The organism is Streptomyces sp. NPDC040589 (assembly GCF_055594445.1).
In genome coordinates this window covers 475,124-586,730 of sequence record NZ_JBVIWP010000004.1, presented here as the reverse complement: position 1 = coordinate 586,730, position 111,607 = coordinate 475,124, and the positions used below count along the sequence as shown (strand labels likewise).

108 protein-coding genes and 2 pseudogenes (1 of these 110 only partly in view) are annotated in these 111,607 nt (G+C 71.4%); 46 read left to right on the top strand and 64 right to left on the bottom strand.

The annotated features are described in order from the left end of the window. The 3 genes from ACZ58V_RS20555 to ACZ58V_RS20545 all read left to right on the top strand — a co-directional run. On the top strand, positions 1-580 hold the 3' portion of the coding sequence (locus ACZ58V_RS20555) for a carbohydrate ABC transporter permease (RefSeq protein WP_471291257.1). 341 nt of this gene lie to the left of the window's left edge; only the last 580 of its 921 coding nucleotides appear in the window; the start codon falls outside the window, past its left edge; it ends in the stop codon at positions 578-580. After that, complete coding sequence (locus tag ACZ58V_RS20550; RefSeq protein ID WP_189730489.1) at positions 577-1,401, top strand: carbohydrate ABC transporter permease; 825 nt, start codon at positions 577-579, stop codon at positions 1,399-1,401. Before ACZ58V_RS20555 ends, ACZ58V_RS20550 begins: the two co-directional genes overlap by 4 nt. Positions 1,402-1,489: 88 nt before the next feature. Then, complete coding sequence (locus ACZ58V_RS20545) at positions 1,490-3,955, top strand: carbohydrate-binding protein (protein WP_471291255.1); 2,466 nt, start codon at positions 1,490-1,492, stop codon at positions 3,953-3,955. 80 nt (positions 3,956-4,035) lie between these two features. Here the strand turns inward: ACZ58V_RS20545 and ACZ58V_RS20540 are convergent, their stop codons facing one another. Then, positions 4,036-4,332, bottom strand: coding sequence for a hypothetical protein (locus tag ACZ58V_RS20540; protein WP_471291254.1), 297 nt, complete (start codon positions 4,330-4,332; stop codon positions 4,036-4,038). A gap of 220 nt (positions 4,333-4,552) precedes the next feature. Between ACZ58V_RS20540 and ACZ58V_RS20535 the strand changes: the two genes are divergently transcribed. Further along, complete coding sequence (locus tag ACZ58V_RS20535) at positions 4,553-5,554, top strand: sporulation protein (protein ID WP_471291743.1); 1,002 nt, start codon at positions 4,553-4,555, stop codon at positions 5,552-5,554. A 732-nt stretch (positions 5,555-6,286) separates the two neighbouring features. Here the strand turns inward: ACZ58V_RS20535 and ACZ58V_RS20530 are convergent. Next, positions 6,287-7,471 carry a M56 family metallopeptidase gene (locus tag ACZ58V_RS20530; RefSeq protein ID WP_468189307.1) on the bottom strand — a complete coding sequence of 395 codons (1,185 nt, stop codon included), beginning with the start codon at positions 7,469-7,471 and terminating at the stop codon, positions 6,287-6,289. A 6-nt stretch (positions 7,472-7,477) separates the two neighbouring features. After that, positions 7,478-7,864 carry a BlaI/MecI/CopY family transcriptional regulator gene (locus ACZ58V_RS20525; RefSeq protein WP_468189305.1) on the bottom strand — a complete coding sequence of 129 codons (387 nt, stop codon included), beginning with the start codon at positions 7,862-7,864 and terminating at the stop codon, positions 7,478-7,480. Positions 7,865-8,032: 168 nt separating this feature from the next. Here ACZ58V_RS20525 and ACZ58V_RS20520 point away from each other — a divergent pair, with 168 nt between their 5' ends. From ACZ58V_RS20520 to ACZ58V_RS20510, 3 genes are all read left to right on the top strand, one after another. Further along, the gene (locus ACZ58V_RS20520) at positions 8,033-8,608 is read left to right on the top strand and encodes a TerD family protein (RefSeq protein ID WP_215123300.1); all 576 of its coding nucleotides are present in this window, start codon (positions 8,033-8,035) and stop codon (positions 8,606-8,608) included. Positions 8,609-8,689: 81 nt separating this feature from the next. Continuing rightward, positions 8,690-9,352, top strand: coding sequence for a hypothetical protein (locus ACZ58V_RS20515; RefSeq protein ID WP_471291251.1), 663 nt, complete (start codon positions 8,690-8,692; stop codon positions 9,350-9,352). After that, the gene (locus tag ACZ58V_RS20510; RefSeq protein ID WP_468189300.1) at positions 9,340-9,594 is read left to right on the top strand and encodes a twin-arginine translocase TatA/TatE family subunit; all 255 of its coding nucleotides are present in this window, start codon (positions 9,340-9,342) and stop codon (positions 9,592-9,594) included. The genes ACZ58V_RS20515 and ACZ58V_RS20510 overlap by 13 nt, the downstream gene beginning before the upstream one ends. Positions 9,595-9,606: 12 nt before the next feature. On the opposite strand, the gene htpG is transcribed toward ACZ58V_RS20510, so the two are convergent. From htpG to ACZ58V_RS20495, 3 genes are all read right to left on the bottom strand, one after another. Beyond that, positions 9,607-11,505, bottom strand: a complete 1,899-nt coding sequence (gene htpG / locus ACZ58V_RS20505) for a molecular chaperone HtpG (protein WP_471291249.1) — start codon at positions 11,503-11,505, stop codon at positions 9,607-9,609. Between the two features lie 84 nt (positions 11,506-11,589). Then, complete coding sequence (locus ACZ58V_RS20500; RefSeq protein ID WP_468189296.1) at positions 11,590-12,285, bottom strand: class F sortase; 696 nt, start codon at positions 12,283-12,285, stop codon at positions 11,590-11,592. 134 nt (positions 12,286-12,419) lie between these two features. Further along, a complete protein-coding gene (locus tag ACZ58V_RS20495) occupies positions 12,420-12,947 on the bottom strand; it encodes a hypothetical protein (protein WP_471291247.1) in 528 nt (175 codons plus the stop codon). A 251-nt stretch (positions 12,948-13,198) separates the two neighbouring features. Between ACZ58V_RS20495 and ACZ58V_RS20490 the strand changes: the two genes are divergently transcribed. Next, the gene (locus tag ACZ58V_RS20490) at positions 13,199-13,699 is read left to right on the top strand and encodes a hypothetical protein (protein ID WP_468189292.1); all 501 of its coding nucleotides are present in this window, start codon (positions 13,199-13,201) and stop codon (positions 13,697-13,699) included. Between the two features lie 54 nt (positions 13,700-13,753). Here the strand turns inward: ACZ58V_RS20490 and ACZ58V_RS20485 are convergent, their stop codons facing one another. Then, positions 13,754-14,041 (bottom strand): DUF3040 domain-containing protein, encoded by a 288-nt coding sequence (locus tag ACZ58V_RS20485; protein ID WP_468189288.1) that lies wholly within the window; start codon positions 14,039-14,041, stop codon positions 13,754-13,756. A 337-nt stretch (positions 14,042-14,378) separates the two neighbouring features. On the opposite strand from ACZ58V_RS20485, the gene ACZ58V_RS20480 reads away from it, so the two are divergent. Both ACZ58V_RS20480 and ACZ58V_RS20475 read left to right on the top strand, forming a co-directional pair. After that, positions 14,379-15,344, top strand: coding sequence for a HAMP domain-containing sensor histidine kinase (locus ACZ58V_RS20480; protein WP_468189285.1), 966 nt, complete (start codon positions 14,379-14,381; stop codon positions 15,342-15,344). After that, positions 15,341-16,000: a response regulator gene (locus tag ACZ58V_RS20475; RefSeq protein WP_471291245.1), complete on the top strand. Its 660-nt coding sequence runs from the start codon at positions 15,341-15,343 to the stop codon at positions 15,998-16,000. The genes ACZ58V_RS20480 and ACZ58V_RS20475 overlap by 4 nt, the downstream gene beginning before the upstream one ends. Positions 16,001-16,025: 25 nt before the next feature. Here the strand turns inward: ACZ58V_RS20475 and ACZ58V_RS20470 are convergent, their stop codons facing one another. The 3 genes from ACZ58V_RS20470 to ACZ58V_RS20460 all read right to left on the bottom strand — a co-directional run bounded on the left by ACZ58V_RS20470 (position 16,026) and on the right by ACZ58V_RS20460 (position 20,279). Further along, positions 16,026-17,285 (bottom strand): cation:proton antiporter, encoded by a 1,260-nt coding sequence (locus ACZ58V_RS20470; RefSeq protein WP_468189280.1) that lies wholly within the window; start codon positions 17,283-17,285, stop codon positions 16,026-16,028. 243 nt (positions 17,286-17,528) lie between these two features. Further along, the gene (locus ACZ58V_RS20465; RefSeq protein WP_468189278.1) at positions 17,529-18,992 is read right to left on the bottom strand and encodes an arabinose isomerase; all 1,464 of its coding nucleotides are present in this window, start codon (positions 18,990-18,992) and stop codon (positions 17,529-17,531) included. Positions 18,993-19,007: 15 nt separating this feature from the next. Further along, positions 19,008-20,279: an MFS transporter gene (locus ACZ58V_RS20460; RefSeq protein ID WP_471291242.1), complete on the bottom strand. Its 1,272-nt coding sequence runs from the start codon at positions 20,277-20,279 to the stop codon at positions 19,008-19,010. Positions 20,280-20,487: 208 nt separating this feature from the next. Between ACZ58V_RS20460 and ACZ58V_RS20455 the strand changes: the two genes are divergently transcribed. Further along, positions 20,488-24,456, top strand: coding sequence for a glycosyl hydrolase (locus ACZ58V_RS20455; protein WP_471291741.1), 3,969 nt, complete (start codon positions 20,488-20,490; stop codon positions 24,454-24,456). Here the strand turns inward: ACZ58V_RS20455 and ACZ58V_RS20450 are convergent. The 10 genes from ACZ58V_RS20450 to ACZ58V_RS20405 all read right to left on the bottom strand — a co-directional run bounded on the left by ACZ58V_RS20450 (position 24,453) and on the right by ACZ58V_RS20405 (position 34,592). Then, complete coding sequence (locus ACZ58V_RS20450) at positions 24,453-25,472, bottom strand: LacI family DNA-binding transcriptional regulator (RefSeq protein ID WP_468189274.1); 1,020 nt, start codon at positions 25,470-25,472, stop codon at positions 24,453-24,455. The two genes, ACZ58V_RS20455 and ACZ58V_RS20450, sit on opposite strands and share 4 nt — an antisense overlap. A gap of 114 nt (positions 25,473-25,586) precedes the next feature. Next, entirely contained in the window at positions 25,587-26,360 is a 774-nt protein-coding gene (locus ACZ58V_RS20445) for a carbonic anhydrase (RefSeq protein ID WP_471291240.1), read from the bottom strand. A 150-nt stretch (positions 26,361-26,510) separates the two neighbouring features. Beyond that, complete coding sequence (locus tag ACZ58V_RS20440; protein WP_471291238.1) at positions 26,511-27,689, bottom strand: sialidase family protein; 1,179 nt, start codon at positions 27,687-27,689, stop codon at positions 26,511-26,513. After that, positions 27,686-28,477 carry an HpcH/HpaI aldolase family protein gene (locus ACZ58V_RS20435; protein WP_468189267.1) on the bottom strand — a complete coding sequence of 264 codons (792 nt, stop codon included), beginning with the start codon at positions 28,475-28,477 and terminating at the stop codon, positions 27,686-27,688. Before ACZ58V_RS20435 ends, ACZ58V_RS20440 begins: the two co-directional genes overlap by 4 nt. Positions 28,478-28,506: 29 nt before the next feature. After that, the gene (locus ACZ58V_RS20430) at positions 28,507-29,487 is read right to left on the bottom strand and encodes an aldo/keto reductase (RefSeq protein ID WP_471291236.1); all 981 of its coding nucleotides are present in this window, start codon (positions 29,485-29,487) and stop codon (positions 28,507-28,509) included. Beyond that, positions 29,484-30,296, bottom strand: a complete 813-nt coding sequence (locus tag ACZ58V_RS20425) for an ATP-binding cassette domain-containing protein (RefSeq protein ID WP_471291234.1) — start codon at positions 30,294-30,296, stop codon at positions 29,484-29,486. The genes ACZ58V_RS20430 and ACZ58V_RS20425 overlap by 4 nt, the downstream gene beginning before the upstream one ends. After that, positions 30,293-31,132: an ABC transporter ATP-binding protein gene (locus ACZ58V_RS20420; RefSeq protein WP_471291232.1), complete on the bottom strand. Its 840-nt coding sequence runs from the start codon at positions 31,130-31,132 to the stop codon at positions 30,293-30,295. The genes ACZ58V_RS20425 and ACZ58V_RS20420 overlap by 4 nt, the downstream gene beginning before the upstream one ends. Next, positions 31,129-32,043, bottom strand: coding sequence for an ABC transporter permease (locus tag ACZ58V_RS20415; protein WP_468189258.1), 915 nt, complete (start codon positions 32,041-32,043; stop codon positions 31,129-31,131). Before ACZ58V_RS20415 ends, ACZ58V_RS20420 begins: the two co-directional genes overlap by 4 nt. Positions 32,044-32,045: 2 nt before the next feature. Further along, positions 32,046-32,975, bottom strand: coding sequence for an ABC transporter permease (locus ACZ58V_RS20410; protein WP_189724073.1), 930 nt, complete (start codon positions 32,973-32,975; stop codon positions 32,046-32,048). A gap of 3 nt (positions 32,976-32,978) precedes the next feature. After that, on the bottom strand, positions 32,979-34,592 hold the full coding sequence (locus tag ACZ58V_RS20405) for an ABC transporter substrate-binding protein (RefSeq protein WP_471291229.1): 1,614 nt from the start codon (positions 34,590-34,592) through the stop codon (positions 32,979-32,981). Between the two features lie 220 nt (positions 34,593-34,812). Between ACZ58V_RS20405 and ACZ58V_RS20400 the strand changes: the two genes are divergently transcribed. From ACZ58V_RS20400 to ACZ58V_RS20390, 3 genes are all read left to right on the top strand, one after another. Next, the gene (locus ACZ58V_RS20400; RefSeq protein ID WP_471291228.1) at positions 34,813-36,051 is read left to right on the top strand and encodes a four-carbon acid sugar kinase family protein; all 1,239 of its coding nucleotides are present in this window, start codon (positions 34,813-34,815) and stop codon (positions 36,049-36,051) included. Beyond that, complete coding sequence (gene pdxA, locus ACZ58V_RS20395) at positions 36,048-37,103, top strand: 4-hydroxythreonine-4-phosphate dehydrogenase PdxA (protein WP_471291226.1); 1,056 nt, start codon at positions 36,048-36,050, stop codon at positions 37,101-37,103. The genes ACZ58V_RS20400 and pdxA overlap by 4 nt, the downstream gene beginning before the upstream one ends. Before the next feature lie 67 nt (positions 37,104-37,170). Further along, complete coding sequence (locus tag ACZ58V_RS20390) at positions 37,171-37,980, top strand: DeoR/GlpR family DNA-binding transcription regulator (RefSeq protein ID WP_468189246.1); 810 nt, start codon at positions 37,171-37,173, stop codon at positions 37,978-37,980. 84 nt (positions 37,981-38,064) lie between these two features. Here the strand turns inward: ACZ58V_RS20390 and ACZ58V_RS20385 are convergent, their stop codons facing one another. Beyond that, positions 38,065-38,496 carry a helix-turn-helix domain-containing protein gene (locus ACZ58V_RS20385; protein WP_471291225.1) on the bottom strand — a complete coding sequence of 144 codons (432 nt, stop codon included), beginning with the start codon at positions 38,494-38,496 and terminating at the stop codon, positions 38,065-38,067. 103 nt (positions 38,497-38,599) lie between these two features. Here ACZ58V_RS20385 and ACZ58V_RS20380 point away from each other — a divergent pair, with 103 nt between their 5' ends. The 3 genes from ACZ58V_RS20380 to ACZ58V_RS20370 all read left to right on the top strand — a co-directional run bounded on the left by ACZ58V_RS20380 (position 38,600) and on the right by ACZ58V_RS20370 (position 41,313). Beyond that, a complete protein-coding gene (locus ACZ58V_RS20380; protein ID WP_468189241.1) occupies positions 38,600-39,442 on the top strand; it encodes a class I SAM-dependent methyltransferase in 843 nt (280 codons plus the stop codon). A 69-nt stretch (positions 39,443-39,511) separates the two neighbouring features. Then, complete coding sequence (locus ACZ58V_RS20375) at positions 39,512-40,222, top strand: ThuA domain-containing protein (protein WP_468189239.1); 711 nt, start codon at positions 39,512-39,514, stop codon at positions 40,220-40,222. After that, positions 40,192-41,313, top strand: a complete 1,122-nt coding sequence (locus ACZ58V_RS20370; RefSeq protein WP_471291222.1) for a Gfo/Idh/MocA family protein — start codon at positions 40,192-40,194, stop codon at positions 41,311-41,313. Before ACZ58V_RS20375 ends, ACZ58V_RS20370 begins: the two co-directional genes overlap by 31 nt. A 19-nt stretch (positions 41,314-41,332) precedes the next feature. Here the strand turns inward: ACZ58V_RS20370 and ACZ58V_RS20365 are convergent, their stop codons facing one another. Next, positions 41,333-42,811, bottom strand: coding sequence for a glutamate-cysteine ligase family protein (locus tag ACZ58V_RS20365; RefSeq protein ID WP_471291220.1), 1,479 nt, complete (start codon positions 42,809-42,811; stop codon positions 41,333-41,335). A 121-nt stretch (positions 42,812-42,932) separates the two neighbouring features. Between ACZ58V_RS20365 and ACZ58V_RS20360 the strand changes: the two genes are divergently transcribed. Beyond that, complete coding sequence (locus tag ACZ58V_RS20360) at positions 42,933-44,114, top strand: MFS transporter (protein WP_471291218.1); 1,182 nt, start codon at positions 42,933-42,935, stop codon at positions 44,112-44,114. A 75-nt stretch (positions 44,115-44,189) separates the two neighbouring features. Beyond that, positions 44,190-44,918: a maleylpyruvate isomerase family mycothiol-dependent enzyme gene (locus ACZ58V_RS20355; protein ID WP_471291216.1), complete on the top strand. Its 729-nt coding sequence runs from the start codon at positions 44,190-44,192 to the stop codon at positions 44,916-44,918. 21 nt (positions 44,919-44,939) lie between these two features. On the opposite strand, the gene ACZ58V_RS20350 is transcribed toward ACZ58V_RS20355, so the two are convergent. Further along, on the bottom strand, positions 44,940-45,335 hold the full coding sequence (locus tag ACZ58V_RS20350; protein ID WP_468189228.1) for a MarR family winged helix-turn-helix transcriptional regulator: 396 nt from the start codon (positions 45,333-45,335) through the stop codon (positions 44,940-44,942). 86 nt (positions 45,336-45,421) lie between these two features. On the opposite strand from ACZ58V_RS20350, the gene ACZ58V_RS20345 reads away from it, so the two are divergent. Next, positions 45,422-46,903, top strand: coding sequence for an MFS transporter (locus ACZ58V_RS20345; RefSeq protein ID WP_468189226.1), 1,482 nt, complete (start codon positions 45,422-45,424; stop codon positions 46,901-46,903). A 180-nt stretch (positions 46,904-47,083) separates the two neighbouring features. After that, positions 47,084-48,331: an ABC transporter substrate-binding protein gene (locus tag ACZ58V_RS20340; RefSeq protein ID WP_471291213.1), complete on the top strand. Its 1,248-nt coding sequence runs from the start codon at positions 47,084-47,086 to the stop codon at positions 48,329-48,331. A 22-nt stretch (positions 48,332-48,353) separates the two neighbouring features. Here ACZ58V_RS20340 and ACZ58V_RS20335 read toward each other — a convergent pair whose 3' ends face one another. From ACZ58V_RS20335 to ACZ58V_RS20320, 4 genes are read right to left on the bottom strand one after another with little or no spacing between them, the layout of a single operon-like run. Then, complete coding sequence (locus ACZ58V_RS20335; protein ID WP_189724086.1) at positions 48,354-49,094, bottom strand: ABC transporter ATP-binding protein; 741 nt, start codon at positions 49,092-49,094, stop codon at positions 48,354-48,356. Beyond that, complete coding sequence (locus ACZ58V_RS20330) at positions 49,094-49,999, bottom strand: ABC transporter ATP-binding protein (RefSeq protein ID WP_468189220.1); 906 nt, start codon at positions 49,997-49,999, stop codon at positions 49,094-49,096. The genes ACZ58V_RS20335 and ACZ58V_RS20330 overlap by 1 nt, the downstream gene beginning before the upstream one ends. Continuing rightward, positions 49,989-50,981: a branched-chain amino acid ABC transporter permease gene (locus ACZ58V_RS20325; RefSeq protein ID WP_382579806.1), complete on the bottom strand. Its 993-nt coding sequence runs from the start codon at positions 50,979-50,981 to the stop codon at positions 49,989-49,991. The genes ACZ58V_RS20330 and ACZ58V_RS20325 overlap by 11 nt, the downstream gene beginning before the upstream one ends. A gap of 10 nt (positions 50,982-50,991) precedes the next feature. Further along, a complete protein-coding gene (locus ACZ58V_RS20320) occupies positions 50,992-51,987 on the bottom strand; it encodes a branched-chain amino acid ABC transporter permease (RefSeq protein WP_468189218.1) in 996 nt (331 codons plus the stop codon). Positions 51,988-52,101: 114 nt separating this feature from the next. On the opposite strand from ACZ58V_RS20320, the gene ACZ58V_RS20315 reads away from it, so the two are divergent. Beyond that, entirely contained in the window at positions 52,102-53,019 is a 918-nt protein-coding gene (locus ACZ58V_RS20315; protein ID WP_471291210.1) for an SAM-dependent methyltransferase, read from the top strand. 52 nt (positions 53,020-53,071) lie between these two features. Next, positions 53,072-53,356, top strand: coding sequence for a DUF6332 family protein (locus ACZ58V_RS20310; RefSeq protein ID WP_471291208.1), 285 nt, complete (start codon positions 53,072-53,074; stop codon positions 53,354-53,356). Here the strand turns inward: ACZ58V_RS20310 and ACZ58V_RS20305 are convergent. Beyond that, positions 53,317-53,982, bottom strand: a complete 666-nt coding sequence (locus ACZ58V_RS20305; protein WP_359895571.1) for a response regulator transcription factor — start codon at positions 53,980-53,982, stop codon at positions 53,317-53,319. The two genes, ACZ58V_RS20310 and ACZ58V_RS20305, sit on opposite strands and share 40 nt — an antisense overlap. A gap of 37 nt (positions 53,983-54,019) precedes the next feature. Continuing rightward, entirely contained in the window at positions 54,020-55,243 is a 1,224-nt protein-coding gene (locus tag ACZ58V_RS20300) for a sensor histidine kinase (RefSeq protein WP_471291206.1), read from the bottom strand. A 126-nt stretch (positions 55,244-55,369) separates the two neighbouring features. Between ACZ58V_RS20300 and ACZ58V_RS20295 the strand changes: the two genes are divergently transcribed. Then, positions 55,370-56,095 carry a VOC family protein gene (locus ACZ58V_RS20295; protein ID WP_471291204.1) on the top strand — a complete coding sequence of 242 codons (726 nt, stop codon included), beginning with the start codon at positions 55,370-55,372 and terminating at the stop codon, positions 56,093-56,095. Here the strand turns inward: ACZ58V_RS20295 and ACZ58V_RS20290 are convergent. Further along, positions 56,067-56,780: a TetR/AcrR family transcriptional regulator gene (locus tag ACZ58V_RS20290; protein WP_471291202.1), complete on the bottom strand. Its 714-nt coding sequence runs from the start codon at positions 56,778-56,780 to the stop codon at positions 56,067-56,069. The genes ACZ58V_RS20295 and ACZ58V_RS20290 overlap by 29 nt on opposite strands. Positions 56,781-56,935: 155 nt before the next feature. On the opposite strand from ACZ58V_RS20290, the gene ACZ58V_RS20285 reads away from it, so the two are divergent. Next, on the top strand, positions 56,936-57,385 hold the full coding sequence (locus ACZ58V_RS20285) for a nitroreductase family deazaflavin-dependent oxidoreductase (protein WP_468189205.1): 450 nt from the start codon (positions 56,936-56,938) through the stop codon (positions 57,383-57,385). Here ACZ58V_RS20285 and ACZ58V_RS20280 read toward each other — a convergent pair. Further along, a complete protein-coding gene (locus ACZ58V_RS20280; RefSeq protein WP_468189203.1) occupies positions 57,369-58,610 on the bottom strand; it encodes a geranylgeranyl reductase family protein in 1,242 nt (413 codons plus the stop codon). The genes ACZ58V_RS20285 and ACZ58V_RS20280 overlap by 17 nt on opposite strands. 133 nt (positions 58,611-58,743) lie before the next feature. Between ACZ58V_RS20280 and ACZ58V_RS20275 the strand changes: the two genes are divergently transcribed. Next, complete coding sequence (locus ACZ58V_RS20275; protein WP_468189201.1) at positions 58,744-60,099, top strand: M20/M25/M40 family metallo-hydrolase; 1,356 nt, start codon at positions 58,744-58,746, stop codon at positions 60,097-60,099. Between the two features lie 16 nt (positions 60,100-60,115). On the opposite strand, the gene ACZ58V_RS20270 is transcribed toward ACZ58V_RS20275, so the two are convergent. The 13 genes from ACZ58V_RS20270 to ACZ58V_RS20210 all read right to left on the bottom strand — a co-directional run bounded on the left by ACZ58V_RS20270 (position 60,116) and on the right by ACZ58V_RS20210 (position 73,271). Beyond that, positions 60,116-61,219, bottom strand: coding sequence for an ABC transporter ATP-binding protein (locus tag ACZ58V_RS20270; protein WP_471291199.1), 1,104 nt, complete (start codon positions 61,217-61,219; stop codon positions 60,116-60,118). Continuing rightward, a complete protein-coding gene (locus ACZ58V_RS20265; protein WP_471291197.1) occupies positions 61,216-62,307 on the bottom strand; it encodes an ABC transporter ATP-binding protein in 1,092 nt (363 codons plus the stop codon). Before ACZ58V_RS20265 ends, ACZ58V_RS20270 begins: the two co-directional genes overlap by 4 nt. 26 nt (positions 62,308-62,333) lie before the next feature. Continuing rightward, positions 62,334-63,326: an ABC transporter permease gene (locus tag ACZ58V_RS20260; protein WP_468189195.1), complete on the bottom strand. Its 993-nt coding sequence runs from the start codon at positions 63,324-63,326 to the stop codon at positions 62,334-62,336. A gap of 79 nt (positions 63,327-63,405) precedes the next feature. Further along, complete coding sequence (locus ACZ58V_RS20255) at positions 63,406-65,082, bottom strand: ABC transporter substrate-binding protein (protein WP_468189192.1); 1,677 nt, start codon at positions 65,080-65,082, stop codon at positions 63,406-63,408. Positions 65,083-65,158: 76 nt separating this feature from the next. Beyond that, entirely contained in the window at positions 65,159-66,190 is a 1,032-nt protein-coding gene (locus tag ACZ58V_RS20250; protein WP_471291195.1) for an ABC transporter permease, read from the bottom strand. A 305-nt stretch (positions 66,191-66,495) separates the two neighbouring features. Then, positions 66,496-67,539: an NUDIX hydrolase gene (locus tag ACZ58V_RS20245; protein WP_468189189.1), complete on the bottom strand. Its 1,044-nt coding sequence runs from the start codon at positions 67,537-67,539 to the stop codon at positions 66,496-66,498. Positions 67,540-67,686: 147 nt separating this feature from the next. After that, a complete protein-coding gene (locus ACZ58V_RS20240) occupies positions 67,687-67,926 on the bottom strand; it encodes a hypothetical protein (protein WP_468189186.1) in 240 nt (79 codons plus the stop codon). A gap of 66 nt (positions 67,927-67,992) precedes the next feature. Further along, on the bottom strand, positions 67,993-68,217 hold the full coding sequence (locus ACZ58V_RS20235; RefSeq protein ID WP_468189183.1) for a hypothetical protein: 225 nt from the start codon (positions 68,215-68,217) through the stop codon (positions 67,993-67,995). Between the two features lie 73 nt (positions 68,218-68,290). After that, on the bottom strand, positions 68,291-70,702 hold the full coding sequence (locus ACZ58V_RS20230) for an ATP-binding cassette domain-containing protein (RefSeq protein WP_468189180.1): 2,412 nt from the start codon (positions 70,700-70,702) through the stop codon (positions 68,291-68,293). A 98-nt stretch (positions 70,703-70,800) separates the two neighbouring features. Beyond that, positions 70,801-71,214: a VOC family protein gene (locus ACZ58V_RS20225; RefSeq protein ID WP_215123247.1), complete on the bottom strand. Its 414-nt coding sequence runs from the start codon at positions 71,212-71,214 to the stop codon at positions 70,801-70,803. Between the two features lie 10 nt (positions 71,215-71,224). Continuing rightward, the gene (locus ACZ58V_RS20220; protein ID WP_471291191.1) at positions 71,225-71,698 is read right to left on the bottom strand and encodes a helix-turn-helix transcriptional regulator; all 474 of its coding nucleotides are present in this window, start codon (positions 71,696-71,698) and stop codon (positions 71,225-71,227) included. Positions 71,699-71,744: 46 nt separating this feature from the next. After that, the gene (locus ACZ58V_RS20215) at positions 71,745-72,212 is read right to left on the bottom strand and encodes a hypothetical protein (RefSeq protein WP_468189174.1); all 468 of its coding nucleotides are present in this window, start codon (positions 72,210-72,212) and stop codon (positions 71,745-71,747) included. A gap of 105 nt (positions 72,213-72,317) precedes the next feature. Next, entirely contained in the window at positions 72,318-73,271 is a 954-nt protein-coding gene (locus tag ACZ58V_RS20210) for an ROK family protein (RefSeq protein WP_471291189.1), read from the bottom strand. Positions 73,272-73,442: 171 nt separating this feature from the next. On the opposite strand from ACZ58V_RS20210, the gene ACZ58V_RS20205 reads away from it, so the two are divergent. Together ACZ58V_RS20205 and ACZ58V_RS20200 are read left to right on the top strand one after the other, a co-directional pair. Continuing rightward, the gene (locus ACZ58V_RS20205; RefSeq protein WP_468189168.1) at positions 73,443-74,507 is read left to right on the top strand and encodes a LacI family DNA-binding transcriptional regulator; all 1,065 of its coding nucleotides are present in this window, start codon (positions 73,443-73,445) and stop codon (positions 74,505-74,507) included. Between the two features lie 7 nt (positions 74,508-74,514). Beyond that, complete coding sequence (locus tag ACZ58V_RS20200; RefSeq protein WP_471291187.1) at positions 74,515-75,333, top strand: hypothetical protein; 819 nt, start codon at positions 74,515-74,517, stop codon at positions 75,331-75,333. Here the strand turns inward: ACZ58V_RS20200 and ACZ58V_RS20195 are convergent. Both ACZ58V_RS20195 and ACZ58V_RS20190 read right to left on the bottom strand, forming a co-directional pair. Next, complete coding sequence (locus tag ACZ58V_RS20195) at positions 75,279-76,982, bottom strand: serine/threonine-protein kinase (RefSeq protein ID WP_471291185.1); 1,704 nt, start codon at positions 76,980-76,982, stop codon at positions 75,279-75,281. The genes ACZ58V_RS20200 and ACZ58V_RS20195 overlap by 55 nt on opposite strands. 138 nt (positions 76,983-77,120) lie before the next feature. After that, positions 77,121-78,422: a DUF6986 family protein gene (locus ACZ58V_RS20190; RefSeq protein ID WP_468189161.1), complete on the bottom strand. Its 1,302-nt coding sequence runs from the start codon at positions 78,420-78,422 to the stop codon at positions 77,121-77,123. A gap of 192 nt (positions 78,423-78,614) precedes the next feature. Here ACZ58V_RS20190 and ACZ58V_RS20185 point away from each other — a divergent pair, with 192 nt between their 5' ends. Further along, positions 78,615-79,520 carry an endonuclease/exonuclease/phosphatase family protein gene (locus tag ACZ58V_RS20185; RefSeq protein ID WP_471291183.1) on the top strand — a complete coding sequence of 302 codons (906 nt, stop codon included), beginning with the start codon at positions 78,615-78,617 and terminating at the stop codon, positions 79,518-79,520. Positions 79,521-79,576: 56 nt separating this feature from the next. On the opposite strand, the gene ACZ58V_RS20180 is transcribed toward ACZ58V_RS20185, so the two are convergent. From ACZ58V_RS20180 to ACZ58V_RS20165, 4 genes are all read right to left on the bottom strand, one after another. Beyond that, the gene (locus ACZ58V_RS20180; protein ID WP_189724115.1) at positions 79,577-80,539 is read right to left on the bottom strand and encodes an electron transfer flavoprotein subunit alpha/FixB family protein; all 963 of its coding nucleotides are present in this window, start codon (positions 80,537-80,539) and stop codon (positions 79,577-79,579) included. 55 nt (positions 80,540-80,594) lie between these two features. After that, on the bottom strand, positions 80,595-81,383 hold the full coding sequence (locus tag ACZ58V_RS20175) for an electron transfer flavoprotein subunit beta/FixA family protein (RefSeq protein WP_184595137.1): 789 nt from the start codon (positions 81,381-81,383) through the stop codon (positions 80,595-80,597). Between the two features lie 220 nt (positions 81,384-81,603). Then, positions 81,604-82,095 carry a flavin reductase family protein gene (locus ACZ58V_RS20170; RefSeq protein ID WP_468189156.1) on the bottom strand — a complete coding sequence of 164 codons (492 nt, stop codon included), beginning with the start codon at positions 82,093-82,095 and terminating at the stop codon, positions 81,604-81,606. Between the two features lie 95 nt (positions 82,096-82,190). Then, positions 82,191-82,604, bottom strand: coding sequence for a thioredoxin family protein (locus tag ACZ58V_RS20165; RefSeq protein WP_382839849.1), 414 nt, complete (start codon positions 82,602-82,604; stop codon positions 82,191-82,193). Between the two features lie 77 nt (positions 82,605-82,681). On the opposite strand from ACZ58V_RS20165, the gene ACZ58V_RS20160 reads away from it, so the two are divergent. Both ACZ58V_RS20160 and ACZ58V_RS20155 read left to right on the top strand, forming a co-directional pair. After that, complete coding sequence (locus ACZ58V_RS20160; protein ID WP_471291180.1) at positions 82,682-83,098, top strand: DUF4395 domain-containing protein; 417 nt, start codon at positions 82,682-82,684, stop codon at positions 83,096-83,098. A 187-nt stretch (positions 83,099-83,285) separates the two neighbouring features. Continuing rightward, positions 83,286-84,014, top strand: coding sequence for a lysophospholipid acyltransferase family protein (locus ACZ58V_RS20155; RefSeq protein WP_468189154.1), 729 nt, complete (start codon positions 83,286-83,288; stop codon positions 84,012-84,014). A gap of 7 nt (positions 84,015-84,021) precedes the next feature. Here ACZ58V_RS20155 and ACZ58V_RS20150 read toward each other — a convergent pair whose 3' ends face one another. Beyond that, complete coding sequence (locus ACZ58V_RS20150) at positions 84,022-84,594, bottom strand: transglutaminase domain-containing protein (RefSeq protein ID WP_468189152.1); 573 nt, start codon at positions 84,592-84,594, stop codon at positions 84,022-84,024. 170 nt (positions 84,595-84,764) lie between these two features. Here ACZ58V_RS20150 and ACZ58V_RS20145 point away from each other — a divergent pair, with 170 nt between their 5' ends. Then, positions 84,765-86,138 carry a COG1361 family protein gene (locus ACZ58V_RS20145; protein ID WP_468189150.1) on the top strand — a complete coding sequence of 458 codons (1,374 nt, stop codon included), beginning with the start codon at positions 84,765-84,767 and terminating at the stop codon, positions 86,136-86,138. Between the two features lie 10 nt (positions 86,139-86,148). On the opposite strand, the gene ACZ58V_RS20140 is transcribed toward ACZ58V_RS20145, so the two are convergent. The 3 genes from ACZ58V_RS20140 to ACZ58V_RS20130 are packed head-to-tail and all read right to left on the bottom strand — an operon-like array spanning position 86,149 to position 89,413. Continuing rightward, positions 86,149-87,219 (bottom strand): threonine aldolase family protein, encoded by a 1,071-nt coding sequence (locus ACZ58V_RS20140; RefSeq protein ID WP_471291738.1) that lies wholly within the window; start codon positions 87,217-87,219, stop codon positions 86,149-86,151. Further along, positions 87,216-87,965, bottom strand: coding sequence for an SDR family NAD(P)-dependent oxidoreductase (locus ACZ58V_RS20135; RefSeq protein WP_468189148.1), 750 nt, complete (start codon positions 87,963-87,965; stop codon positions 87,216-87,218). Before ACZ58V_RS20135 ends, ACZ58V_RS20140 begins: the two co-directional genes overlap by 4 nt. Positions 87,966-88,015: 50 nt before the next feature. Further along, complete coding sequence (locus ACZ58V_RS20130; protein ID WP_468189146.1) at positions 88,016-89,413, bottom strand: DUF6421 family protein; 1,398 nt, start codon at positions 89,411-89,413, stop codon at positions 88,016-88,018. 250 nt (positions 89,414-89,663) lie between these two features. On the opposite strand from ACZ58V_RS20130, the gene ACZ58V_RS20125 reads away from it, so the two are divergent. Beyond that, positions 89,664-90,347, top strand: a complete 684-nt coding sequence (locus tag ACZ58V_RS20125) for a glycerophosphodiester phosphodiesterase (RefSeq protein ID WP_468189144.1) — start codon at positions 89,664-89,666, stop codon at positions 90,345-90,347. Positions 90,348-90,350: 3 nt separating this feature from the next. Here ACZ58V_RS20125 and ACZ58V_RS20120 read toward each other — a convergent pair whose 3' ends face one another. Beyond that, on the bottom strand, positions 90,351-90,890 hold the full coding sequence (locus ACZ58V_RS20120) for a GNAT family N-acetyltransferase (RefSeq protein WP_468189141.1): 540 nt from the start codon (positions 90,888-90,890) through the stop codon (positions 90,351-90,353). Between the two features lie 70 nt (positions 90,891-90,960). On the opposite strand from ACZ58V_RS20120, the gene ACZ58V_RS20115 reads away from it, so the two are divergent. Then, a complete protein-coding gene (locus tag ACZ58V_RS20115) occupies positions 90,961-91,353 on the top strand; it encodes a VOC family protein (protein ID WP_468189138.1) in 393 nt (130 codons plus the stop codon). Between the two features lie 5 nt (positions 91,354-91,358). Here the strand turns inward: ACZ58V_RS20115 and ACZ58V_RS20110 are convergent. The 3 genes and pseudogenes from ACZ58V_RS20110 to ACZ58V_RS20100 all read right to left on the bottom strand — a co-directional run. Next, a pseudogene (locus ACZ58V_RS20110) lies at positions 91,359-92,201 on the bottom strand (GNAT family N-acetyltransferase); the annotation flags it as partial. Positions 92,202-92,388: 187 nt separating this feature from the next. Then, complete coding sequence (locus ACZ58V_RS20105) at positions 92,389-93,024, bottom strand: MarR family winged helix-turn-helix transcriptional regulator (protein WP_471291175.1); 636 nt, start codon at positions 93,022-93,024, stop codon at positions 92,389-92,391. A gap of 239 nt (positions 93,025-93,263) precedes the next feature. After that, complete coding sequence (locus ACZ58V_RS20100) at positions 93,264-94,928, bottom strand: FUSC family protein (protein WP_471291173.1); 1,665 nt, start codon at positions 94,926-94,928, stop codon at positions 93,264-93,266. Positions 94,929-95,087: 159 nt separating this feature from the next. On the opposite strand from ACZ58V_RS20100, the gene ACZ58V_RS20095 reads away from it, so the two are divergent. The 5 genes from ACZ58V_RS20095 to ACZ58V_RS20075 all read left to right on the top strand — a co-directional run bounded on the left by ACZ58V_RS20095 (position 95,088) and on the right by ACZ58V_RS20075 (position 98,994). After that, positions 95,088-95,609 carry a DUF5134 domain-containing protein gene (locus ACZ58V_RS20095; RefSeq protein WP_471291172.1) on the top strand — a complete coding sequence of 174 codons (522 nt, stop codon included), beginning with the start codon at positions 95,088-95,090 and terminating at the stop codon, positions 95,607-95,609. 71 nt (positions 95,610-95,680) lie between these two features. After that, positions 95,681-96,616 carry a M56 family metallopeptidase gene (locus ACZ58V_RS20090; RefSeq protein WP_468189128.1) on the top strand — a complete coding sequence of 312 codons (936 nt, stop codon included), beginning with the start codon at positions 95,681-95,683 and terminating at the stop codon, positions 96,614-96,616. A gap of 115 nt (positions 96,617-96,731) precedes the next feature. After that, a complete protein-coding gene (locus tag ACZ58V_RS20085) occupies positions 96,732-97,433 on the top strand; it encodes a phosphatase PAP2 family protein (protein ID WP_468189126.1) in 702 nt (233 codons plus the stop codon). 9 nt (positions 97,434-97,442) lie between these two features. Beyond that, entirely contained in the window at positions 97,443-98,132 is a 690-nt protein-coding gene (locus ACZ58V_RS20080) for an HAD family hydrolase (RefSeq protein WP_468189124.1), read from the top strand. A gap of 175 nt (positions 98,133-98,307) precedes the next feature. After that, on the top strand, positions 98,308-98,994 hold the full coding sequence (locus ACZ58V_RS20075; protein WP_468189122.1) for a TetR/AcrR family transcriptional regulator: 687 nt from the start codon (positions 98,308-98,310) through the stop codon (positions 98,992-98,994). Here ACZ58V_RS20075 and ACZ58V_RS20070 read toward each other — a convergent pair. Continuing rightward, positions 98,982-100,484 (bottom strand): LVIVD repeat-containing protein, encoded by a 1,503-nt coding sequence (locus tag ACZ58V_RS20070; protein ID WP_468189120.1) that lies wholly within the window; start codon positions 100,482-100,484, stop codon positions 98,982-98,984. The two genes, ACZ58V_RS20075 and ACZ58V_RS20070, sit on opposite strands and share 13 nt — an antisense overlap. Before the next feature lie 190 nt (positions 100,485-100,674). Between ACZ58V_RS20070 and ACZ58V_RS20065 the strand changes: the two genes are divergently transcribed. From ACZ58V_RS20065 to ACZ58V_RS20055, 3 genes and pseudogenes are all read left to right on the top strand, one after another. After that, complete coding sequence (locus tag ACZ58V_RS20065; protein ID WP_471291169.1) at positions 100,675-101,328, top strand: DUF305 domain-containing protein; 654 nt, start codon at positions 100,675-100,677, stop codon at positions 101,326-101,328. 134 nt (positions 101,329-101,462) lie between these two features. Beyond that, a pseudogene (locus ACZ58V_RS20060) lies at positions 101,463-102,343 on the top strand (IS5 family transposase). Positions 102,344-102,463: 120 nt separating this feature from the next. After that, positions 102,464-102,970 (top strand): DUF6624 domain-containing protein, encoded by a 507-nt coding sequence (locus ACZ58V_RS20055; protein WP_471291167.1) that lies wholly within the window; start codon positions 102,464-102,466, stop codon positions 102,968-102,970. 77 nt (positions 102,971-103,047) lie between these two features. Here the strand turns inward: ACZ58V_RS20055 and ACZ58V_RS20050 are convergent, their stop codons facing one another. Then, positions 103,048-103,248, bottom strand: a complete 201-nt coding sequence (locus tag ACZ58V_RS20050) for a hypothetical protein (RefSeq protein WP_471291165.1) — start codon at positions 103,246-103,248, stop codon at positions 103,048-103,050. Further along, positions 103,248-103,715 (bottom strand): DUF6214 family protein, encoded by a 468-nt coding sequence (locus tag ACZ58V_RS20045; RefSeq protein ID WP_471291736.1) that lies wholly within the window; start codon positions 103,713-103,715, stop codon positions 103,248-103,250. Before ACZ58V_RS20045 ends, ACZ58V_RS20050 begins: the two co-directional genes overlap by 1 nt. 210 nt (positions 103,716-103,925) lie before the next feature. On the opposite strand from ACZ58V_RS20045, the gene ACZ58V_RS20040 reads away from it, so the two are divergent. Beyond that, positions 103,926-105,269: an FAD-dependent oxidoreductase gene (locus ACZ58V_RS20040; protein WP_471291163.1), complete on the top strand. Its 1,344-nt coding sequence runs from the start codon at positions 103,926-103,928 to the stop codon at positions 105,267-105,269. On the opposite strand, the gene ACZ58V_RS20035 is transcribed toward ACZ58V_RS20040, so the two are convergent. Beyond that, positions 105,266-105,616 (bottom strand): ArsR/SmtB family transcription factor, encoded by a 351-nt coding sequence (locus ACZ58V_RS20035; RefSeq protein WP_471291162.1) that lies wholly within the window; start codon positions 105,614-105,616, stop codon positions 105,266-105,268. The genes ACZ58V_RS20040 and ACZ58V_RS20035 overlap by 4 nt on opposite strands. Positions 105,617-105,734: 118 nt before the next feature. Here ACZ58V_RS20035 and ACZ58V_RS20030 point away from each other — a divergent pair, with 118 nt between their 5' ends. Continuing rightward, the gene (locus tag ACZ58V_RS20030; RefSeq protein ID WP_471291160.1) at positions 105,735-106,814 is read left to right on the top strand and encodes an NADH:flavin oxidoreductase/NADH oxidase; all 1,080 of its coding nucleotides are present in this window, start codon (positions 105,735-105,737) and stop codon (positions 106,812-106,814) included. Positions 106,815-106,845: 31 nt separating this feature from the next. On the opposite strand, the gene ACZ58V_RS20025 is transcribed toward ACZ58V_RS20030, so the two are convergent. Together ACZ58V_RS20025 and ACZ58V_RS20020 are read right to left on the bottom strand one after the other, a co-directional pair. Then, positions 106,846-108,141, bottom strand: a complete 1,296-nt coding sequence (locus tag ACZ58V_RS20025; protein ID WP_471291733.1) for an extracellular catalytic domain type 1 short-chain-length polyhydroxyalkanoate depolymerase — start codon at positions 108,139-108,141, stop codon at positions 106,846-106,848. Positions 108,142-108,237: 96 nt separating this feature from the next. After that, on the bottom strand, positions 108,238-109,320 hold the full coding sequence (locus ACZ58V_RS20020; protein ID WP_471291158.1) for a glycoside hydrolase family 62 protein: 1,083 nt from the start codon (positions 109,318-109,320) through the stop codon (positions 108,238-108,240). Positions 109,321-109,628: 308 nt separating this feature from the next. Between ACZ58V_RS20020 and ACZ58V_RS20015 the strand changes: the two genes are divergently transcribed. Beyond that, positions 109,629-110,606, top strand: a complete 978-nt coding sequence (locus ACZ58V_RS20015) for a pectate lyase family protein (RefSeq protein WP_468189101.1) — start codon at positions 109,629-109,631, stop codon at positions 110,604-110,606. 77 nt (positions 110,607-110,683) lie between these two features. After that, on the top strand, positions 110,684-111,472 hold the full coding sequence (locus ACZ58V_RS20010; RefSeq protein WP_382839847.1) for a pectate lyase: 789 nt from the start codon (positions 110,684-110,686) through the stop codon (positions 111,470-111,472). Positions 111,473-111,607: the final 135 nt, after the last annotated feature.

Genomic DNA, 111,607 nt, shown 5'->3' with positions numbered 1-111,607 from the left:
GGAGGACGACAGCCGCTTCAACCGGTTCTTCCGTGCCGTCTTCTTCCTGCCGGTGCTGATCTCGGCCCTCGCGACCGGTTACGTCTTCCAGGCGCTGCTGGACCAGGACGGGGCCGTCAACTCCCTGCTGGGCACGGACATCCCCTGGCTGGGTTCGACGACCTGGACGCTGGTGGTCGTCACGCTCATCCACGGCTGGAAGTGGATGGGCCTGTCGATGCTGATCTATCTGGCCGGGCTCAAGGGCATCCCCGGCGAGATGCTGGAGGCCGCGAAGTGTGACGGGGCGGGGCCCTGGCGGACGTTCTGGTCGGTGCGCTGGCCGATGCTGGCGCCGGCCGTCACCTTCAACGTCACGACGGCACTGATCGGTTCGATGAACACCTTCGACATCGTGCAGGCCACGACCGGCGGCGGCCCCGCGGCCTCCACGGAGGTCTTCAACATCTACATGTTCCGGATCTTCGGACAGGGCCTGTACGCCCAGGCCTCCGCGATGAGCCTCGTGCTGTTCCTGGTGGTGGTCGCCGTGGCGATCCCGCTGGTCGTCGGGCTCCGGCGAAGGGAGCAGCTACTGTGACCGCGGTGTGGCGGTACGGCCGCCCTTCCCTCGTCGTCCTGCTCGCCGCGCTGGCCGTCGGTGTGCCGCTCTGGCTGGTCGCCGTCACCTCGGCCAAGCCGCAGGCCGAGGCGATCGAGCCGAACCTGGACCTGCCCGGGCACTGGCAGCCCGCGAGCAACTACGCGGACGCCGTCAGCGAGGGCGAGATGCTGCGCGGCTTCCTCAACTCGCTGCTGGTCGTGGTGCCTTCGGTGGTCCTGGTGCTGATCCTGGGTGCGGGCGCCGCCTGGGTGTTCGCCCGCCGCAAGTCGAAGCTGGTCTCGGCGGCGTACGCGCTGTGCATCAGCGGACTGCTGCTGCCGCCCGCCGTCATCACCATCGTGATGGAGCTGCGGCAGATGGGCCTGGCGAACACCCGGCCGGGCATGATCGCCGTCTACACCGGCATGTACCTGTCGACGTCGATCTTCTTCATGACCGGGTTCATCCGCGCCATCCCCACGGAACTGGAGGAGGCGGCCCGGATGGACGGGGCGACGCCGTCACGGATCTTCTGGCGGATCGTGCTTCCGCTGCTCCGGCCGGTGATCGCCACCGCGACGATCATGGTGATGCTCTACGCCTGGAGCGACGTCTTCTACGCGTTCTTCGTCCTCGGCGGCGGAGACAGGGCGACCCTGCCGCTCAACCTCTACCAGGTCGCCAGCGCCCAGCTCTACCTCAACAACTGGCATCTCGTCTTCGCGTACGTCGTGGTGATGAGCCTGCCCATGGTCGCCGTGTTCCTCGTCGGCCAGCGAAAGATCGTGTCCGGAATCACCAGTGGAGCCGTGAAGTGACTGGAGGTCCAGCAGCGTGAGCACCCCCGCCCGCACAAGATCCCGCACCAGAACCGCCCTAGTGACAGCACTACTTGGAGCAGCCGCCATGGCAGGCACCCTCCCCGCGGCCGGTCCCGCCGCCGCAGCCGACCCCCAGCGCCTCAGCGTCGACCTCAAGAGCTCCGAGGGCCCGGTGATGCTGGGTGCCAACGGCTCGCTGTACGGGCTCAGCGACGACGGGGTGCCCAGCGACGCCGCGATGGCACCCCTGAAGATCACCAGTGTCTCGCAGAAGCCGGAGGGCGGCGCCCAGCACCCCAACGGCGACGCGCTCACCGTCTCCAAGTCGTTCTTCCGCAACGGCGGCGGCGAGATCAACGTGATGATGCAGGACATCTACGCCAAGTGGCCGTACGAGGACCTCGGCATCGACGACTACCTCCCCAAGGTCGACAAGATCGTCAAGGAGGTCTCGGCCGACCCGAACAGCGACCGCTTCGTCTACATCCCGTTCAACGAGCCCGACCAGATCTGGTACAAGCTCGACGTCCAGGACCAGGCCCAGTACGAGAAGAACCGTGACCGGTTCTTCAAGGACTGGAAGACGGTGTACCAGCGGATCCGCGCGATCGACCCGGACGCACGGATCGCCGGTCCCAACGAAGCCGCATACCACACACGCCTGTTGAAGGACTTCCTCGCCTTCGCCAAGCGGGAGAACGTACTGCCCCAGGTGATGACCTGGCACGAACTCGGCTCCGGTTCGCTGCGCGACTTCCAGGCGCACTACGACGACTACCGCGCGCTGGAGCGCGAGGCGGGCATCGCCCCGCTGAAGATCAACATCGATGAGTACGCCAACCGCCGCGACCTGTCCGTGCCCGGGCAGCTCGTGCAGTGGGTGTCCCTGTTCGAGCGCAACAAGGTGTACGCCAACATGGCCTACTGGGACGCCGCCGGCAATCTCAGCGGCCATGTGGTGCGTTCGAACATTCCCAACGGCGGCTGGTGGCTGTTCCGCTGGTACGCGGGCATGACCGGGAACACCGTGAAGGTGACGCCGCCGCAGCCCAACAGCATCGACACGCTCCAGGGCCTCGCCTCGCTCGACGCCTCCCGCCGCCAGGCGCAGGTGCTGCTCGGCGGCTCCGCCGGGGACTCGGACGTGGTCGTGCGGAACGTCCCGCGGTCGGTGTTCGGCCGTACGGTCACCGCGACGGTCGCCGAGGCGGCCTGGTCCGGTTACGAGGGGCAGCACGCGGCGCCTCAGGTCCTGGCGCGCACCAAGGTGAAGGTGGCGGACGACGGTTCGGTGACCGTCCCGCTGCGCGGACTGCACAAGATGTCGGCGTACCGGATCGTCCTCACCCCCGGCGGCTCGGGCACCCCGTCCGCCGCGTCCGTCCCGTGGTCGGCGTCGTACGAGGCCGAGGACGCGGCCATCACCGACGGCAAGGTGTACACCCAGGGCACCGTGCAGAACGCCAACGGCTACGCGGCCTCCGGCACCAAGGACGTCGGCTCCCTCAACCAGCCCGGCAGCAAGGTCGCCTTCACGGTGACCGTGCCGAAGGACGGCACGTACGACCTGGCGATCCTGTACGGCAACCAGTCCGGCGGCCCCGCCACGCAGAAGCTGTCGATCGACGGCGGCGACCCGGTGACGGTCGGCTACCCCTCCACCGAGAACTGGACGTACCGCGCCAAGAAGGACGTCAACGTCCAGCTCAAGGCCGGTACACACCAGTTGGTCCTGTCCAAGGGCGACGCCGAGGTCACCCTCGACCGGATCGACCTGACCACGCGGACGGGCGCGGCCTCCGCGTCGTACGAGGCCGGCCTGGCGGACATCAGCGGCAAGCCGTCGTACGACTACTCGTCCTCGGCCGGTGTGGGCACGGGCGCCCTGGTGCTGCGCTCCGGCGACAAGGCGGTGTTCGACGTCTACGCCCCGCGTGACGGTTACTACACGGTGGTGCCGCGGGCCTCGGCGGCGGTGAGGCTCGCGCTGCACGGGGAGACGGTCACGGCCGCGCCCGGCCGGCCGCTGCGGCTCTACCTGGTCGCGGGCAACAACCGGATCGCGATGACGTCGGGCCACGCCGCCGTGCGCTCCCTCGACGTCTCCGGCGACGGTTCGGCCTCCGGCACCCTCTCCTACGAGGGCGCCTCGGCCACGCTCGCGGGCGGCGCCAAGCTCGTCGACTCCCCGCACGCGTCCGCCGGCTCGTACATCGGCTGGCTCGGCAACAGCCCCTCCAGCACGGCCGATTTCACGGTGAACGCGCCGCGGTCCGGCCGCTATGTGCTGGTCGTCCACTACGCGCACAACGACCGCAGGGACAACGGCCACGCCTACAACACGGACATCATGTCCCGTACGGCGGACCTCACGGTCGGAACCGCGGCGCCGGTGAAGGTCACCTTCAAGAACACCTGGAGCTTCGACGACTACTGGACCGTCGGCGTCCCGGTCGATCTGAAGAAGGGTGCCAACAAGGTGACGTTCGGCAACGCGAGTGCCTGGGCGCCGAACATCGACCGGATCGAGCTGGGCCGGGTCGTGGGCTGAAACGTGCGGTGACGGGTGTCGGTTGCGGAGGAGTGAGATGTTCTCCTCCGCAACCGACACCGTCGTGTCCGGGCCGGCTCTCACCCGTACCAGTAGGCGGCCCGGATCCCTTCGTTCGAGCCGGTCCACCAGACCTCCATGCTCCCCGGGACGCGCGACACCGCCGCGAGACCGTCGCCGGAGGCACTGTTGTCCGGGGCGAGCCGGGAGCGCGCCCAGGGATGGCCGTCGTACCAGTAGGCACCCTCGACCGACCCGCTGTCAGCGGCCCACCACACCTCCATGCTGCCCGGGATCCGGGACACCGCCGCGACGCCCGTGTCCGAGTCCGCGTTTCCCCCCGGCGCCACCTCGTACTGCTGCCATGAAGCACACATGTCCGCTCCCTCACCCCACCGTGGATGTGCACGTAACGTAGCTGTGCGAATACGCTGAGACATCGGCGCGAGGTCGGCAGTCAGAGCGCGATGCACCACCTCGGTCACGCGCGGGACTCCGACCCCGCCTCCCTGACACTCCCTCACCCGGCGCCATCCCCTATGCTTCTACATGCTTGTAGAATGTCAGTACACGCATGTGAAGGAGTGGACGCCCACCATGGTGTTCAAACGACTGCTCGGCGCACTCGGCGTGGGCGGACCCACCGTCGACACGGTCCTCGACCCGGCTCCCGTCCGGCCCGGCGGCACGCTCACCGGTCAGGTCCGACTCGTGGGCGGCAAAGCCGACTTCGACATCGAGCACATCACCCTGGAGCTGGTGGCCCGGGTCGAGGCCGAGCACGAGGGCGGTGAGAGCGAGGGCGTCGTCGCCTTCGACCGCTTCACCGTCGGCGGCGGGTTCCGGCTCGCCGAGGGCGAGCAGCGCGGTGTGCCCTTCAGCGTGACCCTCCCGTGGGAGACGCCGGCCACCCAGTTGCACGGGCAGAGCCTGGGCGTCGTCCTCGGCGTGCGCACCGAGTTGTCGGTGGCGGGTGCGAAGGACAAGGGCGATCTGGACCAGCTGATCGTCGCGCCACTGCCGGTGCAGGAGGCCGTGCTGGAAGCCCTGGGCGGGCTCGGGTTCGGTTTCAAGTCGGCCGACCTCGAGTACGGGCGCATCGGCGGCACCGGCCAGCAACTGCCGTTCTACCAGGAGATCGAGCTCGTCCCGTCGCCCCGGTACGCGCAGCAGATCAACGAGATCGAGCTGACGTTCCTGGCGAACCCGGGCGGCATGGAGGTCGTACTGGAGGCGGACAAGCGCGGCGGCTTCCTGTCGTCCGGCCACGACGCACTCACCCGCTTCAACGTCTCCCACGAGGGTGTCGAACACCAGGACTGGCCCGCGATCGTCGACGGCTGGATCCAGCAACTCGTAGAGCACCGGGCATCGTACGGCTCCCCCGTGGGGTTCGGCTCCCCCGCCGCGTTCGGCCCGGGCAGCCACGGGCACGACAGTCAGCACCATGACGGCCGCCGCTCGGGCCCCGGCATGGGCACCGCCGTCGCCGCAGGCGCGGCCGGGCTCGCCGCCGGGGTCGTCGGCGGCATGGTCGCCGGTGAAGTCGTCGACGAGGTCGGGGACTTCTTCGAGGGCGAGGAGGAAGAGGAGGGCTGAGGCAGCGCTGGTCGGGCTGGCCGGCACTCACGCAGGGCGCGATGCCCCGGCCTGCTGACTCCCGGCCGCGGGTCCGGCGGGCAGGCCTCCCGGGCCATCGCCTGCCCCGGCGCGGGTTCAGGCCACTCCCCCGGGATGCCCGGGGTGCACTTGGCGGGCGCCCGGGCAACAGCCCGGCCTGCGGGGCCCCCGACCGAACACCCCGGGCCGTGGACAGCCAAGGCGCAAGTTCCAGAGCGCGAGCCCCCGGCCCGGGTCCAGGCCCCCCGTGCGGGCCCAGTACACGAGCCCCCGGCGCCGGCCAGGGAACACGGCGGGCGCCCCCGGGCACCAACCCGACCCACAGACCCCCGGCCGACCCACCCGGGGCAGTGGACAGCCGAGGCACGGATCCAGGGCATTGGTCCGGGCCGCAAGCCCCCCGGCGCGGATCCAGGGCACAAGCCCCCCCCTTGGCAGGCCCGGGCCACAAGCCCCCGGCGCCGGCCAGGAGGCACAGCGGGCGCCCCCAGGCAGCAGCCCGACCTGCAGGGCGCCAGCCGACCGCCCCGGGCCGGGCAGGCCGAGACGCAACCCCCGGGGCGCTGATCCGGAGCGCGAGCCCCCCGGCGCGGATCAGGGCACGAGCCCTCCGCACCGACCAAGAGGCACGGCAGGCACCCCGGACAGCAGCCCGACCCTCAGGGCCCCGGCCGACCGCCCCGGGCCGTGGACGATCCGCCCCCTCGGGTCTCACAAGGGCGTCGCCGCATGCAGGATGAGCACCATCGTGACGGCCGAGTTCGCGGACGACATCGCCGACACGGCCGTTCCCGCGGCCGCTCCCCACGCCGCGAGGCCGACCGAGGTGAACACCGGGGGCCAGGTGCGGACGGCGGGTGCTGGGCCGAGCAGGGCCGCCACCCGGCGCGGCACCGGCCCCGGGGCGGCGAGTCCCGCGAGCGTGGGCGCCGGGGTGCCCCGGGAGACGAGGGCGGCCGTGCCGATCGCCCGCGCCACCGTGCGGCGGCTGCCGATCGCCCGGGCCGCTTCCTCGTCGGCCCACCGCTCCGCCGTATAGGCCACAGCCGTACGCAGCGGCCGCAGGAACGGATTGGCCCGGGCGGCGAGCTGCACGGCGAGCAGGAAACGGTCGTGCCGGGCGGCGAGATGCGCCCGCTCATGGGCGAACAGGGCCCGGCGCTCGGCCGACCGCAGCTGATCCAGCAGGCCGGTGGTCACCACGACACGCCCCGCGCGCGGGCCACGGACAGGGCGACCGACACCGCCGCGCCGATGACTGACGCCGACACCCAGAGCATCACCACGGAGACGGCGGACCCTGCCACGCGAGGCATCACCATCGCGCCGGCCGTCGCCGCCACGCAGAGCACCACTCACTCGACGGCCCACGCCGGCGCGCAACACACCATCAGCCCAACGGCCGCTCCCGCCGCGCAAGGAACCACCATCACGCCAGTCGTCCCCGGCACGCAGAGCACCACTCCCCCGACGCCCAGGCAGCGCATACGCGTACGGCACGGCGTCCGGCAGTACCGCCACCTCCGTGTCCGGCAGCCCGGCCAGAGCGCGGTGGGCCCGGTGGCGTACCCGGGCGTGCCGCCACAGGGTCCGGCCGCAGGCGACGAGCACCGCGCAGAGCGCGGGAATGGCGGCCTTGCCGACGATCTCGTCGTACGGCACCGCCGCGCGGACCTCGGGGTCCGACCAGCCGTCGGGCAGCGGGTTGCCGGGGAGCTGGGCGGTGCCGACCACCATGACCAGGCCCAGGCACACGGTGCTGCACAGCGCCAGCACCGCGGCCATCGCGGTCAGCAGCCGGGTCGCGGTGCGTGGATGCAGATGCTGTTCGGCCAGGCGGGCGACCGGCCATGCCGTGAGCGGCAGGACCAGTGGCATAAAGACGAAGACCCCCATGAGGCTTCAGTCTTCCCCCTCGCCATGAGCCTGATCCAGCAGGTCACGCAGCAGCCGTTCGTCGTCCGGGCCGAGGCCGGTGAGGAAACTGGCCAGTACGGCCTCGCGGTCGCTCTCGGCGTCCAGCACCTTGCGCATCTTCCGGGCGGCCAGGCCCGCCTGGTCCGAGGCGGGCGTCCAGGCGAAGGACCGGCCGACCCGCTCCCGGGTGACCGCGCCCTTGCCCAGCAACCGGGTCAGGATCGTGATCACCGTCGTGTACGCGAGGTCACCGCCGAGGCGTTCCTGCACCCAGCCGGCCGTCGCCGGACCGCCCGCCTCCCGCAGCGCCTCCAGCACCAGCGCCTCCAGCTCGCCCTGCCCACGCCGGGGTCTCTGCCGGGGATCCGTCACCGCCCTGCCTCCCTTCCACCGCCCTGCGTTGCCCGTGCCGACATCGTATAGATCCGCAGGACCGGCCCCCTCACCTTCTACAGTGCTGTAGATTTTAGTTCCGGGTTCTTCCCGGACCCGGAACGCACCCGTCAAGAACCAGAACGCACACGTCAAGAAGGAGTACCCGTGGGAGTTTCCCTGTCCAAGGGCGGCAACGTCTCGCTCAGCAAGGAGGCGCCGGGCCTCACCGCCGTCCTGGTCGGCCTGGGCTGGGACGTCCGTACGACCACCGGCACGGACTACGACCTGGACGCCTCCGCCCTACTCCTGGAGGCTTCCGGCAAGGTCCCCTCCGACCAGCACTTCGTCTTCTACAACAACCTGAAGAGCCCGGACGGCTCGGTCGAGCACACCGGCGACAACCTCACCGGCGAGGGCGAGGGCGACGACGAGACCGTCAAGGTGAACCTCGCCGCCGTGCCCGCCGAGATCGACAGGATCGTGTTCCCGGTGTCCATCCACGACGCCGAGAACCGCGGCCAGAGCTTCGGACAGGTCCGCAACGCGTTCATCCGGGTCGTCAACCAGGCCGGCGGTCAGGAGATCGCCCGCTACGACCTGTCCGAGGACGCCTCCACCGAGACGGCGATGGTCTTCGGCGAGCTCTACCGGAACGGCGAGGAGTGGAAGTTCCGTGCCGTCGGCCAGGGGTACGCCTCCGGGCTGGCCGGTATCGCCTCCGACTTCGGCGTCAGCGTCTGACAGGGACCGACCCGTACCGCCGGGCCCCGCCGGCACATGGCGGGGCCCGGCGGCCGCATCAGCAACCGACCGGGAGACCACGTGGCCGAACCGTCCCGCCTCCGCCCCGAGGACCGCGCGGATTTCGAAGCCGTACTGCACCTTGCCCTGAGCACCGCGGACATCCGCGGTGCCCTCGGCGCCGACCCGACCGGCCGGGCGGCCGCGCGCCTGCGCGCCCACACGCTGGCCCACGCCGACGACATCGCTGCGGCGGCCGGCGAGCCGTACCGCGCCTATCTCGCCGTACGCGGGGCGGCCCGGCACGAGGCGCGGGGCTCGCGCGACACCGGCAGTCTGCTGCCCGCCCTCGCGGTGCTCACGCCGCTCGTGGCGGCCACCTCCGCCGGGGTGCTGCTCCTGCTCGGCGGCCTGCTCCAGGTGGCCGGCGCCCCTGGGCCGTTGCCCGGATCGCTGCTCGCGGCCGGCTGGACCCTGGCGCTCGTGGCGGCCGTGACCGGCCTCGTCGCCCTGGCCGCGCTGCTGCGCACGGCCCTGGGCCGACGCGGCGCACCCACGGCCGGGCGTGTGGAGCAGGCCCGGATGACCTGGCGGCAGGCGCTGCTCGACCTCGGCCTGCTGCCCCACCTGCGCGGGCAGCTGGCCCCGCGACCCGAGGCGGCGATGACGCCGTGCTCCCCGCCCGATACGCTCGCGCCGTGCCCGGCCCGGGCGGGAAAGGACAGGACACCATGTTCGGACTGAGCGAGCTCGCGATCCTCCTCATCGTCGTCATAGCCGTGATCGGAGCGAAGAAGCTCCCCGAACTCGCCCGCTCCGCCGGCAAGTCGGCGCGCATCCTCAAGGCGGAGGCACGCGCCGCGAAGGACGAGGAGGCCGGATCGGGCACCGCGCCGCGGGTGGTCCAGGGCGAGATCATCCCGCCGGGCGGCACGGGCACGACCCCGCCCGGGGCGCGAGCGGCGGGCACCCCGGACCACCCCTGACCCGTCTCCTGACTACAGCGTGCGCTCCAGGCGGTCCGCCACCAGCTTGACGAAACGGGCCGGGTCCTTGGGCTGGCCGCCCTCGGCGAGCACTGCCAGCGTGTGCAGCAGCTCGGCGGACTCGACGAGGTCCGAGCGGTCCTCGCGCTCCTTGTACGCCTGGTTCAGGCCCTTCACCAGCTGGTGGCCGGGGTTGAGCTCAAGGATCCGCTGGGCGCGCGGCACCTCCTGGCCCATCGCCCGGTACATGTTCTCCAGGGCCGGGGTCAGATCGTGGGCGTCCGAGACGACACAGGCGGGAGAGACCGTGAGCCGCGCCGACAGGCGCACCTCCTTGATGTCCTCGCCCAGCTGCTCCCGCATCCAGCCGAGCAGCCCGGCGTAGTCCTCGGCCTGCTTCTCCCGCTCCTCGTCGGCCTTCTCGTCCCCCTGGGCGTCCAGGTCGATCTCACCCTTGGCGACGGACCGCAGCCGCTTGCCCTCGTACTCGCCCACGGCGTCCACCCACACCTCGTCGACGGCGTCGGTGAGCAGCAGGACCTCGATGCCCTTGTCGCGGAACGCCTCCATGTGCGGGGAGTTCTCGATGCTCTGCCGGGACTCGCCGGTGAGGTAGTAGATGTCGTCCTGGCCGTCCTTCATCCGCTCCACGTACCGCGCCAGGGTGGTCGGCTCGTCGTCGGCGTGCGTGGTCGCGAACGAGCAGACGGCGAGGATGGCGTCGCGGTTCTCGGAGTCGGTGACCAGGCCCTCCTTGAGGACGGTGCCGAACTCGCGCCAGAACGTGGCGTAGCGGTCGGCGTCCTTGGTCATGAAGTCCTTGACCGTGGACAGGACCTTCTTGGTCAGCCGGCGCTGCATCATCCGGATGTGCCGGTCCTGCTGGAGGATCTCGCGGGACACGTTGAGCGAGAGGTCCGCCGCGTCGACGACGCCCTTGACGAAGCGCAGGTACGGCGGCAGCAGCGCCTCGCAGTCGTCCATGATGAAGACGCGCTTCACATAGAGCTGGATGCCGCGCTTGAAGTCCCGCGTGAACAGGTCGTGCGGGGCGTGCTCGGGGACGAAGAGCAGGGCCTGGTACTCGAACGTGCCCTCCGCCTGGAGCCGGATCGTCTCCAGCGGCTCGCGCCAGTCGTGGCTGATGTGCTTGTACAGCTCGTGGTACTCGTCGTCGGACACCTCGTCGCGCGAGCGCGCCCACAGGGCCTTCATGGAGTTCAGCGTCTCGGGCTCGGGCGCGCTGTCGCCGTCGCCCGCCTCCGGGACCATCCGGATCGGCCAGGTGATGAAGTCCGAGTACCGCTTGACGATCTCCTTGATCTGCCACGGCGAGGTGTAGTCGTGAAGCTGGTTCTCGGGGTCGGCGGGCTTGAGGTGGAGCGTGACGGACGTGCCCTGGGGCGCGTCGTCGACCTTCTCCAGCGTGTACGTGGCCTCACCGCGCGACGTCCAGCGGGTCCCCTGGCTCTCCCCGGCCCGCCGGCTCACCAGCGTCACCTCATCCGCCGCCATGAAGCCGGAGTAGAAGCCGACGCCGAACTGGCCGATGAGCCCCTCGGCCCCGGCCGCGTCCTTGGCCTCCTTGAGTTCCTGGAGGAAGGTGGCGGTGCCCGAGTTGGCGATGGTGCCGATGAGCTGCCCGACCTCGTCGTACGACATCCCGATGCCGTTGTCCCGCACCGTGAGGGTGCGGGCCTCCTTGTCGACATCGATCCGGATGTGGAGATCCGACACGTCGGCGTCGAGCGAGTCGTCCCGCAGCTTCTCCAGACGCAGTTTGTCGAGCGCGTCGGAGGCGTTGGAGACGAGTTCCCGCAGGAAGACATCCTTGTTCGAGTAGACCGAGTGGATCATCAGCTGGAGCAGCTGACGTGCCTCTACCTGGAACTCAAACGTTTCGGTCGTCATGGTTCGCGTATACCTCACCGGTCACAGTCGCCTGAAATCGTGGCAGCAACTGTAAAACACCAAGTCAGGCCGCAGACCCGGAAGTCAGACGAGGTGGGCGAACACCACCAGGTTCTCGGTGTAGTCCCGGGCCTTGCGGTCGTAGGTACCCGAGCACGTGATGAGCCGGACCTGGGCATCCCGTGTGTCGCCGTACACGCGCTCGTTGGGGAACTCGTCCTTCTCGAAGGACTCCGCTCCGTCGACCACGAAGGTGGCCCGGCGGCCGTCGGCTCGCGTCACATGGAACCGGTCCCCCTTGCGCAGCTCGCTGAGCCGGGCGAACACGGCCAGGGACGTCGCGGTGTCCACGTGGCCCGCGATGATCGCGGTGCCGGTCTCCCCGGGCGAGTGGCCCTTGGCGTACCAGCCGACGAGGTTGGTCTCGTCGGGCGGCGGGGGTGCGAGCTGACCCGAACGGTCGATGGCGAGGGCGGTGAAGGGCGCGTCGACCGCGATCTTGGGGATGAGGAGGCGGACCGGACGGGACCGGGGCAGACGCGGCCGGGCCTTGGACGATCCGGCCCGCTCCGCGGGCGCGGAAGGCGCGGCCGCCGACACGGCCGGTGGGGCGTGCGGCGGGCCTGAGGTGTCGGACGACTCGTCGCCGCCACCGACCAGGCACAGGGTCAGGACCAGGGCGGCCACCGCCCAGAAGGCCGTCACGGCTGTGCGGAATCGGCGCTTCGACTTCTGCGGATCGGGACCTGGGTCGGCGGGGGCGGGGGAGCTGGCTGCCATCGGGGACCACCTCATTCGGGCACGGCAGCGCATCGGGCGGGGCAGCGGGCACGACACGCGGGGACGACGAGCCGGGCCGCCGCGACGCGAGGGGCACGTGCGGCGGCGACGGCGGCTATGTGGTCAGGCATCGGTCATGCCGTGCCCCGCGAGGCCCTCTGGCGTCGCAGCGCGTACAGGCCGGTGCCGGCCACCGCCAGCACGGCGAGACCACCGGCGGTGACACCCGGAGCGGCCAGTGCGCCGCCACCGGTGTGGACGCCGCCGCGCGGCTTGTCGTGCTTGCCGTTCTCGTCGTGCTTGTCGCCCCAGTCCTTGTCGTGCTCGTCGTGCTTGTCCCAGTCCTTGTCGCGCTTGTCCCCGTAGGGGTCGTCGTGCTTGTCGCCCCAGGGGTCCCCGCCGCGCTCGCCGTCCTTGTAGGTGTCCGGGTCGTGCTTGGGGTTGTCCCAGTCGTCGTCGGCGTTCACCGCGGCCAGCGCTCCGCCACCCGTGTGTACCCCGCCGCGCGGCTCGTGGTGTTTGCCGTCCTTGTGGTGCTCCTTGCTGTAGGAAGTGGTGTCGTGGTCCCGGTCACCCATGGCCTCGGCACTGGCGGTGGGTGCGGCGATCGCGAGGGCCGCCGTGGCGGTTGCCGTCGCGAGCAGAATGCGGGCAGAGCGCATCGGTCGTCCTTCCGTCGCGGGCCGGGCAGCTGACGCCTCGCCAGCTCAGGAGACCCGGCCTCGACGTGAACCACCGTCAGTCATGCCGGGCCGTCCCACCATCCAGGGCGTTCACATGGGTTACGGCCGCACTCTGACGGCGGCATCGGACGGTGACCGGAAAGATCGCAACCTCCACCGCGCCGCACCCGTCTCCTACGGCGAAACGGGGGTGAGGACCGCTCTCCCCCGGACCGTCACGGGAGGCGCTCATGGCCATGGTCGGGCTGTTCTGGATCGGCGAGGACTCGGTGTACGTGGGGGCCGAGCCCGCGGGAGCGGCCTCCGGGGTACGGCTGTCCGAGGACGGCGTCGAGGCGCCCGGGGCCGGCCAGGGAAGGTTCTGGACGTGGGACGAGGTGGTCCGGATCGAGACGCACCACGTGGCCGTACGGTCCGGGGCGCGGAGGCTGGTGTCCATGGCCTTCGACGCCGCGTCCGTCATGGTCACGGGGGACGGCGAGCTGCCGCCCGCCTTCTCCGTGGAGGTGGCGACGGCCGAGGAGAGCGTCCTGGTCGATGTGCTCACGGCCGTCACCGGCGGGATCTACCTGCCCTCCGAGTACGACCTCTCCACCACCCTCCTCCGGCGGCTCGCCGACGGCGGCGCCGAGATCGGCGACCTCCTGGCGTGGGGCCGCGAGCACGCGGCCGAGGGCACTCCGCCGCGCGAGGAGCGGGAGGCGCTGCTGCGGAAGTGGGCCGGGGCGTAGCGCCCGGCCGCGGTCTCACGCCTGGGCGCGGCGGCCACACCGCTCGGCGTGGCGTCACCGCCTCCTCGGGTCCTGACGTCCCAGGCGGCTCGGGTCCGGATCCACCAGCTGGGCCGACATGCCGACCACGACCAGCCCGGCCGCGATGAGCAGCCCCTGGGCCAGGGCGATGCCGGAGCCCAGGACGGCCACGCCCAGTGCCAGTCCCCACCAGGCTCCGGTACGCCGGTACTCCCGGGGCGGGGCCGGGCGGCCGGATCGCAGGGCCCGGGCGAACCTGGGGTCCTCCCGCTCGAGTCGCGCTTCGAGGTCGACGAGACGTTCGTCTCCGGACTGGGGCACGGCTTCTCCTTCCCGGAACCCGACAGCGCTTCGAGGCAGGGCACGGCCGAGGCCATGGCGAATCCTGGGGTGTCGGGCCACGTGACGGTGCGGAGGGAGACGGCCCTCCGACGCACGGCGCGGCCGGTCTCACCAGGGCTTCAGCTTCTCCCCCCTCCAGCGGCCTCCGCCATCAGGCCCCACCCTCATCCTTCCCGGTGGCCGCCCTGTACGAACGCCGAGCCGGGAGGCCGGTGTTCGCCTCGAGGATGGGTGGTGGCACGGATGGCGGCGGGGCCGGGCAGCGCACACGCTGGAGGGATGACGGAGGCTGACAGGTCGGTGGAGGCGGTACGCGGTGCCCTTGTTCTGGCGGATCTTCCTGCTGAACGCCCTCGTGCTGATCGCGGCGACCGCGCTGCTGCTGGGGCCCGTGACCGTCTCCACGCCGGTGCTGCTCACGGAGGCCGCGGTGCTGACGGTGGGGCTGGCCGCGATGCTCGTCGCCAACGCCCTGCTGCTGCGGGTCGGGCTCGCCCCGCTCCAGCGCCTGACGCGGGCCATGACGACGACCGACCTGCTGCGTCCGGGCCGGCGTCCGGCGGTCGGCGGCCAGGCGGAGGTCGCCGAGCTGATCACGACCTTCAACGCCATGCTCGACCGGCTGGAGGACGAGCGGGCCACGAGCAGTGCCCGGGTCCTGTCCGCCCAGGAGGCGGAGCGGCGCCGCATCGCCCAGGAGCTGCACGACGAGGTGGGTCAGACCCTCACGGCCGTTCTGCTCGAACTCAAGCGGGTGGCCGGTCATGCCCCGCCCGATCTGCTGGAGGAGCTGCGCCAGGTGCAGGAGACCACCCGGGCCGGTCTGGACGAGATCCGTCGTATCGCCCGCCGGCTGCGCCCCGGTGTGCTGGACGAACTCGGTCTGGCGAGTGCGCTGAAGTCCCTCGCCACCGACTTCGGCGGTCCCTGCCTGTCCGTACGGCACCGCCTGGACGCGGATCTGCCGACGCTGGGCCCGGAGGCCGAACTCGTCCTCTACCGGGTGGCACAGGAAGGGCTCACCAATGTCGCCCGGCACGCCGGGGCGCGGCACGCCGAGCTCGCTCTGCGGCGGACCGCCACGGGCGTGCGGCTGTGCGTCCGTGACGACGGACGGGGCACCGGCGACGCGCCGGAGGGAGCCGGCATCCGCGGCATGCGTGAACGTGCCCTGCTCGTCGGCGCCGACCTCAGCCTGGGCCCCGGCCCGGACAAGGGCACCGAAGTGCGCCTGACCGTCCCCGTGCCCCTACGCGATCCCGACCGGAACGGCCGACCATGACGGACTCCTCCCCCACCCGCATCCTGCTCGCCGACGATCACGCCCTGGTGCGGCGGGGTGTACGGCTGATCCTGGACGCCGAACCCGATCTCACCGTGATCGCCGAGGCCGACGACGGTGCCGAGGCCGTCGCCCGGGCCCGTGAGCACCGGCCCGATCTGGCCGTCCTCGACATCGCCATGCCCCGGCTGACGGGGCTCCAGGCGGCCCGGGAGCTTTCCCGGACCTGCCCCGGGACACGGATTCTCATCCTGACCATGTACGACAACGAGCAGTTCTTCTTCGAGGCGCTCGGTGCCGGTGCCTCGGGCTATGTGCTCAAGTCCGTCGCGGACCGCGACCTGGTCGAGGCGTGCCGGGCCACCATGCGGGGCGAGCCCTTCCTGTATCCCGGTGCCGTCGACGCGCTCGTCCGCGACTACCTCGACCGCTCCCGGGAGGGCGGCGCACCGCCCTCCCGGGCCATCACGGACCGTGAGGAGGAGATCCTCAAGCTCGTCGCCGAGGGCCACACCTCGCAGCAGATCGCCGAGCTGCTGGTCATCAGCCCCAAGACGGTGGAGCGTCACCGCGCCAACCTGCTCCAGAAGCTCGGCTTGAAGGACCGGCTGGAGCTGACGCGCTACGCCATCCGCGTCGGGCTGATCGAGCCCTGAGAGACAAGCCCTGAGGCCGAGACCGCTAGCGTTCGGCCTCGGCCGGCTGGGGAGCGGGTGGTGCGGGGTCGGCTTGGGGCTCGATGTCGTACGTCGGCGCCGAGCGGCCCGGCAGGAGGTCCTGGGCGGACCGGAGCGCGCGGGCGAGCAGGGAGGAGCGGCCGGCGGCGATGGGGCCGAGGACCGCGAGGACGAGGACGTATCCGGCGATGAACGGGGCGAGGCGGTTGTCGAGTCCGGCGCTGGCGGCCATGGCGGCCAGGATCAGCGCGAACTCCCCGCGGGCCACGAGAGTCGTGGCGATCTCGGCAGCGGGCTCGGCGCCGTAGCCGTACACGCGGGCGACGAGGAGTCCGGCGATGATGTTCATGACGACGGTCAGCGCGGCCGCGGCGGCGACCGGGCCGACGACGGAGAGGATGTCGCCGGGGTCGATGGAGAGTCCGAAGGCGAAGAAGAAGATCGCCGCGAAGGCGTCGCGCAGCGGATGCACCAGTTCCCGGATGCGCGGGCCGGAGGAGGTGCCGGCCAGGATCAGGCCGACCATGAACGCGCCGATGGCGTCGGCGACTCCGAGGACCTCGGCGACCCCCGCCACGAGGACGGCCGCGCCGAGGAAGGTGATGACGAGCAGTTCGCTGTCACGGGTCGCGACCAGGCGCCCGGCCAGTTTGGTGCCGTAGCGGGCCGCGGCGGCCAGGACCAGCAGGAAGCCGAAGGCCTTGCCGCCCTGGAGGACCATGTCCCCGACGCCCTGGGCGCCGCTGATGACCGGCTGGAGCGCGGCGAGGTACAGCGCGAGGAAGATGTCCTCGACCACGATGACGCCCAGGATCAGACGGGTCTCGGGGCGGCCGATGCGGCCCAGGTCGATGAGGATCTTGGTGACGATGGCGGACGAGGAGATGCCGAGGACACCGGCGAGCACCAGCGCCTCCCGGACGCCCCAGCCCAGGGCGAACCCGAAGGCCAGACCCGCGCCGACGTTGAGCAGCAGATAGATCCCGCCCGCGGTCAGCAGGCGCCGGCCGCCGCTCTTGAGGTCGTCGAGGTGGAACTCAAGGCCCAGGTAGAACAGCAGCAGCACCAGTCCGAGCGCGGAGAGCATCTCGAAGTCGTGTGCGTCCTCGACGATGACCAGGCCCGGGGTGTGGGGGCCGAGCAGGATGCCCGCGAGCATGAACAGGGGAATCGTCGGGAGTCCGATCCTGCCGCCGAGGCGGGCGAGGAAGGCGGCGGCCAGGAAGGCACCGCCCATGGCGAGGAGGCTGTCAGCGTGTCCCACGGGTCACCGCCTTCGTGGGAGCGCGGTAGGCGGATCGTTTCACCTTGCGGGGATGGATAGGGGCTCCTCCTTCGAGGGGGCTCTGAACGGGCAGCGTCGTCCGCCTCTCGGCGCAGACCGAGGCCGCGGCCATGACAACCGGCACGAAAGCCTCGGCGACGCTGCCAGCCTCACACGCACACCGATGGCGTCACCATCGGTGCCCGCACCCATCTCCGGGTGGGGACGACACCCATCTCCCCGTCATACGCCCCGGTGTTCGATGCCCAGCAGGCTCGCCGCCGCCCGGAAGTCGGCCGCGTGGTGGCCGACCGCGAGGGACCAGTGGTGGCCGACGCCCGTGGCGCTCCACGCGTCCACCCATTCGCCCGGATCGCGGCCGAAGTCGACGCGGCTGGTGGTGTTGCCGATCTCCAGCAGCGGTCCGGGGACGACGGTGCCCTCGGAGGTGACGAAGGACAGGCTGCCGTCGGCGTCCTGGCCGAGCCCGAGCAGGGTGACGGGCCCGTGCCGGACGTCGAACTCGACGCTCACGCCCCAGCCGCGTTTGCCGTGGTAGACGCCGAGTCCGCGCAGCAGGGGGTCACGGGCGCTGACGGCGAGGTGGGCGGGTCCGTCATGGCCCATCTCCACGACGCCGTCCTCGAAGTCGAGGGCCTGGATCTCGGTGAAGGAGCCGCCGGCGCCGACGCTCTGGGAGGCGAGCTGGGCGACGCTGGTGCGCAGTTCGTACTCGCCGGCCGCGGGCACGCCCCGGGCGGTGAGCAGGGAGGCGCCCAGGATCATGCCGGCGCCGAGCCGCTCGTGCAGTTCGCCGTCGAGGCCGCGGTGGTAGTAGGCGAGGGTGTCGAGCCCGAAGTCCTCGACGAGGCGGTCCAGTGCGACCGACACGGTCGCGCCCCAGGCGAAGTCCTCGTCCACCACGCTGTCGTCGAGGGTGAAGACCTGCCGGGCCAGTGCCATGCGCTCCCGGGTCTCCGCGTCGGTCACCCGCTCCACCCGGTGCCGCAGGTCGTCGAACTCCAGCACCTCCACGTGCGAGCCGAACGTCGTGGCCAGCAGCGTCGGATCGGTCTGCACGTCGAGCATGCCGGGATACACGTGCCCCATGAGGCCGTGCCGGCCGTGCCGGAGCGCGGCGCGGATGTGCGCGGCCCGGATCCACTGCTCGATGCGCCGCCAGGCGGACTCCTGGCGCAGCCATCCCGAGACCGACCGGAAGGGGATGCCGGCCCGCCGGAAGACGTTGCCGACCTCGGGGACGGAGCACTGGGCGCAGTACGCCAGCCAGTCGCCGGTGTCGAAGGTCGCGTGGTCCATCCGCTGGCTCGGCTGGAGGTCGATGACCAGGACGGGTGAGTGCGAGCGCTGTGCGATCGGCAGCACCATCGACGACGTCAGATACGTCGTCAGGAACAGCACGATCAGATCGCAGTCGGCCCGGCGCAGCAGTTCGGCGGCCCGCGCGCCCTCCTGGGCGTCGGAGACGAATCCGGCGTCGGTCACCTCCGCGTCCATCCCCCGGAAGCGCTCGGCGACGTAGGCGGCCGACTCCTGCAGCTGCGGGAGGAGCCCGGGGAACTGCGGCCAGTAGGTGCCGAGTCCGCCGGCGACCAGACCGATCCGGGTGCGGCGGCGGGTGACCGGCGGGAGCAGGTCGTGCAGGGCGGCGGTTCCAACGGCCGTGCGGTTCGCGGTCGTTGTCATGGTCGGTGCTCCTTGTCAGGTCTGCTGCGGATCAGGTGTGGGGACACGCGGGTCGGCTCTGTCACGCACCGCACCGGAGGCCCGCGGCACCAGGACGCGGATGATGAACACGCCCGCGAACGCCGCCACCGTCATACAGGCGGTGATCGTCCAGAGCAGGACGGACGGGCTGTGGTCGGCCAGGGCGGGGGTGAAGAACGCGGCGACCGCGAAGACGCCCCGCGACAGGGCGTAGGTCAGGCCCTGGGTGGTGCCCCGGGTGTCCGCGGGCAGCGTGAGCTGCGACCACACCTTGTAGTTCGCCTCCCCGGCGAAGGGGTTGGAGAGCTGGTAGAGAACGAAGAAGACGAGCATGCCGACGAGCGCGCCCGCGGTCAGCGACGCGATGACGAAGGCGAGGATCTGCACCACCGCGGCCACGTGGAACAGCCGGTCACGCCAGGGGGTGTCCGCAAAGCGCACGAAGGCGAAGGTCAGCAGCACCCCGATCGGGATGGCGGCCAGGTTGATTCCGGTGGCCAGGCTCTGTGAGGCGTCGCTGACGGTGACGAGCAGATAGGTGCCGAACTGGCCGAAGGTGTTGGCCCCGAGGCCCCAGGTGACGTAGAAGACGAATGTCGCGGTCATCGGCAGCAGGGCGGCGCGCGTCCAGACGTTCTTCAGGGAGACGCCCTGCGGGGCCGCGTCCGTTTCGGTCTCTGACGGCTCGTCGGCCAGCTTCAGACGGGAGCGGAAGGCCCAGGTGACGAGCGCGGCGACGGCCAGCTGGCCGGTGATGAGCCGGGCCCCGGTCATGCCCGAGGTGGACAGGATGAAGCCGAGGGCGATGGCGACGGCGATGCCCAGCATCCACATGACCTGGGTGAAGGCGACGAGCCTGCCCCGGGCCCAGGAGGGCGCGGCGTCCGAGACCACGGCCAGGGACGTCGGCAGGTCGGCGCCGGCCGCGAGCCCCGCGACGAGGACGCCGATCAGCAGCGTGATGTCGTCCGGGGCCAGTGTGATGACGATCGCGCCGAGGGCGAAGCAGAAGATGTCCCAGTTGTAGACGCGGCGGCGGCCGAACAGGTCGGCGAGCCGTCCGCCGACCAGGGACCCGACGGCGATGCAGCCGGTGACGATCGCGCTGATCGCACCGGCCATCCACACGCCCATGTCGTAACTGTCGCGGTAGATGGCCAGGTTGACGGAGATGCTGACGATCAGCCCGGCATCGAGATAGGAGGCCATGCCCGACAGGGCGGCGGCCTTCCAGAGCTGTTTCGGGATGGGGCGGGTACCGGCCATGATGCGACTCCGTCGTCTGGTGACATCGCGGTTCCGGGGGCCTGGTCGCAGCGAATATAGGGCGAGAAAAACGTTGCAACAAGATGTCGCGCGCACATGGGTGAGATGACGTCGGCTGTCGCGCCACCGTTCCGGGATATGGCGTGATCGCCCCAGGCCCCCTACGGTGAAGGTGGCCTAAAAACGTTTCAGGGGAAGGACCGTGTCCGTGCTCTCCCCCGCGCTCCGGCGCCTGTTCGACGACCCGCCCCGCGACTTCGGCCCCACTCCCCTGTGGTGGTGGTCGGGTGCGAAGGTCACCCGTGAGCGCCTCGCGTGGCAGTTGCGGGCGTTCGCGCGGGGCGGTGTCCACAACCTCGTCGTGATCAACCTGGCCCCGGCCGGCCCGACGTTCGGCGCCCGGGCCGACGATCCGGCGTGGTTCGGCGAGGAGTGGTGGGCGCGCTTCACCGACGCCTGCGAGATCGCCGCGGAACTGGGCACGCGCCTGTGGTTCTACGACCAGATCGGGTTCTCCGGCGCCAATGTGCAGGGCGGTGTGACACGGCGTCATCCCGAGGCGGCCGGCCGCGCGCTGCGCTGTCACGACCTCACCGTCGCCCGGGGCACGGTCGCCGTCGGTGATGCCGAGACCCCGCTGGCCGCGTACACCCCGCAGGGCCGGCGTCTCGATCTGGCCACGGACGGCCCGAGCGGCACCATCGGTGTCGCCGCCGCCGACGGAACCGAGGTACGGCTCGTCACCACCGTCGCCACGGCGTTCGACTACCTCGACCCGCACGCCGTGGGCCTGTTGATGGACACCGTCCACCACGAGTACGACCGCCGTGTGCCCGACTACCTGGGCACCGTCATCGCGGGCAGCTTCCAGGACGAACTGCCCGGCACGAACGCGTGGAGCCACCGCTTCGCCGACGAGTTCCGCGCCCGGCGCGGCTACGACCTGCTCGACCACCTGCCCGCCCTGTTCGGTACGCACGCCACCGTGCCGGAGGGGAAGATCCGCGCCGACTACTACGCGGTGCGCGCGCAGCTCACCGAGGAGGCCCTGTTCCGGCCGCTCGCCGACTGGCACCGCGAGCGCGGTCTGCTGCTCGGCAGCGACCAGAGCCACCCGGCCCGCGCGGGCTACCCGGCGCAGTCGACGCAGATCTACACCGACTACTTCCGGACGCACCGCTGGTACAGCGCCGCCGGCAGCGACCACCACGGTGACGCCAAGGTGCACTCCTCCCTGGCCCACCTCTACGGTCACGAACGCGTGTGGATCGAGGCGTTCCACTCCTCCGGCTGGGGCGGCACGCTGGAGGACACCTACCACTGGCTGCTGCCGTTCCTGCGCAGCGGCGCCAACCTGTACAACCCGCACGCCAGTTACTTCGGCACGGCGGGCGGCTGGTTCGAGTGGGCGCCGCCGTCCACCGACTGGCGCCAGCCCTACTGGAAGCAGTACCCGGCCTTCTCCCGGGCCGTGGCCCGGATCTGCTCGATCATGTGCTGGGGCGGCTACGCGGCCGACGTGGCGGTTCTGCACCCGACCGCGACCATGCAGGCGCTCATCCCGCTGGACGCGCCGGTCCAGCACTTCGGCGACGGCCGACTGGGCGACGGTCATGCCGACGCCGACGAGACACAGCGCCACTACCTTGACCTGTGCGGCACGAACAACTGGCTCGCCCCGCACGTCGGCACCCTGGACCGGCACGGGATCTCCTTCGACGTCGTCGACGACGACTCGGTCCAGCGCGCCAAGGCCACCGACGGCGCCCTGCGCATCAGGGACCTGGCGTACAGCGCGGTGCTGCTGCCCTCGGCGAGCGTGCTGGCGGAGGAGACGGCGCGACGCCTGGCGGAACTGCTCGACGCGGGAGGGCGGGTCGTGGTCGTGGGGCGGCCGCCCGGGAAGGCCGCGGGCCGGTCCGGTGACGACGCGGTGGTGGCGGCGCTGCTGGCGCATCCACGGCTGGAGCGGGTGCGCGACCCGGAGGCCGGTGCGGCGGCGGTGGGCGACGCGGCCGGGTACGCCACCGGTGAGGTGCCGCTGCTCGTCAGGCGGCAGGGGAACGAGGCGGTGGCGCTGGTCACGGCGGCCTTTCCGGAGATCGGCGCGCATCCGCTGCGGCCCGGCGCCTCCTCGGAGGGCCTCGCCGTCGGCACGTCGTCCGTCACCGTGCGGGCCGAGGTCGCCGAGGCCGAGGTCTGGGACCCGGCGACCGGCTCCCGCCGTCCCGCGCGCGTCACCGTGTCCGACTCCGCCGACGGCGCCGTCTCGACGATCGAGGTGCCGCTGGACGGCGCCCCGGCGGCCCTGGTCGTCTGGCGTGAGGGCCGCCCGTCACCGACGCCGCCGGAACGGGAGTCGCCCGGCCGGGTGCTCGACCTCTCGGCCGGCTGGCACGGCCGGCTGATCCCCACCCTGGACAACACCTGGGGCGATCTGGCACTGCCCCCGGGTACGTCCGTGGACGAGCCGCAGATCTGGACCATGGAGTGGACCGAGGGCACGGTGTGGGAGCGGACCCGGGCCACGTACGGCAACCGGGTCCGTGTTCTGCCCCCGGTGCCCCTCGGCGAGGTGTCCGAGCCGCTGGACGCCGTCAGCGCCGAACGGGTCCTGGCGGGCGAGCTGCCCCTCGTACCGCCGGACGCGGGCTGGGACGTCGCCGTGTACTCGTCGAGCCGGGGCATCCCGGACCCGGGCGGGCTGCTGGGCCTCAAGGGGCTGGTGAACGAGGAGTTCGTCCGCGTGCCCGTGCCGCTCGGCGCGACGGCCGCCCGGGTCCGGACGATCGTGGAGACCGACCACCGAGGGCCCGCCGAGCTGCACGTCGGCGCGGAGGCCCGTAAGCGGGTGTGGTGGAACGGCGAGTCGCTGGACCCGGACGGCGAGGGGTACTTGGTGTCCGCCCGGGTCACGGTGACCCGCGCCCGGAACGTGCTCGAGTACGAACTGTCCGACGCCCAGAGCCGTCCCTCGACGATCTCGGCCGAGGACGGCACCCCGCTGGGCAGCTTCTTCTGTCTGTCCGCGCCGGGCGGGCTCGGGCGGCGTCCGCGGTTCATGCGCCCGCCGGACGGTGTGCGGCCGGACGGCCGGGTGACGTACCGCGCGCGGCTGCGGGTCCCGGGCGAGGATGCGCGGGCGGTGCTCGTGGTGGGTGCCGCCTCGGCGGTCACCGTGCTGCTCGACGGGGACGTCGTGGCGCGGCAGGAGAAGGTCGAGTACTACGCGGCGGACTGGGGCGCCGTGCCGCAGTTCTTCCGCCACGAACCGGCGCTCGGGGCGGGCGAGCACACCCTGGAGGTCGTGTCCGACAGTGCCGACGCCCGGGACGCGGTGTTCGTCGACCTGGTGGTGCGGTCCGGGGACGGGGTGACGGCCCTGGTCAGCGGCGCGGGCTGGGAGGCCGGGACGGCCGGGTGGCGGGGGCGGACCGTCGAGGACGAGCGCAGGCGGGGCGAGCTGCGGCACTGCCACGCCGTGGTACGGCCGCACCCCCTGCCGGACACCGGGTGGCTCACCGGCCGGCCGGTGCTCTCCGGCACCGTATGGCCGTCGCGGTCCACGGACGACGTCCACGCGTCGCCGCAGCGCTTCCGGTTCACGGTGCCGGCGGGCACCGTGTCCCTCGACCTGCCGTTGGCGCTTCCCGCGAGCGTGCGAGTCGGGGACGGACCGGAATCGCCCCTGGAAGGAGACCGGCTGACACTCCGGCACCCCCTTCCGGCGCCCACGCCGGTCGAGGTGGTCACCGAGCCGACGGCGGTGCTGCGGGGCGGCTCCGCCTGGCGCGGGCCGGTGCGGGTGCGGACCGTACCGGCGCCGCTGCCGCTCGGCGACTGGCGTGAGCTGGGGCTGTGCGGTTGGAGCGGGGGCGTGATGTACGCGCGTGCGCTTCAGGTGCCGCCGGGGCCCGATCCCGTGCTGGATCTCGGGCGGGTGCGGGGCAGTGTGGAGGTGTCGGTCGACGGGGAGTTCGCCGGTGAGGCGTTCTGCGCGCCGTACCGTTTCCCGCTGCGCGGTGCCGCCGGGCGTACCGTCCGGGTGGAGGTGACCGTACGGGGCACGCTGGCGCCCTATCTCGCGGAGGCCACGCCCACCGCCTGGGCGTTCGAGTCCCAGCTGTCGTCGGGGCTGCTGGGTCCGGTGACGCTGCGGGTGCCGTCCGACGTCTAGTTGCCGGCGGGCGGCCGGGTGGAGTCGCGCAGGACGAGGCCGGGGGCGAAGACGCGGGTCTCGTGGAGGTGGTCCGCGCGGGCCTCGATCTCGTCGAGCAGCATCTCCACGGCCGCCCGGCCGAGGTCCTCGACCGGCTGCCGGACCGTCGTCAGGGTCGTCGCCCCGAAGCTCGCGACGTCGAGGTCGCCGTAGCCGACCACCTGCACGTCCTCGGGGATGCGCACGCCCCGCTCGGTCAGTCCCCGGCACAGGCCGGCCGCGAGGAAGTCGTTGGTGCAGAAGACCCCGTCGGGCAGGTGCTCGAGCTCGCGCGCGATCTGCGTTCCGTACGCGACGGTCATCCGCTCGGCGACGACCTGGTCCAGCCGTGCCTCGCGCCGGCTGCGGACGGCCTGCCGGGCGCCCTGGTACCGGTCGGCGCACTGGCGTATGCCGCGTTCGCCGTTGACGACGAGGATGTCGCGTGCCCCGCTGTCGAGGAGGTGCTGTACGGCGATGCGGCCGCCCGCGATGTCGTCGACGGAGGCCGAGCAGCCCTCCCGGTCGGGCATCGCACGGTCGGCCAGGACCAGCGGGATGCCCCGCTCGCGCAGCCGGGCCAGCCGCCCCGGGTCGGCGCTGAGCGGCACGACGACCACGCCGACGGCCCGCTGCTCGGCGAGCATGCTGAAGTAGCCCTGCTCCCGTTCCGGGGCGTCGCCGCTGTGACAGAGGACGAGGGAGTAGCCGTGGTCGTAGGCCGCGTCGGCGGCGCCGCGTGCGATGCGCGCGTAGAAGGAGTTGGTCACGTCGGGCAGTACGAGCCCGATGGCGGAGGAGTGGCCCGTGCGCAGGCCCGCCGCTCCCGGGTGGGGGACGTAGTCGAGCGCGGCGACCGCGACGCGGACGCGCTCGGCGGTCCGTTCGGTGACCCGCTCGGGCCGGTTGAGCACGTTCGACACCGTGGACACCGAGACGCCGGCGGCGGCCGCGACGTCCTGGATGCGGGCGGGGCGTGCCGGAACGGCGTCCACCCCCTCGCTGTTGCGGCCGTGCGACCAGGCACGACGGCGGCCTCCATGAGCGCCGCAAGTATAACGTGACCGGGCGTGGAACGTTTTTCTCGCCCGGTCTCCGCCGTTTCCGGATCAGGCGGAGGGCGCGCCCGTGAGGACGTCCACCCGGCCGGTGTCGAGCGAGTAGTAGGCGCTGACGACGGCCAGGTCGCCCTTCTTCACCATCGGGGCGAGGTCCTTGTTGGAACGCAGGCCCGCGGCGGTCTGATTGATGTGGATGCGGGTCATGGCGTCGACCGGGTCGGCGTGCTCGCCCTTGGCCGTCTCCTCGTACGCCGGCTCGAGGGCGTCGGCGATCGACTGCAGGTTGCCGGGCAGTTCCTTGCCGTCGCGCAGCGCCTCGTACGCCGCCTTGACGGCACCGCAGCGCTGGTGGCCGAGGACCACGATGAGCGGGGTGCCGGACGTCATCGGCCCGTACTCCACGGAACCGACGACGACCGGTCCGACGACCTGTCCGCCGGTGCGCATCACGAACAGGTCGCCGAGCCCGGTGTCGAAGAGCAGCTCCGGCGGCACGCGGGAGTCGATGCACGACAGGATCACGCCGTAGGGCTTCTGCTCCTGGGCGACGAACTCGCGGCGCTTCGGGTCGCGGTCGGGGTGCTGGAGGCTGCCGTCCACCCAGCGCTTGTTGCCGTCCATCAGCCGGGAGAACGCCGCCCACGGCGAGTCCGGCCGGGCGGCGGCCGCGGGAGAGGGGGATGTGCTCGCACCCGCGGCCGCCGCCGTCCCCTTGGCCGTGGAGTCCGTCTTCGACGAACAGGCGGTGAGCAGAGCCGCGGTGGTGGCGGCCAGCCCACCGGTGAGTATGGCCCTGCGCTGTGGTGTTCCGGCGGTACCCATGTAGCTGTCCCCTACGGTCGCCGCTCCCCTGGTGGGAGCCGGTGATGCCACTGTCGCGGGCGGCCGGTCAGCGCCCGTACAGCGCTGATGCAGCGCAGGGGAAGGGCTGATCCAAATCGCGGGACGCGGCCAGGGTCCGCCTCTCGGTGATCAGGCCGGGAACTCCCGCTTCAGCCAGTCCCCGTCCAGGCGGATGTGTTTGATGGTGCGCCGGTGGTGGGTGTAGGCGATGTGGAGGGTGCCGTCCGGTGTCTGGGCGAGGGAGGGGTAGGACAGCTCGCGGTTGAGGCCGTCGCGGGAGTTGTTGGTCAGGCAGTGCCCGTCGCCGGTTTCGAGGTCGTGGCGCAGCGGCCAGGTGCGTCCGTCGTCCGGGGAGAGGGCCAGCGAGAGCGGGGCACGGGGGGCGCCCCAGAACGCGTCGCCCGTGGGGGCGGTCTCCGCGGGTGTCCCTGCCACTCCCCCGTCGTCGATCTCGTCGTACAGCGAGACCCTGCGCGCGACGGCGTCGGCCGCGCTGCTGTGGTTGTAGACCAGGGCGAGCCTGCCGTCGGCCAGCACGGTGTACTGGATCGAGGAGTTGTTGTTCGGCAGGTCCAGGGGGCGCGGTTCGCTCCAGGTCTCGCCGCCGTCGTACGACACGCTGCTGTGCACGGCGTCCGCGCGACGGCTGCGGAAGAGGGCCAGGAGTGAACCGTCGGGCAGCGGGCGGATGTTCATGTGGACGAGGCCGGTGCTGCCCGGGACGGGGCGTTCGCGCCAGGTGCGTCCGCCGTCGTCGCTGATCATGACGGAGCTGGTGTCCCGGTCGCCCGACCAGGAGGTTCCGGGGGTGGCGACACAGCGGAAGACGGGGAGCAGCAGCCTTTCGCCGGAGGCCACTTGGACGACCGGCTGGCGTACGAACACGCCACCCTGCTCGGTGGCCGGGAACAGGACGCGGGCCGGGCCCCAGGTGGCGCCCTCGTCGTGGCTGACGCGCAGCCGGACCTCGGCCGTGTCCTGGTGGCCCGCGCGCTGTGCGGTGTGCAGGAGCCAGAGGTCGCCCGAGGGGGCGGGGAACAGGAGCGGGTTCTGCTCGGAGCGGGTGTCGTCGGCGGAGAGACGCACGGGAAGGGACCAGGTGTCGGCGCCCTGGGCGAGGCGGGAGAACCACACCGAGATGTCGGCGACGCCTTCCTGGGTGCCCCCGAACCAGACACAGCCCAGGTCGCCGCTCGGCAGGACGGTGAAGTTGGCGGCGTGGTTCTGCACGGCGGGGGCGGCCAGGTGGGTCTCGGCGCGGCCCGGCTCGGCGGGATGGGGGCGCAGGGTGCCGTCGGGGGTGGTCATCGGGACTCTCCCTCCTGACGCGCGGCGTCGAGGTGGGATGCGGCGATCTGCTGGAGGTGGACGACGTCGGCTGCGATGGAGACGTAGGTCCAGCCTTCGGTGAGGCAGCGGGCGGCGCTCGCACCGTCGGGGTTGTGGATGCCGGCGGCGATGCCTGCCGCCTCGGCCGCCTTCCTGATGCGGGTCAGGGCCTGCTCGAACTCCTGCTGTACGGAGGGGTCGGTGGAGGTGGCTCCGCCGATGGCCAGGCGCAGGTCGGAGGGGCCGACGTAGATGCCGTCGAGGCCGTCGGTGGCGCAGATGGCTTCGACGTTGGCGAGGCCGTCGGCCGTCTCGATCATGGCGAGGACGGCGGTCTGGTGGTGGGTGTCGGCCGGGTGGGGTCCGATGCGGAGCTGGGCGCGCATGGGTCCGTAGGAGCGGCGGCCCAGCGGTGGGTAGCGCACGGCGGCGACGGCGTCGGCGGCGTCCTGCGCGTTGTCGATGAGGGGGACGATGACGGCAGTGGCGCCCGCGTCGAGGGCTTTGCCGATGTAGGTGGGGTCGTTGGCTTCCACGCGCACGATGCCGACGGCGGTGCTGCCTTTGGTGTCGGTGGCCAGGAGGTTGTTGAGCATGCCCTGGTAGCCGAAGAGTCCGTGCTGGGCGTCGAAGGCGAGGTAGTCGTAGCCGAGACGGGCCAGGCGTTCGGCGGCGACGGGCGAGTCGAGCAGGGACCAGTAGCCGATCAGTTGCTCGCGGGCGCGCAGGGCGGTGGTGAACTCGGCTGGGGTGCGGCCGGTTGCCATGAAGATCTCCGTCAGGGTGGGGGTGGGGGTCAGCGGTTGTAGGCGGGCATCGGGCCACGCAGGCGGGCGCCGACCTCGTCGCAGGCCGCGGTGACGTCGGCGGGCAGCGGGCCCTCGGCCGCGGCGGCGATGTTGGCGAGCAGGTGCTCGACCTTCGAGCCGCCCAGGAGCAGCGCGTCGGTCGAGGGGCGGTCCAGCAGCCAGCGCAAGGCGAGGGCGGTCAGCGGCAGGCCGGCCTGCTCGGCCACGGCGGCCAGTTCCGTGACGGCGGTGAAGAGCCGTTCGTCCCAGTACCGCTGCCGGTACATGGCGGCCAGCCGCGAGTCGCCGAAACGGCCGGAGCCGGGCTCTTGGCCGAAGTGGTGCCGGCCGGTCAGCAGGCCACCGCCGAGCGGGTTGTAGACCATCGTGCGCAGACCGCTGACGGCCGCGTACTCGACGTACTCCTCCTCGATGCGCCGCGCGAGCAGGTTGTGCAGCTGCTGGGCGATCACCGGACGCGGAGCCCCCGCCTCCTCCGCCACACGGCTGAGCTCGGCTATCTGCCAGGCCGCGAAGTTGGACACGCCGAGCGCGCCGACCTTGCCCTCGGCGACGAACTCGGCCACGGTCGCCAGGGTTTCGGCCAGCGGCGTCGCACGGTCCGGCTGATGCAGATAGAACAGATCGACATGATCGGTCCCGAGCCGCTTCAGACTGCCGTCCAGAGCGGCACGCAGCCCGGCCGGCGACAGCGGCGCGTGATCACCCTGGTCGGGATGCGGGATACCCGCCTTGGTGGCCAGCACGATCCGCTCCCGGCGGCCCGGAAGCAGCTCCCCCAGCAGCCGCTCGCTCTCACCACCCGCGTAACCGTTCGCGGTGTCCACGCCCGTGACGCCCGCGTCCAGCGCAGCGTCCAGCATCGACGCGGCCGACGAGCGGTCGACGGTGTCGCCGAAGGTCATGGTGCCGAGCACCAGCCGCGAGAGCGGGACGGTGGTGTTCGGCAGGGTGAGGCCGGTGGTCACGAGGAGCTTCCTTCCAGTACGCGGCGGGGTTTCACGCCGTGGATGGCGGTCGGGTCGAGGGCCGCGCGGCGCAGGGCGCGGGTGTAGGGGTCGGCCGGGGCGGCGAGGACGGTCTCGGTCCGCCCGGCTTCGACCACGCGGCCGGCCCGCATCACCACGACGTCCGTGCTCATCTCGCGCACCACGCCCAGGTTGTGCGCGATGACGAGGTAGGCGATGCCGGTCTCCTCCTGCAACTCCCTGAGCAGCGCGAGCACCTGGGCCTGCACGGAGACGTCGAGAGCTGAGGTCGCCTCGTCGCAGACCAGCAGGTCGGGCCGGGATGCGAGGGCGCGGGCGATGCCGATGCGCTGCCGCTGGCCGCCGGAGAAGTCGGCCGGGCGGCGTTCCAGGGCGGACGGGGGCAGGCCGACCTGGTCGAGCAGTTCGGCGGCACGGCGGGACCGTTCGCCGCGGTCGGACACTCCGCCGAGGCGCAGCGGCTCGGCCACGATCTGCTGGGCGGTCAGATGGGGGTCGAGGGATCCGTAGGGGTCCTGGAAGACCATCTGGACGCGGCGCCGCAGCGGTCGCAGTCTCCGCTCCGGGAGGGTGGCGATGTCCATGCCGTCGAGGACGATACGGCCGGACCGCGGGGTGAGCAGCCGGACCAGGGCGCGGGCGAGGGTCGACTTGCCGCAGCCGGACTCGCCGACGACCGCGAGCGAGCCGCCCTTGTCGAGCTGGAAGCCGACCTGGTCGACGGCACGGAAGGGGCCGCTCGGAGTCGGGTATTCGACGACCAGGTCCTCTACGCAGAGCAGGGTCATGGGGTGGCTCCTCGCACGGAGGTCTCGTCCTCGTCCCAGGCGCCGAGGCGGGGCACGGCGGCGAGGAGGGCTCGGGTGTAGGGCTCGGCGGGTTTGTCGACGATGCGTTCGGCCGGGCCGGACTCGACGAAACGGCCGTCCTTCATGACGTGGATGCGGTCGGAGACCAGCCGGGCCACGCCCAGGTCGTGCGTGATCATCAGTATGCCGATGCCGGTGCGTTCCTGGAGCTCCATCAGCAGGTCCAGGACGCTGGCCTGCACGGTCGCGTCGAGGGCCGAGGTGGGTTCGTCGGCGACCAGCAGTTCCGGATCGCCGGCCAGGGCGATCGCGATGAGGATGCGCTGCAGCATGCCGCCGGAGAACTGGTGCGGGTAGGACTTCCAGCGGGTCTCGGGGCGTGTGATGCGCACCTGGGCGAGCAGCTCGATGCCCTTCTCGCGGGCCTGGGCCCTGGACAGTTCGGGGTGGCGCAGGCGGATCGCCTCGCCGAGCTGCCGGCCGATGGTGTGGACGGGACTGAGGGCGGTCATCGGGTCCTGTGGGATCAGGGACACCGTCCGGCCGCGTACCGCGCGGGCCGCGCCGGGGTCGGCGACGACATCCCGGCCGCCGACGCGGACGCTGCCCGACAGCACGGCGAGGCCCTCCGGCAGCAGGCGCAGTACGCCCATCGCGGTGGTCGACTTGCCGGATCCGGACTCGCCGATGAGGGTCACGGTCTCGCCGCGTCCGACGGTGAAGGTCACGCCGTCGACGGCCCGGACGACGCCGTGCGCGGTGATGAGTTCGATCTGGAGGTCACGGACATCCAGCAGCGGTGTCCCGTCGGTCATGCTCCGGCTCCCTTCCGGCGGCGGGTGCGGTCCCGCAGTCCGTCGCCCAGCAGGTTGACCCCGACCACGAGGAGGGCGATGACCAGGCCGGGCAGGGTGACCAGCCACCACGAGGTGGTGATGTAGGCCTGGCCGTCGGAGATGATCCGGCCCCAGGTGGCGAAGGGCCGCTGCGGACCGGCGCCGAGGAAGCTCAGCGCGCTCTCCAGCAGGACGGCCTGGGCGAGCAGCAGCAGCACGACGAGGCTCACCGGCCGGACGACGTTGGGCACGACGTGCCGGGTGAGGATCTGCCAGCCGCGCAGGCCCAGCACGCGGGCGGCGGCGACGTACGGCTTCTCGCGCTCGACCAGGACGAGGGAGCGGGTCAGCCGCGCCACCTCGGGCCACTGCGCGACGGCGATCACACAGGTGATGACGGTGACGGAGGGCCCGAAGAGGGCGACCACGAGCAGCAGCATCATCAGCAGGGGCAGGGCGAGCTGGGCCTCCAGGAAGCGGGAGACGAGCGCGTCGACCCAGCCGCCGAAGAAGCCCGCGGCAGCCCCGGCGACGATGCCGATCAGCCCGGACACCAGGACCGCGAGGACGCCGACCGAGAGGGAGACCTGGCCGCCGTGCAGGATGCGCGACAGCAGGTCGCGGCCGAGCTGGTCGGTGCCGAGCAGGTGCCCCGCGCTGAGCGGCGGCAGCCTGCGCTCCGAGAGGTCCTGGGCGTTGGCCTCCGGCAGGGGCAGCAGGCTCGCCAGGGCGACGGGCAGGACCACGAGGGCCGTGCACACGGACCCGGCCCAAATCTTGAAGCGGGCGCTGCGCCGCTGCCGGGTCGCGGTGGCCCGGGCGAGGTCGCGGGCGCCGACGGCGCTGGGCCGCTCGGCGCCGGCGACCGGGGTGGAGATGACACCGGCCATGGTCAGGCCGCCTTTCCGAGTCGTACGCGCGGATCGAACAGCGGGTAGGCGAGGTCGACGAGGAGCTGGACGAGGATCGCGAGGGTGGCCGTCACGAGGACGGTGGCCTGGATGAGCGGGTAGTCGCGGGTCTCCAGCGCCCGGACGACGAGCGAGCCGACGCCCGGCCAGCCGAAGACGACCTCGACGACCACGACACCGTTGAGCAGGGCCGCGAAGCGGGTGCCGAGGGCGGTGACGAGCGGCACGGCGGAGTTGCGCAGGCCGTACTGCCAGGTCAGGGTGCGTTCGGAGACGCCGCGGGAGCGGGCGACCGTGGTGTAGGGGGCGGCGAGCGCGGTGGTCATCTCGCGGCGTACCAGACGTGAGATCAGGGCGAGTTGGAGGACGGCCACGGTCACCGTGGGCAGGATCAGGCCGCTCCACGAGGTGAACCCGGAGGCGGGCAGCACCGGGAGCAGCACCGCGAAGACGGTCAGCAGCATCACGCCGGTCCAGAAGTCCGGCATCGACTGCCCGGTGATCGTCAGGACGTTGGCGCCCAGCTCCCGCTTGGTGTCGGCGCGCCGGGCCATCCACACGCCGAGCGGTACGGCGACGACGGTGGTGACCGCGATGGCGGAGACCGCGAGGGTGATGGTGTACGGCAGCCGGTCCATGACCACCTGGAACGCGGAGGCGTGGAAGGAGTAGCTGGTGCCGAGGTTCCCGGTGCACAGGTCCCGCAGGAAGATCCCGTACTGGACGACGAGCGGTTCGTCGAGGCCGAACTGGGCGCGGATGCGGGCGAGGTCGGCGGCCGTGGCGCTGGGCGCGGCGTAGGCGGCGGCCGGGTCGCCGGGGGCCAGGCGCAGCAGCAGGAAGACCGTGGTGAGGGTGAGGAAGACGGCCAGCAGGCTCTGGCCGACGCGGCGGGCGAGGTAGGTGGCCACGGCTCAGCCCTCCAGCCGTACGGCGGACAGGTCGTAGGAGTTGAGCTGGAGCAGGCCCAGGTCGTGCACGCGCTCGCGGCGGGCGAGCAGCGTCTTGGGGGCGAAGGCCCACAGGCTGGGCCAGGTGTTCCAGACGGCGTGCTGCGCGGCGGCCAGCTTGCGGTCGCGGGCGGCGGCGTCGGTCTCGGTGGCGGCGTCCTCCAGGCGGCGCTGGATGTCCGGGATGACGTAGCCCATGTAGGTGTCGCGGGTGCGTTCCCGCTCGGGGGTGCCGCCGTACATGCCCTGGAGGGAGGTGAGGGCCTGGCCGGTGGTGCCGGGGAAGCCGTTACCGATGACGTCCCAGTCGCCGCCGCGGCCCTGCCGCCACTTCAGGATGTCGCCGCCCGGTTCGAACTGGAGCAGCGAGGCGCGGACGCCGATGTCGCGGAACATGTCGGCGACGGCTTCCATGACGGAGCTGTCGGCGGCGAACTCTCCCGACTCCCAGATGACGCGGATCCGCAGGCCCTCGGCGCCCAGCCGCTTCAGCTGCGCCTTCGCCTTGCCCGGGTCGTAGGTGTAGGCGCCGGTGCGTACCGCGCCTTCGAGGGCGAGCGGGACGACTCCTTCGGCGGCTTCGGCGGAGCCGGTGAGGACGTCCTTCACCAGCGCCTCGCCGTCGATGGCGTAGGTGAGGGCGCGGCGCACGCGGGCGTCGGCCAGGGGGTGGTCGTCGCGCTTGCGGAAGTTGTAGAAGAGCTGGCAGATGCGGACGCCGGAGGTCTCCTCGACGGTGACGCCGGGCAGGCCGGTGAGCTGCTCGGCCGAGTCCGGGGTGAGGGTGTCGACAACGTCCAGCTCGCCGCCGCGCAGGGCGATGACCCGGCTGGACTCCTCGGGCACGAAGCGCACCCGGACGGTTTCGACGTGGGCCGGGCGGCCCCAGTAGCGGGGGTTGCGGGCGAGGGTGTACTCACCGGCGCCGCTGTTGGCCTCGATCACCCTGTACGGGCCGGAGCCGACGCCGCTCTGGAGTTCCTCGGGGCGGTTGGCGGCGGCCGGGGTGATGTGGATGTTGGCCATGAGGCGGTCGAGCACGGGCACCGGGCGCTCGGTGTGCAGCTCGAAGGTGCGCTCGCCGGTCTTCTCGACCGTGGGCAGCTCCGGGAAGAGGCCGAGGAGGAAGGAGCCGTTGACCTTGCCGTACATCTCCAGGGCGGTGGCGACGTCCTCGACGGTGACGGGGCTGCCGTCGGAGTAGCGCACGCCCTCGCGCAGCCGCACGCTCCAGGCGGTCGGCTCGGTCATCGCGAACCGGTCGGCGAGGACCGGCTGGACGCGCATGCCGGGGCCGATGCCCGTGAGGGCCTGGCGGACCGCGCGCTGCACGGTGACGGCGGCGTCGAACTGGTTCAGCTTGTTGTCGAGGCTCACCAGCGAGCGGTTCAGGCCAAGGGTGAGAGTGCCGGGGCCGGGGGCTCCGGTGGGTCCGGCGCAGGCGGAGAGAGGACCGAGGGCGAGACCCGTGCCGCCGAGCGCGCCGAGACGCAGCAGGGTGCGGCGGCGGACGGGGCGGCCGAGGGGCTGCCACTGGGGGCGGTGGTCCGGGGGTGCGTCATAGGGGCTTGGGGTCATCGTCGACCTTCTCGCGTTCCGGGGGGCGACCGGCTCGTGGTGTTCGTGCGGCTCTCGCTGCGGCCCGGTCGGGGGGCGGGCCGGCGGGATACGAACAGGTGTCGCGCCGGAAAAGGTGGCACGACTGCGCGAAGTGCGCAAGGGGTCTCGCGCATTTCGCGCAACTCGTGTCATCATCGGTTTCCGAGGCAGCCCGACCGGGCCGCCCGAGGAGGTACCCGTGTCCCTCTCCGCTGCCGGCCCCGGCGGCCCCGTCCAGGCCGCCCACCGGCCCGTACTCGCCCTCGCCGACGATCTGTCCGGTGCCGCCGAGACCGCGGTGGCGCTGCGCTCGCCCGCCCGGATCCTGCTGGGGCCGGTCCCCGGACCGGTGGCGTCCGCGCCCGGCGAGTCCCTCGTGCTCGACCTCGACTCGCGGCAACTGCCCGGCGCCGAGGCGGCGCGGGCGGTACGGGACGTCACGCACGCGGTGCCCGCCGGAACGGTGCTCTTCAAGAAGATCGACTCGCTGCTCAGGGGCAACCTCGCCGCCGAGGCGGCCGCCTACGCGCGGGACGCCCTGGGCGTGGTGATCGCGACCGCTCTGCCGGCCGCCCTGCGCACGGTCCGGGGCGGGGTCGTCCACCTCGACGGGGTGCCGCTGCACGAGACGGACGCCTGGCGTGCCGAGGCGCGGCCCGCCCCGCCCTCGGCCGCCTCAGCGTTCGGTGACCTGCCGTCAGCTCCCGTGCCGCTCACGGACGTACGCGGGACACCCGGCGCGCTACGGGAAGCGCTGCGTGCGTGTTTCGCGCAGGGACGGCATCCGGTGTGCGACGCGGAGACCGAGACCGACCTCGACGCGATCGCCGCGGCGGCCCTCGAACTGGGGCCCGGGATACGGCTGTTGGGCACCGGCGGCCTCGCGGGCGCCCTGGGACGGCTCCTGGGCACGCCCGGGGAGAACACGCCCGACGCCGGGGACGTCGTCCGGCCGCTGCTGATCGTCGTGGGCACGGCCGAGCCGTCCGCCCGCGGACAGGTCGCGCACCTCCTCGCGGACGGAGCCCACCAGATCTCCCTCAGCACCCGCGAACTCCTGCACTCCCCTCGACGGCTCGCGCCTCCCGTCGCCGCCGTCACGGTCGTCCGCGTCACCGGAGCGGCCGCCCCCTCCGTCGCACGCCGTCTCGTCGCCGCGCTCGCCGACACCGTCGCCGACGCGGCGCTCGACTGCGACCTGGTCCTCACCGGCGGCGAGACCGCCCGCCGCGTCCTGGACGTCCTGCGCGTCACCGACCTGCGCCCGCTGGGCCAGATCCACCACGGTGCGGTCCTCTCCCGCACACCCGACGGCCGCTCGGTCGTCACCCGGCCCGGCAGCTACGGCGAGGCCGACTCCCTGCGGCGCATCGTCCGGGCCCTGCGCCCCGCACCCGTACGCCACGTTCCGACCGACCCCACAGGAGTAGCCCCGTGAACGCAGCCCCCTCCTCCGCCGCCACCGCCGGCCAGACCTCCGCGGCCTCCCGGCCGCTCCCGGTCATCGCGGTGACCATGGGCGACGGCGCGGGCATCGGGCCCGAGGTCATCGTCCCGGCGCTGCTGCACCCCGACACCCTGCGCGACTGCCGACCCGTCGTCGTGGGCGACGCCGAGCGCCTGCGGCAGGCGGCCGGCATCCTCGGCATCAGCTGCGAGATCGTGCCGGTCGAGCATCCCGCCCAGGCCGAGTTCGCGCCCGGCCGCGTGCACGTGATCGACCTCGGGCTGCTCCCCGCCGACCTGCCCTGGGGCGAGCTGTCCGCCGTAGCGGGCGACGCCGCCTACCACTACGTCCGTGTCGCCGCCGAACTCGCCCTGCGCGGCGAGGTGGACGGCATCTGCACCGCCCCGCTCAACAAGGAGGCCCTGCACGCCGCAGGTCACCTCTACCCCGGCCACACCGAACTCCTCGCCCATCTCACGGGCGTCGACGAGGTGTCGATGATGCTGTCGACTCCCCGTGTGAAGGTCATCCACGTCACCACCCACATCGGGCTGATCGACGCCGTGAACCGCATCGAGCCCGGCCTGGTGGAGCGCACCGTGCGCCGCGGCCACGAGGCGATGGTGCGCGCCGGGACCGCCGACCCGGTGATCGGTGTCTGCGGCATCAATCCGCACGCGGGCGAGAACGGCCTGTTCGGCTACGGCGAGGAGGAGACGAAGATCGTCCCGGCGCTGGAGACGGTGCGCGCCGACGGCATCGACGCGCGCGGTCCGCTGCCCGCGGACACGGCCTTCTACCTCGCCTCGCGCGGCGACTACGACCTCATCGTCGCGATGTACCACGACCAGGGGCACGGCCCCGTCAAGGTCCTCGGCATCGAGGCCGGGGTCAACCTCACCGTCGGACTGCCGGTGATCCGCACCTCCGTCGACCACGGCACGGCCTTCGACATCGCCGGAACCGGCCGGGCCGAGCCCGGTAGCATGGTCGAGGCTCTGCGCCAGGCCGCCGAGATGTCGACCGCTCCGGCCGCCCGCTGACCGCGGTTCGCGGCAGGCACGTGTGCGACCCAGGACGGCCCAGGACTATTGAGGACATGAAGAACCTATGTCTGTGACCGGATCCAAGGCGCGGCGCGACCGCATCGTCCACCTCGCCACCACCACCGGCCTGGCGAGCGTGGAGGAACTCTCGCAGCTGTTCGGCGTGACGGCCTCGACCATCCGCCGCGACCTGGCCAAGCTCACCACCGACGGGCGTCTGGCCCGCACCTACGGCGGGGCCATGGCGCTGGCCGCGCACCCCGAGGCGTCCCTGCGGCAGCGCGTGGGCGAGGCCTTCGAGGCCAAGCAGGCCATCGCCCGCTGGGCGGCGGCCCAGGTGCGGCCCGGCGAGACGCTGCTCCTCGACGCCGGCTCCACGGTCGGCGCGCTCGCCCACGAGCTGCGCACGGCCGAAGACCTCACCGTGGCGACCACCGGACTCACCGCCCTGCAGGCGCTGTCCGATGTCGAGACGGTGCACGTCGAGTGCCTCGGCGGCACCCTGCGCCCGCTCAGCCAGGGCTTCGTCGGACCGCTCACGGAAGCCGCCCTGGAGCGTATGACGTTCGACCGGGTCTTCCTCGGCACGGACGGCATCTCCCCCGAACTCGGCATCTGCGAGGCGGACCTGCGCCAGACCCGCCTCAAGGAACTGATGGCCCGCCGCGCCGACCACGTCTACGTCCTCGCCCACGCGGCCAAGCTCGGCCGCCGCCCCTTCCACGCCTGGACGGCCCTGTGCGAGGGCTGGACCCTGGTCACGGACGACACGGCCGACCCGGCCGTCCTCGCGGAGCTGCGGGCCCGCGGGGTGGCGACGGTGACCACGACGCCGGAGCGGGTGACGGCCGGCCCGCACGGCGACACCGCGTAGCGCCGCTGCCCGGCGCGCGGCGGCAGGGCCCGCTCCTGCGCCGCACGCCACCGGGCCGCGCCCGGCGAGGAGCCGAGCGGGCCGCTAGCCGCCGGGCGGCATCCGCCTGCCCGGCGCAGGGACACCGCCTGACGCTGCCGCGTCGAGGAGGCCTCGGAAGGTGGGGCACTCCATGTGGCTCGGCGCGGGGCAGGCGGCGGCGTGTCGCAGGGAGTCGCGGAGCACGCCCAGTTCGCGGATCCTGCGGTCCAGTTCCTCCGCCTTGTCCGCCAGCATGCGCCGGTCGATCCGCGGCGGTCCGTCCGGCGCGAACATGTGCGCGATCTCGTCGAGCGAGAACCCGGCCGTCCGCCCCAGCGCGATCAGTGCCAGCCGCTCCAGCACGCCGGGATCGTACTGGCGGCGCAGCCCTCGCCGGCCGGTCGGGGCGATCAGCCCCTTCTCCTCGTAGAACCGCAGCGTCGAGGCGGGCACCCCGGCGCACTGGGCCACTTCGGCGATGTCCAGGTCCGTCATTCCCTTGACCTCAAGTCGACTTGAAGTAGAACGCTGTCATCTCGCCCCGACCAAGGGCAAGACGAAGGCAAGACGAAGGCAAGACGAAGGAGAGCCGACGAGCATGGACGCCGAGCGCAGGAACGATGACGAACAGAGCGCCCGCTGGAACGGGCGCGCCGGTCACGCCTGGGTGGATCTGCAGCAGGTGCTGGAGGGGATGTTCAGGTCCTTGGAGGACCTGCTCGTCGACGCCGTGTCCGCCGAAGGCGCGGAGCACGTGCTCGACATCGGCTGCGGGACGGGCGGCACCACCCTGGCCGTCGCGCGACGGCTCGGCCCGGCGGCCCACTGCGTCGGCGTCGACATCTCCGGGCCGTTGATCGACACCGCCCGGGCACGCGCCGAGCGGGAGGGCGTACCGGCCTCCTTCGTGCGCGCCGACGCGCAAGAGCACGCCTTCGAGCACGGCACCTTCGACACCGTCATCTCGCGTTTCGGCGTCATGTTCTTCGACGACCCCGTCCGGGCCTTCGCGAATCTGCGGAGCGCTGCCCGGGACGGGGCCGCGATCCGGTTCGTCGTCTGGCGCGATCCGGGCGAGAACCCGTTCATGACGACGGCCCAGCGCGCCGCCGCGCCACTGCTGCCGGACCTGCCCGTGCGGCGGCCCGACGAGCCGGGACAGTTCGCCTTCGCGGACCCGGACAAGGTCCGTCGCATCCTCACCGAAAGCGGCTGGGCCGAGATCGACATCCGGCCGGTCGACGTCGTCTGCACCCTGCCCGAGAAGGACCTGGTCCGCTACTTCACCCGGCTCGGGCCCCTCGGCATGGCCCTGCCCGAGGTGGACGAGGAGACGCGCGCACGGGTCGTCGAGACCGTCCGCGCCGCCTTCGACCCCTTCGTGCACGGCTCGGAAGTCCGCTTCACCGCGGCCTGCTGGACGGTCGGCGCCCGGGCCTGAGCCGCGAAACTTTCGTGAGGTCCGGCCCCCTTTTCCAAGCCCGGGCGCCCCGCGCATAGTGAGATCACGATGACGCAGAAAAGAGCCCTGGTTGTCCGAGGCGGATGGGAAGGCCACGAGCCGGTCAAGGCGACGGAGCTGTTCCTTCCCTTCCTCCGGGACAACGGATACGCCGTCCGGGTCGAGGAATCGACCGACGTCTACGCCGACACCGCCGAGATGGCGGCCACCGACCTCGTCGTCCAGTGCGTGACGATGTCGGAGATCACGCGCGAGCAGGTGGCCGGACTGAGCTCGGCTGTCGTGGCCGGCACCGGTTTCACCGGCTGGCACGGCGGCATCGCCGACTCGTTCCGCGCCTCGGCCGACTATCTCCACCTGGTCGGCGGCCAGTTCGCCACCCACCCGGGCAAGGAACCGTGCGAGCGCCGGGGCGGAGCGGAGGACAACTTCCTGCCGCACACCATCACCCTCACCGAGGCCGGCCGCGCCCACCCCGTCACGGCGGGCATCGAGGACTTCGAGCTGGACACCGAGCAGTACTGGGTGCTCCACGACGACCTCATCGACGTCCTGGCCACCACCACGCATCCGGCCCGGCCGTGGCAGCCCTGGCACCGGCCGGTCACCTCGCCGGCGGTCTGGACCCGCCGGTGGGGTGCCGGGCGCGTCCTGGTGACGACACCGGGGCACAGCCTCGACGTGCTGGAGCACCCCGACGTCCGCACCATCATCGAGAGGGGCATGCTGTGGGCGACGCGCACCGCATCGGCGTCGTAGGACTCGGTGTCATCTCCCGCGCGTACCTCGACACGCTCGCCGGCCATCCCGCCGTGCGCGTCACCGCGGTCGCCGACCTCGACGCCTCCCGGTCGGCCGCCGTCGCCGCCGAACTGCCCGGGGCCGAGGCGCTGACGGTCGAGGAGTTGCTCAGCAGCCCGGACGTGGACACGGTGCTGAACCTCACCACCCCGGCGGCCCACGCCGGGATCGCCCTCGGCGCCATCGGTCACGGCAAGCACGTCTACGGGGAGAAGCCGCTGGCCGCGACGCTCGCCGACGCCCGTGCCGTCGTGGAGGCCGCCGCGAAGGCTGGTGTCGGTGTGGGGTGCGCGCCGGACACCGTCCTGGGCACCGGGGTCCAGACGGCGCGGGCGGCCGTCGAGGCGGGGAGCATCGGACGCCCCCAGTTCGCCTCGGCCGTGATGATCACCCCCGGCCACGAGCGCTGGCATCCCCACCCCGACTTCTACTACACCGAGGGCGGCGGCCCTCTTCTGGACATGGGGCCGTACTACCTAGCCTCCCTGATCCACCTGCTGGGCCCGGTGCGTGCCGTGATCGGGGCGGCCGGCCGACTGCGCGCCGAGCGGACCATCGGTTCCGGGCCGCGCACGGGCGAGCGGATCCCGGTCGAGGTGGACAGTCATGTCTCAGGAGTGCTGGAACACGTGGGCGGGGCACTGACGACGATCACGACGAGCTTCGACGGTGTGGCCACCACGGCCGCGCCGATCGAGGTCCACGGCGAGACGGGGAGCCTCTCGGTGCCCGATCCGAACCGCTTCGACGGCGAGGTCCGGCTGCACGCGCTCGGCGACACCCGATGGCGCGCTTTGCCGGCGTCGGCGGGCTACGAGGACGGCGCACGGGGTGTCGGACTGCTCGACTTCATCGCCGCCGACGGGCAGCGGGCGCCGCGTGCGAGCGGCGAACTCGCCCTGCACGTCCTGGAGACGATGACGGCCCTGCTGCGTTCGTCGGCCGAGGGACGGCGGATCGAGCTGACGACGTCGGCGCAGGCGCCCGATCCGGTGCCGTGGACGGCCGCCGGGGACTGGAAGCGCCCGGTCGCTCCCGGCCGGGCTTGACCGGGTGATGCCGCGGGGGTCAGTCCACGGGCCACGTGTGTGCGGGCGCGTTCATGTGCATGTAGTCCATGTACGTCGTGGTCATCTGCCGCAGTGCCTCACGCCGGTCGGAGATGCCGGCCTTCTCCAGATGGTGGACCGTCTCGGCCTGCCAGAGGGCGCCGTTGCGGGCCGTGACACAGCGCTGCTCGATGATGCCGAGCAGCGGCTCGCGCCACGCGTCGTCCATGCCGGCCAGCTCCAGGCCCCGGTGGGCGAGCGGCAGAAGGCGCCGCAACACCAGTTCCGTGACCGGCACTTCGCCCACGCCGGGCCAGTACAGGCGGGCGTCGATGCCGTCGCGGGCCGCGGTGTGCAGGTTCTCCTCGGCTACCGAGAAGGACATCCGCGTCCACACCGGCCGGTCCTCGTCGACCAGGGCGCGGGTCAGTCCGTAGTAGAACGCGCCGTTGGCGATGGTGTCGGCGACGGTGGGGCCCGCGGGCAGCACCCGGTTCTCGATGCGCAGATGCGGACCGCTGTCGGTGACGGCGTAGATCGGGCGGTTCCAGCGGTAGATCGTGCCGTTGTGCAGGGTCAGTTCGCCCAGTTGCGGAACGCCGCCCCGGTCGAGTGCCTGCTGCGGGTCCTCGTCGTCGCACAGCGGCAGCAGGGCCGGGAAGTAGCGCACGTTCTCCTCGAAGAGATCGAAGACGCTGGTGATCCACCGTTCCCCGAACCACACCCGGGGCCGTACGCCCTGGGCCTTGATCTCCTCGGGCCGGGTGTCGGTGGCCTGCTCGAACAGGGGGATGCGGGTCTCCCGCCACAGCTCCTTTCCGAACAGATAGGGCGAGTTGGCCGCGAGGGCGATCTGCACGCCCGCGATGGCCTGGGCAGCGTTCCAGTAGTGCGGGAACTCCTTCGGGGCGACCTGGAGATGGAACTGGGTGCTGGTGCAGGCGGCCTCGGGGGTGATGGTGTCGGCGTACGTCGTCAGGCGTTCGACACCGTCGACCGTGATCCGCAGATCTTCGCCGCGCGCGGCGAAGATCTGCTCGTTGAGCAACTGGTACCGGGGGTCGCCGGACAGGGCGGCCTCGCTCACATGCGCCTCGCCCAGCGTCGGCAGAATGCCGACCATGATCAGGTGGGCGCCGACGGCCGAGGCGCGGTCCTCGGCGTGGTTGAGGGCGTCCCGGATCTCCCGCTCCCAGTCTCCGGGGCCGCCGGTCGTCAGCTCCCGGGGCGGGATGTTGATCTCCAGGTTGAAGCGGCCCAGCTCGCTCGACCAGGCGGGGTCGGCGATCGCCCGGAGCACGTCGGTGTTCCGCATCGCGGGCAGTCCCTCGTCGTCCACCAGGTTGAGCTCGATCTCCAGCCCGACCCGTGGCCGCTCGCTCTCGAAGCCCGACTCGCGGAGCATCCGCGCCAGCACCTCGAGGTCGGTGTGCATCTTCTGCCGGTAGCGACGGCGGTCCTCCCGCGTGAACACCAGGGCCGGCACGTCACGTCCCATGCGTCCTCCCGAGTTCCCTCGGCGGATACCTCTCGTCCCAGCGTCGCACCTTGTCGTCGCCCCCGCACCCACCTAGCCTGACTTTGTGCCGCAAATAAACAAACCCCGAACGCACAGTGCCGTGCCGGGCGACGGCAGCTCCCTCACCCGACTCCGCATAGCGATCACCGTCTTCTTCGCCCTCGACGGCTTCGTCTTCGCCGGCTGGGTCGTGCGCATCCCCGCCATCAAGGAACAGACGAACGCCTCCGCCAGCGCCCTCGGCCTCGCCCTCCTGGGCGTCTCGGCCGGCGCCGTCATCACCATGACCCTCACCGGTCGCCTGTGCCGCCGCTACGGCAACCACCAGGTCACCGTCGTCTGCGCCGTCCTGCTCTCCCTCAGCGTGGCCCTGCCCCCGCTGACCCACTCGGTCCTCGCGCTCGGCCTCGTGCTGCTGCTCTTCGGCGCCGCGTACGGCGGGATCAACGTCGCCTTCAACAGCGCGGCCGTCGAGCTGGTGGCCGCGCTGGGGCGGCCGATCATGCCGAGCTTCCACGCCGCGTTCAGCCTGGGCGGCATGGTCGGCGCGGGTCTGGGCGGGCTGGTCGCGGGGGTCCTCTCCCCCACCAGGCATCTGCTGCTGCTCACCGTCGTCGGACTGCTGGTGACGGCCCTGGCGGGACCGACACTCCTGCGGCACGAGCCGCCGACGCCGCCGGAGCGGGAACGCCTCGCGCAGGGCGCCCCGCGCCGGCTGGACCGCCGTACCCGGGGACTGGTGATCGTCTTCGGCGTGATCGCGGGGTGCACCGCGTACGGCGAGGGGGCGCTGGCCAACTGGGGCGCCCTGCACCTCGAACAGGACCTGGACGCCTCGCCGGGCGCCGCGGCCGTCGGCTACTCCTGTTTCGCGCTCGCCATGACGGTGGGTCGGCTGACCGGCACCACGCTCCTGGAACGTCTGGGGCGGACCCGGACCGTCGTCGCGGGCGGCGCCACCGCGGCGGCCGGAATGCTGCTCGGCTCACTCGCCCCGTCCCTGTGGGCGGCCCTGCTCGGCTACGCGGTCACGGGCCTCGGCCTGGCGAACCTCTTCCCGGTGGCCGTGGAGCGCGCGGGCGCGCTCGCCGGCCCCAGCGGCGTCGCGACGGCCTCCACCCTCGGCTACGGCGGCATGCTCCTCGGGCCGCCCGCGATCGGCTTCATGGCGGACTGGTTCACCCTGCCGGCCGCCCTGACCAGCGTGGCGGTGCTCGCGGCGGTGGCGGCGGCGGTCGGGGCGCTCGTGGGGGCGGCGACACGGCGGACGTCCGGGGGCTGAGAGGGACTGCCGCTGCCCTTGCGCCCCATGCACATCCCGGGCCTGGAGCGCGCTCCATGCGGCAGACTCGGCGTCATGGAGACCGCCGAGTTCCTGCACGCGCTGGAGTCAGAGGGCCTGCTGCTGGCCGCGGCCGCCGAGGAGGCCGGGACGGACGCGAAGGTGCCGACCTGCCCTCAGTGGCAGGTGCGCGACCTGGTGCGGCATACGGGCACGGTGCACCGCTGGGCCGCGTCGTACGTCGCCGAGGGGCTCGCCGAGCGCCGCCCGCTGGGTGAGGTTCCGGACCTCGACGGCGCGGAACTCGTGGCCTGGTACCGCGACAGCCACCGCCGCCTCGTCGACACACTGGCCGGCGCCTCGCCGGACGTGGAGTGCTGGGCCTTCCTGCCCGCGCCGTCCCCGCTGGCCTTCTGGACCCGTAGGCAGGCGCACGAGACGGCCGTGCACCGGATCGACGCCGAGTCCGCACGCGGAGGCGCCCCGACGGCCGTCGCCCCGGACTTCGCGACCGACGGCATCGACGAACTGCTGCGCGGCTTCCACGCCCGCTCCAGAAGCAGGGTGCGCACCCCCGAGCCACGCGTCCTGCGCGTGCGCACGGACGACACCGACGCGGTGTGGACCGTACGGCTGTCCGCGGAGCCGCCCGTGACCACTCGGGGCGCGACCGACGAGGCGGAGTGCGAACTGTCCGGCCCGGCGGAGCAGTTGTACCTGGCCCTGTGGAACCGGGTCCCGCTGCCGAACGTCTCGGGCGACCAGGAGCTCGCGACGCTGTGGCGGGAGGCGTCCGGCGTCTGACCGCTCCGCGCCCCGGGCGGCTCAGTCCTCCGTCAGCATCCGCGCCAGCACCTCGCGCTGCACGGGCAGCACCTCGCCGTGCAGCGCGCGCCCCTTCGCCGTGAGCGCGACCTGCACACCCCGCCGGTCCTCGGAGCACATACAGCGCTCCACGAGCCCGTCCTTCTCCAGCCGGGCGATGAGCCGCGACAGTGCGCTCTGGCTCAGATGGACCCGCTCGGAGATCTCCTGCACGCGGTAGGACGGAGTGCCCTTCGGCGTCCGGCATCCGGCGAGGACATCGAGCACCTCGAAGTCACTGGCGCACAGGCCGTGGCCGTGCAGAGCACGGTCGAGTTCACACTGCGTTCGCGCGTGCAGCGCCAGAATGTCCCGCCACTGTTCCACGAGCGCCTGCTCGGCCTGCTTCGCCGCCATGGGCCGCACCGTAACAGAGAGCCGAGTTTGTTGCACCAGAATTAAATGCGCTTACATCTCATGCATGCGCATGTAGTGTCTCGAGCATGATCTCTCCGCTCACCACCCCCACGTCCGACGGACGTTGGACTCCGCGACTCTGGGGCACCCTGCTGGTCCTCTGCGCCGCGATGTTCCTGGACGCCCTGGACGTGTCCATGGTCGGCGTCGCGCTGCCGTCCATCGGCGCCGACCTCGGCCTGTCGACCTCGGCACTGCAATGGATCGTCAGCGGCTACATCCTCGGCTACGGCGGTCTGCTGCTCCTCGGCGGACGGGCCGCCGACCTGCTGGGCCGGCGCCAGGTCTTCCTGGTGGCGCTGGGCGTCTTCGCGCTGGCCTCCCTGCTCGGCGGTCTCGTCGACTCCGGGCCGCTGCTCATCGCCAGCCGCTTCATCAAGGGCCTGAGCGCGGCCTTCACGGCCCCCGCCGGCCTGTCGATCATCACCACGACGTTCCCCGAAGGCCCGCTGCGGAACCGGGCGTTGGCCATTTACACCACCTGCGGCGCCACCGGCTACTCGATGGGCCTGGTCTTCTCCGGCCTGCTCACGGAGGCCAGCTGGCGGCTGACCATGCTCCTACCCGCTCCGATCGCGCTGATCGCCCTGTTCGTGGGCCTGAAGCTGCTGCCCCGCAGTGAGCGCGAGCGCGGCCGGGGCGGCTACGACATCCCCGGCGCCGTCCTCGGCACCGCCTCGATGCTGCTGCTCGTCTTCACCGTCGTCGAGGCGCCCGAGGTGGGCTGGGCCGCGGCCCGGACCATCCTGTCCTTCGTGGCCGTGGCCGTACTGCTCGTGGCCTTCGTCGCCGTCGAACGGCGCAGCCCCAGCCCGCTGATCCGGCTCGGGGTGCTGCGCTCGGGGCCGCAAGTGCGGGCGCAGCTCGGCGCGTTGACGTTCGTCGGCAGCTACATCGGCTTCCAGTTCCTGGTCACGCTCTATATGCAGCAGTTGCTCGGCTGGTCCGCGCTGCACACCGCCCTGGCCTTCCTGCCGGCCGGCGCGCTGGTGGCGCTGTCCGCGACGAAGGTGGGCGCCGTCATCGACCGGTTCGGCACGGCCCGGCTGATGGTGCTCGGCTTCGCCCTGATGGTGGCCGGCTACGTCCTGTTCCTGCGCATCGACCTGAACCCCGTGTACGCGTCGGTGATCCTGCCGACGATGCTGCTGGTCGGCTCGGGCTTCGCGCTGACCTTCCCGTCCTTCAACGTCCAGGCCACCAACGGCGTGGACGAGCACGAGCAGGGCATGGTCTCCGGGCTGCTCAACACCTCGGTCCAGGTGGGCGGCGCGATCTTCCTCGCGGTGGTGACGGCGGTGGTGACGGCGAACAGCCCGGAGCAGGGCTCCGCCACCCCGCAAGCCGTTCTCGACAGCTACCGGCCCGGCCTCGTGGTCGTGACCCTCATCGCCCTCGCCGGCCTCCTGATCACCCTCACGGGCCTGCGGACCGGCCGGGACCGGCCGTCCGTCGTGGTCGCCAAGTCCAACCCCCGGCAGGCGGAGCGCGTCACCGTGCGCGACTAGGGAGTGTCTCCAGTCGCGATCAAGACGCCCCGCGTGACCGCGGAGCGCACGCGCAATCAATCGAAAAAGTGTACGTTTTATACTTTTCCGTACTCCGAATGAGTTCTAGGCTCGTGTACAGATGGCGGGCGGAGGGCCGGCCAGTCGACCCTCCGCGGCCTGTAACGAGCGGAGGCGGAGATGAAAGCGTCGATACGGCGGTCCGCGATCTTCGCAAGCGCGGCTGCTCTTGTGATTGCCGTCTGCGGTTCGACCGGCACTGCCCAGGCAGAGCCGGGCGATGGTGAGCTCCAGTTCGGCTACGTCCTGCCGGAGACAGGACAGCTGGCCTACCTCGGCCCACCCCAGATCGAGTCGTTGAAGTTCGCGATCGAGAAGATCAACGACGCCGGCGGGGTCCTGGGCAAGCCCGTGCCCACTGTGGTCTCGAGTGACGAGGCGGGCCAGGAGGCCGTTGCCGCGCAGTCGGCGGACCGGGTCCTCGCGGCAGGCGTGGACGCGATCGTCGGCGCCGCGGCTTCCGGCATGTCGCTGGCGTTCATCGACCGGGTGACCGGAGCGGGCGTCGTGCAGTGTTCGGGGTCGAACACCGCCCCCACCTTCACCGACTACGAGGACGACGGCTTCTACTTCCGTACCGTCCCGAGCGACGCGTTGCAGGGGCCCATCCTGGCGGATGTCGTCCGTGACGACGGCCACGACCGGGTGGCCCTGGTCGCACGGGCGGACGACTACGGGCGCGGCCTGATGGAGGCCACCCGCAAGACGCTGGAGGAACGTGGTGCGACGGTGACGCTCGCCGAGACCTACGACCCGAAGGCGACCAACTTCGACCAGGTCGTCCAGCAGATGGAGAACTCCAGGCCGGACGCCGCCGTGGTGATCGCCTTCGAGGAAGGCACCCAGATCCTGCAGGGCATGATCGAGTCCGGACTCGGGCCCGACCGTATCGGCGTCTACGGCGCCGACGGACTGCGCAGCGAGGAGCTGCCGTCTCTGGTCTCCCCGGGCCAGCCCGAGAAGCTCTCCGGGATGAAGGGGACCGCGCCGGCGTCGGCGGCGAACGAGCAGTACGTGAAGGACCTCATGGAATTCGCGCCGGATCTGAAGGAGCTGCAGTTCGCACCGCAGGTGTTCGACTGCGCGACGACGATCGCGCTCGCCGCCGAGAAGGCGGAGTCCGACGACCCCGGCGCGTATGTGAAGGAGATGAACGGGATCACCAAGGACGGCGAGAAGTGCAACTCGTTCGCCGCCTGCAAGGAGCTGCTCGCCGACGGCAGGGACATCGACTACAACGGTGTGAGCGGGCCGCTCGACTTCACCGACAACGGCGAACCCGGCCAGGCGACGATCGAGGTCTACGGCTACGACAACGAGGGAAAGCTGCAGACCCTGCGTACCGAGACCAGCACGGCCGAGGAGTGACCGGGAGGACCGACAGCGGGAGTCAACGGACGCGGGCGAGCGTGCCGAGGTAGAGCTCGATCACCTTCTCGTCGTGGAGCAGGGCCGTACCCGTACCGGTGTACGCGTTGCGGCCCTGGTCGAGGACGTAGCCGCGGTCGCAGAGCTGCAGGCACCTGCGGGCGTTCTGCTCGACCATGAGCACGGCGACGCCCGCGCTGTTGATCATTCTGCACCGGTCGAAGACGTGGTCCTGATGGAGCGGTGACAGGCCGGCCGACGGCTCGTCGAGCAGCAGCAGCTGCGGCTCCATCATCAGCGCGCGGGCCATCGCGAGCATCTGGCGCTCGCCGCCGGACATCGCGCCGGCCTTCTGCTTGCGGCGGTCGGCCAGCACGGGGAAGAGCTCCTCGACCGCCGCGACCCGCCGCGCGTGGTCCTTGGGCCGCAGATACACGCCCATCCGCAGGTTCTCCTCGACGGTCAGCGTGGGGAACACGTTCTGCAGCTGCGGTACGTAGCCCACGCCCCGCCGGACCAGCTCGTGCGCGGGCCGGCCGGTCACATCCTCACCGCGCAGCCGCACGGTCCCGCCGCGCACCCGCAGCAGCCCGAAGACGGCCTTGACCAGCGTCGACTTGCCGGCGCCGTTGGGGCCGATCACGCCGACCACCTCGCCCGGCCGCACTTCGACGCTGCATCCGCGCAGCACATCGACACCGGGGACGTAGCCGGCGACGATGTCGTCGGCCGCCAGCACCGGTGCCTGCTCCTCGGCGGACATCACTCCTCCTCCTTCCCCTTCTCCTCCCCCTTCTTCTTCTCCTTCTCCTTCTCCTCGGTCGCATCCGGCTCGTCGTGCCGCTTGCCCAGATAGGCGTCCACGACGGCGGCGTTCCGGCCGATCGTGTGCGGTGGGCCCTCGGCCACCAGGCGCCCGTCGGCCATGACGGCCACCCAGTCGCTGATGCCCATCACCACGTCCATGTCGTGCTCGACGAAGCACACCGTCAGCCCCTCGTCGCGCAGCTGGGTGATGTGCCCGAGCAGCGACTGGGTCAGCGCGGGGTTCACCCCGGCCATCGGCTCGTCGAGCAGGAGCATGACCGGCCGGGTCATCAGCGCGCGGGCCAGTTCCAGCAGTTTGCGCTGGCCGCCGGAGAGCGTGCCGGCATGGTCGTCGCGCAGAGGCCCGAGCCGGAACCGGTCCAGCAGTTCGTCGGCCCGGCGCTCGATCTCCCGCTCCTGACCGCGCCACAGCGGTCGCAGCAGCGCGGGCAGCACCCGCTCGCCGCGTTGCCCGGGCGCGGCGAGCAGCAGGTTCTCCAGCACCGTGAGCCGGGCGAGCGCCCTGGAGAGCTGGAACGTACGGACCATTCCGCGCCTCGCCACCCGGTGCGCCGGGGCGCCGGTGAGCGGCTGTCCGTCGAACGACCAACGGCCGCCGTCGGCCCGGTCGAACCCGCTCACCACGTTGAACAACGTGGTCTTGCCGGCGCCGTTGGGCCCGATGAGCGCCGTGATGGCCCCGCGCTGCACCTCCAGGTGCTCGACCCGCACGGCGACGAGGCCGCCGAAGGTGCGGGTCACCTGGTCCAGGACCAGCAGAGGGTCGGGCTTGCGGACCCCCGGCTCGGGATCGATCGCGGAGAGCCGGCCCGGGTGGGACACGGCAGGGTCAGCGGCCACTGAGCAGCATCTCCTTCCGGCTGCCGAGGATGCCCTGTGGCCGGAACGCGACCAGCAGGATGAGGGCGACCCCGACCAGGGCGAAGCGCACCGCGCCGACCTCCGACGTGCTGATGAGGTCCGGCGAGATGTACTCGGCGTCGATGGCCTGGCGGAGCGCGCTGTCGAGGAAGCTGAGGACGAACCAGAACAGGATCGAGCCGACGACCGGCCCGAGGATCCGCCCGGCACCTCCGAGCACGAGGAGCGTGTACAGGAAGAACGTGACGGCCGGGTCGTAGTTGTCCGGGTTCACGGACTGCACCTGGATCGCCTGCATCATGCCCGCGACAGCCCCGATGACGCCGCCGAGCACCAGGCTCTGCATCTTGTACGCGTAGACGTTCTTGCCGAGGCTGCGCGCGGCGACCTCGTCCTCTCGGATCGACCGGATGACACGGCCCCACGGGCTGTGGATCAGCAGGGCGAGCAGACTTCCGACCACGAGCACCAGCGCCCATCCGACGATCATCACCCAGAGGTCGCGGGAGCTGAACCTCACGAGCCACACGCCGTAGGTGCCGGGCTCGATGGGGCTGAGCGCGTAGAAGTCGTTCGCGAACCTCTGCAGCCCGAACACCCCGCCGGTGACCGGCTCGGCCCAGCTGGAGCGGTAGAACAGCCGCAGCGTCTCCCCCGCCGCGATCGTGGTGATCGCGAGGTAGTCGGCGCGCAGCCGCAGGGTGGGCAGGCCGAGGAGCAGGGCCAGCACGATCGCGCAGGCGATTCCGCCCAGGACGCCGAGCCACATCGGGCCGTCGTACGTCGACACCGTGATGGCGAGTCCGTAGCCGCCGACCAGCATGAAGCCGACCTGGCCGAAGTTCAGCAGCCCCGTGTAACCGAAGTGCAGGTTCAGCCCCATCGCGGCGAGCGCGTAGACGGCGGCGATGGGGCCGATTCCCGAGCGCAGTGCGTCGGAGAGGATGGCCGAGAAGTCCATGGCGCACCCCTCATCCGACGCGTTCGGCCCGGCCGAGGATGCCCTGCGGCCGGACGAGGAGGACGAGGATGAGGACGAGCAGCGCCCAGGCGTACTGCAGGTCGACCGGGAACCACAGGGTGGACATCTGGGCGACGACGCCGATGACGAGGCTGCCGACCATCGCACCGTAGGCGGAGCCGAGGCCGCCCAGGATGATCCCCGCGAACATGAGCAGCAGGAGCTTGAAGCCCATGTCCCAGGTGACGATCTCCACCAGGCCGAAGAAGACCCCGCCGAGCGCGGCCAGTCCGCCGGCGAGCATCCACACGAACAGCACCACCCGCCGCACGTCGATGCCCGACGCCTCCGCGAGGTCCCGGTTGGCGGAGACGGCCCGGACGGCAGTTCCGATCCGCGTCTTCTGCAGGAGCGCGGCGATGCCGAGCAGCACCAGGACGGAGAGCAGGGTGACGGTGAGGTCCCGTGGGGTGATGCCGGCCGGCCCGAGGCCGATCGTGCTCTGGATGTCGTACTGGGCGTAGGAGGCGGGCCGGGTTCCGTACAGCACGAGCACGATGTGCCGCAGCAGCAGGGAGAGCCCGATGGTGACGATGAACATGTTGATCAGCCCGGTGCCCCGAGCCCGCAGCGGGCGCCAGATGCCGCGCTCGACCGCCCCGCCGAGCAGGGCGCCGAAGACCACCGCGGCGAGGGCGGCGGGAATCAGGTGCCAGCCCGGGCCGGCCGCGGAGGCGTTGAGGAAGAACGCGACGGTGGCGCCGATCGTGACGAACTCACCGTGCGCGAAGTTGATCAGGTGGATGGTGCCGAAGATCAGCGAGAGCCCGACCGCTGTGATCGCGATGATCACCCCGAACTGGATACCGTCGATCAGCGCCTGCAGAGCGCGCGCGGCGAACGTGGGGCCGCGCGGGACTTCCTCGCCCTGTGCACGCGTGGAGATCGCGGGCACCATCACGAGGACCAGGGCGAGGGCCGTTACGAGCATCCGCTGATAGCGCACGGTGGTTCCGGTACGTCACGAACGTCCCTTATGGGCCCAGTGTAAGCGCAGGTCGGGGCGGTGACACGGACAGTGCGCCCGGTGTGGGTGCCCACGGACAGCGGAGGATGCGGGATGGGTGACAGCGAGGACCTCGCGAGTGCGTACAACGACGACAGTGTGCTCTTCCGGGTCCTGCGCCACCTCGGCTGGGACAGCCTGGTCGACATCGGCTACTTCACGCTGCCCACCCTGCCGATCGTGGTCCTGGCCGGTCCGGTGCCCTTTCAGCGCCGCCTGGCTCGCCGGTCGCTGGCCTTGCTGGACGCCCGGCCCGGACAGCTCGTCCTGGACGCCGGATGCGGTCGCGGTGACACCACGGCACGGTTGGGCGCCGCGGGATGCCGGGCGCTGGGGGTGGACATCCAGCCCGCGCAGATCGACCAGGCACGTCGCCGCTTCGGCGACCGCGCGCGTTTCGCCGTCGCCGACGCCACGGCTCTGCCGCGGGAGGCAGCGGAGATCCCGCTGACGAATGGTTCCTTCGATCGAGTGCACTGCCTGGAGGCCGCCTTCCACTTCGGCCATGAGGGCCGTAGGTCGTTCCTGAGCGAAAGCTTCCGGCTGCTCCGCCCGGGAGGCCGGCTCGTCCTCGTGGATGTCACGTCCCGTACGGATCAGCCGATCGAGACCCTCGACCCGGACGGCCTCGTGCGCGAGACGTGGCGCTTCGACGACATCGAACCGTACGAGCGGTACCCGCTGACGGCTTCCGCCGCCGGCTTCACCACACGCCGGATCCTCGACTGGACCACCCCTGTACTCCGCAGGGCAGCCCAACTCTGTGCCCTGTTCGTCGGCACCGCGTCCACCCGGGCCGGCCGACAGGCCCTGTGCGTGCGGTGGCCCGGCCTCAGAGCACTCGACGCACAGGACTGGGACGAGGTCATCGCCGTCGTCCGAGCTCACCGGGCCATCGGGCGCGTCACCCGCTACACGGCGTACGTCCTCGACAAACCCGCGGACGGCTTCGCCGACGCTGCCCCCACGTAGGGCTCCCGGCGGGACGCTTGCCGACCGGGCGGCCTCCTGTTTGACTCGCCGTATGACGAGTCACGGGGGACGGCGTACTCAGGCCGAACGCGACGCGGTCACCGTCGAGATCGGGTACGCGCTGTGCAGCGCGGCCTTCGCGGCGGCGGTCGTCTTCGGGGCCGTGGCCGGTCCCGCGCTGCTCTTCGAGCTGCCGGACACGTTGGAGACCTTGCTGCTGCGCGCCAGGCTGGTGCTCGCGCCCGTGCTCTTCGTCGCCCGGGTCGTCAGTGTGCTGCTCCGGTTCCGGTCGGGGGCTCAGCCCAGCCAGCCCGGCCGCACCAGCCCCGACTCGTAGGCGAGCACGACCAGTTGGGCCCGGTCGCGGGCGCCGAGCTTCACCATGGTGCGGCTGACGTGGGTCTTCGCGGTGAGCGGGCTGACGACCAGACGGCGGGCGATCTCCTCGTTGGACAGGCCGATGCCGACCAGGGCCATCACCTCCCGCTCCCGCTCGGTGAGCCCGGCCAGGGCGTCGGCCGCCGCGGGCTCCTTGGAGCGGGCCGCGAACTCGGCGATCAGCCGACGCGTCACCCCCGGCGAGAGCAGTGCGTCGCCCGCGACCACCGCCCGTACCGCGCGCAGGAGTTCGTCCGGCTCGGTGTCCTTGACCAGGAAGCCGGAGGCACCCGAGCGGATCGCCTCGAAGACGTACTCGTCGAGCTCGAAGGTGGTGAGCATGACCACCTTGACGTCCTTCAGTCCCGCGTCCTCCGTGACCCTCCGGGTCGCGGCCAGGCCGTCCAGCGCGGGCATGCGGATGTCCATCAGGACGACGTCGGGCCGCAGTTCGCGGATCCGGCGCACGGCCTCCTCGCCGTCGGCGGCCTCCGCGGCCACCTCGATGTCCGGCTGCGCGTCGAGCAGCGCCCGGAACCCTGCCCGGACCAGTGACTGGTCGTCGGCGAGCAGTACGCGAATCACCGGTCCTCCTTGCGTCGTCCTCCGGGCCGCTGTCGGCTCACGTGCCGGCGGACGCCGTCAGCGGCAGTACGGCGAGCACCCGGAAACCGCCGTCCGGGCGGGGCCCCGCCTCGATGGTGCCACCCAGCGCGGCGGCCCGCTCCCGCATACCGACCAGCCCGTTGCCGCCGCCGCCCGCGTCGGCGCCGGTCGCGGGCCCGTCGTCGTCGACCCGCAGCCGCAGCACGTCCGCGTCGTGCGCGAGGCGCACGCGCGCGTGCCGCGAACCCGAGTGCCGTACGACGTTGGTCAGGGCCTCCTGGACGATCCGGAAGGCGGCGAGGTCCGTGCCGGGCGCGAGGCGCGGCGGCTCTCCTTCGACCTCGACCGAGAGACCCGCGCTCGCCGCCTGTTCCACCAGCTCGGACAGCCGGTCGAGCCCGGGCGCCGGGGCACGGGGTGCGGCACCGGGCGCACGGAGGGTGTCGAGCACCTGGCGCACCTCGCCGAGCGCCTCCTTGCTCTGGTCCTTGATCGTGGTGAGCGCCGTACGGGCCTGCTCGGGGTCGGAGTCGAGGAGCGCGAGGCCGACCCCCGCCTGCACATTGATCACGGAGATGCTGTGCGCGAGGACGTCGTGCAGCTCCTGTGCGATCCGCAGCCGCTCCTCGTCGGCCCGCCGTCGCGCGGCCTCGGCACGCTCGGCCCGTTCCCGGACCCACTGCTCGCGCCGGACCCGGAACAGCTCCGACACCGCCGCGATCGCGACCACCCAGGTGGCGACGACGATCTCCTCGCCCCAGGAAGCGGCGGAGTCCCCCGACGGCGGCAGCCACTGGTAGAGCCAGTGCGCCACCAGGACGTGCCCGGCCCAGAGCGCTCCCATCGCGGCCCACGCCGCCCAGCGGCGCCCGGCGACGATCGCGCTGAAACACGCCAGTGCGACGGTGAGGAGCACCGGCCCGTACGGATACCCGGCCCCCAGGTAGAGCAGGGCGGCGCCCGCGGTGCCGAAGACCACGGCCACCGGATACCGCTTCCGCCACAGCAGCAGTCCTCCGGCCACCAGCAGCAGCACGCGCGCGAACGGGTCGAGCGCCGCCCGCTCGCCCTCCTGGCCGTGCGCGGCGAAGGTCGAACCGACCAGCACGAAGACCGTGACCGCGACGGTGGACCGCCAGGGCCACCGGGGCGCACGGTCCCCCTCCCCCCACCGGTCCCACCACGGGGGCCCGTGGCGCCACCACCGCGGCGGGCCGCCCCGCGTGCGCTGCTCGTCCATACCGGCCACGCTAGACTCCGCCCGCCCGGAGCGGCGTCACCCAGGCGTGGTGATCACGCGTACTTCCCTGGAGGTACACCGTCGCCCGTTGTCAGGCTCCCCTGACCTCCGTGGAGAGGATGCGAGATGACGTCGTCGGAGTTACCGGAGTTCGACCACCTCCTGCACTGCGTGCCCGACGTGGAGTCCGCCGTCGCCGCCTACGCGGCCGCCGGGCTTCCCGGGCACACCAATCCGCCGTATCTGGGCTTTCGGAACGGTGCGTGGCACTTGGACGTGCGCTACGTCGAGATCCTCGGCATCGTCGACCGAGCGGTGTTCGACGGATCGCCGTACGGCAAGGCCATGACGCCGATGATGCCGTTCGTCGACGAACTCCTCGCGGCCGGCGGCGGTGCGCTCGACTTCGCGATCGACGTCACCGATATCGCCGCGACCGCGGACCGTCTGCGGAGCGGCGGCCATGAGGTCGAGGTGGTGACGTTCGCCCGGGAGGGCTCGCCCGTCTCCTTCCGGGAGGCGTTCATCGCGGACGCCCCGCGCTGGGCGCCGTTCTTCATCAGCTACACGCCCGACCGCCAGGTCATCCTCGACACGTACCGTGGCGGCGGAGGCAACCGCGGCGACCACGACCTCGCGGGTTTCGTGATCGAGACCCCGGACCCCACCGCGTCCGCCACCTGGCTGAGCCGGCTGACGGGTGTCCCGACCGCCGGGCAGACCGTCGTTCCGCTGCCCGGAGCGCACGTGCACTTCGCCTCCGGTCCGGCGGACCGGATCACCACGCTGCTCCTGAGCGAGGGCACCCCGCCCACCGCCGACATCAGCGGCCTGGCGCTGCGCCCTCGGTAGGTCCGGGTACCAGCCCCACTCCCCGGGCGAGTTGCCCCACGGCGTGGCGGAAGAACGGGGCCCGGTCCTCGACCACCCGGTGGAACTGGCCGAACAGCTCGAAGCCGACCAGGCCGTACAGCTGGGCCCAGGCCGCGACGAGAGCAGTCGCCGCCTCCGGGGGGAGGTCGGGCGCGAGGTCGGCGGCGATCCGTTCGGCCTCCGGGCGCAGCTCGGACGGCAGTGAGGATCCGGCCAGGCCGGAGCCGCGGTTGGCGTCGCGTGCGATGCCGATGAGCAGGAGGCCGACGCGGGCGGCCGCCGGGGCGGTGGTGTCGGGGGCGGTGTAGCCGGGCACGGGCGATCCGTAGATCAGCGCGTACTCGTGGGGGTGGTCCAGCGCCCAGCCCCGCACCGCCTCACAGACCGCGATCCATCGGCGGAAGGGGTCGGCCGCCGGCTCATGGGCCGCCTCGGCCCGCTCGCCGAGGGAGTCGTAGGCGTCGATGATGAGTGCGGTGAGCAGGTCGTCACGGCTGGGGAAGTAGCGGTACAGCGCGGAGGAGACCATGCCGAGCTCACGGGCCACGGCGCGCAGGGAGAGCCTGGCGGCGCCCTCGGCCGCGAGCTGTCTGCGGGCCTCGTCCTTGATGGCCGCGGTGACTTCGATCCTGGCCCGGGCACGGGCGCCGTGTGCGGTGCTCATGCGGGTAAGTGTGCCATGAAAGCAGAGCAGTGCACACAAACGAGAGCAGTGCTCTTGCCTTGGAGTGCCGACCTCGGGCAGACTGAACCCAGCGAGAGAGAGCAGTGCTCACAAAAGAGAGCGCCGCTCCATCACAGAGAGACCAGGGGGACCCCATGTCCACACACGTCCAGAAGCCCGGCTGGGTCACCGTCAACGTCATCAACCGCCTCGTGGCCTGGATGACCCGCCGCGGCATCAGCGTCTGGGGCTCCCGTGTCCTCGCCGTCCGCGGCCGCAAGAGCGGCCAGTGGCGCACCACCCCGGTCAACCTCATGACCCTGGACGGCCGGCAGTACCTGGTGGCGCCGCGGGGCCATGTCCAGTGGACCCACAACATGCGCGCCGCGGGCGGCGGCGAGCTGCACCTCGGCAAGCACGTGGACACGTTCACCGCGACCGAGGTGGCCGACGACGACAAGACCCCGATCCTGCGCGCCTACCTCAAGCGCTGGAAGGCGGAGGTCGGGGTCTTCTTCAACGGAGTGGGCCCGGACTCGCCGGACGACGAGCTGCGCCGGATCGCTGCCGACCACCCGGTCTTCGAGATCACGGTGACGAGCTGACCTCGCCGTCCGCCGTGGGACGGCGGTCCACCGCCGTCAGCGCCCGCTGGGCCATGGGATGGGTGCGGACGATCTCGCCCAGCGACGTCGCGCCCCGCGTGATGTCCTTGAAGCCCTTCCAGGCCGGGCGGAAGCTCATCAGTGCCGCGTGGAACAGACCGGGGCGACGCTCGAACGCCGTCAGCAGCCGCTTGCCGACGCTCATCTCCACGCCGAGCCCGGCCTTGACCGCGAACGCGTAGTTGAGGGCCTGCCGGCGCGTGTCCACGGCGTCGTGCGCCTCGGCGATCCGCACCGCCCACTCCCCCGCGAGCCGGCCGGACCGCAGCGCGAAGGAGATGCCCTCGCGGGTCCACGGCTCCAGCAGCCCCGCCGCGTCACCGCAGACCAGCACCCGGCCGCGCGACAGTGGCGAGTCGTCGGCCCGGCAGCGGGTCAAGTGACCCGAGGAGATGCTCGGTTCGAAGCCGGCGAGGCCCAGCCGGCCGATGAAGTCCTCCAAGTACCGCTTCGTCGCGGCGCCTTCGCCCCTGGCCGAGATCACCCCGACCGTCAGGGTGTCGCCCTTGGGGAAGACCCAGCCGTAACTGCCGGGAATCGGGCCCCAGTCGATGAGCACCCGACCCTTCCAGTCCTCGGCGACGGTCTCCGGCACCGGGATCTCCGCCTCCAGGCCGAGATCCACCTGGCCGACCTTGACCCCGACATGCGCCCCTATGCGGCTGGCGCTGCCGTCCGCCCCGACCACGGCCCGCGCGAGCAGGACCTCGCCGCCCTGCAGGACGACGGCGACCGTGCGCCGGTCCGGCACCTCCGAGCCGTGCTGCTCGACCCGCTGGACGGTGACGCCCGTACGCAGTTCGGCGCCCGCCTTCTGCGCGTGCTCGACGAGCTGCTGGTCGAACTCGGGCCGGTTGACCAGCCCGAACAGCATCTGCTTGGACCGGCGGGTCCGAGTGAAGCGGCCGTTGTGCGAGAACGTCACCGCGTGCACCCGGTCCTTGAGCGGCAACTCGAAGCCGGGCGGGAGCGCGTCGCGCGAGGGGCCGATGATGCCGCCGCCGCACGTCTTGTACCGCGGCAACTCCGCCTTCTCCAGCAACAGCACGCGTCTCCCGGCGACCGCCGCCGCGTACGCGGCCGAAGCTCCCGCGGGTCCCGCACCCACCACGACGACGTCCCACACCTGCCGCGCGTCGTCCGCCGAAGAGTTCTCGCTGCTCACGATGGTCTACTGCTCCCGATCAAGCCGCCTGCCCTGCTGTCTCCCGCATCCTACGGCGGACCTGGTCACAGCCCGCTGTGGGAGGATCTACAGCACTCAACTCTTCAACGTCGCACCCACAAGGAGCGTGCCCATGTCGTCGAATCCGGTCGCCGAGACCGTCGCCTCGCTGATGCCGAGGGCGAGGGCGGAGCTCACCGAACTGGTGGCCTTCCGGTCGGTGGCGGACTTCGACCAGTTCCCGAGGAGTGAGAGCGAGGGCGCGGCCCGCTGGGTCGCGGACGCGCTCACCGCCGAGGGTTTCCAGGACGTGGCCCTGCTCGACACCCCCGACGGCACGCAGTCGGTCTACGGCTGCCTCCCCGGCCCGGAGGGTGCGAAGACCGTCCTGCTCTACGCCCACTACGACGTGCAGCCGCCGCTGGACGAGGCCGGCTGGACGACACCGCCGTTCGAGCTGACCGAGCGGGACGGGCGCTGGTACGGGCGTGGCGCCGCCGACTGCAAGGGCGGCGTGATCATGCACCTGCTGGCGCTGCGGGCGCTGAAGGCGAACGGCGGCGTGCCGGTCCACGTCAAGGTGATCGTCGAAGGCTCGGAGGAGCAGGGCACGGGCGGTCTGGAGCGGTACGCCGAGGAGCACCCGGGCCTGCTGGAGGCCGACACGATCGTCATCGGTGACGCGGGCAACTTCCGAGTCGGCCTGCCGACGGTGACCTCCACGCTGCGCGGTATGACCCTCGTCCGCGTCAGCGTCGACACGCTCGCGGGCAATCTGCACTCGGGCCAGTTCGGCGGTGCCGCGCCGGACGCGCTCGCCGCCCTGATCCGCGTCCTGGACTCGCTGCGCGCCGAGGACGGTTCGACGACCGTCGACGGGCTCTCCGCGGACTCGGCCTGGGAGGGCTTGCAGTACGACGAGGAGCAGTTCCGGCAGGACGCCAAGGTGCTGGACGGCGTCGAGCTGATCGGATCCGGCACGGTCGCCGACCGCATCTGGTCGCGCCCGGCCGTCACGGTCCTCGGCATCGACTGCCCGCCCGTCGTCGGCGCCACCCCGTCCGTGCAGGCGAGCGCCCGCGCGCTGATCAGCCTGCGGGTGCCGCCGGGCGTGGACGCGGGCGCGGCGGCCAAGCTGCTCCAGGCTCACCTGGAGGCGCACACGCCGTGGGGCGCGCGGGTGAGCACCGAGCGGATCGGCGAGGGCCAGCCCTTCCGCGCCGACACCACCAGCCCCGCCTACCAGGCCATGGCCGCCGCGATGGCCGTGGCGTACCCGGGCCAGGAGATGCAGTACGCGGGCCAGGGCGGCTCCATCCCGCTGTGCAACACCCTCGCCGCCCTCTACCCGCGTGCGGAGATCCTCCTCATCGGGCTGAGCGAGCCGGAGGCCCAGATCCACGCGGTCAACGAGAGCGTGTCCCCCGAGGAACTGGAACGGCTGTCGGTGGCGGAGGCACTGTTCCTGCGCACCTACGCGGCGAGCTGACCGCTCTGCCCTGCGGTCAGTACCCCTCCTTCGGCTCCGCCAGCGCCGGGTCCAGGACGATGTCCTCGGCGCGCGCGGCCACCGTCGGCTCCTCGGGGAAGTGGCAGGCGGTCAGATGGCCCGTGGGGCTGCCCTCGACGCGCACCAGCGGTGGTTCCTCGGTGGCGCATCTGTCCTGGGCCTTCCAGCAGCGGGTGCGGAAGCGGCAGCCGGAGGGCGGGTCGATCGGGGACGGCACGTCCCCGGCCAGCCGGATGCGTTCGCGCCGCTGAGTGGCGTCCGGGTCGGCCTCGGGTACGGCGGACAGCAGCGCGTGGGTGTAGGGGTGCCGTGGGCGGGTGTAGAGCGACTCGCGGTCGGCGACCTCGACGATCTTGCCGAGGTACATCACGGCGACCCGTTCGGAGAAGTGCCGTACGACGGCGAGGTCGTGGGCGATGAAGACGAAGGCGATGCCGAACTCCCGCTGGAGGTCCTGGAGCAGGTTGACGACCTGCGCCTGGATGGAGACGTCCAGCGCGGAGACGGGTTCGTCGGCCACGATGAGCTTCGGCCGCAGGGCGAGGGCACGGGCGATGCCGATGCGCTGACGCTGGCCTCCGGAGAACTCGTTCGGGTAGCGGTTGTAGTGCTCGGGGTTGAGGCCCACGGTCTCCAGGAGTTCCTGGACGCGCCGCTTGTGGCCCTGGGGCGGGTTGATGCCGTTGAGCCGCATCGGCGTCTCGATGATGGTGCCGACGGTGTGCCGGGGGTTCAGCGACGAGTACGGGTCCTGGAAGATCATCTGGAGGTTGCGGCGGGCTTCCCGCATCCGTGCGGCGGGCCGGTGGGTGATGTCCTCGCCGTCGAACAGAACGGAGCCGCCGGTGGGTTCGAGCAGCCGGGTGATCAGGCGGCCCGTGGTCGACTTGCCGCATCCGGACTCGCCGACCAGCCCCAGCGACTCGCCCGGCCCGACCGCGAAGTCGATGCCGTCGACGGCTCGGACGGCCCCGATCTGCCGCTGGAAGATGATGCCCTGCCGGAGGGGGAAGTGCTTCCGCAGACCGCGCACTTCGAGGAGGTTCTCGCCGGTGGGAAGGTCGGTGGTAGGCCCGGTGAGGGGCTGGGTGGTGCTCACGGCGTGTTCCCTTTCGTCAGCTCGTCCCCGTCGGCCCCGCCGCGGATCTCCTGCTTGGCCTCGTCGGTGAGATGGCACGCGGCGAGGTGTCCCGCGGTGCCGGAGACGAGGCGCAGTTCGGGCCGGTCCACGGTGCACCGCCCTTCCGGCACCCAGCCCTTGTAGGCGCAGCGTGGGTTGAAGGAGCAGCCGTCCGGCAGGTTGATCAGGCTCGGCGGTGTGCCGGGGATCGGGTTGAGCCGCTCGCCGACGTCGCCGGTGAGGTGCGGCATCGACTGCAACAGGCCCCAGGTGTAGGGGTGCTGAGGCTGCTTCAGCACCTCACGGGTGGTGCCGTACTCGATCCGGCGGCCGCCGTACATCACCAGGATGTCGTCGGCGACGTCGGAGACCACGCCGAGGTCGTGCGTGATGATGACGACCGCGGAGCCGAATTCCTCCTGCAGGTCGCGGATCAGGTCGAGGATCTGGGCCTGGACGGTGACGTCCAGGGCGGTGGTGGGTTCGTCGGCGATGAGCAGGGCGGGGTCGCAGACCAGGGACATGGCGATCATGGCGCGCTGCCGCATGCCGCCGGAGAACTGGTGCGGATAGTCCCTGACGCGACGCTCGGGCTGCGGGATGCCGACCCGCTTCAGCATCTCCACCGCCCGCTCCCTGGCCTCCTTCTTGGAGACCTTGTGGTGCACGCGGTAGGCCTCGGCGATCTGGGCGCCGACGGTGAAGAAGGGGTGCAGCGCGGAGAGCGGGTCCTGGAAGATCATGGAGACCGTACGGCCGCGCAGTTCACGCATCTCGGCCTCGGGCAGGGTGACGAGGTCCCTGCCCTCCAGGCGGATCTCTCCGGAGACCCGGGCGCTGGTGCCCTTGTGCAGTCCGAGCAGGGCCAGCGAGGTCACCGACTTGCCGGAGCCGGACTCCCCGACGATGCCGAGGGTCCTGCCCTTCTCCAGGCTGAAGGAGACGCCGTCGACGGACTTGACGATGCCGTCCTCGGTCGGGAAGTGCACCCTCAGGTCGGTCACGTCGAGGAAGGGTGCGGGCGCGGGCGTGACGTCCGCGGGCTGCGGTGAGGTCTGAACGGACACGGGTGTTCCTAAGGACGAGGAAGGGCTCAGGCGAGGCGCACGCGCGGGTCGACGAGGCCGTACACCAGGTCGACGACGACGTTGGCGAGGACGACGAACGTCGCGGCGAAGAGCGTGGTGCCGAGGATGACCGGCAGGTCGGAGTTCTGGACGGAGTCGACGGCGAGCTTGCCGATGCCGTTGATGCCGAAGACCGACTCGGTGATGACCGCGGAGCCGCCGATCAGGGAGCCGACGTCCATGCCGAAGATGGTGATGATCGGGGTGATGGCGGCCCGCAGCCCGTGCTTGAGGACGACGCTGGAGGCCGTCAGTCCCTTGGCGCGGGCGGTACGCATGTAGTCCTCGGCGAAGACGTCCAGCATGGAGGAGCGGGTGAGCCGGGTGTACATCGCGAGGTAGACGATGACCAGGGTGGTCCACGGCAGGATCAGCCCCTGGAACCAGCCGGCCGGGTCCTCGGTGATCGGTGTGTAGCCGGAGGTCGGCAGGATCTGGAACTTGTCGACGAAGAGGTACAGCAGGAGCAGGCCGATGAAGTAGATCTGCACCGACACGCCGAACAGGGCCAGTCCGACCGCCGCTTTGTCGGCGGCCCTGCCCCTGCGGACCGCGGCGACGGTGCCGAGGCCGACCCCCAGGACCAGGAACGCCACCGCGGCGCCGAGACCGAGGGAGAGGTCCGCCGGGAAGTCCTGGAGCAGTGTCGTCAGGACGGGGGTGTCGGTCTGGAAGGAGACGCCCAGGCAGGGCGCGCCGCAGTGGATGCGGACGCTCTGGTCGCCGAAGTCACGGCCGGCGACCAGCCCCTTGAGGAACTCCCAGTACTGCGTCAGGTAGCCCTGGTCCAGGCCCAGCGAGTGTTTGATCTCCGCGAGGCGGGAGGGGGAGCAGGTCTTTCCGCAGGCCAGGAGTGCGGGGTCGGACGGCAGCGCGAAGAAGATGAAGAAGGTGATCGTGGTGATCACCAGCATGATCACGGCCGCTGCCAGCAGGCGTCGGATGAGATAACGAAACATGGGGTGCCGGGACCTGACGTGAGTGGGATGCCCGCCGGCGGCCTGGGCCGCCGGCGGGGTTCAGAGGGGGAGGCGTCCGTCAGTGCTTGACGTAGACGTGGACCAGGCTCGGCTCGGCCAGGATCGTGTCGGGGATGACACCGCCGACCTTGGAGCCGGACATGTCGCTGAAGTTCATGTACATCAGCGGGACCACGGCGGCGTCCTTCAGGACCTGCTGGTCCATCCGGCCGTAGGTGGCGTTGCGCTGCTCGACGTCCGTCATCTTGGCGGCCTTGTCGATCAGCGCGTTGACCTTCGGGTCGTTCAGGTAGGACAGGTCCTGGTTGGCCTGCGGGTTCCTCTTGATGAGCCGGCCGTCGAAGAGGGTGGGCAGCACCGTGGAGGCGTTGGGCCAGTCGGCGATCCAGTCGCCCCAGGTCAGGTCGTACTGGTTCTTCGTGTTGTTGACGGTGCTGAAGTAGTTCGCCGCGTCGATCGGGGAGATGTTGACGCGGATGCCGATGCGCTCCAGGGCGGTCTTCACCGCGTCGGCGAAGTGCTCCTGGGTGGGTGTGTTCTCGACGGCGATCGACATGGTGGGCTTCGGGTTGCCCGCCTGCTTCATCAGCGCCTTGGCCTTGGCGAGGTTGCCCGCCGGGTTGGCGCTGTACTGGTTGAACTTCTGGTAGCCGCCGATGCCCGGGCTCAGCATGGTGGTGGCGTAGTCGCCGTACGCGGAGCCGCCGAAGGCGCCGCGGACCGTGGTCTTGTCGACGGCGTACTCGATCGCCTGGCGGACCTTGAGGTCCTTGACGCGGGTGGTGTTGATGGCCAGGTAGTTGATGCCGGGCGCGGGAATCTTGTAGTAACGGCTCTTCAAAGAGGGGTCGTTGGCGAGCTGGGACAGGTCGGAGCCCGCGATCGGCCACTGCTGGATCGACGTCTGGGCGGTGCCGGCGTCGGCCTTGATCTGCTGGTCGATGGCCGACTCGTCCTGGCCGAACCGAACGTCCATCTCGTCGACGTTCTGCTGCCGGATCGGGTCGGTCGCCTGGGACCAGTTCTTGTTCCGGGTGAGGACCAGTTCCTTGTTCTTGGTGTACGACTTGATCATGTACGGGCCGTCGGACCACACATGGGTGTCGTAGGTCGAGCCGGTGTCGTGGGCCTTGGGCACGGCCGCCCAGCCGGTCATCGTGGTGGTCTCGTTGAAGTCGGCCACCGGCTGGTTCAGGTGGAAGACGATCGTGTACTTGTCCGGCGTCTGGATGGAGTCGAGCTCCTTGCCCTGGTACGGGCCCTTGTAGTCGGCGCCGCCGACGAGCCACTGGGCCGCGTAGGGCGGGCCGCCGTTGATGTCGGAGGAGAAGAACCGCTCGACGCCGTACTTGACGTCCGGTGCGGTGACCTCGGTGCCGTCCTGGTACTTGACGCCGTGCCGCAGGTGGAAGGTCCAGACGGTGGCGCCCTTGCTGGGCGTTCCGGTGTCGGTGGCCAGGTCGCCGACCAGTTTCGGCTTCGGACCCGTCTCGTCCCAGCCCGTCAGGTCCCGGACGATCTCCTGGTCCATGCTCGAGCCCTCGGTCGTGTAGACGCGCTGGGGGTCGAGGTGGTCGAAGTCCGCCTTGTCCAGGACGGTCAGAGTGCCGCCCTTGCCGGGGGCGCCACTGCCGCTGTTGCTGGAGGACCCTCCGCATGCGGTGGCCCCCAGGGCGATCACCACGGCGGAGGCCGTGAGAGCGACCGTGCGCGATCTGCGCGTGCTGCGCGTCATTGAGGAAACTCCTTCTTGCTACGGGCGCGGCGGCCGTTCGTGGGACCGCCGGGCCGACACTCGGGGGGTGGCTCGGTCAGCCGCGCCGGGCGCGGGGATCCAGGGCGTCCCGGACGCCGTCCCCGAGGAGGTTGAGCGCCAGGACCAGGAGGAAGAGCAGGACGCCGGGCACGAAGAGGTACATCGGGTCCTGGAGGAAGAACTGGGAGGCGTCCGAGAGCAGGGCTCCCCAGTCGGGGTTGGGCGGGATGACGCCGACCCCCAGGTAGGACAGGGCCGCCTCGGTGGTGATGTTCTGCGGGACGGCCAGCGCGAAGGAGATCAGGATCGGCGCCCACAGGTTGGGCAGCAGCTGCCGGAAGAGGATGTGCCGCCGGCCGGCGCTCATCAGCCGCGCGGCGTCGACGAACTCCCGTTCGCGCAGGGACAGCACCTGTCCGCGCACCAGGCGGGCGGTGTACGCCCACGCGAAGACGGCGATGTTGAGGACCAGGACGAGGAGGCGGAGGTTCTCGTCGGTGCCGCCGTGGGTGTTGGTCTGCAGCGCGTTCTGGATCACCGGGGTGAGCGCGATGATGAACAGCAGCTGCGGGAACGCCAGCATCACGTCCATGACCCGGGACAGCAGGGAGTCGACCCAGCCGCCGAAGTAGCCGGCCGCGAGCCCCGCGACGACGCCGGCCACGGTGGACAGCACGGCCGAGGCGAAGCCCACGTACAGGGAGGTGCGCAGGCCGTAGACGATGCGGGCGAACAGGTCGTAGCCCGTGCCCGGTTCGACGCCGAGAAGATGCTGGGCGCTGATGCCGCCCAGCGATCCGTAGGGGAAGTTGCCCGTGTCCGGGTTGATCGCCTTGTTGTCGGGGGTGATCGGTCCCCAGCCGGTCAGCGCGGTGAGGACCGGCGCGAGCAGGGCGATCACGATGAACAGGACGGTGGCCACCAGGGCGGCCGTGGTCACCTTGTCCCGCCTGATCCGCCGCCAGGCCATCCGGGCCGGTGAGCGGCCGGCGACGACCGGGCCGCCGGGTCTGCTGTCCTGCGTCGACGGATCGGTCAGCAGCGCGGTGCCGCCGCCGGTGTCGACCGGCTGGTGTTGCGTGGTCATCGTACGGACATCCCGGATCTGCCCCTGAGGCAAGGAAATTGAGTGGCGGTCGTGAGCGCCGCCGTGAGACATTGCGGACTTTCGCAATGCGGTGCGAGGGCGGTCAAGCCGCGCAGGGGCCAGAAAAGGGATTGTTTGCGGTCATGGAAAAGTGTTGACGAGAGCAGGGAATGTGATTACCCACCACGTGAAGGAATGCGGGCAATTCCTTGGGCGGTGATTGGCATTGCCTCCGGGTGCGTTTCCTCTTGCTTTTCCCTCGGAATCCCCCGCGCCGGGTAAAGGACACGAACCCAGACCCCGGCTCAGCCGACCGGCACCCCGGCCTCCAGGTAGAACGCCGCTCCGCGTTCGCGCGCCCTCAGGGCCCAGCGGAGCCGCTCGTAGCGCACCGGTGGCAGCAGGTCGGCGGCCTCCTCCTCGGTGACGAACCGCCACTCGCGCAGCTCCGGCCCGGGCAGCAGCACCCGGCCGGCCTTCGCGGAGTCGAGGAGACCGCCGTCGAAGAGGAGCCGCAGGCCGCCGAAGCCGGGGGGCGCGGGGCGCTCCCAGTCGACGACGAGCAGGCTCGGTACCTCGTCGAGGTGGATGCCGGTCTCCTCGGCGACCTCCCGCACACCGGCCCGCGCGGGCGCTTCACCGGGTTCGACGACTCCGCCGGGGAATTCCCAGCCGGGCTTGTAGGTGGGGTCGACGAGCAGCACGCGGTCCTGCTCGTCGAAGAGGAGCACACCGGCGGCGAGCGTCTCGGCGGTGGGCTCGGGCGTCTGCACGATGTCGCAAGCCGGCAGGGAGCCGCCCTGCACGGCCTCGGCGATGCGGGCGGCGGTCTCGTACGGCGTGAGGTCGCTGGTGTCGACCGGGTGCGCGTCCGCGGTGAGCCAGGAGGCGAGCGCGGCCCGGTACGGCTCGATGTGGTCGGAGGACCACTGGCGTATTCGTATCTCGCCGTCGGGGAGGTCCCGCGGTAGCTCGCGGCCCGCTACGCGCTCCCGCAGTATCGTTTCGGCCGGAGCGAGCAGGATGTGGCTGACCGGAATCCTGCGCGCGGCCAGGCCGCCGAAGATCTCGTCGCGGTACTCCTGCCGCAGCAGCGTCATCGGGACGACCAGGGTTCCGCCGAGCTCGGCGAGCATCGCGGCCGCCGTGTCGATCACGAGCCGTCGCCAGATCGGCAGGTCCTGGAAGTCGCCGACCTCGGCGAGGCGCTTGGGCGGCAGCAGATACCGCAGCGCTCCGCCGATGACCTCGGGGTCGAAGAGCGTGCTGTTCGGGATCAGTTCGATCAGTTCCTGTGCGGTGGTGGTCTTCCCCGCACCGAACGCGCCGTTGATCCAGACGACGGTCACAGGTCCCCCTCTTCTGTTGGCCCCCTGAGGCTTGCCCGCTCCACCCTGCCACGGAAACCAGCCCCAGTTGAGGGCGCATGACGACGGCGCCGGCGCTCCCCTCGCACGGGGAGCGCCGGCGCCGTGGGCCGAGGCTGTAGCGGCTCGTCAGCCCTTCTTCTGAACGCCCTTCTTCGGGGCACCCTTCTTCTGGACGCCCTTCTTCTGGACGCCGTCCTTCCCGGCCATGGACAGCCCGTCCTTGCCGACGGCCTGGTTGAGCGTGTTGAGAGTCTCGTCCACGTTGATCCCGGGGAGCTTCTCTCCGACAGCGTGCGACGGGGTGACCGCCGCGACGACGAAGCCGGTGGCCAGGGAGGCGATGGCGAGCATGCTGCGCTTCTTCATGACCGACTCAACTGCCGAACCCGCTCCGGGGTCACGCCACTGGGCCGTTCGGGCGACGCTACGGCATCATTCGGGACCGCTGTCCCAGGTCCCGGGCCCGCCACCGCGCCATTCGATCAGCCCCGACGACGCCGCGTAGGCCTCGTCCGCGTCCTCGATCCCCGCCCGCCGCAGGAACTCGGCGACGTCCAGCAGCCCGTACGCGATCCCGAGGAACTGGTCGTCCACACGGACCCGCCGGCCGCCGTCCACGGCGGGCGGGTAGACCACGACGGGCTTCACGGACGCCATGGCACCAGGGTGCGCGGGGACGGCGCCGGGCGCGCGCCGGGATGGGCCGTTCAGCCCGCCTTTCGCCTCCGCGTCAGGCGCCCACGTAGGCCGCGAGGTGCTCCCCGGTCAGGGTGGAGCGGGCCTCGACGAGTTCGGCCGGGGTGCCCTCGAAGACGATCCGGCCGCCGTCGTGTCCGGCGCCCGGGCCGAGGTCGACGATCCAGTCGGCGTGTGCCATGACCGCCTGGTGGTGCTCGATGACGATGACCGACTTGCCGGCGTCGACGAGCCGGTCGAGCAACCCGAGCAGCTGCTCCACGTCGGCGAGGTGGAGACCGGTGGTCGGCTCGTCGAGTACGAAGACGGAACGGCCCCCGCCCTTGTCTCCCATGTGCGTGGCCAGCTTGAGCCGCTGCCGCTCGCCGCCGGAGAGGGTGGTGAGCGGCTGGCCGAGGGTGAGGTAGCCGAGTCCGACGTCCGCCATCCGTTCGATGATCCGGTGGGCCGCCGGGGTGCGTGCCTCACCGGCGCCGAAGAACTTCTCGGCCTCGGTCACCGACATCGCCAGCACCTCGCTGATGTCGCGGCCGCCGAAGCGGTACTCCAGCACCGACGCCTCGAACCGCTTGCCTTCGCACACCTCGCAGGTGGTGGCGACGCTCTGCATGATCGCCAGGTCGGTGTAGATGACACCGGCGCCGTTGCAGGTGGGGCAGGCGCCCTCGGAGTTGGCACTGAAGAGTGCCGGCTTCACGCCGTTGGCCTTGGCGAAGGCCTTGCGGATCGGGTCGGCCAGCCCGGTGTACGTCGCAGGGTTGCTGCGCCGGGAGCCGCGGATCGCGGTCTGGTCGATCGACACCACGCCTTCGTCCCCCGCTTGTCGGGGGATCGAACCGTGCACGAGCGAACTCTTGCCGGAGCCCGCGACACCGGTGACGACGGTGAGCACGCCGAGCGGGATGTCGACGTCGACGTTGTCCAGGTTGTTCGCTGTCGCGCCGCGGATCGCGAGGGTGCCGGTGGGCTTGCGGACCGTCTCCTTCAGCGCTGCCCGGTCGCCGAGATGACGGCCGGTGACGGTGCCGCTCTTGTGCAGCCCCTCCAGGGTGCCCTCGAAGCAGACGGTGCCGCCCGCCGTGCCTGCGCCGGGGCCGAGGTCCACGACATGGTCGGCGATGGCGATCGTCTCCGGCTTGTGCTCCACCACCAGCACGGTGTTGCCCTTGTCGCGCAGCCGCAGCAGCAGGTTGTTCATCCGCTGGATGTCATGGGGGTGCAGTCCGATGGTCGGCTCGTCGAAGACGTAGGTGACGTCGGTGAGCGAGGAGCCGAGGTGCCGGATCATCTTGGTGCGCTGCGCCTCGCCACCGGAGAGCGTGCCCGAGGCCCGGTCCAGCGAGAGATAGCCGAGCCCGATCTCCACGAACGAGTCCAGGGTGTGCCGGAGCTTGGCGAGCAGCGGCGCCACCGACGGATCCTCGATCCCGCGGGCCCATTCGGCCAGGTCGCGGATCTCCATCGCGCAGGCGTCGGCGATGTTGACCTTGCCGATCCTGGAGGAGCGGACCAGCTCGCTGAGCCGGGTGCCGTCGCACTCGGGGCACTCGGTGAAGGTGACCGCCCGGTCCACGAAGGCCCGGATGTGCGGCTGCATCGACTCGCGGTCCTTGGCGAGGAAGGTCTTCTGGATCTTCGGGATCAGCCCCTCGTAGGTGAGGTTGACGCCGTTGACCTTCACCTTGGTCGGCTCGCGGTACAGGAAGTCGTGCCGCTCCTTCTTGGTGTACTTGCGGATCGGCTTCTCCTTGTCGAAGAAGCCCGACTCGGCGATGACCCGCACCACCCAGCCGTCCCCGGTGTAGGTGGGAATGGTGAACGGGTCCTCGGAGAGCGACTTGGAGTCGTCGAACAGCTGGGTGAGGTCGATGTCGGAGACCTTGCCCCGGCCCTCGCAGTGCGTGCACATGCCGCCGGTACGGCTGAAGGTCACCTTCTGCGTCTTGGTCTTGTCGGCACCCCGGTCGACCGTGATCCCGCCGCTCGCCGAGACCGAGGCGACATTGAAGGAGAACGCGCCGGGCGGGCCGATGTACGGCGTGCCGAGCCGGCTGAAGAGGATGCGCAGCATCGCGTTGGCGTCGGTGGCGGTGCCGACGGTGGAGCGCGGGTCGGATCCCATGCGCTGCTGGTCGACGGTGATCGCGGTGGTCAGCCCGTCCAGCACATCGACCTCGGGCCGGGCCAGGTTCGGCATGAAGCCCTGGAGGAAGGCGCTGTACGTCTCGTTGATCAGCCGCTGCGACTCCGCGGCGATCGTGTCGAACACCAGGGAGCTCTTGCCCGAGCCGGAGACGCCCGTGAACACCGTGAGCCTGCGCTTCGGAATCTCGATGCTGACGTCCTTGAGGTTGTTCTCGCGCGCACCGTGCACGCGGATCACGTCATGGCTGTCGGCAGCGTGCGGCCCGGGCGACTGTCTGTCCGTCGTCGTGGCCTTGTTCATCGTGTCTCCATCTGTCGCTCGGACGTTCTGTCCCCCGCACCGAACCGGGGGGTGCGGCGCGGGGGATGGGGTGTGGGGGGCCGGCCGCCGCTACGGCGTCACGGCTTCAGCTGCTGGATGCGGATCATGTTGCCCGCGGGGTCGCGGAAGGCACAGTCGCGGACGCCGTACGGCTGGTCCACCGGCTCCTGGACCACCTCGGCGTCGCCCGCCTGCAGCCGCTCGAAGGCGCCGTCGACGTCGGTGGTGGCCAGGACGATGCTCGCGTAGGTGCCCTTGGCCATCATCTCGGCGATGGTGCGGCCCTCGTCCTCGGTGATGCCCGGGTCGGCGGCCGGCGGATGCAGGACGATGTTGGTGCCGGGCTGGCCGACGGGCCCGACCGTGATCCAGCGCATGCCCTCGTACCCGACGTCGTTGCGGACTTCGAAGCCGAGAGTGTCGCGGTAGAACGCCAGGGCGGCGTCCGGGTCGTCGTGCGGCAGGAAACTGGCGTGAATGTTGAGGTCCATGGCCACCACGCTAGTTTTGGCTCGGGGTGGGCGCTTCTCGATTCCTGACCGGTCTGGTGACCTGCTTCGCCACGCACGACGGGATCCCCGCGGTCGCGCGCGCCGCCTCGCGCCGGTAGGCGCTGGGCGGCATGCCGACCAGCTCGGTGAAGCGGGTGCTGAAGGTGCCCAGCGACGAGCAGCCGACCTCGAAACACACCTCGGTGACACTGAGGTCGCCACGACGCAGCAGGGCCATCGCGCGCTCGATGCGCCGCGTCATGAGGTAGCTGTACGGCGACTCGCCGTACGCCTGCCGGAACTCCCGGCTGAGATGCCCGGCCGACATGTGCACACCCCGTGCCAGCGCCTCCACGTCCAGCGGCTGTGCGTACTCCCGGTCGATCCGGTCCTTGACCCGGCGCAGGCGCGCGAGGTCACGCAGGCGCTGCGCCGAGGTGGGTCTGCTGGTCACAAGCGGGATCGTGCCACATCGCACGGACATTTGGTCGATTTCGGAGGGAGAAGCCGGTATCCCGGGCCGGGGCCTGTCAGGTGAAGTACGTGTCGAACGTTCCGATCCACCAGGCCGCGAGCGGCAGGAGGCACATCTGCACACCCGCTGTGATCCAGCAGCGGCCGAGCACCGCGATCCCGAAGGTCCACCACGCGGTGGAGCGCAGTGCGCTCACGACTGCGGCCTGGTATCCCCGCCCGGTGGAATCGACCATGCCGGGGTAGCCCATCCAGTCCTCGGTGAAGACGCCGTCCGCCCCGAACACGAGGATCGCCGACACGAACCACAGGTCGGCCAGCAGGGCCGTCACGGCGAGCGCCGCGTCGAAGCGCCGGAACGCGGGCGCCGGCAGCAGCAGCCGTACCGCGGGATGCCCTTGGCGGCGCGTCCAGTCCCGCGGCCAGACCCGCACCAGCGTGACCACGGCTGCCACCAGCGCCCCGAGAGCCGCCGCCCACCCGCCCATGAAGAACAGCCCGAAGAACAGCATCCCGACACTCACGCCGGGCCAGATGCCGCGCCGGGCCGGAGCGGTTCCTTCCGCGTCAGGGGCGGGTGGGGCCCCTGAGGCGCCCCGGCCCCACCGCCTGAACGTTCCTGCCCGGTCTCACACCCCCGCCGCGGCCGTATCCGTCCGCTTCGCGAGTGCTGCCGCCGCGGCGCCCACCAGGCCGGCGTCGGTGCCCATCTGGGCCGGTGCCACGGTCAGCCGCCGGACGAAGGACAGGGTCGCGTAGGCGCTCAGAGCCTTGCGCAGAGGGGCGAAGAGGACGTCGCCGGCCTTGCCCACTCCCCCGCCGATCACCACTATGTCGATCTCCACGAGGGTCGCGGTGGCGGCGATCCCGGCGGCCAGGGCCTGGGCGGCACGCTCGAAGGATGCGACGGCGACCGGGTCGCCGGACCTGGCGGCGGCGGCCACCGCGGCGGCGGACGTGTCACCGTCGGGACCGGGCCGCCAGCCCTTCTCCAGGGCGCGCCGGGCGATGTTGGGACCGCTCGCGATGCGCTCGACGCAGCCGCGCGAACCGCACGGGCACGGATCGCCGTCGAGGTCCACGCTGATGTGGCCGATATGGCCGGCGTTGCCGGTGGGCCCGGGGTGCAGCCGACCGCCGAGCACCAGGCCGCCGCCGACACCCGTGGAGACGACCATGCACAGCGCGTTGTCGTGGCCGCGGGCGGCGCCCTGCCAGTGTTCGGCCGCCGTGATCGCCACACCGTCGCCGATCAGCTCGACGGGCAGGTCCCCGGCCGCGGCCCGGACGCGTCCGACGAGCGGGTAGCCGCGCCAGCCGGGCACGTTCACCGGGCTCACCGTGCCCGCCAAGGCGTCTACGGGCCCGGCGCTGCCGATGCCCACGGCCGTGGCGCGCTCCCACAGCGGCGACACGGTGAGCTCACCGAGCACCTCCTCCACGGCCCGCATCACGGTGTCGCCGTCCTCCCGGGCGGGCGTCGGCCGCTGGGCGCGGACCAGGATCCGGCCGTGGCCGTCCACCAGAGCGCCGGCGATCTTGGTGCCGCCGATGTCGAGCGCGGCCACGAGGTCGGTGTGCATCAGTGTCGGATCTCCCCGTCAACCATGAGAAAGAACGCCGAGCGGCACCGGTCCCGCACGGGTGCGCGGGCCGGAGATTGCGGTGGACAGTCTCCCCCGAGCCTGACAACGTTGTCCAGGCTCTATGCTCGACGCCACATCCTCATACAAACCCAGGACCGCCGCACCCCCGTGGACGACAGGACAGGACACCGCACCGTGCCCCAGACCCCCCTCCGATCCGCAACGCGCTACGGCACCCGGCCGACCATGAAGGACGTCGCGGCACGCGCCGGAGTCGGGCTCAAGACGGTCTCCCGGGTGGTGAACGGGGAGCCGGGGGTCACCCCGGAGACGGAGCGGCGGGTCCAGGAGGCGATCGACGCCCTCGGTTTCCGCCGCAACGACAGCGCGCGGGTGCTGCGCAAGGGCCGCACGGCCAGCATCGGCCTGGTCCTGGAGGACCTCGCGGACCCGTTCTACGGACCGCTGAGCCGCTCGGTCGAGGAGGTGGCCCGCGCGCACGGCGCCCTGCTGATCAACGGCTCCAGTGCGGAGGACCCGGAGCGTGAGCAGGAGCTGGTGCTGGCCCTGTGCGCGCGGCGAGTGGACGGTCTTGTGGTGATTCCGGCCGGTGACGACCACCGGTATCTGGAACCGGAGCTCAAGGCGGGCGTAGCCACGGTGTTCGTGGACCGGCCGGCCGGGTACATCGACGCCGACGTGGTCCTGTCGGACAACCTCGGCGGAGCCCGCGGCGGCGTCGCCCATCTCATCGCGCACGGGCACCGCCGGATCGGCTTCATCGGCGACATGCCCCGCATCCACACCGCCGCCGAGCGGCTGCGCGGCTACCGGGCCGCGATGGAGGACGCGGGCATACCGGTGGCGGACTCCTGGATGTCCCTCGGCGTCACCGACCCCGAGCGGGTACGCAGGGCGGCCGAGGAGATGCTGTCCGGCCCGGACCCGGTCACCGCGATCTTCACGGCCAACAACCGGGTGACGGTCACCGTGATCCGCGTGCTCGCCGAGCACGCCCGCCGCGTCGCCCTGGTCGGCTTCGACGACATCGAGCTGGCCGACCTGCTCCAGCCGGGCGTCACGGTCGTCGCCCAGGACGCGGCGGACATCGGCCGCACCGCCGCGGAACGCCTGTTCCGGCAACTGGACGGCACCCAGATCGCCCCCGAGCGCATCGAGCTGCCGACCCGGCTGATCACCCGGGGCTCCGGCGAGCTGCCCCCGGCGGACTGAGCGGCCCATGGATCACCTCACCGCTCGCACGCTGCGGGCACTCGGCCTGGCCGAGGCGCCGCGCGAGCATCCGCTGCTGTATCCGGGCGCGTGGCCGGCCGACTCCGGGCTCCTCGACGGAGACTGCTTCCTGCCGCTGGAGCAGTTGGCGTACGAGGACCGCACGCCGGTCCTCGCCATCGGCTCCAACGCCTGCCCGGGACAACTGCGGCACAAGATGGCCGAGTTCGGGATCATGTCCCCTCTCCCGATGGTGAAGACCCGGGTGCGGGGCGTCGACGCGGGCGTCTCGGCGCATGTGAGCCGCATGGGGTACATGTCCGCCTCGCCCGTCAGCGCCCCGGACACCGTGCGGGAGCTGTTCGTCCTCTGGCTCGACGACGAGCAGCTCACAGTGATCGACGCGAGCGAGGGCGCGCCGTTGCCGAACGGCAATTTCAACCGTGCCTGGCTGCCCGCGCCCGATGTGCGGATCGACCTCGCGGACGGCACCCGCCTGCCCGGCGCGTACGCGTACGTCAACCGGCACGGGGTCCTGCACGACGGCAGCGGCGTGCCGCGCACCCACCCGGGCCAGCGGGCGCTGCTCACCGAGCTGCTCTCCGGCCTGCCGCGGTTCAGGGAGCTCTTCGGCGTGGTGCCCGAGGAGTTCAGCGCGCGGGCCCGCGGCGACCGGCGGTTGTGCGAGCGGGGCACACGGCTGTTCATCGAGGAGAAGCTGGTGACCGCCTCCGGCCTGGAGCGGTACGTCGGCTCCCGGCCGACGGGGTCTCAGCAGACCGGGAGCCCGGGGACGGGGCCGTCGTTGTCCCCGCCCTTGACGTAGACGTCGCTGACCCAGACGTTCGTGTTGCCGCTGTCGTCGTCGGTCTTCGCCCACCAGACGTTGGTCCACCGGCCGTCCGTCTCGCGGCGGCCCAGGTTCTGCTGGCAGTAGAAGTAGTTGGTGCCCGCGTTGAGGACACCGACCTTGGCGCCGGAGGCGGTGTAGGAGTCGGCGGTCTTCCAGACCTGGCAGTTGTACTTGCCGCCGCCGATGGCGTGGCAGGCCGGTTCGGGGGCCGGGGTGGTCGGAGCGCCGCCCGTCCCGCCGTCGCCGGAACCGTCTCCGGTGTCGCTGCCGCCGGAGGACTCGGCGGGCGCCGGGGTGTCCGCCCCGCCGGTGGGCTCCGGGGCCTTCTTGTCGCCGGGCTTCCTGGAGGGGGCCTTGCCCTTCTCGTCGCCCTGCTGGGTGGGCCGGGGTGCGTTCGAGCCGTCGTCGGTGCGACCGGGCTCGGAGGAGGCCGCGGCATCTTCGCGGGCGGCGTCGGTCCGGGTGCCCGTTTCCTTGTCGCCGGAGTCGCTGAGCACGGCGGCCGTGACACCGGCTGCGGCGAGAACGACGGTGGCGGCCGCGGCGGCGAGCAGGACGCGGGACCTACGGCGGGGCGGGCGGCCGGAGTTGACCGGACTCGTGGGAGCGGAGGAGTCAGGGTCGGTGCTGCCCGGCTGTACGTGCTGCGGTGGTCCGAACCCCGGCGGTACCGCAGGCACGCTCCGCTCCGTCTCCGGGCGCGAGGGCGATGCCGATTCCGATGCCGCGGGGTCTCGCAACGGAGATGTCGGCGTGTCCGTAGCGCCAGAGTCCGCCACCGACTGGAGCAGCTCTCGAGCCTGGTCGGCCTCCGGGCGGGCCTCGGGGCGCTTGTCCATCAACCGCTGGAGGACGGGGCCGAGCGGGCCGGCGCGCAGGGGCTCCGGCAGCGGCTCGGTGACGATCGCCGTGAGGGTCGAGAACGTGGACGTACGGCGGAAGGGCGAGGCCCCCTCGACGGCCGCGTACAGCGTGGCGCCCAGGGCCCAGATGTCGGAGGCGGGGCCCGGGTCGGCGCCCTGGGCACGCTCGGGGGCCAGGTAGTCGAGGGAGCCGACGAGTTCGCCGCTGCGGGTGAGGTGGGTGGTCGAACCGTCGCCCGGGTCGTCCATGGTGGCGATGCCGAAGTCGGTGAGGACGACCCGGCCCGAGCGGTCGAGCAGGATGTTGCCTGGCTTCACGTCTCGGTGCAGGACGCCCGCCCGGTGGGCGGCGGACAACGCGTCCATCACCTTGGCGCCGATACCGGCCGCCTCGCGCGGGTCCAGCGTGCCGCGTTCGCGCAGGACGTCGTCCAGGGACGGCCCGTCGACCAGTTCCATGACGATGAGCGGCCGGCCGTCGACCTCCGCGATGTCGTGCACGGCGATGACGCCGGGGTGGCGCACCCGGGCCGCCGCACGCGCCTCGCGCTGCATCCGCAGTCGCAGAGCGGCCAGTTCGGGGCCGGCCACGTCGGTGTAGGTGCGCAGTTCCTTGACGGCGACCTCGCGGCCGAGGACCTCGTCGACGGCCTTCCAGACGATGCCCATGCCGCCGCGCCCCAGCCTGCCCGCGACGCGATAGCGGCCTGCCAGCAGCCGACCGGCCTCCTCGGTCTGCCCGTACTCCCCCGTTGACACCGCTGCCCCGTTCCTGTGACACCGCTGGATCCACCGACACGTCAGTACGTGGCGTACAGAGTACGGGGCGGCGATGACGACGAAAGCCGGCGGTGACGGCTGTGACAGGGCCGGTACGTGCCGGCCGAGGCGAGGCCGTCAGGCGGACGCCGTCAGGTCGGCCCGCCTGGGCGTCGCGAAGCTCTCCAGGTCGGCGCGGGTCAGGCCGGTCAGCCGGGCTACCTCGCCGATGTCGAGGGCGCCGCAGTCCAGGCCCCGGAGCAGGTAGCCGCTGAGGGCCTTGGCGGTGGCGGGTTCGTCCATGACGTCGCCGCCGGTGCGGTTGGCGTAGCGGGCGAGACGGGCGGCGGCCTGCTCGTAGCCCTCGCGGTAGAAGGCGAAGACGGCCGCGTACCGGGTCGGGATGTGGCCGGGGTGCATGTCCCAGCCCTGGTAGTAGGCACGGGCCAGGGCGCGGCGGGTGAGTCCGTAGTGCAGGCGCCAGGCGGCGTGCACCTTCTCGGTGGGGCCGACGGGCAGCACGTTGGTGGAGCCGTCCGAGACGCGGACTCCGGTGCCGGCCGCCGCGACCTGCATGACGGCCTTGGCGTGGTCGGCGGCGGGGTGGTCACTGGCTTGGTGGGCGGCGGAGACGCCGAGGCAGGCGCTGTAGTCGAAGGTGCCGTAGTGCAGGCCGGTGGCGCGGCCCTCGGCGGCCTGGATCATGCGGGCGACGGTGGCGGTGCCGTCGGCGGCGAGGATGGACTGGCTGGTCTCGATCTGGATCTCGAAGCCGATCCGGCCGGGCTCCAGGCCGTGGGTGTTCTCGAAGGCGTCCAGCAGCCGCGCCATGGCGGTCACCTGCTCGGCGTAGGTCACCTTGGGCAGGGTGAGCACCAGCCCGCGGGGCAGGCCGCCGGCCTCCATCAGGCCGGTGAGGAAGATGTCCAGGGTGCGGATGCCACGGTCGCGTACGGGCGCCTCCATGCACTTCATCCGGATGCCCATGTAAGGGGCCGCGGTGCGGTCCTCGTACGCCTCCGCGATCAGCCGGGCGGCGCGGGCCGCGGCCTCGTCCTCCTCGGCGTCGGGGCGGTTGCCGTAGCCGTCCTCGAAGTCGACGCGCAGGTCCTCGATCGGCTCGCGCTCCAGCTTGGCGCGCACGCGCGCGTGGACGGGCTCGGCGAGGTCCTCGGCGAGGCCGAGGACGGCGGCGAAGGACGCGGCGTCCGGGGCGTGTTCGTCGAGGGCCGCCAGGGCACGGTCGCCCCAGGAGCGGACGGTGTCGGCGGCGAAGACGTCGCCCGGTACGTAGACGGTGTGGACGGGCTGGCGCGTGCCGGGGTCTCCGGGGTAGCGGCGCTCCAGTTCGGCGTCGACCGCCGCGAGGGAGGCGCTGATCTCCTCGCTGACGGCGCCCGCGAGGCTCGTCGCCACCTTCTCCTGTCGGCCCTGCCCCATCCCAAGCCCTCCATTTTCCGTAGAGCGGAATCAATAATCCGCAGTACGAAGCTAACGGTCGATCTTCACCCTGGTCAACACCATCTTGAAGTGGGATTCCCCATCCTTCACCCTCGGTCACTGCCGACCCGCCCTCATCTTCCGTATTCAGAAGGCAAGCTTCATCCTGACGTGCAAGGGGAGGGAGACCACGTGCCGAACGAGGTCGGAGTGACGCGCCGCCACGGGCTCAAGGCGGCGGCCGCCGCCGTCGTCACAGGACCGCTGCTCACCACCGCGGGCCCCACACAGCCCGCTTCCGCCGGCGAGCACCCGGGCGCCCTGGACGTCATGACGTTCAACGTCCGCTTCGGGACCGTCGTCGACACGACACCGCGCTGGGAGGTGCGCCGGCCGGTGATGCGAGAACTGCTGCGCCGCGAGCGACCGCACGTCATCGGCACCCAGGAAGGGCTCTACCGGCAGGTGCGCGCGATCGAGAAGGATCTCGGCGAGCACTACGACTGGATCGGCACCGGACGCGGGGGCGGCAGCAAGGACGAGTTCATGGCGATCTTCTACGACACGCGCAGACTCGACCCGATCGAGTTCGATCACTTCTGGCTGTCCGGCACCCCGTACGCGATCGCCTCGAACACCTGGGGCGCGGACTGGCTGCGCATGGTGACCTGGGTCCGTTTCGCCGACCTCGCCGACGGGGGACGGGAGTTCTACGTCCTCAACACCCATCTGGACAGCGTCAGCCAGTACGCCCGGGAACGCTCGGTGGGGCTCATCGGCGAGACGATCGCCGGGTGGGACCGGTCGTTACCGGTCATCGTCACCGGCGACTTCAACGCGGCCGCACACGACAACCGGGTGTACGGCCTCATGCTGGACATCGGGCTGGTGGACGCCTGGGACGCGGCGGCCTCGCGGGGTCCGGCGTACGGGACGCACCACGGCTACCGGGCGCTCAGGCCCGGCGGGCGGCGCATCGACTGGATCCTCACCACGCCCGGGGTGACCACGCACTGGGCAGGGATGAACACCTTCTCCGTGGACGGGACGTACCCGAGCGACCATCTGCCGGTGCAGGCCTCGCTGACCCTGGGATGAAGAACCCCCCGTGACCGTTCGTGCGGTCACGGGGGGCCTTCTGCGGCCGGGGTCGATCAGCCCTTGCGGGTCTTGATCTCCTCGGTGAGGGCCGGGACGACGTCGAAGAGGTCGCCGACGATGCCGTAGTCGACGAGGTCGAAGATCGGGGCCTCGGCGTCCTTGTTGATCGCGACGATGGTCTTCGAGGTCTGCATACCGGCGCGGTGCTGGATCGCGCCGGAGATGCCGGAGGCGATGTACAGCTGCGGCGAGACGCTCTTGCCCGTCTGGCCGACCTGGTTGGTGTGCGGGTACCAGCCCGCGTCCACCGCGGCACGCGAGGCACCGACGGCGGCACCGAGGGAGTCGGCGAGCGCCTCGATGATCGCGAAGTTCTCCGCGCCGTTGACGCCACGGCCGCCGGAGACCACGATCGCGGCCTCGGTCAGGTCCGGGCGGCCCGTCGACTCACGCGGCGTGCGGCCGGTGACCTTGGTGCCGGTGGCCTGCGCGGAGAAGGACACCGACAGCGCCTCGACCGCGCCGGCGGCCGGGGCGGCTTCCACGGCCGCGCTGTTGGGCTTGACCGTGATGACCGGGGTGCCCTTGGAGACACGGGACTTGGTGGTGAAGGACGCGGCGAACACCGACTGCGTGGCCACCGGGCCCTCGTCGCCGGCCTCCAGGTCGACGGCGTCGGTGATGATGCCGGAGCCCAGACGCAGCGCCAGACGCGCGGCGATCTCCTTGCCCTCTGCCGAGGACGGGACCAGCACGGCGGCCGGGGACACGGCCTCGTGCGCGGCCTGCAGGGCGTCCACCTTCGGTACGACCAGGTAGTCGGCGTACTCGGCGGCCTCGTGGGTGAGGACCTTGACCGCGCCGTGCTCGGCGAGCGCGGCGGCGGTGTCGGCGGCGCCGTTGCCCAGCGCGACGGCGACCGGCTCGCCGATGCGGCGGGCCAGGGTCAGCAGCTCCAGGGTGGGCTTGCGGACGGCGCCGTCCACGTGGTCGACGTAGACGAGAACTTCAGCCATGGGACTTCTTCTCTCCTGCTTGCGAAAGATGAGGGGCGGTCAGCGAATGCCGGGCTCAGATGAACTTCTGGCCCGCGAGGAACTCAGCGAGCTGCTTGCCGCCCTCGCCCTCGTCCTTGACGATCGTGCCCGCGGTACGGGCCGGGCGCTCGGCCGCGTTGTCGACCGTGGTGTAGGCGCCCTCGAGGCCGACCTCCTCGGCCTCCAGGTCCAGGTCGGACAGGTCCCAGGACTCCACCGGCTTCTTCTTCGCGGCCATGATGCCCTTGAAGGAGGGGTAGCGCGCCTCGCCCGACTGGTCGGTCACCGACACGACCGCCGGCAGGGAGGCCTCCAGGCTCTCCGTGGCGGCGTCGCCGTCGCGGCGGCCCTTGACCGTGCCGTCCTCGACCGACACCTCGGACAGCAGGGTGACCTGCGGGACGCCCAGGCGCTCGGCGAGCAGCGCGGGGACGACGCCCATGGTGCCGTCGGTGGAGGCCATACCGGAGATGACCAGGTCGTAGCCGGCCTTCTCGACGGCCTTGGCCAGGACCAGGGAGGTGCCGATGGCGTCGGTGCCGTGGATGTCGTCGTCCTCGACGTGGATCGCCTTGTCGGCACCCATGGACAGCGCCTTGCGCAGGGCGTCCTTGGCGTCCTCGGGGCCCACCGTCAGAACGGTGATCTCCACGTCGTCGTCGGAGTTCTCGGAGATCTGCAGCGCCTGCTCGACCGCGTACTCGTCGAGCTCGGAGAGCAGACCGTCCACGTCGTCCCGGTCGACGGTCAGGTCATCGGCGAAGTGCCGGTCGCCAGTGGCGTCGGGCACGTACTTCACAGTGACAACGATCCTCAAGCTCACGCCGGCTCTCCTACTGCAATCGTCATTTCTCGGCTGCCTACTTGCAGGCAGCATAGGCGCCTCAAGCGGCCGATTCCGGTCGGGGCGACCCACGCTCCGAGCGAAATATTACTCGTCAGTACACCCAGTTCGTTCCCGCTAAGCAAGCGCTTTGAACTGTGACCTTCGCAACGCAGCGTAACCGGAACTCGACGGTCCCGCAGCCCGGGGGGTACGCCCCTCAGTCGGGCAGTCTCCGGAAACGCCCCTGGTGATAGAGGAGCGGACGGCCGGTGCCCGTGGGGTCCCCGTGCAGGACCTCGGCGAGCACGAGCCGGTGGTCTCCGGCGGGCACGCGGGCGACGACCCGGGCCACCAGCCAGGCCAGCACACCGTCGAGCAGGGGTACGCCCTCGGGCCCCTCCCGCCAGACGGTGGGCGCGGCGAAGCGGTCGGCTCCGTTGCGGGCGAAGGTGGCGGCCAGCTCCTGCTGGTGCTCGCCGAGGATGTGGACGCCGACATGATCGGTCGCCGCCATCGCGGGCCAGCTGGAGGAGCCGGTGCCGACGCCGAAGGACAGCAGGGGCGGTTCGGCGGAGACGGAGGCGAGGGAGGTGGCGGTGAAGCCCACCGGACCGGTGTCGCCACGAGCCGTGATCACGGCGACCCCCGCCGCGTGTCGCCGGAAGACCGAGCGCAGGAGATCGGGCGTGGCGAGGAGGTCCGAAGGCATGGGGTCAGGCTGACGATAAATGGTGTGCGCAGTCAAGTTCGTTTCGTGATGTGGGAGATGACTCACTGGACGCCCTCACCGGCCGCGCCGGGACCTCACACCGCCTCCCCCAGCGCGGCGATCACATCGGCCTTGCGCGGCTGTCCGGTGGCCCGCCGCACCACCCGGCCGTCGGCGTCGAGGACCAGCACGGTCGGGGTCTTGAGGATGTCCAGCCGTCGTACGAGGTCCAGCTGGGCCTCGGCGTCGATCTCGACGTGGGTCACGCCCGGGACCACGCCGGCGACCTCTCCGAGGACCCGCCGGGTCGCCCGGCAGGGCGCGCAGAAGGCGCTGGAGAACTGGACGAGCGTCGCCCGCTCGCCGAGTTCCGCGCCCAGCTCCGCCGCACCCAGCCGCTTGCCGTCGTCCCGCCCGCGCACCCGCACTCTCCCGCTCCGCCGCCGTTGCAGCACTCCGTAGGCGCTCGCCGCCGCGAGCACCAGGACACACACCACCAGTCCGGTCATCACCTGGTTCAAGCGTTCACGAGACCGCAAAGATTCCCGCGCTCTCAACGGGGCCGCGTTGCGGAATGCTTGGTTCCATGGACATCGATGCGAGAGGGCCGCGTTTCGGCGCGGCCGTGACGGCCGTCGTCCTGGCGGTCGTTCTGGTCACGGGGAGCGCGTGGCTGCTGGCCTGGCAGACGCTGGCGATCCTGCTCGGCGCGGCGGGCGGGGTGGGCCGGTCCCCGTACGGCCTGCTGTTCCGGAAGGCCGTACGGCCGCGGCTCGGACCGCCGGCCGACTTCGAGGCGCCCGAACCACCGCGTTTCGCCCAGGCGGTGGGGCTGCTCTTCGCCGGACTCGGGCTCGTCGGCTACACCCTGGGGCCCGACTGGCTGGGACTCGCGGCGACCGGCGCGGCGCTCGCGGCGGCCTTCCTGAACGCGGCATTCGGGTACTGCCTGGGCTGCGAGTTGTACCTGCTCGTGCGGCGGGTGGCGGTGCGCGCGGAGTAATACGGGCGTAAAAGCACGAGGTGGGATCACGCGGGCGACGTGACGAGAATCTCCTCCCCGGCGGGCACGAGGACTGGCTACCCGGCCGTTCTTCGGGCACGATCTGCGACAAGCCGTAAACCTACGGCTGCGTAACTTTCCGCTGGGAATCCCTTCCCAGGCAGAGCAGGAAGGGTCCGACCCGCCCATGGCAGAGCTCGTCTACCGTCCCGTCGTCGGTTTCGCCCGCACGCTGTTCAAGGCGTGGGACCTCAAGATCGACTGCCAGGGTTCGGAGAACATCCCGCGCTCGGGCGGCGCCGTGCTGGTGAGCAATCACATCAGCTACCTGGACTTCGTCTTCGACGGCCTGGCGGCCCTGCCGCAGAAGCGTCTCGTGCGCTTCATGGCGAAGGAGTCCGTCTTCCGGCACCGGGTCTCCGGCCCGCTGATGCGCGGCATGAAGCACATCCCCGTGGACCGCAAGCAGGGCGAGACGGCCTACGCGCACGCCCTGGACTCGCTGCGGTCGGGCGAGATCGTCGGGGTCTTCCCGGAGGCCACCATCTCGCAGTCGTTCACGCTGAAGAGCTTCAAGTCGGGCGCCGCGCGCATGGCGCAGGAGGCCGGCGTCCCGCTGATCCCGATGGCGGTGTGGGGCACGCAGCGGCTGTGGACGAAGGGACACCCCCGCAACTTCAAGCGCAGCCACATCCCCATCACGATCCGGGTCGGCGAGGCGATCGAGGCCTCCCGCGACAAGTACGCGGGCGCGATCACGCGCCAGCTGCGCGAGCGCGTCCAGGAGCTCCTCGAAGCCGCCCAGCGCGCCTACCCCGTACGCCCGAAGGGCCCGGAGGACACCTGGTGGATGCCGGCCCACCTCGGCGGCACGGCACCGACGCCGGAGCAGGTGCGGGCGGCGGAGGCGCGCTGACAGGCCCTCAAAGCGTGGCGGGGAGCGTCTCCCACAAGTGGGGCCGGTCGCGGGCCGATGTGAGGGCGCCGAGCACGACCGGGTGAGGCGCGGCGTACAGGACCGGACAGTCCGTCTCTCCGGACGCCGGGTCGGGTGTGAAGGCGAGCCGCTCGCCGTCGAGGGAGAACCGCGCGTCCACACCCGGCTTGTTGCCCCGGGGGTCCTGCCGGTGCCACGCGCCGTCGAACCGCACGGCGACCAGACCGTGCACCACCCCCAGCTCCTGGTAGCACAGCGCGGTCGGGATGTCCTCGGCCCGCAGCAGCGCCGCGAGCGCGTGGGCCTTGGCGTAGCAGATGCCGGTGCGCTGTTCCAGGACATCGGAGGCGCGCCAGGTGACACGGAGATCGCCCGAGTCCTGCGAGTGCGGAATGGTGTCGCGCACGAATGCGAACGCCGCCTGCGCATACTCATACGAGTTCGCCACGCCCTCGGCCAGCTTGGCCGCCGTCTCGCGAACGAGCGGATGGTGGTGGTCGATCACCTCGTCGGCGGCCAAGTAGGCAGAGAGGTCTGGGGTTTCCTGGATCAGCTGCATGCAGGCAGAGCATAGGGACGAGATCACCCATGGGTCAATGCATTTTCGGGTGACCGTATATTTATGCATCAGAAGAACGGCTGACCACCGCCGCAACCACCGGCCCGACCACAACCCTTCCTCCGCGCCACCGGTCTCGGCCTCCGCAGATCTGTGACTGGGGGGAAGACATGAAAGACCCACACCGCCTGCTCGGCGCCGCGCTCGCCTCCTGCGCCCTGGCTGCGGCCGGAGTCGGGGCCGTGCCCGCGCACGCCATCGACAACCAGCTGTGGATCAGCGCACCGTACGAGACGGTGCTGCCCGGCGCGGACGCGAACGGTGACGCGCCCGCGCGCACTCTGTCCGTGCAGGTCAGCCGCGATGTCGCCGACGACAGCCTGCCGGCCGGGCACCTGACGGTCGACGTGAGTGAGATCGCCGCGTTCGCGCGGGTGTCATGGCCCGCGAACTGCGCTCCGGAGTCGGAGGCCAAGGCGGTCTGTGCCGTCCCGGAGATGCCGGTGGGGACGGACAGCGTGCCGGCCGCGACGTTCGAACTGCGCGCGCTGCCGGGGGCGGACGTCAGCGCATCGGGCCATGTGCGCTACTCGGCCACCGCCGGGGAGGCGGCGTCCCACCCGGGCGAGACCCGGGTGGGCGTGGGCAACGGGCCGGACCTCGGGCTCAGCCAGGCCGACCACCAGCGAGACCTCAGGCCGGGCTCGCAGACGAGCGTGCGGGCGACGCTGTCCAACAGCGGCAACCGCACCGCGGAGCGCACCCTGCTCTGGCTCAACGCCTCGTACGGGCTGCGATTCAAGGAGCGGCACGCGAACTGCGAGTACCGGGAGCACGAAACCGGCACGTCCGCGCTGTGCGTGCTGGACGAGGTGGTGGCGCCCGGGCAGCAGTACGCGCTGAAGACCGCACTGGGCGTCGGGCGCAAGGCGATGTACGAGCGGTTCGACCACTCCGTCCATCCCTACTCGGACGAGGCGCTCGCGGAGATGCGCGGCGAGTGGACGTGGACCCGGGGTACGGGGTCCGAGCTCGACCTGCGTCCGGTGGCCGCCGCCGGGGCCACGGCGACGGATCCCGACATCGACCCTCAGGACAACTACCGGGCCGTCATCCTCGACGCCCGGAACATCGCCGACCTGAGGCTCACCGGCAGCAGGGTGAGCGGTGGCGCCGGTGACACCGTGACCGCCCGTGTCACCGTGCACAACCGCGGCCCGGCCTGGGTGGCGTCGCTGGGCGCGGGCGCGTCCGTGGCCACGGTGAGGTTCCGGGCGCCGGAGGGCACCACGGCCGTGAACCTGTCGGAGGAGCGCTGCTGGTCGCTGCCGGAAGGGGCGGCCGGCACGACCCACTTCTGCCGGACGCCGATCCACCTGCACGACAAGGCGTCGTACACCTTCGAGATCCCCTTGCGGATCGACCGGGTGGTGCGCGGGGCACGCACCACCGTCGAGACCCTCAACGACGACCCGGAGCTGTCCATCAGGGAGTTCGACCCGAACCTGCGCAACAACAGGGCGGAGATCGTCGTCAACCGATGAACGACGCGGGTCAGCGGGCCATCTCCTCCTTGAGTGCCGCCACGAACGTGTCCACGTCCTCCTCGGTCGTGTCGAAGGCGCACATCCAGCGGACGTCGCCCGCGGCCTCGTCCCAGAAGTAGAAGCGGAACCGCTTCTGCAGACGCTCGGTCACCTCGCGCGGAAGGCGGGCGAACACCGCGTTGGCCTGCACGGGGTAGAGGATCTCCACCCCGTGCACGGCGCGTACGCCCTCGGCGAGGCGCTGGGCCATCTCGTTGGAGTGGCGGGCGTTGCGCAGCCACAGGTCCCGGGCGAACAGGGCCTCCAGCTGCACCGACACGAAGCGCATCTTGGAGGCGAGCTGCATGGACAGCTTGCGCAGGTGCTTCATGTGGCGGACGGCGTCCTGGTTCAGGACCACGACGGCCTCGCCGAACAGGGCGCCGTTCTTGGTGCCGCCCAGGGAGAGGAGGTCGGCGCCGGCGGCGTCGGTGAACGTCCGCATCGGGACGTTCAGGGTGGCGGCGGCGTTGGCCAGCCGGGAGCCGTCCACGTGCACCTTCATGCCGTGCGCGTGGGCGTGCTCGCAGATGGCGCGTATCTCGTCCGGCGTGTAGGCCGTGCCCAGTTCGGTGGTCTGGGCGAGGGAGACGACCTGCGGCATCGCGCGGTGCTCGTCGTCCCAGCCGTACGCCTGCCGGTCGATCAGCTCGGGCGTGAGCTTGCCGTCGGGCGTCGGAACGGTGAGCAGCTTCAGGCCGCCGACCCGTTCGGGAGCCCCGCACTCGTCGACGTTGATGTGCGCGCTCTCGGCGCAGATCACCGCGCCCCAGCGGTCGGTGACCGCCTGGAGGGCGACGACGTTCGCGCCGGTGCCGTTGAAGACCGGGAACGCCTCGGCCGTGGCGCCGAAGTGGCTGCGGACGACGCTCTGGAGGTTCTCGGTGTACGCGTCCTCCCCGTACGAGACCTGGTGCCCGCCGTTGGCCAGGGCCAGGGCGGCGAGCACCTCCGGGTGGGCGCCGGCGTAGTTGTCGCTGGCGAAACCGCGGACGTCCGGGTCGTGATGGCGGCGCGCGTCGGTCTTCGGCGGGTTCACGGCTTCTCGGTGAGCCACAGACGGTTTCCATTCACTTCGGCGGCGGGCTTGTCCCAGACACCCACGACGGCTTCGGCCAGGTCCCTGACGTCGGTGAAGCCCGCGAACTTCGCGTTGGGTCGCTCGGCGCGCATCGCGTCGTGCACCAGCGCCTTCACCACCAGGATGGCAGCGGCGGACGTCGGGCCCTCGGCGCCCCCCGCCTTGCGGAAGGCGTCGGCCAGCGCGAGCGTCCAGGCCTCGGCGGCGGCCTTGGCGGCGGCGTACGAGGCGTTCCCCGCGGTCGGCTTCGTGGCACCGGCCGCGCTGATCAGCACATACCTGCCGCGCTCGCTGCGCTGCAGGGCCTCGAAGAAGGCCAGCGACGTGTGCTGCACGGTGCGGATCAGCAGCAGCTCCAGGAAGTCCCAGTCGTCGAGACTCGTCTTGGTGAAGGTCTCGCTGCCGCGCCAGCCGCCCACGAGGTGGACCACGCCGTCGACGCGGCCGAAGTCCTTCTCGATGTGCGTGGCCCAGTCACGGGTGGACTGGAGATCCAGCAGGTCGACGGGCTCACCGGTGACGGTGGCGCCGCCCGACGCGTAGCGGGCCGCGTCCACGGCCTCCGCGAGCCGCTCGGGATCGTTGTCGGCGGCGGCGACGGTCGCCCCCGCCTCGGCCAGTCGCAGCAGCGCCGCCCGGCCCGCGGGCCCGCCCGCACCGGCCACCGCGATCACCGCACCGCTGAGAGCTCCGTTCCCCGCCATCTTCTTCGCCTCCTGAGCAGTGTTCCCGGTTCCGCGGATGATTCCGCCGCTCACGCGGCGATCCGCTCGGCGCTGTCCGCCGTGATGCCCTTGGTGGAGGCGATCACGTTCTTCAGCTTCTTGGACAGTGCCTCATAGAACATGCTCAGCGGAAACTCGTCCGGAAGCACGTCATCGACGAGTTTCCGCGGCGGCTGTGTCACGTCCAGGGCCTCGGGGCCCTTGGCCCACTTCGAGCCCGGGTGCGGGGAGAGGTACGTGGAGACCAGCTCGTATCCGGCGAACCAGTGGACGAGCTTGGGACGGTCGATGCCGTCGCGGTACAGCTGCTCGATGTCGGCGCACAGCTGGTTGGTGACCTGCGGGGCACGCTCCCAGTCGATGGTCAGCTTGTTGTCGGTCCAGCGGACGACGTCGTGTTTGTGCAGGTAGGCGAAGAGAAGCTGGCCGCCGAGGCCGTCGTAGTTGCGCACGCGCTCGCCGGTGACCGGGAAGCGGAACATCCGGTCGAGGAGCACCGCGACCTGCACGTCACGGGCCTGCGGGACGCCCTCGGCCGACAGCTTCACGGCCTCCTTGAAGGCAGTGAGGTCGCAGCGCAGCTCCTCCAGGCCGTACATCCAGAACGGCTGCCGCTGCTTGATCATGAAGGGGTCGAACGGCAGGTCGCCGTGGCTGTGGGTGCGGTCGTGGACCATGTCCCACAGGACGAACGCCTCCTCGCAGCGCTTCTGGTCGTGGACCATCGCGGCGACGTCCTCGGGCAGATCGAGGCCCAGGATGTCGACCGCGGCGTCGGTCACCCGGCGGAAGCGGGCGGCCTCGCGGTCGCAGAAGATGCCGCCCCAGCTGAACCGCTCGGGTGCCTCCCGCACGGCGATGGTCTCGGGGAACAGGACGGCGGAGTTGGTGTCGTAGCCGGCCGTGAAGTCCTCGAACGTGATGCCGCAGAACAGCGGGTTGTCGTAGCGCGTGCGCTCCAGTTCGGACAGCCAGTCCGGCCAGACCATGCGCAGGACGACCGCTTCGAGATTGCGGTCCGGATTGCCGTTCTGCGTGTACATCGGGAAGACGACCAGGTGCTGGAGGCCGTCCGCGCGACTCGCGGCGGGCTGGAAGGCCAGCAGGGAGTCGAGGAAGTCGGGCACCTCGAAGCCGCCGTCGCCCCACCGGCGCAGGTCCTTGACCAGGGCCTCGTGATAGGCGGCGTCGTGCGGGAGCAGCGGGGAGAGCTCCAGTACCGCGTCGGCGGCCCGGCGGACGGCCAGCTCGGCGTCGGCGGGGTCCGGCGCGCCCTCGGCGTCGAAGTCGATCGACCCGTCCTTGGACTGCCATGGCCGGATCCGCTCCACGGCATCCTTGAGCACGGGCCATGCCGGGTGCTCCACCACCCTGGCCACGGGAGGAACCAGGTCCTCCGAACCCACCTGCACAAGAATTTCCGTCATGTCCCACCTTCCACGGGAGAATCTCTCGTACCCCGACCGTATACACACGGGGTTCCTCCCAGCAAGGAAAAGCTCGGGAAATTATCCTGCCTCACCCTGGCCCTCACCGCACTTTTTCCTGTCGGCCCTGCTTGTGCCCGGATGTACGCCGACCATGCCCTCGCCCTCTGCACAGGGCGGGTGCAGGCGATACGGTCCAGGTGGGCCGTAAGGCCCCCAGTACCGCCTGTCGACGGAAGAGAGTCGCGTCTTGAACTTCCTCACCATCGGTCACCGCGGAATCATGGGTGTGGAACCCGAGAACACCCTCCGATCCTTCGTCGCCGCCCAGGAGGCGGGTCTCGACGCCATAGAACTCGACCTGCATCTGAGCAAGGACGGCGCGCTCGTCGTCATGCACGACACGGACGTGGACCGCACGACCGACGGCAGCGGGCCCATCGCCGAGAAGACCCTCGCCGAGCTGCGCGCCCTGGACGCGGGCCGGGGCGAGCGGGTGCCGGTCTTCGAGGAGGTCCTGGAGGCCGTCCAGACACCGATCCAGGCGGAGATCAAGGACGCGCAGGCGGCCCGGGCCCTGGCCGAGGTGATGAACCGGCGCGGGCTGGCCGACCGGGTGGAGGTGTCCTCGTTCCACGACGAGGCGATCGCCGAGATCAAGCCACTGGTGCCGGGGGTGCGTACCGCGCTGATCGCCAGCCGCTACGGCACCGACATCGTGGACCGCGCCGTGGCGGTCGGCGCCGAGACCGTCTGCCTGAACATCCGCCGGCTCACCCTGGAGATCGTCGAGCGTGCGCGCAAGTCCGATCTGAAGATCATCGGCTGGGTGGTGAACACGCAGGACCATCTGCGGCTGGTCCGGGCGTTCGGTCTGGACGGCGCGACCACCGACCACCCGGACATCAAGCGCACGGGCCGTTTCACGGCCTAGCCGCTAGCCGAGCTCCTTGATCAGCAGCTCGAACTCCAGGTCGTCGCGCTGCGGGATGCCGAAGCGCTCGTCGCCGTACGGGAAGGGGGTCATCCGTCCCGTACGGCGGTAGCCGCGCCGCTCGTACCAGGCGATGAGGTCGTCGCGTACGGATATCACGGTCATGTGCATCTCCGTCACGCCCCACGTCGCGCGGGCCAGCCCCTCCGCCTCCGCGATGATCACCTTGCCGAGGCCCTCGCCCTGGAGCCGGGGGCTGACCGCGAACATCCCGAAGTAGGCGTGGTCCCCGCGGTGCTCGAGCTGGCAGCACGCGACGACCCGGCCCTCCCGCTCCACGGTCAGCAACCGGCTGTCGGGCGACTTGATGACGGCCCGCACGCCCTCCGGGTCGGTCCGCTGCCCCTCGAGAATGTCCGCCTCGGTGGTCCACCCGGCCCGGCTGTCGTCGCCCCGGTACGCCGACTCGATCAGCGCCACCAGCTCGTCCACATCGGCGTCGGTGGCATCGCGGAAGGTCAGTCCGGTGGCGGCGGTGTCCATGGGCGTACGTCTCCGTTCGGGGCGTGGCTCGGGCATGGATGAGAGTAGCCCCGCCACTAGGCTCTCGTGCATGGTGCATGTACTCAGCAGCCGAATCCTGCTCCGCCCGTCCGACCCCGAGCGCTCCCGTGCGTTCTACGGCGAACAGCTCGGCCTCGCCGTCTACCGGGAGTTCGGCACGGGTTCCGAGCGCGGCACGGTCTACTTCACGGGCGGGGGCTTCCTCGAGGTCGCGGGCCGGTCCGAGACTCCCCCCTCGCCCGCCGTACGCCTGTGGTTCCAGGTCGACGACGTGGCCGCGGCGGAGGAGGAGCTGCGGGCGAAGGGCGTCGAGATCGTGCGGCCGGCGGTGAAGGAGCCGTGGGGCCTGGTCGAGATGTGGATCGCGGACCCGGACGGCACGCCGATCGTCCTGGTCGAGGTCCCTGCGGACCACCCGATGCGGTACCGGCCCGGCATCTGAGGTCGCGGGCGGTGCTCCCAGCCCCGGTCGGTACGGGTCGGCTCACGGAAGCCCGCGCCCGCCAGGAAGTCGAGCCTGGTGCTGTCGGCGGCCGTTTCACAGGCGACGAGCCGGTCGACGCCGCACCGGCGGAGCCAGTCGGCGGCCTGGGCCAGAAGCCAGTGCTCCAGGCCGGTGCCGTACTGCGCGGGGTCGACGTGGAGGTCGCCGATGTCGGCCAGGCCCGCGGCGCGGGCGTGCCGTTCCGGGCGGGCCAGGGCCGTGTCCACCTCGACGAAGCCGAGGGGGCGCGCGTCGGCGCAGGCCGTGAAGCGGGTGCCGCACTCCCCCAGCGTGCGGGCGACCGTGACGCCCGGCCGGGGTTCGTGCGCCGGCAGGTCGGCGACCCGGGCGATCAGGATGACCTCGGTGTCCCCGATGTGCCGGAACCCCGCGCGTTCGTAGACGGCCCGGATGTGGGGCCAGTTGCGGGGCAGGCCGTAGACGAACGGGGCGGGCAGTGCGCCGTCGGCGTGTCGGACACGGACGCCCCAGCGGGCCGGCTGTGCCAGGCACGCCCGCATCAGCAGGTCGGCGGCCCGGTCGGAGTCCGGCCAGCGCGACGCCGTCGGACGGTGCACGAACCAGTTGATCTCGGCGGCGTCCCGGTAGGTCTCCCCGACCTCGGCATCGGCGCGGTAGCGCAGCAGATGGGCCGCGGCGACGACGCACCCGCGCTGCTCGGCGACGAGCGTCGTACGCTCGGCCACCCACGGGTCGGTGATGAACTCGCCGGGCTGCCGCTCCAGGTCGCCGAGGACGGTGTTCACGGAGACGGAGACGCCGGGGACGACGGCCGCCACATGCATGTTGACCAGGTCGGTGAGCTGGTCGCGGTCGGCTCGGCGGAAGGGGCGCACCTCGAGTGCGGGCCTGGGGTACCTCCGGGCAGACGAGGAGCTGGAGGCCGCCACGCGGTGCGGTACGGGGTGAGGGTACGTCGGAGCCGGTGCGGCACTCCGGTGGGAGCGGACGCCCCCGCGAGGCAGGTCCGGTTCAACCCCGCAGCGCGCCCAGGCGACCCTCCAGCTGACCGAGCAACTCTCCTAGAAGAGCTGCGAGTTCACCCTGCTCGGGGGCGTCAAGGCCGGACAGGACCGCTGTCTCGTAGGCGAGCTGGGCCGGCAGGACACCGTCGACGAGTTCGCGTCCGGCGTCGGTGAGGCGGAGGTGGGCGACGCGGCGGTCGCGGCTGTCGCTCCGGCGTTCCACCAGGCCGCGTTCGGACAGTTGCTTGAGGCGTTTGGTGACGGCGGCGCCCGAGGAGAAGGTCTCCCGGGCCAGCTCCCCGGGGGTCAGTTCGTGCCCGGTGCGGCGCAGCGCGCCCAGCAGGTCGAACTCCGGGCGGCTCAGACCCGCCCGGCGCAGCGGTGCGTCCTCGGCCTGCTGAAGGAGTGCGGCACAGCGGTTGATCCGGCCGATGACCTCCATCGGCCCGGTGTCGAGCCCGGGGTGCACGGCCCGCCACTGCCGAACGACACCGGCGACGGTGTCGCCCCGCCGGCCACCGGCCGGGGCGGGTTCGACGGCAGGGGCCTCGCCGGCCGGCTCCCCTCCGCCCGTACCGATCCCGTCGGCCGCATGCTCCCCGTGGGTCCCGCCGACCCGTTCCCCTCCTGCCGCGGGAGCCATGTCGCCCGCTGTCCCGCCGACAGGGCCGTCCCCGGCCCCATGGGCCCGCCCGGCCGATTCCTCTCCGGTCGCGCGCGCCCCGTCGGATGCCCTCCCGTGAGTCAGATCCCCTCCGGCCGTCCACGCCCGGTCGGCCGTACGCCCCTTGGCCAGGTCGCCCCCCGCCCGCCCGGCCCCGGCCGCCGGTCGCGGTCCGAATCCCGACTCGTCCCCCGTGAGCGATGGTCCTTCCGTCGCCGTCATGGCCGTGCGTCCTCCGTCTCTGTGCCCGTGCCCCGGTCCGGGAGCAGCCCCTGGCGTCGTGCCGTAGCGGCGAGCGTACGGTGTCCGGACTGCTCGGCGAGCACGACCCGCTCCTGGGGCAGGGCACGCTGCCACCATTCGCCGGCCGCGGCGTCAGCGGTGGCCCGCAGGTCGACCAGGGCGACAGCGAGGCCGCGGCGGGCCGACTCCAGGGCGGCTGCGTCGGGGTCCGGCTCGGCCAGGAGACGGGCGGCGTGCTCGCGGGCCCGGTCGGCGGTGGTCAGGGCTCGTTCGACACGGTCGCCCGCGCGCCGGTTGGTGACGGCCACGGCGGCGACGAAGCCGACCAGGGCGCCGACGACGGTGTCCACGACGCGCTCCGTCATCAGCTCGCCGGGCTCCTGGAATCCGGCGAACTCGGTGATGAGCAGGGCCATGGGGGTCACGCAGACACTGCCGAGCCAGTAGTTGCGGCTGATCAGCAGCTCGGCACCGAAGCTGAACGCGAGGCAGCACAGCACGAGGACCGCCTGGCCCAGATGTGCGAGCGGTGCGACGGCCGCGAAGACGAGCACTCCGACGACGTTGCCGACGACCCGCTGGACGGCCCGGCTCCAGGTCAGGGCGATATTGGCCTGGTAGAGCGAGGCGGCGGCGACCAGGGCCCAGTAGGGGCGGCCGATACCGAGGGCGAGCGAGGCGTAGCCGGCGAGCGCGCAGCCGAGCGCGGTGCGCACCCCGAGCGGGGTCAGCGGGCCGAGCCGGGTCCAGAGGGAGCGGGCCGCGTCCACACCGAGCAGTTCGTCGGCGGCCGCCCTCGGCAGACCGGCCTGCGGGACGGGCCCGGTACCGCGCAGCGCGCGGGCCCACGCACGCAGCCGTCCGGCGTCCGCCTCCGCCGGCGCCGCGAGGGCGACCTCGGCCCGCACGACGAGCCGTTCGAGGGCGCGCCGGGTCCGGGAAGGCGCGCCGGTGGACAGCAGTGACTGCCAGGCGGCCTGGACGGCGGCGTAGCCCGCGGCACGGGCCCGGGCGTGGCCCTCGCCCGTGCCGCCCGTGTCGGCGTACGCGGCCGCGGCCTTCAGCGCACCGGCGGTGGCACGGCGCTCCGGGCCGTGCGGCCGGACCAGCGCGGGCGCCATGCAGACCAGCCAGGCCCAGACGCCCGTCGCGGCGGCCAGAGCCAGATGACCGGGGACCCGGTCGAGGGTCTGCGGCGCGAACAGCGAGGCGGAGCTGACGAACGTGAGGACGACATTGCCCGGCGGGCCGACGCGGGCGGCGTCGCACAGCACCTTCTGCGCGGCGGCCAGCAGGGCGCCGACCGTGACCAGCACGACGGCGCTGCCGGTGAGCGAGGCGGCGACCAGGGCGACGGCGAGCCCGCCGAGCATGCCGAGCACCACCCACACCAGGGCCCCGGCCCGGGCGGCGTAGGGGCGGTTGTGGGCGTAGAGCGCGCACAGGGCCCCGGCCATCGTGTACATCGCCAGGTCGAGCCGGCCGAGCGCCAGGAGGGTGAGGTTGGGCGGGGCGATCGACGCGACCACGCTCAGCGCGGGCTTGAACCAGATCTCGGAGGGCCGGCCGACGCGCAGCACGCCCGCCAGCGGAAGACGCCGGGCGGGCGGGGAGGCGGGTGGGGGGTTCGCGCTGCTCATTCCCACAACATTAGCAGGTGTTTTACTCGTGAAACATCATGGGACCGAGCCGCTCACCTGCCGTGCTCCGTCGAATGCTCCCCGTGTACATCTCTGCGCTCGCGTGCGCGCCGCATGGCCGGGGCATCGAACGACCGACTGTCGAGCGGGGAGGTGCGCGTGCACGGACCGGCTTCGTCCGGCTGGCTGCTGGTGGCGCTCTGCGCGGTGACCGGCGGCTACTGCCTGGTGCGGATGCGCAGCGGCGGCGAGGCGCTGATGGGCTTCGGGATGGCCGCGATGGCGGTGCCGGCGGCGGTGTTCTCCCCGCCCTCGTGGGCCTGGCTCGCGTACGCGTCCGTGTTCGGGGCGGCAGCGGTACACGCGCTGTGGGCGGCGCGGGCCGGGGCGCGCCATCTCCATCATCTGGCGGGCGCCGGGGCGATGGTCTACATGTCCGTCGTCATGGCGGGCTCTCCCGCACACGCGCACGGTCAGGGCGGATCGGGAGTCCCGCTCCTGACGGGGGCGTTGCTGCTCTACTTCGCCGGATACGTGCTGCTGACCGGCGTCCGGCTGGTGCCGGTGCCCGCCGTGGCCGGGAGCGTCGGGTCCACCGGGTGGGGCGACCCGCCGGAGCTGGCGCGGGCGTGCCGGCTGTCCATGGGGATCGCGATGGTGACAATGCTGCTGACGCTGTGATCCGTTGCCTGCGTCACTTTGGCGGCACAACTCGTACCCCTGGGCGGCGCCTCGCTCATAGGCTGCGTCCCATGATGCTCCCCGCGGCACTGTTGCTGCTCGGCGCCCTGACCGCCGTGGTGGCTCCCCGGCTACTCGCCCGGGCGGACTGGCCGGATCGTGAGCCGGTGGTGGCGCTGTGGGTGTGGCAGTGCGCGGTGGCGGCCGTACTCGTGTGCTGTGCGCTGTCGATGACGCTCAGCGCGGCGGCGGCCTGGCACGCGGTCGGCGGGCATGTCTTCGCGACGGCTCCGAACGCCGCCGTCGAGGCCTATGCCCTCGGTACGGCGGGCCCTTGGGCGGCGACCACGGCGGTGGCGCTGGCCTGCGGCGGTCTGTGGAGCGCGGCGATGCTGGTCCGCGAGGTCGGCCGGGCGCGCGCCCGGCGCCGCCGCCGGCGCGCCGACCTGCTGGTCCGGGCCCCGCTGCTGCCGGGCGAGGTGACCGTGTCCGGTCGACTCGTCGTCCTGGAGAGCGAGCGGCCCGACGCCTGGTGGCTGCCCGGCGCCCCGCCGCAACTGGTCGTCACCACGGCCGCGTTGCGCCGGCTGAAGGGCCGGCAGCTGGATGCCGTACTGGCCCATGAGCAGGGGCACGCACGGGCCCGGCACGACTGGCTGCTGAACTGTTCCTCCGCTCTGGCGGGCGGCTTTCCGCAGGTGCCGGTGTTCGCCGCGTTCCGCGACGAGATGCACCGCCTGGTCGAACTCGCCGCCGACGACACGGCCTCCCGCCGCTTCGGCCGTCTGACCACGGCCCTCGCCCTGGTCGAACTGAACGAGCACCGCGGTGTGTTCGGCCCCTGCCCGACACCGCAGGCCCATGTCCCGGCGCGGGTGCACCGCTTGCTCACTCCCCCGGACCGGCTGACCGCGGCGCACCGCCTGCGGCTGACCGCGGCGGCCGCGCTGGTGCCCGTGGCGCCGGTGCTGCTGGCGTTCGTACCGGGGCTGCGGGCGCTGGGATAGCCGCCGGACGTGGCCCGGGCGCCGGGGCCTCGGGGTGGCCGAAGCATGTGGTCCCCGGGCCGGAAGATCGCCGCCGCACTGGATCCGGACCCCCCGGTTCGGCGAGGATCGCATCATGCACTCCCCGTCCGTCGACTCCCCGCCCCGTCCCGAGCACCGCACCGCCGCCGGTTCCGCCGGTTTCCTGGCCCTGTGCTCGGCTCTGCTGCTGACCCTCGTCGCGGTCAGATGGAGCCCGTTGATCACCACGGACGGAGACATCTCCGGCACCACCCACCGCTGGGCGGTCGACGAACCCGGCATCACACAGACGTTCCGCATCCTCACGGACTGGGTGTGGGATCCGTGGACGATGCGTCTGCTGTGCGCGGCCGTCGTCGTCTGGCTCGTCATGCGGCTCGCTGAGCGCTGGACGGCAGTGTGGCTGGCGCTGGCCGTCACGCTGGGCACGCTGCTGCAGCAGGCTCTCAAGGCGGCTGTGGACCGTCCCCGCCCGGTCTGGCCCGACCCCGTCGACTCGGCCCACTATTCGGCCTATCCGTCGGGCCACGCCATGACCGCCACAGTCGTGTGCGGCCTCCTCCTGTGGCTCCTGCACCGCCACGGTGTGAGCCGTGCCGTGTGGCGTTCGGCCCTCACCGTGGCCGTCGTCTCGGTGATCGGGGTCGGGCTGACCCGCGTCTGGCTGGGCGTCCACTGGCCGTCGGACGTGCTGGGCGGCTGGCTGCTGGGCGCGCTGGTCGTGGCCCTGGCGGTGTGGGTGCACCAGCGCGCCGGCATCCGTGAACACCCGCGGGAGCCAGACGCGTCCTCGTAGGATCACCCCATGACCGCCGTGCTGTTCGACTTCTCCGGGACCCTTTTCCGTGTCGAGTCCACCGACTCCTGGCTGCGCGGCACCCTGGCCGCCTCCGCCATCCGGCTCGCCGAGGCGGAGGTGACCGCCGCGGCGCGGGCGCTGGAGGCCGCGGGCGCTTTGCCGGGCGGTGGCGATCCCGCGCGGGTGCCGGAGGAACTGGCCGGCGCCTGGCAGATCCGGGACCAGAGCGCCGAGCTGCACCGGGCCGCGTACACCGGTGTCTCCCGCCAAGTCACGCTGCCCGACCCGACGTTGCACGACGCGCTGTACGACCGCCACATGAACCCGGACGCCTGGGCCCCGTACCCGGACGCCGTCGAGGTGCTCCGCACCCTGCGCGAGCGGGGCATCCCGGTCGGGGTGGTCAGCAACATCGGCTGGGACCTGCGCCCGGTCTTCCGCGCGCACGGCCTGGATCCCTACATCGACGTGTACGTCCTGTCGTACGAGCACGGCATCCAGAAGCCCGACCCGCGGCTGTTCGCCACCGCCTGCGAGGCGCTGGGCGCCGATCCGCTCCGGACCCTCATGGTCGGCGACGACCGCAGGGCGGACGGCGGCGCCACGGCCCTGGGCTGCGGGGTGCACTTCGTGGACCATCTGCCGGTGACCGACCGGCCGGACGGGCTGCGGCCGGTCCTGGATCTGGTGAGCTGAGGGTCGCACCGCCGGAACAAGCAGCCCGAGGCGACCATCTGGCCCCCTGCTCGCCCGCCTCGGACGATCCCCCGTGTCGCCCGAGGCAGACGGCATCCCCGGCTGAGACCGCGCGGCCCCGGCCGGACGCTCCGAGTATAGTTGGCTGGCAGCCAGTCAACGCAGGAGTTACAGCATGTCCCCGCGCAGCGCCTCGGTCAATGAAGAGTTGCGGAGACGTTCGAAGGAGCGGCTTCTGCAGGCGGCGGTCGAGCTGGTCGACGAGCGCGGGTTCGAGGCGACGACGCTCGGCGACATCGCCGACCGGGCGGGTTCGGCGCGCGGTCTGGTCTCGTACTACTTCCCCGGCAAGCGCCAGCTCGTGCAGTCCGCCGTGCACCGGCTGATGCACCGCACGCTGGAGGAGGCGCTGGAGCGCGAGCCGCGCACCGAGGACGGCCGGGAGCGGATGGCGCGGGCCATCGACGCGATCCTGGGCCTGGCCGGGGACCGGCCCGTGCTGATGCGCCAGCACATGGCCGGGCTGCTGGAGGCCGAGGGCTTCGTGCCCTGCCCGGAGCAGCGGCGGCTGGCCGAACTGCTGCGGGACACCGTCGCCCGGCTCGGGTCGCGGGACGTCGACGGCGACTACCCGATGCTGCGCGCCCTGCTGATGGGCGCCGTGTACGCGGCGCTGGTGCCGGGGGCGCCGATGCCGGTCCCGGTGCTGCGGGCCGAGTTGTTCACGCGCTACCGGCTCGACTGGGAGCTGGGTGTCCCGCCGGAGACCGGAGCCTCCGACGGGACGGGCGACCGGGATCTGTCGCGGTTCTTCGCGACCGGGGCCGTACCGGGGTACGGCCCGGAGGGTCAGTCGAAGTAGTCCGGCTGTGTCTGGACGTTGAGTTCACGCAGGTGGACCCGGCGGGCCGGGTCCGTGCGCCGGTCGTCGATCTTCAGTACGTCGAAGCCCCTGGCGTACTCGTTCGACCAGATGTAGCCGTTGTAGTAGTACGCCGACCATGAGCCGCCCGACTTGATCGTGTCCGTGGTCAGCGGGCCGCGGTCGAAGTAGGCGATCTCCTTCGGCTTGGCCGAGTCGGTGAAGTCCCAGACGGAGACACCGCCCTGGTACCAGCCCTGGACCATCAGGTCCTTGCCCTTCACCGGGATCAGCGAGCCGTTGTGGGCCACGCAGTTCTCGGTGTCCGCCTGGTGGCGGGGGATCTTGAAGTAGCTGCGGAAGACGAGCTTGCGCTTGTCCCCCTTGCCGACGATGTCGTAGATGCCGTCGGCGCCGCGGTTCGGTCCGATCTCCGCGTTGCAGGTGGCCGCGCCGCCGCCGCCCAGTTCATCGGTGAAGACGACCTTGTCGGCCTTCTGGTTGAAGGTCGCCGAGTGCCAGAACGCGAAGTTGACGTTGTCCTGGACGCGGTCGATGACCTTCGGGCGCTCCGGGTCCTTGACGGAGAACAGGATGCCGTCGCCCATGCAGGCGCCCGCGGCCAGGTCCTTCGACGGCAGCACGGTGATGTCGTGGCAGCCGGTGGTCTTGGAGACACCCGGGTTGGTGGGTCCGCCCGGGTTGCCGCCGCCGTCCGGTCCCTCACCGGGGAACAGCACGGGGAAGCCCACGACCTTCGCCTTCTCGGGGGCGTTGCGCGGCACCTTGATGACGGAGATGCCGTCGTGCGGAGGCCGGCAGTCGGGGTAGGCGGCGTTCGGCGAGTACGAGGAGACGTAGACGTAGACGTTCCGGCGCTCGGGCACCAGCGTGTGGGTGTGCGAGCCGCAGGCGGTCTCGACGGCGGCGACGTACCTCGGGTTGCGCTTGTCACTGATGTCGAAGACCTTCATGCCCTCCCACGAGGACTTCTCGGTCGCCGGCTGGGTGGTGCTGGTGCAACTGCTGTCGCTGCGCGAGGAGTCGGTGGACAGGAACAGCAGGTCGCCGGAGACGGAGATGTCGTTCTGCGAGCCGGGGCACAGCACCTGGGCGACGGTCTTCGGTGCCTTGGGGTTGCTGATGTCGAAGATGCGGAAGCCGTCGTAGTTGCCCGCGAACGCGTACCTGCCCTGGAAGGCGAGGTCCGAGTTCGTGCCCTGGAGCACGTCCTTGGGGACGAATGCCAGGTGCTGGATGTTGTCGGAGTGGACGATCTCGTCCTGGGCCGGTATCTCGCCGTTCTCGATGGCCTCACGGACCTCGGCCTGGGCGCTCTTGGAGACCTTCTTCGGCGCGGGCGGCGCGTCCCCCGGGTCGGGGGTGGCCCCTGCCGGTGCCGCTGTGAGGAGCGCGGCCAGCAGTCCACCGGCGGCCGCGACGACGCCCAGGCGTCTGCGGCGTGTTCTGCGGTCGTTCAACAGGATCACTGTTTTCCTCCCTGGTTCCGTTCACTGCGGAACGGTTCACGCACCACGCAGTATCGTCTTCGCCATGCACATACCAACAGGGGGCAACAGAATCGCAATGAAGTTTTGCGATCAATGACCCGCGGAAGCGTGCCAGTACGCCGTCCGCAACACGAGGTGCGTCCCAACTCGCCTACCACAGGAGGTCGTTGTGCTCTTCCGCCGCGTGTCTCGTGCGTCCGCCGTCACGACGGGACTGGTCGCCCTGGCCGTGTTCGCGGCCGGGGGCTGTGACTCCGGTCCGGACCGGAAGCCGGCCGCCGCCGACGGGCCCGCCGTGATCGCGCCGGGCGAGCCCGGCGAGGCGAACCGCACCCTGTCCGCCGAAGAGGCCGCCGACCAGAACCCGGAGAACGACTCCCCCAACGCGGCGGACGTCTCCTATGCCCGCATGATGATCGAGCACCACGCCCAGGCCCTGGTGATGACCGAACTCGCCCCGAAGCGTGCCGAGTCGAGCAAGGTGAAGCGCATCGCCGAGCGCGTCGCGGCCGGCCAGAAGCCCGAGATCGAGGCCATGAAGGGCTGGCTGAAGTCGTACGGCAAGCCCCTGAAGGCCGAGCGGCACGAGCACGCCACGATGCCCGGCATGGCGACCGAGGCCCAGCTGAAGAAGCTCCGCGCGGCCGACGGCAAGGCCTTCGACCACCTGTTCCTGACCCTGATGACGACCCATCACCAGGGCGCGATCACCATGGCCACGGAGGTGAAGGGGCAGGGCAACAACATCCGCGTCGAGGAGATGGCCGACGAGGTGATCGCCCAGCAGACCAGCGAGATCACGCGAATGCGGGACATGCTCTGAACCCGTGGACGCCGATGGGCCCAAGCCTCCCGCACGGACGTCGACGTCGGCGATGAGGAAGATGGATCCGGACATCCCTCGGGCCTGTCCGGCGGATCATGTGACTTCTCGCGCGACGGCACGTTGGCATGTTCATGGGGCGGGGAGATCTCACGAACGAGGAATGGGCCCGGCTGAAGCCGCATCTGCCCAAGGCCGGTCAGCGCGGTGGGCGTTGGGCAAGCCACCGCAGGATCATCAACGGGGTCCTGTACCGGAACCGGACTGGGGTGCCGTGGCGGGATCTGCCTGCGAGGTTCGGCAAGTGGAAGACCGTGTACGAGAGGCACAGACGCTGGTCGGCGGACGGCACGTGGGACAAGATCTAGGCGGCCGTCCTGGCTGACGCGGATGCCCAGGGCCGCATCGACTGGTCCATGGTGAGCGTGGACTCCACCACCTGCCGGGCCCATCAGCACGCCGCCGGAGCACGCAAGAAACCACCGCGGGTGCCGGGAAAAGACGCACGCCCCGGCAGCACCGCCCCGACGAGGGACTCGGACGCTCCCGGGGCGGCCTCACCTGCAAGATTCACCTCGCCGGAGAAGGTGGACGCCGCCCTCTGGCCTTGCTGATCACCCCGGGCCAGTGGGGCGACGCCCCGCAGCTCATCCCCGTCATGGAACGCATCCGCGTCGATCGGCTCAGCGGCAAACGCCCCCGCACCCGGCCAGACCACCTCGGCGGCGACAAGGCCTTTTCCTCACGGCGTAACCGCCGATACCTACGCAGACGGCAGATCAAGCACACCATCCCCGAGCCGAAGAACCAGCGGGCCAACCGCCAACGCCGCGGCAGCAAGGGCGGACGGCCCACCGGCTTCGACAAGACGATCTACAAGCGCAGAAACGAAGTCGAGCGCACGATCAACGCCCTCAAGAACTTCCGGGCCGTTGCCACGAGGTTCGACAAGCGTGTCTACGTCTTCCAGGGCACCGTGACCGTCGCAGCGATCCGGCTCTGGCTGCGGGGGTAGATCCATTATCCCGGTGCGGCGAGGCGCCTGTCACCATTCTCCGGAATGATCTTTACACCCGATTTGCGCCTCTAGGCTTGCGGGCGGACACAAAGCACGGATCCGACCTGGGAGTTGAGAGTGACGCACGACGTTGCCGCACTGACAGCGGAACTCACGGATATGGCTGCGGCCGATCACCAGTTGGCAGTCCGCGCGAACAGCGACGACCCCGCCGAGCAGCTGGCCTGGCGGCGACTAACTGCCCGGCACGGTGACCGGCTCAACGAGATCATGGACGAGTACGGCTGGCCGACGGCGGAACTGGTCGGCGAGGAGGCAGCACGCGCGGCATGGCTCATCGCTCAGCACGCCGACCGGCAGCTCGACGTTCAGCGTCGCGCCCTCCAGCTGATGCAGCAGGCGGTGTCGGCAGGCTCGGCCAGCCCGCGCGAGCTGGCCTTCCTGCGCGACCGCACGCTGGTCAATGAGGGCCGCAAGCAGGTCTACGGAACTCAGATCGCCGGCGTGAAGGACGGGGCGCCGGTCCCGTGGCCTTGTGAAGAGCCCGAGCGCATGGACGTACTCCGTGCGGAAGTCGGCATCGAGCCCTTCGACGAGTACGTCGCCCAATTCTCCATGGCTTGACGCCCCCTTCCCGGTCGGGTCCGGTGGATCACTGCCCGGGCTCACCCGCCGCGGGCAATGATCCACTGGACAGGCCCTCAGGCGGTAAGGACTTCCAGCGCGGCGGCGTGCACACCCGGCGCGGCGGCGAGGTAGCTCTCGCCCGCCAGTTCCCACGGTTTGCCCTCCTCGCTGTCGCCGTCGGCGTCGGGCTCGCGGTAACCGGTGCGGTGGAGTTCTTTCGATATATTCGGCGCCGCAAGAATCCTGACACGCCAGACGATGTCGTTGCCGAACATCATTGAGGCCGTGCGCGACGGGGCGCGAGCAGGCCCGCGTCCCGGGCCTGGCCGATCAGCCTCAGCGACTTGCGGCGGCTGTGCCCGGTCGCGCACATCACGGCGAGGACCGGGTCCGCACCGTCCTGCTGGGCCGCGCGGTACTCCTGTGCCACCAGCCACCGCCCCTCGGCGCCGCCCGGCCAGACCGGCCGGGCCCGGCGCCCCGGGCTCGCACATCCCTCGGGAGCCGGGCCCGCACCGGCGCCGCACGCCTCGGCCAGCGATTCCTCGAACCAGTCGGCGAGCACCGCCAGGTCGTCGAGGGACAGCGCGGGCAGGGCGCGTACGTCCTCGACACCGACGCATCCGCCGGCCACGACCACCAGCGCGTCGACGTGGGCGCCGTCCGTGAAGGCGATCCGGACATCGAACCACCGCGTGGCGTCCTCGTTCTCCCGCACTTCCCACGCGGGCCGCACGGACACCGCGCTGTCCACCGGAGAGCGATCAGAAAGATTAAGAAAGGATGCTTCCAGCACACACGGAACGTAACCGCATGATCACATTCGCTATAGATCCGACACGCACCCCGGTCGGAGCACAGCACCCTGTCAGCGGAGCCCGGCCGGTGCGATGCTGGAGACATCAGCGCTCTCCGGAGATCCCCCGGGATCCCACGGGTAAGGAGTTCCGCCGTGCTGCGAGTCGCCGTCGTAGGCTCCGGGCCGAGCGGGTGCTACACCGCCCAGAGCCTCGTCCAGCTTGACTCCGGGGTGTGCGTCGACGTCCTGGACCGGCTGCCGTGCCCGTACGGCCTGGTCCGCTACGGCGTGGCACCCGACCACGAGAAGATCAAGTCGCTGCAGAACAATCTGCGCGCGGTCCTGGAGCACGACCGGGTCCGGTTCCTCGGAGGTGTGCAGGTGGGCCCCGGCGGGGTGCCGGCCGCCCGGCTGCGGGAGCTCTACCACGCGGTGGTGTACTGCGTGGGCGCCGCCACGGACCGGCATCTGGGCATTCCCGGGGAGGACCTGCCGGGGAGCTGGTCGGCGACGCAGTTCGTGTCCTGGTACAGCGCGCACCCGGACGCCGTGGACGGCGGCTTCCTGCGGGACGCGCGGTCGGCCGTGGTCATCGGCGTGGGGAACGTCGCCGTGGACGTCACCCGCATGCTGGCCCGGGGGCTGGCCGAGCTCAGCCCGACCGACATGCCGCAGGCGGCCCTGACCGCGCTGGCGGCGAGCCGGGTGACCAAGATCCATATGGTGGGCCGGCGCGGCCCGTCCCAGGCCCGCTTCACCACCAAGGAGCTGCGCGAGCTGGGCACCCTGCCGGGGACCGACGTCGTCGCGGACCCGGCGGAGCTGGCGCCGGACCCGGGGTACACGGACCCGTCCGCGCTGCCCGCCCCGCAGCGGCGCAACGTGGAGGTCGTGCGCGGCTGGGCCGAGTCACCGCCGGCAGACGCCCCGCACCGGATCCACCTGCGCTTCTTCCTCCGACCGGTCGAACTGCTCGCCGAGCAGGGCCACGTGGGCGCGGTGCGGTTCGAGCGGACGGCACCGGACGGGCACGGCGGTGTGACGGGCACGGGCCGGTACGAGGACATCGAGGCGCAGTTGGTGCTGCGCTCGGTGGGCTACCTCGGAGTGCCGATGGAGGGGCTGCCGTTCGACGCGAAGACCGGCACCGTGCCGAACCTGGCCGGACGGGTCCTGCGCGAGGGCGTCGTCACCCCGGGCGAGTATGTGGCCGGCTGGATCAAACGCGGCCCGACGGGCGTGATCGGCACGAACCGGCCCTGCGCGAAGGAAACGGCGATGTCCCTCCTGGAGGACGCCCCGCTCCTCGCCGCCGGGGACGTCCCCCAGGACACGCTCACGGCCCTGCGCGCGGCGGGCGCCGACCCGGTCGAGTGGACGGGCTGGCAGTCGATCGAACGAGCTGAGGCGAAGCTGGGAGCGTCGCTCGGACGCGGAGTGGTCAAGCTTCCGGACTGGGAGTCCCTGCTGAACGCCGCACACAGCAAGGTTCCTTAAGGGGCAAGCCTCCCGGCCTGCCTCCCCGCCGCATCGAGCAGCGCGTCCAACAGCCCCGGAAACAGCCCTTCCAGATCATCCCGCCGCAACCCGTTCATCTTCGCCGTCCCCCGGTAGACCTGCCGGATCACCCCACTCTCCCGCAGCACCCGGAAGTGATGCGTGGTCGTGGACTTCGTCACCGGCAGATCGAAATGCGAACAGGACAACTCCCCGCTCACCGCGGCAAGCTCCCGCACGATCCGCAACCGCATCGGTTCGGAGAGCGCGTGCAGCACCTCCTCCAGCCGGATCTCGTCGCACTCGGGATGCCGCAGGGCGCGGCTGCTCACGGCGGGGGACGTCATGGTGACTCCACTTCCTGGGGGACCTCCATAGTACGAGAACCATCGTAGTTTGACATCCACCGTACTACGATGCCTATCGTACGAGTCGACACCGGCCCCGCAATGAATGGAGTCCGCCGTGACCGCGCTCTTCGAGCCCTGCACCCTGCGCGATGTGACGATCCCGAACCGGGTGTGGATGCCCCCGATGTGCCAGTACTCGGCGGCACCGGAGGGCCCGGAGGCCGGCGCCCCGAACGACTGGCACTTCGCGCACTACGCCGCCCGCGCGGCCGGCGGCACGGGCCTGATCATCGTCGAGGCCACCGCCGTGTCCCCGGAGGGCCGCATCTCCCCGTACGACCTCGGCATCTGGAACGACACGCAGGTGGAGGCGTTCCGCCGCATCACCCGCTTCCTCGCCGCTCAGGGCACGGTGCCTGCGATCCAGCTCGCACACGCCGGCCGCAAGGCCTCGACGGACCAGCCCTGGAAGGGCGGCGCCCCGGTCGGCCCGGACGCGTACGGGTGGGACTCCGTGGCGCCGAGCCCCCTCGCGTTCGACGAGCGGCATCCGGTCCCGGCCGAGCTGACCGTCGACCAGATCAAGGACGTCGTCGGACAGTTCGCTGCCGCGGCCCGCCGCGCCCTCGCCGCCGGTTTCGAGATCGCCGAGATCCACGGCGCCCACGGCTACCTGATCAACGAGTTCCTCTCCCCGTACTCCAACCACCGCGCCGACGCCTACGGCGGTTCGTACGAGAACCGCGTCCGCTTCGCCCTCGAAGTGGTGGACGCCGTACGGGAGGTGTGGCCGCAGGACAAGCCGCTGTTCTTCCGTATCTCGGCGACCGACTGGCTCGAGGACGGCGGCTGGACCGCGGACGACACCGTCCGCTTCGCCGCCGACCTGCGGGCCCACGGCGTCGACCTGCTGGACGTCTCCAGCGGTGGCAACGCCTCCGGCGCCCGGATCCCCACCGGCCCCGGCTACCAGGTGCCCTTCGCCGCCCGGGTGAAGGCCGAGACGACCCTGCCGGTCGCCGCGGTGGGACTGATCACCGACGCCGAGCAGGCCGAGAAGATCCTGGCCAACGGCGAGGCGGACGCGGTCCTGCTGGGCCGGGAACTGCTGCGCAACCCCTCGTGGGCCCGGCACGCGGCGCGGGAACTCGGCGGTGAGGTCCGGGTGCCGGACCAGTACCACCGGTCGGTCTGACCGGCACCCGGATCTCGGAGCAGCTGGTACGTCAACCAGCCGTGCACGCCTTCCCGTTGAGCGTGAACCCGGCCGGAGCGGCGCTGTTGCCGCCGTGGCTCGCCTGGTAGCCGATGCTCACACTCGCGCCCGGCGCGATCGTGCCGTTGTACGTCACGTTGGTGGCGGTGACCGCCCCGGACGACGGAGCGTACGTGGCGCCCCAGCCGCCCGTGACGGTCTGGCCGGCGGGGAGCGTGAAGCCCAGCTTCCAGCCGTTGACCGTCGTCGTACCGGTGTTGGTGAGGGTCACGGACGCGGTCAGGCCGGTGTTCCAGGCGTTGACCGTGGACGTCACCTTGCAGGCGCCGGGCTGGGGCTGCGGCGCCGGGCCCGAGCTGTCCAGGCCGAAGAAGGTGAGCACTCGGGACGCCATGCCATGGGCGTACAGGTTGTGGCCGACGCCCTGGAGGCTGATGGCTTCCACGGGCGCCCGGTCACCCGTACCACCGTAGCGGGTGCGGGTCCAGCCGGACTGGGGCGTGTCCGTGGCGGTCGGCGTCTGGCTCACGCCGTGCACGTTCGTCCACTGCTTGATCTGTTCCCCGAAGTTGGGGTAGCGCAGGACGTCGTCCTGGGTGCCGTGCCAGATCTGCATCCGCGGGCGGGGACCGGTGTAGCCGGGATACGCGCCCCGGACCAGATCACCCCACTCCTTGGGGGTGCGGGTGAGCGTGCCGCCCGAGCAGTCGCTGTTCCACTCGGAGCCGTCGGTGGTGGCGAAGCAGGCGAACGGGACGCCCGAGAAGGCGGCGCCGGCCGCGAACACGTCGGGGTAGTCGCCGAGCAGGACGTTCGTCATCATCGCGCCGGAGGAGATGCCGGTGGCGAACACCCGGCCGGTGTCGGCGTCGTAGGTGCGGGTGACCCAGTCGATCATCGACTTTATGCCGACGGGGTCACTGCCGCCGCCGCGGCGCAGCGCCTGGGGCGAGGAGACGTCGAAGCACTTGCTGCTGCGGGTGACGGACGGGTAGAGCACGATGAACCCGTACTGGTCGGCCAGCGTGTCGTACTCGGTGCCGTTGTACATGTCCGGGCCCGAGCCGGTGCACCAGTGCACGGCGACCACGACCGCCGGGTTCGGCGTGACGCTCTCCGGCACGTACAGGTACATCCGCAGGTTGCTGGGGTTCGTACCGAAGTTCGTGACCTCGGTGAGGGCCGCGGCGGGTACGGCCTCCTCGCGGGCGGACCCACCGGCCGGCTCACGGGCGGCGGCCGAGGGTGCGGTGAGCACCGTGGCCGCGAGCATCGGCAGCAGCGCGGCGACGAGCGCGAGGAGGATCGACCGCAGCGGTCTCCTCGCCGTGGGACGGGGGGTGGCAGGCACGTCCGTGTCCTTCCGTTGTGGGGTGCGGCTCGCAGGACGTCGTACGGCGGTTCAGCAGGTGGAGTTCGTCTGGGTCAGCAGGGCCGGCCGCCAGGGCAGTCGGTAGTACTCGCCATTGGCGGCGGGGTCCATCCCCTGATAGAGGAACCGCAGGCGGCACGGGTCGATCGTGAGGGTCTGGTCGACACCGGCGCGGATCATCTCGCCATGGCTGAAGTCCCTGGTCCAGGCCGGCTGTCCCGCCTCGAAGGTGACGTTGCCGGAGCGGGCGAACGGGTTGGCCTCGGTGTCGGCGAGCGGTGTCCAGGCGCCGCCCAGGCTGTCGGCCCGCCAGGCCCGGAACCAGCGCCGCCAGTCGGATCCGGTCGCGAGCGCCTCGACGAGCATGAGGTAGCCGCTGCCGTCGCCGAGCCGGTAGACGTTGCCCGCCTCGAAGAGGTCGAAGCGGTTGGGCTCGGACAGCACGATGGCGGTGTCGCGGAAGCCGTTCGGGAACGCGGCGAGACTGGTGCGCGAGCGGTACTGGTGGCCGTTGCCGTCCGAGAAGAACAGGTAGCAGTCCGTCCGGTCGCAGATCGTCCAGAAGTCGAGCCAGGCGCCGTCGCCCTTGTTCTCGGTGACGATCGGCGGCTCACTGCCGAAGAAGTCGCGCGGCGCGCTCCAACTGAGCGGGTCCGAGGGGTCCTTGGTCGTGGAGTAGGACGGTGGCCCGGTCTGGTAGACCATGTACCAGGTCCGCTGGGGCGCGAAGTAGAACACCTGGGGCGCGGCGGCGTACCGGTCACCGATGTTCGGGTTGGTGTCCAGGAACGTCTGCGGTGCCGAGGCGGCCTCGGACCACTCGGTGAAGCTCGTGTGTCCCAGGCTCCAGCGTCCGGCGGTGTCGGCGGTCGTGAAGTAGACGTGCCAGCGGTCCCGGTAGCGGAAGACCGTCGGGTCCTTGACCGAGAGGATCGGGTGGGCCGCGTCCGGCCTGGGGCTGATCAACGGGCCGCTCGACGACCATGTGAACGACCCAGGCAGCGAGCTCTCGCGGCCGGGCCGCGCGGTGCCGGCGGCTGCCGGTCCGGGCGGCACGGCAAGGGCGCCGACGGCCACCAGCATGAACACGAGTCCACCGACGAACGTACGCATGCGCGGAGTCCTCATCGACCCGCCCTCTCGTGAAGGGAAGCGTTCGTCGGCATGGTGACATGCACATGGCCTTCATGGAAGCGCTCCCACACCGCCCTCGTGACACCACCCGCGCTGACCAGGAGCGGCCGAATGTGTTCTGCGCGAGGCGTTGACTAGAAAGCGCTTGCCCCCTACGTTCCGTTCAGCAGTGTGACCGCGACCTCCGGGTCGGTCGTACACAGCACGCGCGGTGAACAACATGGCGAACGTCATTCATGTACATGACCATCTGCACCATGACGGCACCACGAAGGGACGCACCCCACATGCGTACTCCCCCACGCACACGCGTACACAGATCCACCCTGGCTGTCGCCGCCGCGTCCGCGTTGGCGACCGTGGCGGTCCTGGCCGTTCCCCAGCCGGCCGGGGCCGCCGAGACCTCGCCGATCGGGTTCGGCGCGGGGACGACCGGCGGCGGCAGCGCCTCGGCGGTCACCGTCTCCACACTGAGCGCCTTCAAGTCGGCGGTGACCGGCGACTCGGCCAAGGTCGTCCGGGTCAACGGCCTGATCTCGCTGAGCGGTCAGGTCGACATCGGGTCCAACACGACCGTCCTGGGCGTGGGTTCGGCGTCCGGGTTCACCGGCGGCGGACTGCGGCTGAAGAAGGTCTCGAACGTCGTCGTCCGCAACCTGAACATCAGCAAGCCGGTCGCGCCCGCCGACGGCATCACCGTCGAGGCGTCCACCAAGGTCTGGATCGACCACAACTCCTTCTCGGCCGACCGTGATCACGACAAGGACTTCTACGACGGTCTGCTGGACGTCAACCACGGAGCGGACAACGTCACGGTGTCCTGGAACACCTTCAAGAACCACTTCAAGGGCTCGCTCGTCGGCCACAGCGACAACAACGCGAGCCAGGACACCGGCAAGCTGAAAGTGACGTACCACCACAACCACTTCGCCAACGTGTACTCGCGCATCCCCAGCCTGCGCTTCGGCACCGGGCACTTCTACAACAACTACGTCGAGGGCGCCGACACCGCCTGCCACTCGCGCATGGGCGCCCAGATGCTGGTCGAGAACAACGTCTTCCGCTCGACGAAGGTCGCGGTCACGACGAACCGCAGCAGCGACGTCGACGGATACGCCAACCTGCGCGGCAACGACCTCGGCGGAGCCGCGACCGAGGTCTCGCGCGTCGGCGGCTTCACCAGCCCGCCGTACGGCTATACGGCGGAGCCGGCCTCGTCCGTCGTCACCTCGGTGACGTCGGGTGCGGGCGCCGGAAGGCTCTGACACCCCGTCCGCCCGGACACCCCACCTCGCTCCTCACCGAATCACTCACTCCCTCAGACGACAGAAGGAATCGGGACATGACTTCTGCGACACGTCCGCGCGCCCGCAGGCGCGCGCTGACCGGCGCGCTGGCCACCCTCGGCCTGTCGGTTGGCATGATCATGACTACCAACGCGCCCACGGCGAGCGCCGCCACCTGGCCGACCCCCAACGGCAGCCAGGGCACCTCCACCACCATCTCCGTCTCCGGTACCAAGGACTACGGGATGAAGCGGTACTACGGGACCGGCGCCCTGGCGGGTGACGGCCAGGAGGAGGGCCAGGACCCGATCTTCAAGCTCGCGGACGGCGCGGTGCTGAAGAACGTCATCCTCGGCGCCCCCGCGGCCGACGGCATCCACTGCGAGGGCAGCTGCACGCTGCAGAACGTCTGGTGGGAGGACGTCGGCGAGGACGCCGCCACCTTCCGCGGCGGCAACGGCGCCACGTACCAGGTGATCGGCGGCGGCGCGAAGAAGGCGGCGGACAAGGTCTTCCAGCACAACGGCGGCGGCACGCTGAACATCTCCAACTTCGCGGTGCAGGAGTTCAAGACGCTCTACCGCTCCTGCGGCGACTGCTCCACGCAGTACACGCGCAAGGTCAACCTCAGCAACATCGACGTGACCGGCACGGGCTCCACCGCGCGCATCGTCGGCATCAACGTGAACCGCAACGACGCGGCGACGCTGCGGGGCATCACGATCCGCAACGACTCCGGCCGCAAGGTCGTCCCCTGCCAGAAGTACAACAACAACACCGCTGTGGGGTCGGGACCCGACAGCAAGAACTGCCTGTACTCCACCTCGGACGTCACTTACAGGTAGACCCCCCACGGTGAAGGCGGCCGTGCGCGGCGTCCCGGCGGGCGGTCTGGCCGGACGTCCTCGTCCTTCGTCCCCCACGCTTGCGCGGACCTCCCCCGTCCACTCCCTCTTGTAGTTGGTGTATGCCACCCACAC

Bases quoted from the DNA above. Each gene is read 5' to 3' on its own strand.
- ACZ58V_RS20545 (WP_471291255.1), top strand. From the start codon at position 1,490: ATGGCAGGCACCCTCCCCGCGGCCGGTCCCGCCGCCGCAGCCGACCCC.
- ACZ58V_RS20540 (WP_471291254.1), bottom strand. From the start codon at position 4,332: ATGTGTGCTTCATGGCAGCAGTACGAGGTGGCGCCGGGGGGAAACGCG.
- ACZ58V_RS20535 (WP_471291743.1), top strand. From the start codon at position 4,553: ATGGTGTTCAAACGACTGCTCGGCGCACTCGGCGTGGGCGGACCCACC.
- ACZ58V_RS20530 (WP_468189307.1), bottom strand. From the start codon at position 7,471: ATGGGGGTCTTCGTCTTTATGCCACTGGTCCTGCCGCTCACGGCATGG.
- ACZ58V_RS20510 (WP_468189300.1), top strand. From the start codon at position 9,340: ATGTTCGGACTGAGCGAGCTCGCGATCCTCCTCATCGTCGTCATAGCC.
- htpG (WP_471291249.1), bottom strand. From the start codon at position 11,505: ATGACGACCGAAACGTTTGAGTTCCAGGTAGAGGCACGTCAGCTGCTC.
- ACZ58V_RS20500 (WP_468189296.1), bottom strand. From the start codon at position 12,285: ATGGCAGCCAGCTCCCCCGCCCCCGCCGACCCAGGTCCCGATCCGCAG.
- ACZ58V_RS20495 (WP_471291247.1), bottom strand. From the start codon at position 12,947: ATGCGCTCTGCCCGCATTCTGCTCGCGACGGCAACCGCCACGGCGGCC.
- ACZ58V_RS20490 (WP_468189292.1), top strand. From the start codon at position 13,199: ATGGCCATGGTCGGGCTGTTCTGGATCGGCGAGGACTCGGTGTACGTG.
- ACZ58V_RS20475 (WP_471291245.1), top strand. From the start codon at position 15,341: ATGACGGACTCCTCCCCCACCCGCATCCTGCTCGCCGACGATCACGCC.
- ACZ58V_RS20465 (WP_468189278.1), bottom strand. From the start codon at position 18,992: ATGACAACGACCGCGAACCGCACGGCCGTTGGAACCGCCGCCCTGCAC.
- ACZ58V_RS20460 (WP_471291242.1), bottom strand. From the start codon at position 20,279: ATGGCCGGTACCCGCCCCATCCCGAAACAGCTCTGGAAGGCCGCCGCC.
- ACZ58V_RS20445 (WP_471291240.1), bottom strand. From the start codon at position 26,360: ATGGGTACCGCCGGAACACCACAGCGCAGGGCCATACTCACCGGTGGG.
- ACZ58V_RS20440 (WP_471291238.1), bottom strand. From the start codon at position 27,689: ATGACCACCCCCGACGGCACCCTGCGCCCCCATCCCGCCGAGCCGGGC.
- ACZ58V_RS20435 (WP_468189267.1), bottom strand. From the start codon at position 28,477: ATGGCAACCGGCCGCACCCCAGCCGAGTTCACCACCGCCCTGCGCGCC.
- ACZ58V_RS20425 (WP_471291234.1), bottom strand. From the start codon at position 30,296: ATGACCCTGCTCTGCGTAGAGGACCTGGTCGTCGAATACCCGACTCCG.
- ACZ58V_RS20420 (WP_471291232.1), bottom strand. From the start codon at position 31,132: ATGACCGACGGGACACCGCTGCTGGATGTCCGTGACCTCCAGATCGAA.
- ACZ58V_RS20415 (WP_468189258.1), bottom strand. From the start codon at position 32,043: ATGGCCGGTGTCATCTCCACCCCGGTCGCCGGCGCCGAGCGGCCCAGC.
- ACZ58V_RS20405 (WP_471291229.1), bottom strand. From the start codon at position 34,592: ATGACCCCAAGCCCCTATGACGCACCCCCGGACCACCGCCCCCAGTGG.
- ACZ58V_RS20390 (WP_468189246.1), top strand. From the start codon at position 37,171: ATGTCTGTGACCGGATCCAAGGCGCGGCGCGACCGCATCGTCCACCTC.
- ACZ58V_RS20385 (WP_471291225.1), bottom strand. From the start codon at position 38,496: ATGACGGACCTGGACATCGCCGAAGTGGCCCAGTGCGCCGGGGTGCCC.
- ACZ58V_RS20380 (WP_468189241.1), top strand. From the start codon at position 38,600: ATGGACGCCGAGCGCAGGAACGATGACGAACAGAGCGCCCGCTGGAAC.
- ACZ58V_RS20375 (WP_468189239.1), top strand. From the start codon at position 39,512: ATGACGCAGAAAAGAGCCCTGGTTGTCCGAGGCGGATGGGAAGGCCAC.
- ACZ58V_RS20365 (WP_471291220.1), bottom strand. From the start codon at position 42,811: ATGGGACGTGACGTGCCGGCCCTGGTGTTCACGCGGGAGGACCGCCGT.
- ACZ58V_RS20355 (WP_471291216.1), top strand. From the start codon at position 44,190: ATGGAGACCGCCGAGTTCCTGCACGCGCTGGAGTCAGAGGGCCTGCTG.
- ACZ58V_RS20350 (WP_468189228.1), bottom strand. From the start codon at position 45,335: ATGGCGGCGAAGCAGGCCGAGCAGGCGCTCGTGGAACAGTGGCGGGAC.
- ACZ58V_RS20345 (WP_468189226.1), top strand. From the start codon at position 45,422: ATGATCTCTCCGCTCACCACCCCCACGTCCGACGGACGTTGGACTCCG.
- ACZ58V_RS20340 (WP_471291213.1), top strand. From the start codon at position 47,084: ATGAAAGCGTCGATACGGCGGTCCGCGATCTTCGCAAGCGCGGCTGCT.
- ACZ58V_RS20335 (WP_189724086.1), bottom strand. From the start codon at position 49,094: ATGTCCGCCGAGGAGCAGGCACCGGTGCTGGCGGCCGACGACATCGTC.
- ACZ58V_RS20325 (WP_382579806.1), bottom strand. From the start codon at position 50,981: ATGGACTTCTCGGCCATCCTCTCCGACGCACTGCGCTCGGGAATCGGC.
- ACZ58V_RS20315 (WP_471291210.1), top strand. From the start codon at position 52,102: ATGGGTGACAGCGAGGACCTCGCGAGTGCGTACAACGACGACAGTGTG.
- ACZ58V_RS20310 (WP_471291208.1), top strand. From the start codon at position 53,072: ATGACGAGTCACGGGGGACGGCGTACTCAGGCCGAACGCGACGCGGTC.
- ACZ58V_RS20300 (WP_471291206.1), bottom strand. From the start codon at position 55,243: ATGGACGAGCAGCGCACGCGGGGCGGCCCGCCGCGGTGGTGGCGCCAC.
- ACZ58V_RS20295 (WP_471291204.1), top strand. From the start codon at position 55,370: ATGACGTCGTCGGAGTTACCGGAGTTCGACCACCTCCTGCACTGCGTG.
- ACZ58V_RS20290 (WP_471291202.1), bottom strand. From the start codon at position 56,780: ATGAGCACCGCACACGGCGCCCGTGCCCGGGCCAGGATCGAAGTCACC.
- ACZ58V_RS20285 (WP_468189205.1), top strand. From the start codon at position 56,936: ATGTCCACACACGTCCAGAAGCCCGGCTGGGTCACCGTCAACGTCATC.
- ACZ58V_RS20275 (WP_468189201.1), top strand. From the start codon at position 58,744: ATGTCGTCGAATCCGGTCGCCGAGACCGTCGCCTCGCTGATGCCGAGG.
- ACZ58V_RS20260 (WP_468189195.1), bottom strand. From the start codon at position 63,326: ATGTTTCGTTATCTCATCCGACGCCTGCTGGCAGCGGCCGTGATCATG.
- ACZ58V_RS20255 (WP_468189192.1), bottom strand. From the start codon at position 65,082: ATGACGCGCAGCACGCGCAGATCGCGCACGGTCGCTCTCACGGCCTCC.
- ACZ58V_RS20250 (WP_471291195.1), bottom strand. From the start codon at position 66,190: ATGACCACGCAACACCAGCCGGTCGACACCGGCGGCGGCACCGCGCTG.
- ACZ58V_RS20240 (WP_468189186.1), bottom strand. From the start codon at position 67,926: ATGAAGAAGCGCAGCATGCTCGCCATCGCCTCCCTGGCCACCGGCTTC.
- ACZ58V_RS20235 (WP_468189183.1), bottom strand. From the start codon at position 68,217: ATGGCGTCCGTGAAGCCCGTCGTGGTCTACCCGCCCGCCGTGGACGGC.
- ACZ58V_RS20230 (WP_468189180.1), bottom strand. From the start codon at position 70,702: ATGAACAAGGCCACGACGACGGACAGACAGTCGCCCGGGCCGCACGCT.
- ACZ58V_RS20225 (WP_215123247.1), bottom strand. From the start codon at position 71,214: ATGGACCTCAACATTCACGCCAGTTTCCTGCCGCACGACGACCCGGAC.
- ACZ58V_RS20220 (WP_471291191.1), bottom strand. From the start codon at position 71,698: ATGTCCGTGCGATGTGGCACGATCCCGCTTGTGACCAGCAGACCCACC.
- ACZ58V_RS20210 (WP_471291189.1), bottom strand. From the start codon at position 73,271: ATGCACACCGACCTCGTGGCCGCGCTCGACATCGGCGGCACCAAGATC.
- ACZ58V_RS20200 (WP_471291187.1), top strand. From the start codon at position 74,515: ATGGATCACCTCACCGCTCGCACGCTGCGGGCACTCGGCCTGGCCGAG.
- ACZ58V_RS20190 (WP_468189161.1), bottom strand. From the start codon at position 78,422: ATGGGGCAGGGCCGACAGGAGAAGGTGGCGACGAGCCTCGCGGGCGCC.
- ACZ58V_RS20180 (WP_189724115.1), bottom strand. From the start codon at position 80,539: ATGGCTGAAGTTCTCGTCTACGTCGACCACGTGGACGGCGCCGTCCGC.
- ACZ58V_RS20170 (WP_468189156.1), bottom strand. From the start codon at position 82,095: ATGCCTTCGGACCTCCTCGCCACGCCCGATCTCCTGCGCTCGGTCTTC.
- ACZ58V_RS20165 (WP_382839849.1), bottom strand. From the start codon at position 82,604: ATGACCGGACTGGTGGTGTGTGTCCTGGTGCTCGCGGCGGCGAGCGCC.
- ACZ58V_RS20160 (WP_471291180.1), top strand. From the start codon at position 82,682: ATGGACATCGATGCGAGAGGGCCGCGTTTCGGCGCGGCCGTGACGGCC.
- ACZ58V_RS20155 (WP_468189154.1), top strand. From the start codon at position 83,286: ATGGCAGAGCTCGTCTACCGTCCCGTCGTCGGTTTCGCCCGCACGCTG.
- ACZ58V_RS20150 (WP_468189152.1), bottom strand. From the start codon at position 84,594: ATGCAGCTGATCCAGGAAACCCCAGACCTCTCTGCCTACTTGGCCGCC.
- ACZ58V_RS20145 (WP_468189150.1), top strand. From the start codon at position 84,765: ATGAAAGACCCACACCGCCTGCTCGGCGCCGCGCTCGCCTCCTGCGCC.
- ACZ58V_RS20135 (WP_468189148.1), bottom strand. From the start codon at position 87,965: ATGGCGGGGAACGGAGCTCTCAGCGGTGCGGTGATCGCGGTGGCCGGT.
- ACZ58V_RS20130 (WP_468189146.1), bottom strand. From the start codon at position 89,413: ATGACGGAAATTCTTGTGCAGGTGGGTTCGGAGGACCTGGTTCCTCCC.
- ACZ58V_RS20120 (WP_468189141.1), bottom strand. From the start codon at position 90,890: ATGGACACCGCCGCCACCGGACTGACCTTCCGCGATGCCACCGACGCC.
- ACZ58V_RS20115 (WP_468189138.1), top strand. From the start codon at position 90,961: ATGGTGCATGTACTCAGCAGCCGAATCCTGCTCCGCCCGTCCGACCCC.
- ACZ58V_RS20105 (WP_471291175.1), bottom strand. From the start codon at position 93,024: ATGGCTCCCGCGGCAGGAGGGGAACGGGTCGGCGGGACCCACGGGGAG.
- ACZ58V_RS20100 (WP_471291173.1), bottom strand. From the start codon at position 94,928: ATGAGCAGCGCGAACCCCCCACCCGCCTCCCCGCCCGCCCGGCGTCTT.
- ACZ58V_RS20090 (WP_468189128.1), top strand. From the start codon at position 95,681: ATGATGCTCCCCGCGGCACTGTTGCTGCTCGGCGCCCTGACCGCCGTG.
- ACZ58V_RS20085 (WP_468189126.1), top strand. From the start codon at position 96,732: ATGCACTCCCCGTCCGTCGACTCCCCGCCCCGTCCCGAGCACCGCACC.
- ACZ58V_RS20080 (WP_468189124.1), top strand. From the start codon at position 97,443: ATGACCGCCGTGCTGTTCGACTTCTCCGGGACCCTTTTCCGTGTCGAG.
- ACZ58V_RS20075 (WP_468189122.1), top strand. From the start codon at position 98,308: ATGTCCCCGCGCAGCGCCTCGGTCAATGAAGAGTTGCGGAGACGTTCG.
- ACZ58V_RS20050 (WP_471291165.1), bottom strand. From the start codon at position 103,248: ATGTTCGGCAACGACATCGTCTGGCGTGTCAGGATTCTTGCGGCGCCG.
- ACZ58V_RS20035 (WP_471291162.1), bottom strand. From the start codon at position 105,616: ATGACGTCCCCCGCCGTGAGCAGCCGCGCCCTGCGGCATCCCGAGTGC.
- ACZ58V_RS20020 (WP_471291158.1), bottom strand. From the start codon at position 109,320: ATGCGTACGTTCGTCGGTGGACTCGTGTTCATGCTGGTGGCCGTCGGC.
- ACZ58V_RS20015 (WP_468189101.1), top strand. From the start codon at position 109,629: ATGCGTACTCCCCCACGCACACGCGTACACAGATCCACCCTGGCTGTC.
- ACZ58V_RS20010 (WP_382839847.1), top strand. From the start codon at position 110,684: ATGACTTCTGCGACACGTCCGCGCGCCCGCAGGCGCGCGCTGACCGGC.